We start from the raw sequence: 115,343 nt of genomic DNA on the forward strand, positions 1-115,343 counted from the left end.
GATTTATGTGGAAGTTTATAAGTTATTAGTGCTACTATAAACATTATTCCTAAGCTTCTAAGTATTCTTTTGATGTCAATGCTGATATTCATAAAGCCTCCTCCTTCATACATACTTATTCTACAAACTTCCAGTAAATCCCTTCTTTTCTTAAATATTTTATAAAACAAAAATGACCTTTTACTAGATTATAGTTAATTCTAGCAAAAGGTCAAAAAAACAGTTCTATTTGATTTTCATTGCAGGCATATCTTGTCCCATTTGATGTAATATCAAATTAGTCACATTTCCATTATCATCTTTTATAAATGTAATCTTTGCATCTACCAAGTTTCTTTTAAAAGCAATATATATTCATCAATATTTTCGTTAAACTCTCCAAAGCTATCTATTGCACCTAATGATACCTTAACAAATCCTAGACTTTTATGTAACCTAATTGATGGTATATTAGTATTTCTTATATGTACAGATATCTTTTCTATTCCACTTTTTCTTAATATATCAAGTCCATATTTAACCATCGTTCTACCTATTCCCTTTCTTCTCTCTGTTGCAATAACTTCGAGACCTTCTATAAGCCATTTATTATTACAATAAGGTGTTTTCCAAAATCTTACTACTCCTATTAAGCTTTGTTTATTATCTTTATTTGTTTTTTCTGTTACTATCGTAATTTTATCTCCTTCAATTTTATTAGAAAACCAATCATTCCAAAATTCCTTTGATTTTTTTATCATTTCCGGTTCTTCAAAACAAAGAACCCCTGCAAGTTTATCAATAATCCTATTATCTTCTAGATTGTAAGAACAGTCTATTTTCTTTATGGAAGTTTTCATTAAATATCTCCTTTAAACTCTTTAAAAACCAATGGCATATACTTATTAAACTCATATCCAAGGATTTTTCTTTACTCTTTAAAGAAATGAATATACCCTACACACCAAGACTTCAATGCATCATCTTCACCTTCACATTTACAGATATTATAAGTAATACCTGTAAATTGAATAGTCATTACTGCAGTTGTTTTAATAACGTCTAGTAAAACACTATCCCAATCAGTAACAATGTATTTATTCTAAGCTTTTCTAACAATTTCTTTCATAATTAAAATGCCTCTCCTATTCCACAGTATTTGTCTCTAAATTAGACGTACTTCTATAAATATTAGCTAATAAAAAAGTAATATGGATTATAAAGAAAAGTATTAATTTAAATAGAATAGCTTGTGAATAGAATCTCATAAAAAACAGGATAAGATTTTTGTCTCAAATCCTATATTTTTTGAACTTATTACTATCTTAAGTTTTCTTAAATAATCCAGACTTTACGAGTTCTAATCTAAAAATTTGGATTTAAGTATTATTTATTTGATAGCGTTTATATATGTTTTATTTTATATCTACTCCATAGTAAAATTTTCCGTTGACGGTAGACCATCCCAGACATAGCCGTCAGACCGATAGTATTTTCTTTCTACAGAACCGTCTGTTTTTGTATAGTCTATAACAAAAACTTGCCCTGCTTCTATCAGCATGGGGTAATTATCATAAGGCAGTACATATCCTGTTTTTTTGTTATGCTTAAAATAATCATAGGCATTTTCCAATCGCCAAAATTCCCAATATGAATAATCTTTCAATCCTGTTAAATCTTGTTTTCCAAAATATGATGCCTTATAATCCTTTTCATTTACTGTAACTACATCTACTCTTAAGGGTTCAATCTCTGTCATTATCCAGGTTAAATCCTCAGAATAGATGTCATTGCCATAATGTTCCTTTAATTGATTCGCCATACAGGGAACGGATTGAGTCATAGATTCCATAGCATCAAAGTTTGTATGAGCTCCACCATAAATCCCCATAATGTTCTCATTCTTTAGCTTGTCAAATTCACGGATAAAATTCTCTACCATTTTATTTTCACGATATGTATGATCAGAGTGCTTGTAGAAATATTCGCCTTGTTCAATTGTTTCTTGTGCCAACAAATACTCTTCTGTATTTTTTAAATTGTTTTTTTCAAGATACTCTAAAAATCGTTGTCCAGTACTATGGTGCTGGTGCCCAACATCTGTACCGTGGAAAATAGTTTCAGGGCACTCATTTTTTATTTTTTTATAGAATTCTTTAACAGGAGTTTTATATAATGCTGTACCTTTCCAGTCTTCAAATAATTCTGCAAGAATATAGTCGTTATCCGACTGCATCCATAAGTTTAAAAGCTCTGCAGAATAGTAGGGAAGTTCAACAAATAAATGTCTCATGTCCTCATCATGGTAATATTTACCCCATAGTTCCAATTCTCTTTTCAATATTTTTTCAACACCATGATGTTCTCCATATAAGTAAATTTTACCTATTGATCGATCTGAATACATGTCTGTATCCACTAGTGTGGTACTATTTGAACAAGCAACAAATACCACTAACATGATTAATACCATAGTACACATAAAGCATCTTGTTCTTCTCATAAACTCACCTCATAATATGATTATTTTTGTTGATCTCTCTATCATAAAACTGATGGTTTTTATCAATCCCTTATCTCTCTACTGCTAAGACATTAAATATTAAGTATTGGTCTTGATTAATAATATTAGGAATTCTTTTTAATATATATCTTAAATGATTTGATAGCTAATATCATTGTATATACTCCGAGTATAGATAGGATAAAATTAAGAACTATTTCACTTAATGCTAATAAGCTTAATGGTAATATCGACATCATATTATATCCCTCCTTAAACTTAAATCACTTACACATATTTTACTTATGCGGCATATTTATATATTCAATCATTGAATAGGATTTATGTGGAAATTTATAAGTTATTAGTGCTACTATAAACATTATTCCTAAGCTTCTAAGTATTCTTTTGATGTCACTGCTGATATTCATAAAGCCTCCTCCTTCATACATACTTATTCTACAAACTTCCAGCAAATCCCTTCTTTTCTTAAATATTTTATAAAACAAAAATGACCTTTTACTAGATTATAGTTAATTCTAGCAAAAGGTCAAAAAACAGTTCTATTTGATTTTCATTGCAGGCATATCTTGTCCCATTTGATGTAATATCAAATTAGTTACATTTCCATTATCATCTTTTACAAATGTAATCTTTGCATCTACTATCTTGTAAAAAAATTCATTTTCTGAAGATGGAAATATTTCAAACTTACCTTGTCCAGTAAGTTGAGCAAATATATTATTTCCTTCCCTTGTAATAGTATAAATAGCTTCAGGGGCTAGTTCATACTCTCCTATATAATTATCATATAAATCTGTATCTTCTATTTCAATTTCTACTAAGGTAGCTGGTAGTTCATAAGAACCACCTAAGACTATAGAAGTTAATGTATTCGTTAATGTGGTTGTATCATAATAGCCCTTGTTTGATAAGATCACAATAGTCATATCTAAATCCGTAAACCTTACTATATCGGAAGTAAATCCTAATGTATTACCTCCATGTAAAATCATCTTTCCAACTCCAGAATCAATGATCATCCATCCATAGCCATAACTTCCTGCCTCTTCCATATCTATATGCTCTGTGAATATTTGATTCATGGTCTCTTTTTTTACTAATTTCTCTGTCTTTAGAGCTTCACTCCATCTATATAAGTCTTCAGTAGTTGAATACATGTTTCCAGCACTATAAGTCCCACGTAACACTACTTCATCATCTATAGGAGCTACTTCTAAATGTCCAGAATATGCAGTCGCATCATGTAATCCATTGTTTTTACCATAGGATATACCTGTATTATTCATATTAATAGGAGTAAGTATATTCTTCTGTAAATATTCCTCGTAGGACATATTAGATAACTTTTCTATTAGAATACCTAATATTAAATAGTTTGTATTGTTATAGCTGAAGCTCTCACCAGGTTTAAACATTAACGGCTTATCTTTTATTAAATCTAATATATCCATAGGATTTAATTTATTTACACTCAATGTATAAAACTCTTCTAAATCAGTAAAATTTGCAAGTCCAGATGAGTGAGTCAATAGATTATGAATAGTTATGGACTCACCATTTGGAAAATCAGGAAGATATTTTGAAAGACTATCCTCCATATTTATTAAACCTTTTTCACTTAGCTGCATAATTGCCATTGCTGTAAATTGCTTTGTAACAGACCCAATAGCAAATTTAGTTTGTGATCTATTCATAGTTGCTTGGTCAATGTCTGCAAATCCATAGCCTTGATTAAGAAGTATATTTCCTTCTTTAGCGACTAAAATACTCCCGCTAAAATTTTGTTTTTCTTGCAGAGCTTTCATATAAGTATCTAATTTATTAGAGATTGCTTCATCATCAGACATTGTAAATATCTCTTCTATATTATCCATAGGTTGATTTATATTTAATACATGATGTTTATTGTCCCATCCTACTATTAAATCTAAAGCATTGCTAAATAATTCTATAGGTACAAAGATTTTACCTTCCTTGATAATACTCTTTGTCTCCATATTGATATTTTTATCATTTTTAATGACACTAGCTTCTCCAACTTTTAGTTTAATAGTATTAGATTCATTTGAAATCGTAACATTCTTTCCTACATTGTCCCATGTAACTATGTAACCTAGTTCCTCAGATATCTGACGTAATGGAACCATCACTTTTCCCTCTTCATTTACATATGTCTCATTAGATACTTCTTTACCATTTAACGAAATATCAATGTCTTCAGAAGCACCAAACGTAGTAACTGTCATACCAAATATTAAGGTAATAGTTAATACGACTGATAATAATCTTTTCCACATATTTAATCCCTCCATTTCAATGATTTTTAGATTTATTTGAATAAAAAATTATCTTAGTATAGATTACCAAAGAATACCAAAGTTTGCAATGTCATCTCTAGTATCAGTTATCATATCTAAATCTTCATATTCTTTTTATTATCCAAAATAAACGTTCCGATAGAAATCGGATTTATTTTACTATTCATCCTCCAAAGAAAACTCTTCTAAAATATTATTTGCCTTTTCAAATAATGATTTTTCTACTAATATATCTGTTCCATATATAGATGATCCACCAATTATTCTCATATATTGTCCACTTCCTTTTTCTTTTAATAAATATGGAATCTGGTTTTCTTCTAGCAGGGTTTTGATTAAGTCCAACTCATAATTGTTATTTGTGCTTCTTAAAAGAACTATTTCCAAATCATCTTTGTTCTTAGTCATGGAACTCACCTATCCTTTCTATATACTAGATTGACATAATTAATTCCAAAATATAATTTTTTAAATCCAATATCATATAGCCAAGCCGTATTTTCATAAATATTCTCCAGTATTCTAACTTATCCCCTTGTCAGTCAAATAATATTTTTCCTATCGCTTCTTTAAAAGTGATGCCCTAATAACTTCATTTGGCAATTGTTCAAATAACATACTCAGAGATTCCCTATTATGAATCCTTAAAATAGCCTCTGCAAAAAGGGGGGCAACTGATATGATTTCGATTTTACTAGAATCCTGAATATATGGATTTACAACTGTATCTGTACTTATAACCTTTTCAATTGGACTATTTTCTATCTTTTCTACTCCTTTTGAATCGAGCAATATATGAGATAAACATGCGAATATTTTATTAGCACCTCTCTCTTTCAGAAATCCTGCCAATTCTGCTAAGGTTCCTCCACTTATACTAAAATCATCAACTATTATTGCATTTTTATCTCTAACATCTCCAATGAGTTCCAATACTTTAGCCTTTTCATCATGAGCCTTTCTAGTCTTATCTCCTATTACTGTCGAAACACCAAGATGACGTGAAAACTCCCTTGCCTGTTTTGCATAACCCGCATCGGGAGAAACAATAACATAATTATCTATGTTCATGTTTTTTATATACTCGCATAATACTGGCAATGCAAATAAGTGATCTACTGGTTTCTTGAAAAAACCTTGGATCTGAGGACTATGTAAATCCATTGTGACTATCCTATCTGCTCCAGCTAGTTCTATTGATTCTGCACATACCCTTGCCCTTATAGATACTCTAGGCTCATCTTTTTTATCACCTTTTGCATAGCTAAAATATGGCATTATTGCTGTTACTGAATTGGCACTTGCTCTTTTAAAGGCATCCATCCAAAACAAGATTTCAACAAATTCATTATTTGGATTCAATCCTATAGATTGTACAAGATATACATCCTTATCCCTCACAGTCTCTCCAATCCTAACAAATGTATTACCTTCTGAGAATGTGATTACTTCAGATTTACCAAGCTCAACTCCTATATAATCACATATCCTCTGAGCAAAATTCTTACTTGAACTACCACTAAAAATTTTTATTTCACTACTCATTCTAAAACCCCCTAGCTATTTTTCTAAAGATAGTGATGACCATATTATATTAATATAGTATCAGCTCTGAGTAATTTATCCCTTATTAATTCTTTATCAATATTTTCTCCATTATATGAACTTAAAGGAGATATTTCAACTGTTTTTCCATGAAGTAATTTAGAATTAATACCACTATTTATCAACCAATTTTTCTGTAAGTCCAATACTAGATTTTTAGCAGTGAAAGGACTGTCTTCACCATCTTTGTTTTTCACTGGAGCAAATTCCTCTTCTCTCCTAACCTTTAGTACTGCCATATCAAATACATAAGAAAAAATATCAAATATAAAACTTTCAAATTTGTATCCATTAGGTTCCTTTGGATATTCAATATTCCCATTAATATCAAGGTATGGAATTTTCTTATGGGCTACATGAAATGGAACTTCATAATTAAAAAACTCCTCTATGACTTCTAATTTTAGTAGATGATTAATTATATTAGCATTATCATATATTAAATTTCCATCGCCATCTGACTTTTGTGCTAGTTTTACAGGTAATTCTGAATATTCAACTATAGCTGGTCGTCCATTTCGATAACAAAGTATTCCCGCTTTTTCATCTGGGCTTTTTTTTGGTACTACTTTGCTTGCTGATGGTAAGCCCGTTTTAACTGCAAAACCTAAGAAATAAGGATCTGCTACTCTCACAAGGGCATTATCTATACCATTAATAAATATCCACTCAATACCCCTCTTCTTCATTTCTGTAAGTATGCCTTTATCTTTAAGTGCTAAAAAACAACCACCGTTTCCATTTGGTGACATACTCACTTTGCCTCTCTCTTGGAGAAATATTTTACCATTAGAATCTATTGCAGGAAGCATGCCTTGCTTAAAGAAAGTAATATTTTCTTTAGGATAATTAAAATAGTTGTTATCATCAAAAAATTGCACTGTCTCATCATGATTCACATGACTAGTCATGATATACCAATTGATATATGTACCGCATTTTCTTGATATATTTATTAAACGTTCACATTGTAATTGGAAAAGAGATTTATGGGACGGCAAATAAATATCAAAAGTTCCTTTAGGTCCTGAATAACCTAGTCTTGTTCCTTGTCCTCCAGCCAGAAGAATTACAGCAGTTTTACCATCCTTAATTTTTTTAATTCCAATATCATACAACTGTTCTTTTTCTTGGTTGGCTATAGCATCCCATTCATCTGCTTTAAGTGGCTGTAAATCTTGTTGATTTTCATTCATTTCATGATTTATTGCTTTCTTGTATAAAGAGGCTATAAGGTCAAAATCAATCGATAATATTTGATCCAGTAAATTTTCTTTCTCTTCATCTAAAAGTTCTTTAAAATATCTTAGTAGATGTTCTTGACCATATTTACATAGAATATTCTCTACTTCTTGTATCTTTTCCTTCATACCTTAACCCTCCAATATAGTTTCATATAAAGACTTGTTTTATATGAATAATTATGAACTAAAAATGTTCATTTTTTTGAATAACTTTTTTATTTATACTCCATCAGTCTCCCCATAGTTTCTTCTAAAATTTTGGTTCCCTCTAAATAGTATTCATAATTAACTTCTTTAGCCCATGCACAAATTTCTAGTCCCATATGTAAATTATAGAAATCTTTCTTTAAACTTAATTCAATAAGGTTAATATTTCCAAATTCCTCATAACCTAATTTAAAACTCCCTGCCAATACTTTATTCTTTTCAACAAGTGGTAAATAAATTCGAACTAATTCTTTATCTATATCAATTGGTACACTTTGTTCAAAATCTATTATGGCTTTTAAGCAGTACTTACCATCTATTTTACTGACTAATATATTTCTATGACTAAAATCATTATGGCATAGAGTAGCTTTATTTACTTCATCTAGTATGCTGTACATTGATTTCAATTGAGTCTCAGCTTGTTTTAGTAATGCTAAATTTTCATGCTCAAATGAATACAACTCTAGCAATATTCTACTCATTAAGTCCTCAAAATACTCTCTATATGTAGTAAAGCCTTGAATACTCCTGCCATTCTCATCCATGCTTCCGAAAAAATCAAATTCTTTATGGCAATGAATTATACCTAGCTGTCTCCCCATGGCATAATATATCTCCTTTAAATTACTCAATGATAATCTCTCAGCTACTTGACTCAATAACTCTCCTTCAATAAAATCATATACTAACCATTCTAATCCATTGTCAAATATACCATAATCAACAATCTTGGGAACTAAAGCTTCTGTATTTGTAAAAATCTTTAGACTTGCAACCTCTCTATTCCACCTATTCTTCTTATAATAAAGTTTAATTACATGTTTTTTGCTACCAGATGATAACTTATAAACTAGGTGTCTTTGTAAGTTATGGTTGCCAATTGGTTCAATTGAATCAACACTTCCTATAATTGGTTTTAATTTATCTCTTAATTCATCTAAATCTATAGTTAACATATTTTCCCCCTGAATTTTCTAATCTTATCTAACTTCACTAAACCTTATAATAATTTTCCTATATTACTTATTCTGCAAATCTCTCCCCATTCCTTCTTTTCTCAAAAATAAATTTTGACAATTAGAATATATTTCGAGTTAAGTGCCTCGTATTCTCTTTGACAAGCCGCTTTGTAACAAAAATATCCATTCAACATAATATGATTAATATCTAAATAAAAAGGGGGTATTCCTTTGAAAATATCGGCTATAATAGACAGTGTTTTTTCTCTATTTATCATGATTTTAGTGGGTGTTTATGGAAGTAAGAAAAAAATTATCACTTCAGAAATGAATAAAGGATTAACGGATATTCTTATACAGATAGCATTACCTTTCATGATTGCTGCTTCTTTTATTTTTACATATGACAATACTATTAAATCTAATATTATAAAGACATTTTATTATAGCCTTATAGCTTATATAATAATGATAGCTGTTTCATACTTACTCCTATTGCCAGTAGAGAATGATAAGAAAACAATATTACATTTTGCTAATGTATTTACTAATACAGGTTATGTTGGTTTTCCAATACTCAATTCTATATATGGCGCAGAAGGTATTATATATGGATCTATATTCAATATGTTTTTCGTAATATTTGTGTGGACATATGGGCTTATATTATTCAAAGGTAATTTTGAGAAGAAGGAATTAAAGGCAGAGATAAAAAATGTACTTTTAAATCCATCAATTATAGCAGTTTTTATAGGTATTATAATTATGGTATTTAATATTAAATTGCCTAGTTCCATATCATCGAGTATGAAAAGCATAGGAAATATTACAGGTCCTTTGTCTATGATTATTATTGGAGTTATACTTTCAAATGTGAGAATAGGAAATCATCTAAAAGATTGGACTATGTATTATGGCATAGCTACCAAATTAATTATCATTCCAATGATTATATACCTTATATCCCTGTTAATAGGAGATACATCAAAGGCTGTTTATACAGTAATTATTATGACTGCCATGCCTGCCTCTGCTATGACTTCAATATTTGCAGAAAGTTTTAATAAAGAAAAGGAATATGCTGCCGTTCTAGTATCTGTAACTACATTATTATCCTTAATTACGGTACCTATATTATTAAAAATTATAATGTAGCTTTGGTATTGATATAATATTGAAAATCATAGATAATTTTCTATTATGTAAGTCCACTTTTTCGAATATCATTTAATTCATCTACAGTAAAAATATTAGCTTTATAAAAATCTAAAAACATTTGGGATATGCTCACATCAAAAATTAACATATCATCAGTATTAATTGTTACTTTTACTCCACCATCAAATAAAGTCCGTATAGGGTGGGTTTTATAATCATGAGTCCTACTGAGAATAATATTACTAGCTGGACAGATATTTAGGGTAATATGATTGTCGGATAGCCAGCGAACAGTATCTTTACAATTTGCCGCAGATATCCCATGCTGTACCTCATCTAGTTCTAATACTTCAACTGCTTCTCTAACAGAATCTGCATCGCCAAACTCTCCTACATGGGCACGAAGCTTTATACCATATGATTTCGCTAAACGATATAATTGTTTGAAATTTGCTATTGATTGCGCAAATTCATTTCCACAGATATCAATTGATTTATAGAAATTCATACTAAAATATTCATCACACAAATGCAATATAGAATTTACATTACTCCCTCTATCAAAGGTTAACTCAGGAATAAACTCAATTTCCGGTGCAGTTTCTTTATGAATACTTGAAATAGCCTTTATAAAGTTTGGTAAAGAACCATAAAGTGCTTCTTCCCCTAACCCAAAACTCAAAACAAGCTTAGTAACCCCATCATCTTTTGCCTGCTGAAATGCGCCCTTAATTCGAACTTCATAACCATCTATCCCCTGACAATGATATCTAATGTTTTTCTCATACCATCTCTGCATATCCCCAAGATCTAAAAATTTCTGATTTAATCGGAGAATTTGGACTCCTGCCCACTTTTCAATAAAGCGTACATTTCCACCTCTCGGTGCATGATTATGAAGATCACCTTTAGGAATTTTTTTTATACTTTCTATGTCGCATCGTTTTAAAGCATCGATAAAAGCAATATCCATCAAATATCTCCTTCCCATCTAGTCTCACTAATAAATTTACTCCTTACTATCCATTCACTACATCATATACATCGATCACAGGGGCACTTCTAATTCTTAATGGTATTCTTACAGTACCTAACCCCCTGCTTATGGAAAATATTGATTATTTTTAATTTTCTTGCATCCAATATGAAATCTATCGTATGCCGTTTTATATAAAGTTGGTATATTTATCTGTCTTCCATGTGTATGTCCTACAAGAATATGATTATAACTTATTTCTTTAGATTCTATTGTATTAATTATATTCGGTGAGTGAGCTAATATTATTTTATAATCGTTGCTTATTTTCTCAATCCCAATGTCATACTTTTCGTTTCCATATACAGAATTATCGAAGCCATATATTAAGATTTTTGTTTCTCCTATCGTTAATATTAAGCTTTCATTAATCAATAGCTTTAGATTATCGTACTTGCTAATTTCATTAGACAACTTGTCCAACGATATATTTCTTTTCATAAAAAGGTTCTTTTGCTCTTCTCTTTCATAATTTCCCAGTACCATAAGTACAGGTTGCTTTATAGTTCCTAATTCTTTTATTACTTTAGGCAGCTTTTTTTGAGTATTTGAATAATCTCCTGTAATCACTACAAAATCAGGATTTGTTGAATTTATAATACTGCTAATCCTGCCATTAATAAATTTTGCTTTATTATGAATATCAGATATATGAATGAATCTAAAATTAGAAGGTACTTTTTTCTGTATTTCTATATGCTCTATTTTAACTGAATGAGTACCTGAAATAACTATAGATATTATAGCTATAATTATAATTCCAATTATATAGTAGAATATGATTATCACCTCTATATAGATGTTTTATAAAATATATCTTAATCTAATTTGATTATATATTAAGATATCGAAAAGTTCTTTTTACTAAACTCAGCATCTTATTATTTACTATCGCAAATATTTAAATATTCAAGATTATATATATGTTTCTTTAATACATCTTCTTTTTTGAAATCTATATTTTCATTTGCCTTTAATTTTACAATATAATCTATATTGCTTCTTATTATTGCATTATCCATGACATCTCCATGGCTTTGCACAATTATATCAGCTCCTATAGAATAGTATTTTTCCAATGTATCTTTATATTTGTCTAAGTTATTCCAACACATATATGAAGGAATAGGATCATCTACATTGTCCCCGACAAAGAGTACATTATCTATTAAATCATAACAAGAAGCTGAATCTTCTGAGTGACCAGGACTATAGAAAAATTCAATTCCTTCATCATCGAATGTAATCTTACTATCAAATGTAATATTAGGTAAAACTATATCTATATCTTCTTTTGCAAATTCAATAGCATTTGATGCTAATTCCTCTCCCCCATGCTCAACAATAAAATCTCTACATATCTTATGAGATACTATTAGAGAATTTCTAAATTCACTATTACCCCAAATATGATCCCAATGGCTATGTGAATTAAATATTATATAATCCTTTTTACCATAATTAGTCTCAAGATATTCTTTTACTTCTCTCATATAATAAGCTCCCAGGTATGTATCACAAACGATAAAATTCTTTCTACCATTAATTACATATACATTAGTCACACAATCATAAGATTTTTCTAGTTCCATAAAAGTAAATAAAATTCCTCTATTTCCCACTCTGTTAATTTTCATATTAACCTCCATCTTTTGAAATCCCTCAATTTTTCCATCACTTAAAATATTACACATCCATATATACCAATCTATAATCCAATTGCAGATTTTTCTCCCATATAATTACCTGCATTAGGAAATCCTTTTTTAATAATATCTTGAAATAGTTCAGAAAAGCCATAGTTAGTCAAATCATCTATATCAATAAACTTCACATCATGAATAGGATTTTTATCATGCTCATTTGTAGGAAGTTTGATTTTTCCACAAACTCTTTCAAGCATAAAAGTAATATGTAGTAACGGAGGTGTTGAACCAGTTTTTTCACAAATATATAACAATTTAATTATTTTTACATTCAATCCTGTTTCTTCATATAATTCTCTAACTATACCTTCCTCAATTGTTTCTCCTTGCTCGAGTCTTCCTCCTGGCAAAGACCATGATCTACTAGATGATACTTTTTGATTAACCAATAATATCTTTCCATATTCTATTAATACTCCTGTAACTCTTATCTGAAATAAATTATTATTCATTACATAAACCTCCATGACAAATTATGTGCTCATTATATATCTGCTATCAGCAATATTCTTTACAATTTTATATCCATTTCTATGATAGAAGTTAATAGCTCCTTGGTTATTTATAAATACATATAAGAATATATCTTTATTTTTTTCCTTTGCAATTAAACCAATATGTTTTAAAACTTCTGTCCCAATGCCTCTTCCTTGAAATTCATCAAAAATAAAAAAATCGTCAAGTTCGAGCTTCCCATCTTCATCATGTAAATAATAATAGCCTACTTTAATATCTTCAAAGTAAATACATTGATAATTTTCTATATTCTTTTCTATCTTGTTCCTAACCCAGGTAAAGATCTTTTCAAAATCAAGGCTCAAATTAGTTTCATGTTTTTCAATAAGTTTTTTATTTAACTCAAATACTTTATTAATATCAACAGCTGTCGCATCTTTAAATGTTATGTTCATCATTAACCTCCACATCATAAAAATATATATTATTTCTTCACTCTCGCTATCCAATATTTACACTTCTGCGCCGAGTTTATTTCCCAATCCTTGTCCACTAAATCTGCCCAAATAAATTCTTCCAAAAGTTCATACCCTGATTCTTCTAGTAAATTAATGAATTTTAACCTACTTGGAATATGTATAAATATCTCTATCCCATTCTTATTTCCTAATATATCTCCAAAATCATGAAGTCTCTTGTCCTGCAAATTATTCTTCCATCTATATTCTTCTTCAATGCAAAACCCATCATCTCTTAACTCTCTTAGTATGAACTTTTCTTTATCCCGTTGTTTTAAATACTAACTCCTATATTCTATTAGTATCCATACATCTATTACCCTGTCATTTTATATTAAGTTTTTAGTCATAGATACCATTCCTGGCATATATCCAAGTTTTTGATTTAGTGCCAACATATTGCTATTGTTATAATGAACCGTTGTTTGTATTGCTTTAATTCCTTCAATTCGGCACCATTCCTCTAATAATGTTTTTAGCTTCGTTGCTACTCCGTGCTCCCTGTAATTTTCTGTAACATACAGAGATAAAATCATAACAGTATTTTGAGGTTCCTCTTGTTTGTATGCCCATATAAATCCCTGTACATTCTCATTATCGTCTTCTGTAATGGCAAGGAACAAATCTTCTTTTTTTGTATTTAAAATTCTTTGTATTGTTTCTTCTATATCTGCCGTTGAGGCTTTATAATCTGGTCTCCATAGCTTTGGTGTTAGATTATGCCATTTTGCAATTTGTATTAAAAGTGACTCTAGTTTTTTGTCAGTATAACCCACACCGAGTTCAATTTTTTTATAGTTCATCACCAAACCCTCCTATCAATATTATTTATGCGATTTTTATTAGGTTATCTATTATCTCAACTATACAATATCTAATAGTTCTTATACTGGATTTTACCTTGTATTTAACTATTCGTTAGGACATTCTCCTGCTCTAGCCATAGTAATTACCGATAGATAGTCTTGTATCATTTCTCTCGTAACATTCATTTCTATAAGGTATAAATCTGCTAGGGTTTTCTTAAACCTTAAAAGCATTTCTCGTTCTTTTACTTCTACTGGCACAGGCGTGTATTCAACAAGGTATACAGTTCTTGCTATATCATATAAAAAGTCGCCATGACATACATTCATGAAATCTATTACCATTGCTTGTCCATCAGATACAAATATATTACCAGGATGGAAGTCACCATGACAAAGGGTAATACCATCCTGAAGTTTATCTAGCATATTCAATGCTTCTTTTTGTTTATTTTGATTCTCCGATAGAGCATTTATTATATTATATTTTAAAAACTCCTTATAACTTGGTACATTACTAATACTATTTTGCAGGATTGCCTTATGTAAACTTGCCATATATACGGCACAACTTTGCACATCACCTGTTCTCATAACCCAATCCAATAGAGATTCACCTTCTATTTTGTCATAGATAATACCTATTCGCTCTTCCAAAAAAACAATCTCATATGCCTTTGGTTTTATAAAATCCATATTGCTTATTGCCCTTGAATTATTAAACTCTTTCTCTACTGATTCTCTCGGATATCCTTGATTGAAAAGCTTAAGTACCTTGGCTTCTTCTAATTCATATACAGTTGCTGTATTACCTCTGCCTATTACTTTTCCATATTTCACTTATCTCTCTCCTAAAAGTTAAATTTCGCTTGGCTTATAAGTTAATCCAATATCTCTGAATAATCTCAGAAAAAGTTTCACTAAAGATTTCATTCTCCAATATTCCATTATTATTTTGAATAACTTTAGCTGATGCAATATTAATTTTATCACATGTAATTAAGACTCTGTCTAGATTTAACTCTCTACATTTCTGTAGGGCTAATTTTAACATTATAGTTCCATATCCCTTTTTTCTTTCTGTAGGTCTAATAGAATAACCTATATGACCACCTTCATTTAAAAGAAACTCATTTAATTTATGTCGTATATTAATCATTCCAATAATTCTATTGTCTGATTCTCTAATAAAAAAGTAAGTATTTGCAGGTACTTTTTCTTCTGGGATATTTGGTAAATCCAAATCTTCTTCAATCTTTAGCAGCCATTCATCATAATTATCATATCTATACAGCCCACCTGTTCCATAGGTTTTCGAATTATATTCTGAGAATTCTTGCATAAATTCAAATGCTTCTTTTTCATGTTCCTTTGAGGGAATTATCAATTTTATATCAGTCATTTTATCATCTCTCCAATTTATATATAGTCTGTTGCTTAATAATTTGCTGTTTTCTCTTAAGCAGTTAATCTAAATAGAGTTACTCCTTATTTATTAATCTATTGTAAGCATCTAACACTTCAATCATTTTCTCGCTACTGCCCCCATGGTCTGGATGATGTTTTTTAGCTAACTCTCTGAACTTCTTCTTTATATCATCAACAGAAGCTCCTAGAGATAACCCAAAATAAGCTAAAACGCTAGGATCTTGAATTTCATCAAAGTCTAGACCCATATCTTTATACTTTCAAAAATATACACTGTAAAAGTACTCTTCAAAAATCTCCTTTAGTTCCTGCTTATGAAAATTAAGTAGTTTAGAAATAGGATACTTAACTGTCATATCGTCAATTGATTTTGTAGAAAAATATTCATCCCATACATATTTTTTAGAGAACCCCTCACCAACATACTCAAAGCGAATTTTATCTTCGACTTTTTTTAATTGCCTTAGCTTACGTTTCAACTTACCAACTTCCATATATACCACTTCCTTATTTCTAGGCTCACTAATACTTAAAATTCAAGCAAGAGTCTCATATAATGATTCTATTATCTTTTCATAGTCTTTTACGTAACATACAATTATTTAAAGTATCTTTTAGCCAGTCCTAAATGACTAATTTTTTTCAGCTTCCCACATTTTATAAATGCATTTTTATACATTCTTAATGCCACTTTTATCCGAAGCCAATAATATTATTGCAACCCGATATAGATTACTTCAATTCTATTTCCATCTCTATTATTGAATCTTCATTCTCATCTATAATCTCCACACTAACTTTATCTACAATAGTCTCAAAAATATCATTTATATCCTTTACCTTGAGAATTGCTGCTTCATAATCTTCCCCACTCTCTATTTTCCCTACTGTCATATGAGGATGGTATTCCCTACTTCTCAACCATTTTGGTAAATAGGGCTCCAATATACCTGTATAAAGTTTTTTATGAATGATATATATTTCTTCTTTACCAACCTGGATATTAAGAAAAAGATAGTTTCCAAATGATTGTACTGGTGTAATATCTTTAAGCATTACTTTAAAAGAGCTTATATCAGATAATACATATTCTATATGTTCTTTCAGCCTCTCTGAACTTATATCGCTACAAAATGGAAATACAAGTGTAATATGGGGGCTGACATGACTTACCAATGGATCATATTTATCTCTCATTTCATCAATGATTCTCATATTATTAAATTCAGGAAATATCATAATGCATCGCTCTACCATATTTTATCTTTCCTCTCCTAATCTATAGTAAAAATATAATACATAATTCTTCACCAATTTATTTGATTATAATAAATAAATCCTTGAAATCTATTATTATCAATCTGTACAGGAATAAATTTCAGCTTTCAGTGAATCGGAGATAGAATTATTCGATATAAAACTCATAAGTAACTCGTTAAATATATCTGGTCTTTCGTAAGGTATACCGTGACCAGCACCTTTAACTATATAATATTTGCTCCCCTTTATATAGTTAGAGGTTTTTTCTGCAGACTTTCTCATTATTCCTCGTTCTTTCTCTCCAGTTAAGATTAGAGTAGGTATTCCAGCTACAATCTTATCAAAATTAAACTCCATATTTTCTTTAGTAATATTCTTTAGAGTTTTTATAGATATTTTTAAGGAATCATTATAATAATCCTCAAACCAATTATCCGGGAGAGCAAATTGCCTAAATTGCAATTTAGAAAACCCTTTATTTTTAATAAGAGGTGTGGATATTGCTAACATTGGATTAATCAAAAAATTATATGTTTTCATTGGATTATTGAGAGCACTGATAACTACTGCTTTTGAAATGTAATCATTATATGACTTCAATAAATTTAATACTATCTGTCCCCCAATAGACAGACCTATTACAACAGCTTTATTATCTTCAGATTCATTCTTAATTAAATCAACAAGGAATAAACATACATCATCAATTGATGTAAAGTCAATATTGGAATTATCTCCGTGTCCTGGTAAATCAAAAAAGATACATCTATACTCCAAGGATTTCTGATACTTCCACATCCATTTACTGATACCGCCTCCATTTATAAATAGCAACAATATTTTATTTTCTTTTCCCTCAATTATATATTTCATAGATGGTTTTCTCCCATGTTATTGTTCATTCTCTGGATACAAAAGTATACTCTTCCCTCTGCAACCCAATATTTAAGAGTTACTTGCGACTGTTCATCAGTTTCCAATGCTTTCTTGGATATTATTTGATTTTATATGATATTTTAAAATTGTTACAATAATTCTATCAACTCTTCTAGCTTAAATACTTCATTATCAGGTTTAATATGAGTATCATTTATAGTCAAATCCTTATTGAACCAGATTCCAGTTAAACCTAATTTCTGTGCTGGTTCAATATCATTTTGAAGATTATCTCCTATCATTATTGCCTCTTCTGGACTAACTTTCATCCTATCCATAGCAATTTCAAATATTTGTTCTTTAGGTTTGCATATTTTTAAATAGTAACTAAAGGTAAATATATCTATATATCTTGCTAATTTAACCTTCTCAAAGCAATTGATCATAACTTCATCATAAAGGCTCGAATTTGAAATAACTCCAATTCTATATCCCTTTTCTTTAATGCTTTCTAATGTTTTATGAATATTTTCTTCAATCCAGATATTGTTCCGATATTCTGTATAAAATATATCCATTGCTTTTATACATATATCTAAGTCCAAATCCACATTATACTTCTTTAAAAAACTATTTAAATAGTATTCTACTTCATATTCTGTATGATTAATTTTTCTTAAAGGCATAACTCTCTTCCATACATCAAAGAAATTCTCTTTTACATCATTAAACTCAATTTGACAATTATATTGCTTAAGGAATTCTGTAAGATACTTTATTCCAATAGTATCCTTTTCATCATCAGTTTTTCCAAAATGAAAATGCAATAATGTATTACCCATATCAAAAAAAATTACTTTTGAATTCTTTATCATATTTCCCTCCAAAATAGTATTTATTATCTAGTAATCTATCTAGTTAAAAATAACTCATCCTCTGTTAGAATATCCGACCTATGCTCAAATAATATCTTTATATCTTTATTTTCAGTAGATATAATATTTAAAAATTCTCCTATATTACTCCACCCTTCTTCTGTGTCCAATTCTACTAATGCTGGATGGTGTCCATTTTTTATGGTATCAGTAATCTTTATATTAGATATATGAAGTAAATATGTATACTTGGCCATTTATTTTATAAAATTTCTATAATCAAATTTACTATCTATATTAGCTAGAACATGGAGTCTAGCACTATCTAAACATAATTTTAAATCTGAATACTCTTCCAATAAATCTTTTAATAATTTTCCTTGATATAAATACTTATTGAGCATCTCTATCTCCAATACTATTTGTATCTTATACTTTTTAGATAACTCTGATAATCCTCTAAATATATAATTACATTGATTTTTAAACTCTCGAAATCCATATGCTTTTTCTCCAATGGTTTCACCTTCATGAGAAAACTTACATTTCCTCCAATTAAGTTCTTCATCTACTACCATAGATTTTGGAAAATGTACTAATAAATATTCCGCTCCTATTTCTGATGCGTATTTAACCTCATTTTCAACTGCTTCAAATGCTTCCATAACTTCATCCTTATCAAGAGATAATAATAAAGGATCTCTATATTTATAGCTTGATTTGTTTAGAGGAAAATGTATTCCTATTTTAAAATTATCTTCTCTTGCTATCCTAAGCATCCTTTGTATTTCTTCTTGTTCATCAAAATTACAAAACTCTATTCTAGAATTCTTTAAGTAATTAAGCTGTTTATTCCAATGTTCTTTACTATCAGTTCTTCGTGATTTGTATTCTCTATTTTTTAGTGGCTTTAATCCGAGAACTTCATCAACTGATACTTTAAAATACTCTGAAATCTTTGGTAACAATAATATATCAGGCATAGTTATACCATTCTCCCATTTACTTACTGATTGAAATGATACCCCTAGAAAATCTGCTAACTCAGATTGAGTTACTCCTTTATTTTTTCTTAATTCAGCTATTGTTAATTTAACAGTATTCATATAAAATCCCTCAATTCGTATTTTATAGTCAAGCTTCTCTTTCTATTTTATAAGCTTAGTTAATTAAGAACAATAACTTCATCGTCGAATAAATTCTCCTATAGGTTGAGATATGATCTTGAAATTATCTGGTATTGTATTTAATTTTCTAACTTAAATTTCTTCTGCCATACAATCCCGTCTCCCCTATAACTATCTTTTCACTACTTAAATCCTTCTTTCCATAACTTTAATTTTCCAATTTCTTTCAGGATGTATTGTACTAGTAACCTCTTTCATAACCTTAAACCCAATGCGTGTCCAAAACTCAAATGCTTTTATATTTTCCTTTAAAACACCTAATCGTATTTTATTAAATCCTTGATTTTTTATATTTGTTATAAATTCTTCTATAAACTCTCTTCCATATCCATTTCTATGAAAGTTTCCGTCAATCATAAATAATCCTATATATATTGTATCTTCGTTTGGATAATTAACTATATAGTCTATCACGCCAATATCCACACCATTTAATTTTATTAGTTTATAGTTTTTATTTTCGACATTTGAACCTGGAGGTATTCCATTTTTATCCTCAATAACAGATTCCATTGAAGGTTTACCATTCATGGAAATCTGAAAGTATTCCTGATTTGTATTATAAATTTTTAGCACTCTTTCAAATAATTCTTCTGTAACTGTCTCTAATATGAATTTATTCATAATGCTTACCATAGCCCTTCTCTCTTTCCCCTCTGCTATATCTTAAATCCTTTTGTTCTAAATCCTTAATAATTATAAAACTGACTTCCTCTATATAAGTTCTAATATCATCATAATTAAATAACAATAAATCTAAGTCATCATACCTTGCATTAAAATCATACTCCAACGCAGCTTTAAGCTCTGATATTTTTCTAGAATCGATTTCTAATATTTCTATCTCTTCAAATATAACATTGATTTTTAGGTTATATTTATCCTTTACTATTTGATTTAGTCTACTATAATCATGATAGTAATTACGTTGCTGGTCTATTCTTTTTTTCCTATTCTTATCACGCATATATTTTATGTATATATTTTGTATCCATAATTCATCTGCAATTAAGTGACAATAATATCCAAGATATAAATCATCATATATTTTATCTTTATACTTCTGTAAGAACTTATTATAATCATAGTACTGATAATTAGGGTCCTTAGAATCTTCATAAGGTTCTCTTTTAATTCTAAAGTGAGAGATAGCCTTTGCCTCTCTAGTATTTTTATGTAAATCTGGCAATAGGTTTCCTAAATTAAATCTCATCAAATCTAAATCAAAACGTTCTGCTATTCTTTCTGAGATAGCTAAGTGTATCATTCTTGATGCCATTTGTTTTGTACCTCCTTATTGCTACAATAAAGAATCATCCTAAGGAACTTATTAAATTAATCTTTCATTTCTCTAAATCCTATATTAAAATTTTCCATTCTATCTCTCCATATTGTTTTTGAATTTCTGTCTCCTATTTTTACTATCTATATGCTTGGTCATGATTCTAATATTTTTGCTACAATATCATCATATAGAACCTTTGAAAAATCTGTTGTGTCTACAGTAATTCGTATATCCCCATAAGCAAAATCTCTGCATGGTTTAGTAGCTTTCTTAAAAAATTCAAAATCATTAAAGTAATTATTTGAAACAAGCCCTTGATGTCTTTCTATCGTGGTATCCCTTGCTAAAAATCGACGATGAATTACCTTCACATCTCCATCTAATAACACTGTAATTACTCTATATTTATATTTACTGACTTTTGAACTTAATATATCAGGACATGGATTAGTAAAATTACTTTCAATAATAAATGTTTGATTAGTTTTCATAAGTATTTCACAAAAGTGAAAAGATAAATCATATGCTAATCCCCCATATTTTTGAGATTCTGTAGGGATATTGGTATCATAATGAATTTTATCCCATATTATTTCTTTAAGCTTATCTTTGCAAATTAAAGGTATTCCCATCTTATCTGATAAATAGTTTGCAAATGTGATTTTCCCTGTTGCAGGCATACCAGCAATTATTATTAAAGTTTTATTCAAATAACTTACCTCCTTACTTATTAGAGTACTGTATGGTAAAATTATCCTTATTTCTATTGGCCATACATCTTTCCAAAAATTCATAAATATTTTTACTGTTTTTTAAATTAATGACCTTTTCTTGATAAACTGCAATTCGTTCTTTTAGATTATCCTTCCCTGCATCGTAATTCTTTGACCATTTAAACATACTTTTAAGCATCTTATATTCTGGTTTATAAATACACCCTTCAGTTCCAAGTTTCTGTTTTATCCAACGTTTAACTATCCTGTAATTTCTTATTCTAATAGAAATCTATCATTTACCATTATTTCATCTGCTATTTCTTCTGCATCTAATAAATTCGTATCAAGATAGTATGTCTTACTATAATTCATCCCCTTCTATTAACGCTGATTTTTCTTTTCTTTTGGCTATGATTTTAGAAATTGTTGATTTTCCTACACCTCCCGGACCAGCTATAATATATATATTATTCATTTATCTTCCTCAGTCATTGCCATAATCTAGTTTAACTCTATATTAAGACCTAATTCTTTGAATAAAATATTCAACCTATCCTTCTCTTTTTCAATAATTGGAAGATTAGTGTTATATAAGTAATGTTGAAGTACATCAGCATCTTTAAGTAACTCACAATAATCACTATCTATATCTTGTTTATTACTATGTTTAAATATTGAACTACAGATAATATCAATTTCCTCTTCACTAAATATATTAATATCATTTAAAATTTTTCTTGCTTCAATAGAGCCTAATTTTCCGTGGTCCATACTACATCCAGTTTTATAAGTCCAAATATCATGAAGCATTCCTGCCACTGCACATAATTCAACATCCAATCCCCTTTTTAATGCAAGTAAACTGCAAATATCGGCTACACCATATAAATGAACATAACCGCAACGCCTTCGCTCTAAATCTGGCTGTTCTATTAGTATTTTATCTACAACTTTACGAACTTCTTCTAATCTATTCATAAGCGCTCCCTTCAATTATTGGCTTTATTTAATTTCAATAATAATCCATCTTAACTATATTCTACAAAACTTTCTTAGTCCCTCTTTTTTAATATATATTTTTAAAAATAAAATGAGAATGGTTAATATCTATATCCATTCTCATTTTAAATTCTACACTGAAATTCAAGACTTTTCTAAACTTAATATATCGAATTTCTATATGTTTTTAATAAAGTCCATATTTATTTTATCTAAACTAACCTTAGGAATGCCTAAAGTCCTATCATTAAATTCACCATGGCAGTCTGAACCTGCTGAAATCAACAAATCATTTTCTTCACAAAATTTTATATAATAATTTGCATCTTCTATATTTTTTAAATATGGAGAGTAACATTCAATACCTGAAATTCCATAGTTCTTCCATTCCTCCAAGACTTCTAAAGATAACTTTTCTCCTCCTTGATATGCACTAGGATGAGCCAAGAATGAATGTCCTCCTGCCGCCTTAATTGTTTTAATTATTTCTTTTGGGTTCTTAAAATATAATTTTTCATTACTTGATTTTATTATTTCAAAATAATCTTTAAGATTACTAACTATATTCTTATCTAATAAGTAATTTAATGATTCCCATCCGCCTCTCTTCCTATTGTATTCATATGGGTAGTAGTCTTTAATATCTTTTATCTTATCTATCTTTTTTGCATATTGAATAACTTTAGTATTAAATTCTTTTCTTTGTATTTGATTAAATTTAAGTAATTCATTTAATCTCCTATCTTCATGGTTAAAATCGTATGCAGTTATATGATATTCTTCCCCATTATATGTACATGAAATTTCTACACCAATGACATAGTAAATATCTTTTGGAATACTATATAACATCTTTACACTATTCTGGATAGTATCATGATCTGTAATAGAAAATAATTTTATGTTATTCTTTATAATAAGCTCTAATAATTCCTCAACAGTCCATGTTCCATCTGAAGCTGTAGTATGAATATGCATATCAACCTGATAATCCCTTTCAATCATATACTCATCACCTTATCCTTATCTATAGAAAAGTTTTCCTTTTCCAATATATAATTTGATAAATTTCTAAATACTCCTAAACCTCCTGGTAATATCAATCCATCTAATTTATTTATTATAATATCATCTTGAGTATAAAAGCTTTTTAATATATTGAGATTCCACGGAAATAAACTCCTGTATTTTGGAAAGTGTGACATATTTGTTTGAAGACATGTCCTCATATTTTCTATCTATAAATTGGTCATTTAGAATAGAATGCTTCATCTTATCAATTTCACTGAGACTCACAATATTTGGTATATCATATCCAATGGACTCTTCAAGCATTTGCCATATTATTTTCTGTTGTGGCTGCAATAAATACAGGGCGTAATCTACATCATTTGATTCTTGATGATAAATACTTCCAAGTCCTTTTTCCAAGGCTTCTTTATTTTCCAATCGAAATGGTGTCCAAATTTTTATATTATTTTGTATATCAGCAAGTATGTGAGAGCAGTACCCATATATAAAATCCGCTTTCTCGGTGTCCTTATTTTCTTTCAAGAGAACAAGTACATTTTCTAACCATTCTTGATTATTTGTGGCTCTCCCCCATCTTTCACTTCCAACACAGAGATGGCTTATTTTCTTCATATCACTTACATAATTATGACGAAAGTGAATAGAATCGGGTGCAATAGCACCTAGCATAAAATCACAGGGTTTCTTGATTTCCGGTGTATTGCTTATTATATTATATGCAATATGTAAATGAGTCATTGCAAAAGGCATTCTTTTCCCTCCTTTATTTATGTTTAACTGGCTAAATAACATTTAATACGAAAGCTTGCCTTCTTAAATTTTCCTAAACAAGAAATTGATTCTTATTAGATATAAATGTTTTAAAGCTTTACTTTATTCTTTTAGCGATTGGGTGATCCTTCTTCAGTTCCAACAAATCCCATAAGTTACCATATATATCTTTAAAAACAGCAACAGTACCATATGGGGCCTCCTTAGGTTCTCTTACAAATTCAATCCCTCTTGCGATCATTTCATTATAATCTCTCCAGAAGTCATCTGTATTCAAAAACAAAAATACCCTCCCTCCTGTCTGATTTCCAATAAACAACTCTTGTTCAGGTTTTGATGCTTTTGCGAGTAATATTGTTGTCCCAACTGAACCTGGTGGAGAGACAACTACCCATCTCTTATCTTGTTCTGGCTGATAAGTATCTTCAACCAATGTAAAGTTTAACTTCTTAGTATAAAACTCTATTGCCTCATCATAATCTCTAACAACTAAAGCTATATGCACTATTGATTGGATCATGTTATTAATGCCTCCTATTTATTTTAATTGCATGATATAAAAATATATTCAGCCTGTAATGCTACCTCTCTGGCGTAGTAGATAAATGGATTCTCACAACTATACTGGTTATCCTTTAATATTTTGACCGCCTCTACTAAATTTCATAATTTAACCACTTTTCTAATTCAGGCATCATATCTGCATAATATCTAATGACCTTAATTGTTTCCATTACTTGGTCAATCCCCATTTGCTGTTCTTCCATGTCTGTACATTCAATCCATAAAGATCGCCTTAAATTATATTCCAACCATCCAAGTTTTCCTAAAAATCCATTTATCAAAACCGTTTTCCAATTTGCTCTTAACATTCCATATCTCTTTTTATATCCTTCTATAAATGCCATAAATCTTTTCTTGTCAATGTTTCCCATTCCATCTTCAGCCCAATAAATCGCCGTTTCAATCAATTCCTGCATAGGGCTTATATATCCTGCTGCTTCCCAGTCAATAACAATAGGATTATCTTGGTTCCACATAACATTCTTGGGGTCTAAATCTCTATGGCTAATAACCATATCTGCTGAAAGTAACATTGCTGATTTGTTTGCTTGAGAATTCCAATCATAGAGATTATCAGAAATCTCCTGCAGTTGACTAGCCCATTCTATATTATTCTCTTGTCCCCTTTTCAAATAATAATTCCAATCTGCTAACTCTCCATTATCTGACCAATCATTAGCTATTCCCAATTCAGAAAAATTCGTCATATGTATGTCAGCAAGAATAGTACCTATTCTTTCACAATGAACTATTCTGATTTCATTAGGCTTCAGACTTTTCCCTTCTATCCAATCGAAAACAAGATAGAATTGATTATCTATTTCTTGCATGCAAATACCATTAATTTTTTTGGCTGGAATAGCGGGTATATTATTTGATGCGATATTGGCAATTTGCTCTGAATTGATAAAGTTTTGCATTGCCATAGGTCTAAGCATTATTTGAGGATTTAGTACTTTAACTACATATTTTCCTTGCGTGGTTTCAATAGCATACATTCTGTGCAAGAATCCACCTGTTATGGCCTTGGGAAAGCCAATTATATCGCCAAGTCCTAAGACATTACATAGTTTTTCAAATTGTATATTGTATACTGAATCATTCATTCCTCTGTCCCCCTATTTATGCTATATAAATGGTCCTTATCTCTTTCTCCAATTCAATCTTCATTTACCAACAAAACAATTATATATTAAGTATAGAAAACAGCTCCTCTAAAGACTCAGTTTCATATTCTGGTTTTATATCAAACTTTTTTTTATAATTATGTCTATTTATCCAACATGTATCTATTCCTGCTCTATTAGCACCTAGCATGTCAGATGAAGAATCACCTATATGTATTATTTTATATGGTTCTATATTGTAATGATTGATTACTTCTTTGAAAATCTTATAATTTGGTTCACCCTTATAGGATTGTATATTTTCTGATATAAATATCTTATCAAAATCAAAGTTTTTAACTTGATTTTCAATCATTTCAGTATCAGCATCGCTTACTAAACATACCTTATACTTTTTATTAGCCCTTTTAATAAATTCTTTACTGTCATAATATAAATCTGCTCTATCGTGTTCTTCCATAAAAATTCTTGTTGCATAGCTTGGACAATATTCCACTTGATTTTCTTGAAAAATGTCTTTGAAACTCTCAAAAAAAATTTGTTTTAAGTTCCTAAACTTAGTACTGGTACTTTCATTGACATGAAACTTATCAACTATTTTACTTTTGGCAATTTGTACATACTTATCCTTTAATTCTTCATTATAATCTTCCTTTAGTATTCCTTTTCAAATGTATTCAACTCTAGATTCTATATTTACTAACGTTTGAAACATATCTATGCAAATTACTTTATATTCTTTCATAGCTCACACCTCTTATATAATTAGTATTGCAGGTATAAAACTCCAAAATAATATGGCCATTTAACTTACCCTACCTTCTTTACCATAACTCTGCAAATAGGTACTTAAAGTTTTCTTGCTTTAAAAACAAATGAAAGGGGAAGCATTTTTGCCTTTTTTAACCTATTATCAGCATCACCAGTTAGTTCCATCGTCGCTTGATCTGTTTCCTCAACCATCTCCTCTATAATAAACCCTGCTTTTGCCAGTGCATTTATATAGGTTGAAATTTTTCTATTACACAATGTAATATCATAATCATCTAATAGATAAGTAAACCAATTTTCATCAAAGTAGCTATTCTCAAATATCAACTTATTTTCTTCAAAACCCTCACAATCAAATTTATATTGTTTCTATCATATTTAGCTAGAATCAATTCTTTTTAGGTACATAGACCCTAGCTGAGGTGCTATCTTATACAATTAGATATTACACATATTACTTTCTTATATATATCTTTTTATCAGCAACAAATGGAATTAATTCGTTATGCCATTGCACTATATCTAACTCAGGCCATTTTTGAAGCCATTTTTCAACCTTTTTATTATAAATCTCTTTTGTTATTTGTCTGTTATTAGCAACAATCTTCATATGAAAAATATCCTTCAGCCCAAAAGGTGCATATATTTCCCAGTCTTTTTCAGATAACTTCCTTACTCCCAAGGAGGTAGCTGTCGTTGGCCAAATATCTATTGCATCTTCTATAGATTTATATGGCTCAATATCATATCCAAATTTATCCTTATACCATAAATGAACCCTAGCTTGATTCTTAACATCTAACCAAAAAGGAAATCCCTCTAATTCTTGATTTAAATATTCCATAACTTTTCTTTCATATTTTTCTTCTATATTTTCAGGATTATAATAAACTATATCAATATCATCTATACCATAATCCACTGGTCGATTAGTTAGTATATTCCATACTGTTTGAGTAATAGCTCCTGCGCCAATATAAAAATCTTCAGTTTTAAGTTCATATAAGACTGTAATTAGTTTTTGCAAATATAAGTTACTTTCAATTATATCTATTAATTTTTCAGCATCATTTAATAAAGTCATTAAAACAAACTCCCTCTTTATTTAATAATAGTGATGTAATATATTGCTTTTCGTTCAATAATATCTTTAAAGTAATTTTCTATAATAATATTTGTTATCCTCGTCCATATCTTCTGATTTCTCAAATCCAACACCACTCCAAAATCTTTCATTTGCCTCATTTGTCGGTGTCAGTTCAATATATAAAGCACCTTCATCATTAATATGATTTTCAGCCTTTAAATAAGCTGAATTTCCATAACCTAAATTTCGGTAATTTGGCTGGATATAGTATTCCATTAAAAAGCATTTTCCATCTTCATCAAAATAGGTAACATACATTAAAAAACCAATGATAATTTCTTCTTTATTTATGAAGAGTATTCTTAATGGATTTTTATCTCTTATTCTCAGTTCCTCAATTGCATCTCTATATTCATCCGAATAAAAATAATCTAAATCGAAGTCATCTCCTAATGAAGCATTTATAGATAATTCATTAATATAACTATCAAATAACTTCCAAAATGTCGTTACATCAGCTTTGTTTTTTACTATAGATAATGTTAAGCTATTACTCATTATGAACCTCCTAGTATAATATGATTAGAATCATTTTTATAAATATTCTAATCATATTTTTATTACAATTTTCAATTGAGATATTCTAATACTAAACATACTTGATATTGCTATTTCTTATTTTGATTTCTTCTTAATAAAACCTCTAACATAATTAAAAAGTTCCAGACCAATTTCAATATTTGGTGATTCCCATGTAGCCATAGTTTCAGTAAAGTTACCCTTCCATGGAAACATTTCTGTTGGATCAAAATAGTAATCCTCCGTCAACTCCATAGAAAAATAACAGGGTTCACTAATTGAAATCATATCTTTTTGATCTATGGCTTTTATGGCTTCAATTACACCATTTTTTATAATTCCATAAGTTTCCTGTGGTAGTGGTTCCCATCCTGTTGCCTTGTTCTTTACTGTGATACAAGTAACATTTTTAGAAATTTCTCTCGCTTCTTTATGTGACGCATTGCATCCAATATTGGCAATGTATTTTGTTCCACAAAAACTCAGTGTAGCCTGTCCAATCTCAGCTATGTGCATTTCATTAACAAATAATGTTTTTATCGGTGGAGTTTGAATTGTATGAGGAAAATATGCATCTAATTCTCCATTTCTAGCATGTTGTCCCACTGTAATTAATCCAAATGGATTAGACTCCGCTTGACCTCTAATTCTTCTCCAATAAAAACATCGATTTGGAGTATCAAATACTTTTACATTACCTGGAAGTTGCTCCAGAATCACATTAAATTCTGCATCCCCTGCATAATGCCCATCATATAGTAAAATTTCATCAATCTCATATTCTTTTGCTGCTTCACAGACTGCTAATACATCACTGGTTAAATATTGTCTGCCTATGTTTCTCCAAAGCTCTGAACCATGATATATTGCTTCAACATTATTTTCAAAAATCCCACTTGTACCCTCCATATCTGCTATTAAAATAAGTTGTCTTTTCATTTCACACCTCATATCATATATTTTCTTTATTCATGTAAATGGGCTGAAGAAAATTCAAATTATAACAATTCTACTAACTCTTCCAGCTTAAATATCTTACTATCAGGTTTAATGTGACTATTGTTTATAGCAAAGTTCTTATTGAACCATATTCCAGTTAAACCCAATTCCTGTACCGGTTCAAATAATATCTTGTTCTTCAATAGTAAAATTCATTATCTATAATAGATTCTTATATGATATTTCAAAATACATTGATTCGATCTCATCTTCGACAAATGTGTCTCTCTTTTGAAAACCAGCATTATTTAACATACCAATTGATCCATGATTGTGACGATATGTAAATGCACCAATTCTTTCTATATTAAATCTTCTAAACATTTCAGTTATAAAGATTTTCACAGCCTCTGTCCCTATTCCCTTTCCCCAAAATTGTTTTTCAAAAATTACAATACTTAACATTGCCATTTTTTCATCACTTTCATCTATACCATAACACCAAATATCTCCAATATATTTATCCTCAAAATAAATCACCTTACCATAACTTAAAGCATCTGCTTCCATGGATTCCTCAAACAATATTAATGCTTTTTCTAAAGATTCAACAGTAAATGGAAATAACCCTCTTATTTCTTTATCTTTAGTTTTATTCCAAAAAGTTAAAACATGTTCCTTAGTTCTCTCTTGTAATCTTAAATGCATAGGGCTCACTCCTTTAGATTTATATAAATATCTTATGAGTTAACTTCCACTATATTAATTGTTCGTTAAATTATCTTATACTTCCCTATTTTATGCAAGTTTTTATAGACATCTATAACTTTGATGCAATTTTAGGAAAAAGGATTTCAATATCCTATTAAAACCTCTAATATAATCTTGCAGTCTAGCTTAGATTTAGCATTCTTGAATGCAAACTAAAATAATGAACGAACTAATTTATATTGTATATCTAAATATAAGTTCACCATTTGAATCTTTTTCATTTATATATTCAAATCCGATACTTCTATAGAATTCATATGCCATTTTATTTTCTTCAATGATACTTAAATATACAGTATCTACCTCATATTTTTTTGAAACTATTTCGATGAGCTTCAGCATTGCTGTTCTTCCATATCCTTTATCCTGATATTTTTTATCTATCATTATTCTATCAATCCAAGTATGCTTATTAGGTCCAAAAGATCCGTACATGGCAAATCCAATAACCTCATCATAATTGTAAATAGCCACTGGACACCATTCCTTATATTCATTGGCTTCTTCCAAACATTCCTCTACAGTTTCAATAAATTTTTCTTGCTCAGGGTTCAACTTTATATTTTTTACCATATCTTCATTGGTTCTATCTATATCTCTGAAAAGTATATTCACTATTCCATCCCCACCTTATCCATAAATTCTATATTTTCTTTTTCATTTTGATAATACGGATTACTTCTATTAGGCTTGCTCAACACTCTCTTTTGCTATTTAAAAATACAATATCATATCAATTTCTCCATCTTCATTTGTACCTATCTGCTGCAATCCTAGTTGTGTATATAAGTTCTTAGTATATTCATTTCCAAATTTATAAGTAGTAACTATTTTCATTCTTTATAACTATAATAAAGTTATATTTTCTAATTCTGGTTTACCTATAGCTCTAAACAAATCGTCATAGATAAATCAACTAGATTGATCCTGAAATCTTCTTCCTTCCTAGTCAAATCCAACTGCCATATTCACAATCTTGTCAATGTAGTCATTAAGTCATTATTATTGCTACAAACCATTCTCATTGCAAAGCCATCTTATTCCTCCCGGCCAGCCTTTATCACTCATTTCCAGGATACCTTTATAGTATTGATTAATACCACTTACTGAGTAATCATAGTTTATATGTTCATTTATATAATAATTTGAAATTGCTATTCCACTAAATTGATTAAAATCAATACCTAAAATATGTCCAGTACTATTTTTTGCTAAAATACCTCCATTTTCATTCATAATATCCTATGCTGAAGCAGGAGTACCATCTATATGACTATAGCCAATATCATCTGTTGGGTCTATAGCTCCCCATGTATTGTTTCTAAAGGCTTGAACAATTACATGTCCACTATATGCGTAATGAATATTAAATAGTTGTGTTATACGTGATGGTAATCCAATTAATTGATATAGAATACAAGTTACTCTTGAAATATCTGTACACCAGTTAGAACAACGTTTTATAATGTCTTCTTCAGTTCCTCCAAATATCATATCATCTAAATCATCACTTTCAATTATTTCATACAGCCTTGAACAAAATGATGCAATTTTTATAATCTTATCTTCCCCTGAGGTAACTTCAGAAATAAGTTTACACACAAGACTTTCCAAATTAGTTCTTGAACCTAGAATATACTTAATTTCTTTTTTAGTATATTCTCCATATAAATATTCTTTAGTATCATCACATAATCTAATCATATTTTCAAAAATAACTCTATCTACAGAATTCTTTCCATGAGTATCATTTTCCAACATAATTTCATAGGATCTACCAAACTGATTTATCCCTTTATAAGCTGATAAATCGTCCATGTCTATTCCCCCTTGTCAACCATTCCCGACACCACTTGCATTAATAAAATAGTATAATCCCAGATGTTCTCTCCTTCTTCTACGAATTTTAACCTTTGATCAGTTCTTTCAGTTATTAACCTTTTTAACTCCAACAATTCATTATCTGATAATCTATTTTCATTTAATCCGTTGACTATACTAATACTTTCAAATAACTGTTCCTTTTCCGACTCAATGATTGTCATCTTTTCATCATTACTATTTCTTGAGTCATCAATTACTATAGGTATAGCTATTGCATCAACTTGAATATTATTAAAGCCAAGCTCCTCAAATAGTCTAGGTAATTCTACTGGATCAGGCCAATACTTTCCAACATTATGTTCTCTATTAATTTCATCTGTATTTTTAAACAGTTTATCTAAAAGCTCAGTTTCACGTTTACTTTGCTTAGGCAATAGACTAGGCTCAGTTCTTATGTATTTGTCTGGTATTGCATACATTACAGAAACCCTTCCTTTTGGTTTACACACCCTCTTTTGTTCTAATAAAAATTCTTTATTTGGCACATGCTCTATTACCGTATGGGATATGCAGGCATCAACTGAATTATCTTCTAACGGAAGCTTTAAAGCATCTCCTTCATAATAGCTTATATTATGTAAATTCATCTGAATGGCTTTTTCTCTAGCATATTTTATAAATTCTGTATCTCTATCTATGCCTATTATCCTAGATTCTTCTCCTAGCCAATTCGATAATTTTCTAGTGATTGCACCTGGACCACAACCAATATCGAATATTGTCATTCCCTCTCTTAGTCCAAGTAACTTTAAAAATAAATCTTTTCTATCATCTCTAAATCTTATTTCTCTACTTAAATCAAGATTCAAAATACCTTGTACTTTTGTTGACCAAATATCATTTCCCATAAACACCCTCCTCGAATACTTTCTGTCATGTCAGTTTTATTTTAGTTACTAGTATTACTCTTCTCTATTATTTATCTCCTCCAAGTTTTCATAATACTTTCAACAATCTATTGTCACTACCATTTGGAGTTCAATATTTCAGATTTTTTGCTTTCATACTCTTCCTTCGAGATAATCCCATCTTGATATAATTTATCAAGCTTTCGAAGTTTAACATCAAAATCCTCTTGTTGCTCATGTATATCAATTTCATATACTCCAGCACCATTTGAACTAAAGAAATTATATAAATGATACCCCGCAACTCCAGCAGCACCCAATGTCCAAACTACTCCAAATACCCCCATCACTGGAATTTGAGTAATACCAAATATTACAAAAATAATCCCCATTATTCCTGCTATAGCAGAACTAAATTTTGAAGGTTTAACCCTAACTTTCTTCAAATAATTCACACCCTATCTAAAATTTTATTAAAACTTTCAGTGTCGGTACTTAATAACAACTTTTGCAGCCCTATACAGTGATCATTTCGTAAATTGTTTTTTTACCATTGGTGTAATCAGCTACAGAATACCCCTATAATAATTACTAATTTCATATTTAGCCTTATAGTACTAATAATCATAAATTATTATAAGAATTAATAATACATTTCTTCAATACAAAACAAGATAATAATATATTAATTTTATGCCTTAAAAACTATAACTGTTCCATTCCACTTTTCGTTTGGTGAATTTTTTTCTTGTAATATATTCGATCCAGTGTACTCACTAATCACTTTTCTCCAAAATTGATAAGCAATTTTATTTCCAGTCGTTTGCTTTATTTCCCACGTACCAGGAAATTGGTCAAATAATGAAAAGGCAAGTTTTTTACCTACTCCTTTTCTCTTATATTTACGCATTATAAAAAAATCACTTATTACATTTGTTTTTTCTGCTGAACTTAGTATTGTAAACTCTTTGGGAACATCAAGGATAACGAAGGCAAATCCAGCGATTTCATCATCAACTTTCACTATAAATGGACGTCGATAATCTTCTGTCCATTGGCTGTCCAAATATTTATATAGATAAAATCCATGTTTGTTTAAAACATGTCCATCAAATTCACTAGAATCATATCGATATAATTGAATTAGATTGTACAAAATAGTTTTATCTTCATAAGGAACAATGGATATTTGGATATTCATTGTTAATACATTCTTTCACATATTTTTAATCTTTCAAAAACTATTTATCTAGTAGTACACTTTTAACTAAGATTGTACACTAACATAATATAGAATTCTATTCTAATACATATATACTAATAAATACTATTCATTAAAAAAGCTTATAATATCTTTAACTCCTAATAGTGCTATTTCATCTTCAATGGCAGGTTTATTATCTGTATTATGGCTAAAAACTACTGGTAAAATATCAAATGTATTCATATGACGAAGCAAACAGCAAGCCGTATCATAGGCTTTATTAACATTACCATCACCACCACCTACAACTATTACTGCACCTTTTTTTACTTTAGCAATTGACTTTTCTTTTCTAAATTTTTTTGCACAAAAATAAGTTTGTAAACGACTACCCACATTTAATAAAGTTCCTGTTAGTTCCGAAAAATAAATTGGTGATGCAATTAAAATATTGTCACATTCTTGTATATATGTATAAACTTCTTGCATTTCATCATTTATACAACATCCAGTATTGTCCCAACAGTATCTACAATCAATACATGGATTAATATCACAGTCATATGCATTTATGATTTTATACTCACCATTTAGATTTTCTATAACTTTATTTATTAAACTTACAGTGTCACCCTTTTTTCTTGGCGAACCATTAAATATTAAGGTTTTCATCATTTTATCTCTTCCCTTTTCTATAAATAATCTAATAATAAAATGACTCGCATTTTTGTTTAAAATTTTTTTTGTTATTAGAGTATTATTATTTTCATGTTGTATTTACTTCTAACTCAAATCTTTGCTGCAAGGCTCTTTATCTTCAGGAGCATATAATTTCTCAATTGAATGCTTCATCATATGAATTATCTGGGCCACTACTCCTGTCCCCTTGTCCCTATAGTTCTAAACAAATAGCCATAGATAAATCAACTAGATTAATCCTGAAATCTTCTCTCCTTACCCAATTCCTAGAATCCCATTCAATTCCACTTAAATCATCACCACCATGAAGTATTTGCCCCAAAACAACATTTCTAAATTTAGATACTGCGAAAAATGCAGCTGCTTCCATTTCAACAGTTACGCATCCTTCTGAAACACGCAATGCTATTTTCTCTTCTGTCTCACGATAAAATGAATCTGTAGTCCATGTTTTAGCTTTAATAAATGGTATCTGATTATTTTCTAGATAATCTGTAATGCATTTTAAGGCCTGTTCATTACATTCAACTTCCCTAGATGGCTCTAAATAATGATATGACAAACCTTCATCCCTAACTGCTGAATATGGAACGACCAAATGTCCTACTTGGATGTCTTTCTTCAATACACCTGCAGCTCCACATACAATGAATTTCTTAAATCCCATTGCTATTAATTCTTCAAGCTGTGCACCAGAACCAGCTGATCCTAAGTAACCTTGCACAATCCCTATAGTCCTTCCATCAAATTCGGTTTCATATATAGGCAATACCACTGTTGTAGTATAGAATTCTGCAATCTTTCTCAATCTTCCTTCATCTAACATTTTCTTAATAACATCACTAAAGAATGTAATTACACAATACTCAGGAACATCTTGTCTTTTTATAACTTCAGAAGGCTCAATTTTAGCCCTTGGACTAGAATCAAACTCCAATATAGGAAAATCTTTTTTTAACATAATTTTTTCTCCCCCTTTAATCCTATGACAATAAAACATTTAACTATTTTTAGTCTTAATCTACTTTCAGTTTTTCCAATAGTTCATTAAATCATCTAGAATAAATCTATTATCCTTACACAATTAGTATTATAAACAAAAGTAAATAATTACAATAATTTAATCAACTCTTCAGGATAGAATTTTTTAGTACCATTTATAAGCTCATCAATTTCAATCCATTTCATTTTGCAAGGCATTATATCTCCTTCCATTGTTGTTCCATCTATTAATTTTTCGTCATCTATATTATAAATTTCATATATCTGAACGATTTCATGGGCATTTATACCGTCTATTTCAAATATGTTGCTTATTATATATAATAGTCGGTAGTCTATTATATTTATATTAAGTTCTTCTTTCATCTCTCTTTTCAATGCATCTTCACTAGTTTCTAAAAACTCAATTCCTCCACCTGGCAAATAATAATATACTTCACCTTTATATTCCTCTTCAAGAACCAAGACTTTACTTTCTCTCCTTAGTAAACCTCGTACAGTGTTTCTTATTGAGCTTCTTAAATAATCTAAGGTTATTATTTCACTATCAAAAAATCTTTTTTGAAATTCAGTTAAAGCCTTGATCTGATACTTATCATAACTATTTAGTTCTTTTGCTACTACTAGCTTATCCTCCACATCATCATTCCTCTTTATGATGCCAATAACTCTTCCCTTAAAGCTATCTATGGGTCTAAACACACCAAGAACATACGCATCAATCTCCTCACTATCCCCTGCTTTAGTCCCTTCAATATATCCATAATTTATTGAATATATAAAATTATGTTTAGGATGTATAGTTCCCATTGGTCTATCAATCTTTACTATTATTTCTTTTCCCAAATATTCTATCATAGTCATTTACCTCAATTTTCATTAGCAATTTTGATTATTAATGAACTTAGGATACAGGAACAATATCAATATCAAATGGAAACTGTTCTGATTCTTTTTTCTTAAAGTTTACTTTATAACCTACTCCATCCTTATAGAAAAATCCTTCATTAAGTTCAATTCTTACATAACACATATCTTCATCATTCTCATTATTATGTGCGAAATACCAAGGCTCAAATACCTTTATCAATTTTTCTCTAATCTCTTTATTTTCCGTTAGCAGTGGATGTCCAGTATTGTATCCATTTCCACTAAATCTGTAGAATTCATTACATAGTGCAACTAGGCTATTATTCTTTAATTCCCGAACCTTTTGCGTTTTTGAATATGTGACTACATAAAATGAGCCATCTTCATAGAAAGTATCCACAACTCGAACTGATGGCACATTATCTTTTACTGTCGCCATTGAAAACTGATAATCCTTTGCAAATAATTCATTCATGACCTCCATAGCTTTTTCACAAGCATTCATTTTGAAATCCTCCTTTTAATTAATCAGCAAACTCAATATTCAAAACAGAAAATTCTTATAATATGCTATTCTACATAAATTCTCAAATACCTTCTTTTACTGCTAATATTTTCGCTTAAATAAAAATAAGGTAGACAATCTGAAGTGAAGAATCCTTAGCTATCTACCTTGTTTTATTTTATTTTTAATTTTATTTCCCTAGCATTATTTATTCTATAGTTAGTTTTCTAGCATCCTGTGCTTGTACAACTTTAAATCCTATATTTTTATATAGCCTTAATGCATTTTCATTACTTGCTAATGCATTTAAATTCACGCTTGCTGCATTTTGCTCTAAACCTCTATTTATTGTAAATTCTAATATCTTCTTACCATAACCTTTTCCTTGGTATTTAATATTAACAAATAGCAAATCTATCTCAGCATTTTTAATCATTGATGCTCCGACCATCTCGTTGTTTTCAAAGAATAGATAGATATATTCTTTTTGTTCAAGGGTTTCCTTCCTATTATGTTCAATTGCATCTTTACTTGCACTTAAATACCAATTATATGGCTTAATGTCATTTTCTCTTCTTAATACTGAAAAGGCTTCACTTTCAAGCCTTATTTTATCCTCATAATACTTATCTTCATATTTTACTGCACATATATTAGGTTCATTAAATTTATTTCCCTTATATGAAAATCGATATACAGAATACCAATATTCAAATCCAATTTCATTAAATAACTGTTGCCAATTTAGATTATCTTTTACATGAAAAACTTCAACAAATTTTATAGATTTCTCTATAAAAAGCTTTTTAGCTTCTTCCCAAAGTTTTAAACCCACGCGTCTTATTAACTCATTAGTTAAAACTCCCATTTCAACATAACAATAGTCACCACTTATTGCTAAACGAATAAATCCTTTAATTCCATTATCATCATATACCAAAATCTTATTCGCAGACTTTAAAGCTTCAATTTCTGCTGGCATTGCCTTATATTCTAATGTATATATTCTAATTATCTCATTAATCTCAGATTGTTTATAATCTCTAATCATACTTATTCTCCTTTTCTTTTAATTAACCTAACCTCCTAACTTTGTTTTAAATAATAAATTAGCAATATGGATATATCCATACTGCCAACTAACTCTTTTCATTCATAATTAAATGTCAGCTTTAGCCTTTTTGCGTACATGTAACAATTCATGATTATCCTTTAATAAATCCTCAAACAAGGACATCACCAAAGGATTTTTTTCTGAACTCTTAATATGTGATGTTCTATCAAGTTTATAAAGCCCTTTGGCTCTTTCCTTTCTCATAACTGTATTCATAGGAACTGGCTGCCCTCCACCTGCTATACAGCCACCTGGACAGGCCATTACTTCAACAAAATCATAATGTCTTTCTCCTGCATTTATTTGTTTTATTAATTTATCTGCTGTTTTCAGGCCATGAACTATTGCAATTTTTACTTCTTTTCCATCTACATTAAAACTTGCTTCCTTTAAATTCTCCATTCCTCTAACATCGCTAAATAACAAATCCTTTGCAAAGTGATTAGGTTTATCTTTCAATAGTCTAGTAACTACTGCTTCAGTTACTCCACCAGTAGCACCAAATATTATACCAGACCCACTGGCTAAACCAAAAGGCATATCAAAGGATTCTTCCTCTAGTTGTTCAAATATAATTCCCGCTTCTTTAATAAGAAGTGCCAATTCTTGAGTAGTGATTACTACGTCTACATCTTTAACACCGTTATATTCAAACTCTTCCCTCGCTGCCTCTGCTTTTTTTGCAGTACAAGGCATTACTGAAATTAGTATAGTTTCTTTATCTTCTTTTTTATCTAGTTCCTTATAATATTCCTTTATAACTGCTCCAAACATTTGCTGTGGGGATTTACAAGTGGAAATATTATCTACCATATCTGGAAATTTATTTTCTGCAAACTTAACCCATCCTGGACAGCAGGAAGTAAATAGTGGTAAGTTTTCTCCTTTAGTTAGTCTTTCCACAAATTCTTTACTTTCTTCAATTACTGTCATATCTGCAGCAAATGCTGTATCGTAGACTTGGTGGATTCCAAGGGTTTTAAGAGCTGCAACTATTTTTCCTATGGTAATCTCTCCAGGCTCCAATCCAAATTCTTCCCCTAATGCTACTCTTACTGCTGGTGCTACTTGAGCTATTACTCTGTTTCTCTTATTATGAATCGCTTCCCATACTTTATGATTTTCCTTCTTAATTATGATGGCTCCTGTAGGACAAACTGCTCTACATTGTCCACAATTTATACAGTTTACTTCAGCAATATCCCTATCAAAAGCAGCAGATACTGTCATACTTGAACCTCTATGAGCAAAGCTTAGAGCACCTACTCCTTGAACCTCTTCACATACTCTTACACAGTCTCCACATAATATACATTTATTTGGATTTCTTACTATACTTAAACTAGACTTATCTATTGGCAGACTTTTTTCTATTTCATCAAATCTAATATCCTTTATACCAAATCTAACAGCTAATTCTTGAAGTTGACATTTACCAGTTCTATCACAGGCAGTACAATCTCTATCATGGTTTGCCAGTATCATTTCAAGTATATTTTTTCTATATTTTTGTACCTTTGGAGTATTTGTAAATACTTCCATACCATCCTTTGGTAATTGAGAACATGATGCAAAAGTATTTCCCCATTTATCTTCCACCATACACATTCTACAAGCACCATAAATACTCAATTCTGAATGGTAACAAAATGTAGGTAAACTTATACCAGCCTTTCTAACTACTTCTAATACATTTTTCTCTCCATCAAATTCTATTCTTCTACCATCTATAATCATTGTACCCTTCATGCCCTAAGCCTCCCTTATAGCTGCGAATGCACAGGATTCTATACAAGCACCGCATTTAATACATTTATTTTGATCAATTGCAAATGGTTCCTTTACTTTTCCATGAATTGCACCTACAGGACAAATTCTGCTACATTTACTACATCCTTTACAAAGCTCAGAGCTGATTTCTATTACCCTTAATCCTTGGCAAGTCTTTGTAGAACATCTCTTATTTTTTACATGGTCTAAATATTCATCTTTAAAATATTTTAAGGAACTGACTACAGGGTTTGCCGCAGTTTTACCTAATCCACAAAGAGCAGTATTGGTTATGGTATCTGCCAACTCCTCAAGTAAATCTAAATCTTCTACTGTTCCTTGTCCAGATACTATCTTTTCTAAAATATTTAACATAATCTTAGTTCCTTCTCTACAAGGAACACATTTTCCACAAGATTCATTTTGGGTAAAGTTCATAAAGAATCTAGCCACTTCTACCATACAAGTATCTTCATCCATTATAACCATTCCACCAGAGCCAATCATAGCACCAGCATCTGTTAAAGAGTCAAAATCAAGGGACATATCTAAATGTTCTTCAGTTAAACATCCGCCTGATGGTCCTCCTATTTGAACTGCCTTAAATTTTTTATTATCTTTAATTCCTCCACCTATATTGAATATAATCTCCCTAAGAGTTGTTCCCATAGGCACTTCTATTAATCCAGTATTATTCACATTTCCAGTCAGTGCAAATGCCTTCGTTCCTGGACTCCCCTTAGTTCCATAGGATTTGTACCATTCTGCGCCGTTCATAATTATATGTCTGACATTGGCAAAAGTCTCAACATTATTAAGGACAGTAGGTTTTCTCCAAAGTCCTTCTTCTACAGTTCTCTTTGCCTTTACTCTAGGCATTCCTCTTTCCCCTTCAATGGATGCAATAAGGGCACTACCTTCGCCACATACAAAGGCTCCAGCCCCTTGATTTACATGAAGTTCAAAGTTTAGACTTGTACCTAAAATATTTTTTCCTAGTAATCCAATTTTTCTTGCTTGTTCTATGGCTTTGTTAAGTCTAGATACTGCCAAAGGATATTCTGCTCTAACATAAATATATCCTTCTGATGCTCCAGTAGCATAGGCGGCAATAGCCATACCTTCAATAATATTGTGAGGATCTCCCTCCATTAAAGACCTATCCATAAATGCACCCGGGTCTCCTTCATCACCATTACATACTACATACTTCATATCACTATCATAGGATAAAACTTGCAGCCACTTCTTTCCAGCAGGATAGCCTCCGCCTCCTCTTCCTCGTAAGTTTGCATTGGATATTTCTTTACAAACTTCCTCTGGTGTCATAGTATCTAAAGCCTTAGCTAAGGCTTGGTATCCACCATAAGCAATATATTCTTTAATAGACTCTGCATCTATATGTCCACAATGTTCCAATACAACTCTAGTTTGTGATTTATAGAAAGGTATTTCTTCTTGTTGGTGATATACCTTATTATCTTTACTGTACATAAGTCTTTCAATTGGTTTTCCCTCTACTAAAGTAGTATTTACAATTTCCTCACAATCCTCTAAGCCAACCTTTAAATATAGAAATTTATCTGGTTCAATTCTAACTAATGGACCTGCCTCACAAAACCCATGACATCCAGATTTCTTTATTCCTACGCCCTCATTTTCTTCATATAATTCAACATCTGCCAATATACCCTTTTCTTCTATTAATCTTTTTATCTCAGCATAAATCTCTAATGATCCACCTGCTACACAGCCTGTCCCTCCACAAACTAAGACTTGCTTATATTGTTTATCTAAAGAATTCTTAAATGTCTTAGATACATCCATAAGTTCTTGAATACTAGCTATTGTCATCTATATTTCCTCCCTTAATTTATTTAAGAGTTCCACTGTAGATTCAGGAGTCATTTTGCCATAAACCTTTTCATTGATATTTAGTACTGGTGCTAAACCACAAGCTCCAAGACATGATACTGTTTCAACAGTGAACATCAGATCATCTGTAGTCTGTTTATCTTTACTAAGACCTAGCTCCTTGTGCAACGCATTAAGTATAGGTATAGACTTTCTAACATGACATGCCGTACCATCACAAATCTTAATAACATATTTTCCTTTTGGTTCTAATGAAAAGTTCTCATAAAATGTAGCAATACCATAAATTTTAGAGGGAGTAATATCCATCTTATTTGCTATGTACTCCAACACTTCTTCAGGCAAGTACCTATAATTCCCTTGAATTTCTTGTAAAATAGTAATTATTGAAGATTGGTTACTTCCATGTTTCATTACAACTTCATCAATGGTATCTTTCATCTCCAAAGTAAGCATAAATTAACCTCCTAATTATTTATATATATTTTGTTAATTATTTAACCTTATTTCTTGGAAATCCTCTATACAAAGTGTTCTTATTTACATTGGATATTTACTCCGATTATTAATTATAATCTTGATTAGAATGCTAGAATCCTTAAAAAGAATAGAATTATCAAACCTGCTTGTTTCAATATACTGAAGAATTTATTAAATCTTGATAATGTAATTTTACCAAAACTATTATTTTAGTCAATACATATTATTATGATTTTTTGGACTATTGCGACTCTTTTAATAAAATATTTTTTATATATAATTAATATTAAATATTTTCATACTAACATTGTCTATTTCTTAACACTACTCTTACTTTGCTTTTACTAAAGTTAAAGGGCAGAAGTTTTTATCAACCTTCTACCCTTTTTAAGTTAAATTTTATTTATTCTATAAATGGATTTTCAAAAACATTATCATATGGTGATTTCTTAGCAAATTCTTTTGCTTCTTTCTCAGCTTTTTCTATTGGCAACATTGCTCCTGGTCCTCCCACACAGCCTCCTGGACACGCCATTCCCTCCAATAAGTATCCATTGAATTTTCCTGCCTTTGCCATGGCTAACATCTTGCGACATTCTGATAATCCGTTGGCATTATGAGTTAAGACATTTACATCTGGGTGAGCTTTTTCTATACTTGCCTTCACTGATGCTGCAACTCCTGATGCAAAGGCAAAGTTTCTTCCTTTTGTTGATGCATCTGCAACGATTTCATCTTCTTCAATTTCAGCAACATCAATATTCGCTGCTACAAATATTGCTGCAAGTTCTTCATAGGTGAGTACAAAATCAACATATGGTCGAACCTCTTCCTCCATTGCTTCAATTTTTTTTGAGATACACGGCCCTATAAATACTATCTTGCCACTTGGACTCCTTCTCTTAATTTTCTTAGCTGTCTCTACCATAGGTGTATTAGATGAAGATATATATTGGTATAGATCAGGGAAAAACTTCTTAGCTGTCATAGTCCAAGACGGACAACAAGATGTCCCTAAAAATGGCTGTTTTTCTGGTACAAGTTGTGGAAACATTTCAGCCTCATGTTTAGCGGCAACATCTGCCCCCAATGCTACCTCTATAATTTCTGTAAACCCTAAATTCTTTGCTGCTTTTACTATTTTACCTGGTGTTGCAAAAGGTCCAAATTGGCCTACAAAAGAAGGTGCTATTATTGCATGAACCTCTTCTCCCCTTTTAATAGCGAGAACTAATTGAAATATATCTGTTTTATCTGTAATTGCCGCAAAAGGACAATTTACTATACACATACCACAGCTTACACATTTATCATAATTTATCTTTGCTCTGCCTAATTCATCTGACTCTATGGCATCTACTCCACATGCAACCTTACAAGGTCTTTCTAATTTCATAATAGCATGATATTGACAAGCCTTAGCACATTTTCCACAATCTATACACTTATCTTTATCTATTATAGCTCTATCCTTTCCCATGGAAATAGCATTCACAGGACATACTATTATACAAGGATGTGCAATACACTTTCTGCAATTATCAGTAACAAAATGTTTAGAGCTTTCGCAAGCAGTACAAGCAAATGGAATTACATTAACTAATGGCTCTTTAATTATACTATGGGTCACTACTGCTTCATCTACTACCTTAGATAGACGTCCATTATCAACATTTGTTTTTCTATCTAGACCTAGTCCAAGTCTAGTTCTAGCTGCAACAATAGCTCTTTCATGAAAAATACTTCCCCTATATAGAGGTACTTCACCACTAATTACCTTATATGGTATATCGTCTACTTCTAGTGGATCCCTTCCTTCCCAAGCTATCTTTGCAATTTCTGTAAATACTTGTCTTCTTATATATGTAATGGGAGTAAAGATGCCTCTCATCATTTTACCACCTCAAGAATTTCTGACATAACTATTTCTGCACTAGCATTTGTAATTATCTTTCCATTTAGTTCCACTACAGGTGCTTTATTATTCTCACAATACTTTAGACATTTTACTGCTTCAATTTCAATTTGATCAGGATATTCTAATTGTAATCTTTCAAGATTTTCTTCTAAATTTAAATTCCCCATCATTGTACAATGAGTCCCCATACAAATCTTTACCTTGACTTCCATTTTACCACTTCCTTCCTATGTATTTGCTATGACTTTAGCATATTCAAAAGATAAAATAATATTAAATAATTTATATATTCTCAACGTCATTTTGAAAATATAACTTATTTATTATTATGATTAGATAATACCATTGTTTAAATCCTTCATCAATAGTCTTGATAATTATATATTATTTTGTAACTTGTTTGTTACCTAAAGCCTATTATTCAAGTGTATAATATAACTATTGAAAGGAGAATATTGTATGTGGAAAAAGTCTATAAAATTCATCATATACATCCTATGTCTAACTATTCTTACAACTGCTTGTGCAAATGAAAAAAGTGTTTCTATAACCTTAACTTTAGAAGAATCCATTAAGGAAATTATTGTGTCTAAAGGTGCTAACTATGACTTCTTAGGTGATAGTGCTTATATTGAACATATGAATAAATTAGGCGAAACCCTTGTATATAATAACTCCCTTAGTTATGCTATCGGTAATCTAGATGAAGATAATATACCGGAACTTGCAATATTTCAAGAGAGAGATCCTAATAATGTAGAAGATAAAGGAAGTTTAGAAATCTATAAATTTACCGGAGAAAAGTATACATTAATAGATAAAACATCTATGAATTATGATAATAATAATTATCAGATTGTAATTGGCAAAATATCTGAAAATCAAAATGGTTTACTTCTTAATAATAGTGTAGGTGCCCATTCTGGGTTAACTTATGGGTTTATATTAGAAGATGGAAAGCTGAAGAATATATTTAATGATAAAAAAATATCTTTAATATCCATATACGCTAGTAATGAAATCAAAGATATAGACAACGATGGCATACTGGAATTCAGTATCTATACGGCCGATCCTGAAACTACAGATTCCTCCGCTGATGGTTCCGATAAAATGACACTTTGGTACAAATGGAATGGTAAAGACGGTGGTGATTTAGTCAAATTAGAAAGGAAAAATTATTCCAGTGAAGAATCTAACAAAGAAATATTTAATGAAGCTAAAGCTTTAATAGAAAATAATTTTTCTGAAAGCTTAAAATATATGGACGAACACAAAAGTCAGTTATCCAAATTCCACAATACTGAACTTTTAATGAAGTATATTGAACATCTAGAGGAAATGTCCTATGATGAAGGAATTGAAATAGAAAATTTATTTTTAAAGTATCAAAAAGGCGAAAACTTTGATTATCTATTTAAAAAATATGGTTTATCTATGGAAAAATTAAATAGCGTGGAATATTTGAGTCGTCAAAAAGTATTGAAAGATGTGGAAGAGTTAAAAGAACATCTAGTAGAACATCTTAATTTAGGATATAAATTAGATACTTCTGAAGGTATTTATTATTATTTAATTGATAATCAAAAGTTTGTAAATACATTTGGTGAAAATATAACTAACGAATATAATGATTATTTAAAAATACTAGCTTTAAATACTAATGAACCATTTTCAAATGATGGTGCCCTAATGATATCCATGGATAAATTAGTAGAAAGAATACTTTTAGTAGAAAGTTTTAAAATGGTATATCCTTATTCTACTCTATTGCCAAAGGTTAATGAAATATATGATTGGTATATTAGAAGTTATTTCTTTGGAGATAATCATGACCCCAATTTTGATATAAACACCTTTGTAATGAAAGAAAAATTTATAAAAGAATTTGAAAAATCAATAGAAAAATATGAATATACTAATTTTGCAGATATAATACAAGGTTTCTTAAAAGATTTAAAGGCAAATAATAATGTAGTTAATGATGAAGTTAGAAATAGTTTAAATAATAGATTAAGATAATTACAAATTATTCTCCTCATAATGATATGTATTAATTCATATTATTACTAGGGGGGATTTTTTTGTTACCAAAAAAAGAATTTATTCAAATTTCACTAGAGACAAACTTGTTTTTCCAAAGAATTATGAAGGAACATCTGCTTTTTATAGAGGCCAATCTTCCTTCTATTAATGCTTCCTATATTACTGAAGCCAATTTACTTAAATCTTCCTTTGAAGACATACTGGGAGAAACAATTATATTTGGGAACTGTGCCGTAAGAGAAAAAGTATTGAGCTCAAATGAATTAGTTACTGAATACACTCTCAAAGCAGAAGAAGTAACCTCTGCATTAACTGGATTAGAGATAAATATTAATATTACTGAAGCTGAATTGAATTTAAGATCGGACCCCAACTTTGATTATACTGAATGGTTAGAAGAAAAAGTCCAAGATATTAACTGTAGATCATTGAATCTTTTAGAAGAAGTAATAGAACTTAAAGAAAAACTTTTAGATCTATTCTCAAATTGCAAAATATTTATGACAATGTATCCCTATATGTTATACCACATTATTGAAGAGGCAAAGTTATATAAAGAATCATTATTATGTTTGATTAAGAAAATGTTACCTAAAAAGCCCATATGTGATGAACTTAAATTTTGGAATCATATAATGGAAGACCATGCAGAATTTATAGATGGAATGTTAGACCCAACTGAAAAGGATTTAAAACGTCAAGCTGAAGAGTTTGCTAAAAGATTTGAAAAGTTAGTGGAAGAATCTATTAAATGTCATAAAAAACTATTGGCTGAAAAAAGTCTAGCTGCTACTAAGGATATTAGAGATTTTAAAACATCTTCTGTAAAGGGATTATTGAACTGTAGTATAAAATCAATTATTCCACCACTATTGGCAGACCATGTTTTAAGAGAAGCCAATCATTACATTAGAATATTGAAAGAAATGAAAATCTGATGGCTATTCATCAGATTTTCTTAAATCTATTCTACTTTTCTATAGAGAGTTGCCATACTTATCCCTAAATGTTTAGCTACTTCTCGTTTCCCTTCCAAACTATTACCGTAGCGATTTAAATAGTTTTCTATAATGGTTTTCTCATAAATTCTAGTCATTTCAGCAAGGGTCTGTCCTTCTTGTTTATCTTGAGAGTTTATTTTATTCCTTATGTTTTCCACACCTACTATACTATTTTCTTCAAAAATAGTAGCATATTCTATAAGATTTTTTAGTTCTCTAATATTACCTGGATAGGAATATCCCAATAGATATTTTTCACATTCTGCTGAAAATCCAACTAAATCCTTTTCATATATCTTAGAAAAATGATTTAGAAAATATCTAGAAAGCATTATAATATCGTATCCTCTCTCTCGTAAAGGTGGTATATAAATTGGAACTACATTTAATCTATATAATAAATCATCTCTAAATTTTCCTTCCCTTACCATTCTAGGTAAATCTCTATGGGTAGCAGAAATAATTCTAGGATTGGCTTTAATAGGCTTATGTCCTCCTACTTTGATTATTTCCTTTTCTTCAAGGGCACGTAGGATTTTTACCTGCATAGGATATGGTAAATCTCCTATTTCATCTAAGAACAATGTACCTTCCTTAGCTATTTCAAACTTACCTATTTTTCCAGTAGTACTTGCACCAGTAAAGGACCCTTTTTCATATCCAAATAACTCAGATTCAATAAGATTTTCTGGAATTGCCCCACAGTTAATGGCCATAAAAACATCTCCACTACGCTGACTTGTCGTATGTATCGCCCTTGCAAATATTTCCTTACCAGTTCCTGTCTCCCCTATTAACAATACAGATACATCTCTCTCAGCTACTTGAATAGCTTGCCTCTTGGCATTTATCAGCAGCTCACTCTCTCCAATTATATTATCAAATGTGGTTATATGCTTGTTTAAATCTGATTTTAAAACTGATTCCTTCATTTTATTAAAATCAGAAAACACGAGAATGATTCCCTGATTACTTCCTTGGATTCTTATTAGATTTGAATTAATAATAAACTCAAATTCTCCAATCTTAACAGGTCCAACTTCTCCATAAAAATCTTTTTGAGCCAATTCTTCTAAATCTTTTTCTGGTATTATCTCCTGAATATTTAAAACACGATTTATATCTAAATCAAGTCTTTCATTTATATAATTATTTTTTGTCATTATCTTCATATCGTTATCTAATATGATTATGCCCTCATTTAATGAATTAATCAATGTAACTAATTCAGTAGAACGATACTCCAATAATTCTCCAAATCTCTTCTCACTTAAAATAGTAGAAATAATATTACTTAATTGATTTTCAAACTTTATATAACTATCTTTATTGTTTATAATATTATCTCTTGCCTTTTCATTGAAAGCACACATCCCAAGTACCCCTATGATTTTTCCATTAAAATGTATAGGAATACATAGCTCCGCCAATTCATTACAACTACCTCTATTAAAACAATTTAAACACAGAAGGTCGTTTTCAGTATCAGTAATAAGATATTGTTTTCCTGTTATTAAACTTTTGTGAAAAACTGAATTTACTGGAGCCTTATTTCTAAAAACTGTATTTATATTATTTGTGGCTACAATTCGATTTAAATCCTCATCTACTATTGTAATATCTATATTAGTTACAGAATATATAGCATCAATAATATGTTGCAATTCTTGTGCTATACTTTTTAAAAGATTCATTTTATCATCCTTTAACTTTAAACTTATTTGTAGAACTTTCCCATCGTTATAAACAAGTTTATCACATAAATATATTCTTATCAATCAATAGAACCAATTTTATTATCATTTTTGAGAACAATTATTCAAAATTGATAAATGTATATAAGGTTTGGATTATCAATGATAATACCATATCTTATTTAATATATTTATCAATTTTGAGAATAACTTATTTATCTCTCTATATAGAATATATGACTTTATTATTCTAACACCTGTATTCAACTCTAATCTACTATATCTAATTATTATTTATTTTTTGGCATAGTACTTGCATAATTAATATCTTGAAAGGAGAGGAATATTATGATAGATAATAATCTTTTGATTGAAATATTGAAGGATCAGGTAAAGCCTGCTCTTGGATGTACAGAGCCTGGAGCTGTAGCTTATGCTGTTGCTCGTGCTAAGGAAATACTTAATTCTAGTGTTGAAAATTTAATCATTCGCGTTAATAGTAATATATTAAAAAATGGATTAGGTGTAGGCATCCCCGGAACTAGTGAACGTGGAATTATTTTCGCTGCTGCCCTTGCGTTAATTGTTGGAAAATCTGAATATGGATTAGAAGTTCTTAAAGACGTTAAAAATGAAAGTATAAAACCAGCCTTAGATATTACAAATTCCAAAATCATTAGTTTAGATTTAAATAAAGAAGCTGAAGGACTTTATATTTCTGTGGAAGCCTTTGGACATAATGGTAAATCAAAGGTTGTTATTAAGAACTCTCATACAAATATAGTATTTGAAAGCAAAAACGATAAAATTTTACTGGACAAAGATAGTTTAGATAAAGATCAGACTATTTCTGTTAATAATCTAAACCATGAAATAAAATATGAAATCCAAAATTTTACCATAGATCAACTTATAGACTTTGCATCTAATGGAAATATTGAAGACCTATCCTTTATTCAAGATGGAATAGATATGAATCTATGCCTTGCAAAGGTGGGAATCTCTGAAAATCTAGGAATGGGGCTTGGTAAATACTTATATGATAATATAACAGATATATATACTAAGGCTAAGGCCTATACCTCTGGAGCTTCTGAAGCAAGAATGTCTGGCTACCCTCTTCCTGTAATGAGTAGTGCTGGTTCTGGAAATCATGGACTTGTAACAATTATACCTTTAAGTATAATTGGAAAAGAAAAGAACTTCTCAGATGAAAAAATAATCCGCTCCATTACCCTTAGCCATTTAGTAACCATTTATGTTAAATCCTATATAGGCTCCCTATCCCCTGTATGTGGATGTGGGGTGGCTGCTGGAGTTGGTTGTGCTGCCGGACTTACATTTTTAAATGATGGGAGTTATGAACAAATTAAAGGTTCTATTAATAATATGATTGCAGGTATAACTGGAATGATATGTGATGGAGCGAAACTAGGCTGTTCCTATAAACTTTCCATATCTGTTGATGCAGCTATTGATGCAGCTAATATGGCATTGAAGAATATATTCATTCCCTTAGATAATGGAATCTTAGGTGAAACAACAGAACAAACCATTAAAAACCTAGCCCATGTATCAAATACCGGTATGAATAACACTGATAATATTATATTAGATGTTATGTTGAACAAATGTTAGAAATTATAATTTGTGCTCTAAGCAATAAAATACCCACCATTTCTATAAATGGTGGGCAGTCTTTTCTTCCCATTTACTTCCCCTATATCGATGAATAAAAAATGCAGCTCTTACATACCAGTCACAGATCATAGCAATCCAAACCCCAAACATTCCAAAATCTAAATATTTGGCAAATAATATGCCAAGCCCAATCCTTGTAATCCACATAGAACTTACACTTATTATCATGGCATATCGTACATCATTTGCAGCTCTTAAGGTATTTGGAAGAGTAAAGCCCAATGGCCACACTAAGCAGGCATGTATCCCATAGAATATTATTATCTTTCTTGCCAATGCAGCAGTTTCCGGTGATAGATTATACATCTTCAGTATAAATGGCGATGCCAGTATTATAATTCCATTTACCAGAGCTAAAGCCATATAAGCATATTTATGAAGTACCTTTGTATAGTATCTAGCCTGATCATAATCTCCAGCTCCGACACACTGGCTGACTACAGTAACAAGACCTAATCCTATAGCAGCACCAGGAAGAAACTGAAAAGCGGTAACCGTATTTGCAACTGCATTTGCTGTAATAGCTGCAGTCCCAAACCCAGATACAATACTCAATAATAATATCTTGCCTAGCTGAAACATACTATTTTCTATTCCATTTGGTATTCCTATTTGGAGGATATTTTTAACCATTTTACCATCAAATTTATATTTAAATGCCTTACTTATATGGATAGCAAGACTTTCATCTCTAAGCAACAAAACTATAATTATAGCAGCTACTGCCCTAGATATCAGGGTTGGAATGGCAGCTCCCTCAACTCCCATGCCAAATCCATATATTAGTATTGCATTTCCCACAACGTTGATGGTATTCATTATCAGGGAGATTTTCATAGTAACTTTAGAATTTCCCATAGCTCTGAATAAGGCTGCCCCACTGTTATATACTGCTATGAACGGAATACTTGCGAATACTATGTTCATATAGGTATTGGCATATTTTGCAACAACAGGCTCAATGGAGCCGAATACCACATTTAATATAAAACTTCTGCCAATATACATCACTACCATTATGACCAGTGAAATAAGTGTTGCAAATACTATAAGCTGTTCTCCTGCTTTTGAAGCCTTTTCTTTCTGATTTCTTCCTATGTACTGTCCTGCAACCACGGCTCCGCCTGTTGCCAATGCTGCAAATAAATTTATAAGCAGAATATTTACTGAATCCACCAAAGATACGGCTGATACTCCACTTTCCCCAACACTAGCAACCATTACTGTGTCTGCCATGCCCACAGCAACGGCCAGTAACTGCTCAAATATGAGAGGCATAATGAGATAAATAAGATTTTTTCTGGAAAAAATATAATTTTCTTTTATATCATTTTTCAATATTTCAGATCCCTTCAAAATAAAAAACCCATCTAAGCATTAAAAGATAGATTTCCTTATTTTATTTATATAATTCGAGATAATTATATTAAAAAAAATTCAATAAGTCAAACCCCTGTATTACCGAAATATGCTCCCTTAGATAGAAGATATCTAATGTTTATGCATTATATTCATAAGAAATTCAAAATTTTTATTAAGATTTACAATGATTAATCTTTTATGATATTATGTTCACGAACTGATAAAGGAGTTCCATGCTAAGATGAGTAAATACTCCTGCTGGTTGTCCAGTAGCCTATTTATTTTATATATAATATATCTCCAGTATTATTATCAGTAAAACTTCCTTCTAATCGTTGACTAAGCATGGTTTCTCCTTGTTTTCCTGTACAATGACAAGCACCTATTAACTCAATATCCTTTTCCTTTAAATATTCTATTATTTTATTTATTTTTTCATCATTTTCTCTAACTAAGTGAAGCCCACCTATTACACCATATATATTCATATCTATTCTCTCTGTTATAGTATCTAATATATTTACAATCCCTGCATGAGAACATCCTACTATGACTACTAATCCCCTATTAGTTTTAATTCCTAAGGAAACTTCTTCTAGGAACATATCTTTTTTATATTCTTCGTCTTCTTTTAAATACATATTTTGATTTGTATTTTCAAATTCTTGGTTTCTGTTAAAGTTTGTAAAAATAATTAGATTTTCTGTAATATTTAATATATCTTCATTTATGTATTTTACCTGTATATTATTTTCACTTAAAAACTGTTCCTCAAAGGGATTTCCCACATATTCATATTCTCCACTTTCCATTAAATTATATTTCTTATTAAAGAATCCACTTCCTAAATATAAATTAATACTAGGATTTATTTCTTTTATAAGTCTTTCGAACCCACCACTATGATCATAATGTCCATGACTAATTATCACATAGTCTAAACCCTTCAAATCAATACCTAGATCCTTTGCATTGTCTATAAAGTCTCCACTTTGCCCTGTATCAAATAATATCTTCTTTCCATCCACCTCTATATATATTGATAATCCATATTCTGTATATAACTCTTCCCTATCCCCAGGTTTATTTTCAATTAATGTAGCCATTTTCATCCTATTCACCTCTTATATGATTATTACCCTTAGATATAAATTTAATCTTCAATTTAATTATACCCTTATAAACTATCTATCATAAAGACAAAAAGGAGCATTTCATAACTGATTAATCAGTTATGAAATGCCCTTTTTATATTAGTTCTATGATCTTGGATAATTTACTTCTGCTTGTGCTGCTGCTAATTTTGCTATTGGTATTCTAAAAGGTGAACAGCTTACATAGTGAAGTCCTATTTGGTGACAGAATTCAACTGAACTTGGTTCTCCACCGTGTTCCCCACATATTCCTAATTTTAAATTCGGATTAGTTTTTCTACCATATTCTATGGCAATCTTCATTAACTTTCCTACACCATCCCTATCAATTGCTTGGAATGGATCTTTTTCAAAGATTCCTTTCTCTACATATTCATTTAAGAATTTACCAGCATCGTCCCTTGAGAATCCAAAGCCCATTTGAGTAAGGTCATTTGTTCCAAAACTAAAGAATTCAGCCTCAGTAGCTATTTCATCAGCAGTTATGGCTGCCCTTGGAACTTCAAGCATTGTACCTATCATATATTTTACTGTATTGTTCCTTTCTTCAAATACAAGATTTATTTCCTTTAATACTTCATCCTTTACATATTTCAATTCATTTATATGTCCGATTAAAGGAATCATAATCTCTGGATAAATATCTTCATATCCCTTTTCCTTAATATCTATTGCCGCCTCTATTATTGCTCTTACTTGCATTCTATATATCTCAGGATATGTTACTGCCAATCTACAACCTCTATGACCTAACATTGGGTTAAACTCTGCTAATCCCTCTACCCTATCTTTTAAATCATCAAAACTTACATTCATAGCTTCAGCTAATTCTTTTATGTCTTCATCCTTTACAGGTAAAAATTCATGTAGTGGGGGATCTAAAAGTCTTACTGTAACAGGTTTTCCTTCCATAGCTTCATAAAGTTCATAGAAGTCTTGTCTTTGTACTGGCAGAAGTTCATCTAATGCGGATTTTCTTTCCTCTAAGGTAGTTGCAAGTATCATTTTTCTTACAGACATAACTCTCGTTTCCTCGAAAAACATATGCTCAGTTCTACAAAGCCCAATACCTTCTGCTCCAAATTCTAGGGCCTGTGCTGCATCCTTTGGATTATCTGCATTGGCTCTAACTCCCATTGCCCTTACTTCATCTACCCATCCCATAAATTCTCCAAAGCTTCCACCTAATGTTGGTTGTACCTTCTCTATATCTCCCTTATATACAGTTCCTGTACTACCATCTAAAGAAATAAAGTCTCCTTCATTAAAAGTTTGATCTTTGGCTCTCATTACCTTTGTTTCTTCATTAACTCTTATATCACTACATCCTGCAACACAACATTTACCCATGCCTCTTGCAACTACTGCAGCATGAGATGTCATACCTCCACGAGCTGTAAGAATACCCTCTGCTGCTACCATACCTTCTATATCCTCTGGAGAAGTTTCCTGTCTAACTAGTATTGCTCTTTCTCCCCTTGCCTTAGCTTCTACTACGTCCTCTGCATGGAAATAAATCTTACCTGATGCAGCTCCTGGAGATGCCGCTAACCCCTTAGCTATTATTATAGCTTCCTTTAGAATCGATTCTGCAAAAGTAGGATGTAATAACTGATTTAATTGATTTGGTTCAACTCTCATAATTGCTTCTTCTTTATTTATTAAACCTTCATGTACTAAATCAACAGCTACCCTAATTCCTGCTTGTGCAGTTCTCTTTCCGTTTCTAGTTTGAAGGATATAAAGTTTTCCGTTTTCTATTGTGAACTCAATATCTTGCATATCTTTATAATGCTTTTCTAATATATGAGTAATCTTTACAAACTCATCATATACCTCCGGCATAATATCTTTTAAATGAGATATTTCCTCTGGAGTCCTAATTCCTGCAACTACGTCCTCACCTTGAGCATTTATTAAGTATTCTCCAAATAAGTGATTTTCTCCAGTTGCCGGATTTCTCGTAAAGGCTACTCCTGTACCTGACGTATCTCCCATATTACCAAATACCATAGACTGAACATTAACAGCTGTTCCTAGATTATCTGATATATTGTGAAGTCTTCTATATACCTTAGCCCTTGGATTATTCCATGAATCAAATACAGCTTTAATAGAAAGTTCTAGCTGTTTAATAGGATCCTGAGAGAATTCTTCATTTAATTCATTTAAATAAACTTCCTTATATTTTTCAACTAAAACTTTTAAGTCTTCAGCATTTAAATCTGTATCCTCTATGATTCCCTTATTTTCTTTCATCTCTTCAAGTAAAGATTCAAATCTTACCTTTGGAATACCCATAGCTACATCTGAAAACATTTGAATAAATCTTCTATAACTATCATAGGCAAATCTTTCATTACCTGTTGAGTTTGCAAGGCCCTTTACTGATATATCATTTAGTCCTAGATTAAGTATAGTATCCATCATTCCTGGCATGGAAAAAACAGATCCAGATCTTACAGATACTAGTAATGGATTATTCTCATCAGAAAAACTTTTGCCAATTCTTTTTTCTAGTCCCATTAACTGATGATGTATTTCATCTAATAATTCATTCCACAATAGTTTATTCTCATCATAGTAACGAATACATGCAGCTGTAGTAATAGTAAATCCTGAAGGTACAGGAAGACCAATATTAGTCATCTCAGCTAAATTAGCACCTTTACCTCCAAGTAAACTTTTCATTTCTTTTTTACCCTCACCAAAGCTATAAACATACTTATTTTCCATTTCTTAATCTCCTTTCAATTTTTATTCACTAAAGCTTATACCATTTTTTCTAAGTAATGATAGTACTATTTCTGATGTTTCTTCTATTGCCCTATTTGATACATCTATAATTGGACATCCAATTTTTTTCATGATTTTATCAGCATATTCTAATTCATCTAATATCCTACCTAAGCTTGCATAGCTAGAGCCACTAGATAGGCCTAAGGATTTCAACCGCTCTTCTCTTATTTCATTTAATTTTTCAGGAGAATTTGTAAGCCCTATGACTTTTTTTGCAGATATATTAAATAATTCTTTAGGTGGATTTACTTCTATTACTAAAGGAATATTTGCCACCTTTAAATTTCTATTGGCTAAGTACATACTAAGAGGTGTTTTTGATGTTCTAGATACTCCTACTAATACTATATCTGCCTCTACTACTCCCCTAGGATCTTTTCCATCATCATACTTTACAGCAAACTCAATGGCTGCTACCCTCTTGAAATACGTCTCATCTAATCTTCTTATAACTCCAGGTTCCCTTGTAGGTTCAATATTTAATGTTTGGCTAATGACATTTATTAGGGGGCTAATTAAATCTACAGTTAATAGACCTGTGTTCCTCGAATATTCCTTTATGAATTCAATTAATCTTTCATCAACTAAAGTATAAATTAAAATTGAATTTTTTATGAGAGAGGCCTCTTGAAGAACTCCCCTTAATACATCTAAGTCTTGGACATAGGAGAATCTTTTGATTTCGTAATTATCTGTTTTAAACTGAGACATGGCAGCCCTAGTTACTAGTGCACCAGTTTCCCCTAATGAGTCTGACACAATAAACATTTTAAGTCCTTCCAATTTTTCCTCTCCCTTCAATAATGTCATACTATATGTTTTATAGTATGACGCATTGCCTAACATGTCAATAAAAATTTAAAAATATTTTTCATTTATTTATTGTTATATCTATAAAATAAACCTTATGCTAACTATTCCCAGTTGTCATAAGGTTTATGAATTGGATTATTAAGTTATATTTTATTACAATCTAAACTTCATCTCCACTATCTTCCTTAGAAATTCTCTTTCCATCAAATAAATTTGTACCTATAACTCCAACTATAATGAGAATTGAACCTATTATATGGTAATAAAATATTTCTTCCTTTAAAAAAACAACACCTGCTACTATGGATATAACTGTTGCCAAGTTAGCAAATACACTCATTTTAGAAGACTCAATTTTGGATAGGACATAGTTTGTTAAAAATGAAGTTCCAGATGATGACAGTACTCCAAGATATAATACAGATATAATAAATCTAAATTCTTTCAGTGGAGTAAGGAAACTTCCTATACTCCCATTTATTAAATGCTGTGATATGGCCAAAATATTAAAGGATATAAAGCTAATTCCAATCATTATATAGCCCAGTTGTATACCAGAAAAGTTCTGTGTAAGCTTTCTAGCCATTACGCTATATATTGCAAAGGATATGACTGATATCAATAAAAATGCTATACCTTTCATACTATTAAATTCAAAAGAAGATCCTTTTTTAAATGTTATATAAATCACTCCAAATACAGATAGTAAAATAGATATCTTTTGAAGAATTGTAGCCTTCTCTTTTAAAAAATATGAGGCCAAAATCATTGTGAATACTGGACCTACAGCTAATAATATACCTGCTTCAGCAGATGGAGTATATTTAAGTCCAAATACTTGAAATCCAAAAAATGATAAAGGGTAGAAAAGAGTCATAGGAAGTACCTTTTTTATCATTTCCTTATTAATATCTACTTTAACTTTTTTAAATAAGACGGGTAATAAAATAGCTAAAAAAGCTGCCGTAAATCTATAGGCTAATAAATCAATAGGATTACTATATTCCAAACCTATTTTACCAAATAAAAAGGATAATCCTGTAATAATAGAATACATAATAGCTGCAAAATACACTTTATTAATTTTATTTTGTTCCAAAGTATCACTCCTTAATCTACGTTATTAATAGTATGTGACTGTCTTTTATCTTTTTATAATTAAGATCCTCATAATTTAAACAATTACCCTTCCATATGTATCCACATTTTACATGACATATATAATTGTAGTTTACCTATACTAATTATGAAATATAAATTTAGGAGGAAATATTATGAAAGCCCATAAAGCACAAGAAATATTAAAGGGAAATGTAAACCATGAAGTGACATATAAAGATAAATTAGTATGGCTAGAACATATAGATGTAGAAAACCAAAAAGCATTAGTTTCAGTAATAGCTACTGGTGAAAAAATGCAAGTTCCTGTAAATGAATTAAATAGCCAGGGACTTGAATTAAAATAAAGATATAATTCTCTTTTCTGGAAAGAATCAAATATGACTCAACTAGAAAAGAGATTTTGATTCATTTTACATGACATATGAATGAATACTAGACAATAAGGTATTTACTCCTATATAAGTGAATAGTACACAAATAAATCCAATAACACTAAATAAGGCAGCCCTTTTACCTCTCCATACCCAGTATCTTCCCCAGGCACTTTCCACCCATATTGCACCTGTTATTATCACTAAAGTTAAAAGAAGAAAACCTAGAGATATGGCCCTATAACTAAGTATATCCTATTTTTCCAGGGAAAGCATATGTTTTTCTATAAACTCATCATTGGAGAACTTATCCCTTAAAAGGTACATGCTAGATACTCCATCAGCTACACCGAATAGTGCTAACCCTAAGCCGCCGACTACTAAAATCTTCTTTTTCATCGTTCTCTCCCTTCTTTGATATTTTTTAATTATAAATATTATATTAATACCTATAATTCATAAATATTAATAATACTAGTTAAATATAGTTTAACTTTTTGACCATAATTTATCAATGACAGTATAGTTTGATAAATACATGTTTATTTAAAATTTAATAATCTTTCTATAGCAAAATATCAAGTTTCAAGTTACAATATACTAGGTTATAATTTAAACTTAAAATGGGGTGTACATAATGAATATAAAGACTAAAAAGTATTTAATAGATACATTTAAAGTTGCAATCCCGAGTATTATCGAACATGTGGCCAATGTTATAGTAGGATTTGCAGATACTATCATGGTAGCTACTTTAGGTACTGTTGCCACTGCTGCTGTAGGTATTAACTCTACAATAACTTGGCTTGTTATGGCGTTTTCCACTTTGTTTGCTGTAGGTACTACTGTACAAGTTGCTCAGAGTATTGGTGCTAATAATTATAAACGGGCTGAAAGAGCAGCCATTAACGGGTTATCCAGTGGCCTAATTTTATTTTCCTCTCTTTTTATACTGCTATTTACCCTGTCAGGTTATATACCTAAGTTTCTTGGAGCTGATGTTGAAATTCTTCAGGGTGCAGTTACCTATTTGAGAATTTGGACTCTGGCAATTATTCCAATGTTATTAGGTAGAGTTGCATCTAGTATATTAAGAGGAATTGGAAATACAAAGATTCCTATGGTAGTTGCATTCTTTGTAAATATCTTAAATATAATTGGAAACTTTTTTCTTATTTATAAAACAAGATTAATAAATATCCCTCTAACAAATATTAATATTAAAATATGGGGTGCTGGTCTTGGAGTTACTGGAGCTGCCATATCCACATCACTATCTAATGCTCTAGGTGGATTTATTATGATTTATTTGTTATTTAATGGTTCTCAAGTGATTAAACTAGAATTAAAAGACTTATTTAAGTTTGAGAAAGTATTGCAAAAACATATATTTAAAACTGGAGCTCCTGCTACTGGCCAAGACTTAGTTACTAATTTCGGACAAGTTCTATATCAAAAAATGGTAGCTAGCCTAGGCACAATACAAATTGCTGCTCACCACTTAGCTACAACAGCTGAATCCATATCCTATATGCCCGCATCCGGATTTTCAGTAGCAGCAACTACATTAGTTGCCCAGTCTTTAGGAGCAGGAAAGAAAGAAGATGCAGAAGGACTTGGTAGAGTTTGCTTTTTATTATCTCTCTTAGCTGGTACATTTAGTGGAATTATGTTATATGTCTTTCCGAGACAATTAATGTCCTTATTTTCCGGAGACTTGGCAGTAATAGAAGAAGGAATTGGAGCCCTTAGAATAATTGCCTTTATACAGCCTGTATTCAGTGCTACAATAGTTCTTACAGGAGTCTTAAGAGGTGCTGGAGATACAAAGATTCCCCTATATGCTGCAATAGGCGGTATGTGGTTTGTTAGACTTATTTCTGCTTATATCTTTATTAATATATTTCATTTAGGGTTAAAGGGAGCTTGGCTAGGAATGTTAATGGATTTAGGCTCAAGATTTTTAATTGTATTCTATAGATATAATAAAAAAGATTGGCTAAATGCAGAAGTAGTGGTAGATGATTAATACAAAAAAATGGTGTCCCAGGATACCATTTTTTTGTATTATTTTATACTACCTAAAATATACTTAAGATCTTTGTAGAATCATTCTAAGACTTTCATTACATCATAGAACTTATAATATCGTTCATATTATCAACTAATCCTTCCCAAGAAAAAGATCTTATTTTATCTTTCACCTCTTTATGTAACTCCCTTTTTTCTCTTACCTTTTCAATTTGGCATAATATATCTTTTTTCAGATTTTCTTTAAACTCTGGTAAGTCCTCTTTAACAGGTTTATCTATATCATATATTCTAGGCAATGGAACATATTTAATTATACCTGACTCCTTTATTTCTTCTCCTAAAAGTGTCATTAGAGCCTCTATTTCTGTAGTAACTACATATAACCCACAGGCTAAACTTTCTATGGCCATAAGACCTAAACCCTCATAATAAGAAGGCATTAGGAATATGTCTTTCTCTCTTAATTCATTCCCTAAAGCCACTTGGTCTTTTACATTATATACTTTTATACTACTATCATTTTTAATATATTCTTCTATCTTTCTCTTATTTTCATCATCAGGACTTCCTATAATATCTAAAGTCAAATCCTCTAGATCTAAAGATTTGTAAACCTCTATAAGTTCATAAATCCCTTTAGATGGGTCTATTTTTGCACAGAATACTAATCTGGTTTTATCAGTATAAGACTTTTCTTTTGGAGGATAGAAAATATTTTGATCAAATCCTCCTCCTACGGCAATTATCTTGTCTCTGTTAATACCATATGTTTTTACTATTTCATCTTTTTGCTGTTCAGAAGCTGAAAATATACAGTCTAACTCATGTATTCTATTTACATACTTGTCCTTAATATGAGGATTCATTTTAGCTTGTCTCAAATCTGTATTGTGACACAATCCAATGATCTTTGTATCTGGAAATACTTCACTAACTAAAGATGTCAGAATCCATAGATGATGTGAAAATATAATATCTGGATTAAATTCTTCTTTTGCTTTTTCTAATCTCTTTCTAAAGGCATTTTTCCAAATATCCATCATATCTTCAGTCATAGATGAATATAAAGTGTTTTCATAGGGCATAACATCACTCATTCCAGCTATGGGAAATGATATTTCTTCACTTTTAAAAACCACAGGATATTGATCCTTGTCATCTAAAATCTCCCATAAATATTCATCTTGATATCCAAAAATAGATTTTTGTTCATAGTTATATTTTTTAAATGCTTCTATCATATTAGAGTAATATACTCCTGAACCTGTCCTTGATGGTAACTGTGCTATAACATGTAGTATTTTCATATCTATCTTTTCCATTTCTATATATATTTTGTTTCATTGATTTATGGCCTATCTTTGTTGGATAAATTATTAACTTACTATAATATACCCATATAATTTCACATAACCCAAATTCAAAATTTTTATTAAGATTTACAATGATTAATCTTTTATGATATTATATTTGTACTAAATATAGTGAGGGATAAAATGAGAAATATAAAGATGAATTTACAATTTGACGGCAGTAGATACCAGGGCTGGCAAAGATTAGGGGATAATAATAATACTATTCAAGGAAAATTAGAAACCTTGCTTCAAAAAATGACTGAAGAAGAAATAAATATAATAGGATGTTCAAGAACTGACAAAGGAGTTCATGCTAAGGCTTTAATTTGCAACTTCTTTACTAATTCCTGTATGACCATAGAGGAAATGGAAGAATATATTAATCGTTACTTGCCGGATGATATTGTGGCCTATGACTTTTGGGAAATGGACGAGAGATTTCATTCAAGATATAATGCATTATCTAAGCTATATACCTATACCATAGATAATGGCAAATATCAAAATGTATTTAAAAGAAAATTTACTTCTCATATACCAGAAGCCTTAGATCTATCCTTAATGGAAGAGGCTGCAAAGGTCTTAATAGGTACTTTTGATTTTGCTGCCTTTACTACAATGAAATCAAAAAAGAAAAGCACCACAAGAACTATAATTGATATAAATATAATTAAGGAGAATAATTATATTTATATCAACTTCAAAGGTGATGGTTTTCTCCACAATATGATTAGAATAATTACTGGAACTTTAATTAGAGTAGGAAAAGGAGAAATTAGTCCTAAGGATGTACAATTTATCCTTGGATCTAAGGACCGCAGTATAGCTGGTCCTATGATCGAATCTAAGGGCCTTTGCTTAATGGAGGTTAAGTATTAGATTTAAATTAGCTACCCCTATAATGTCTGTGAAAATAATGACAAATAATATTAATATAGTTAATATTCTCTTATAGATTTAGATTCCCCCTTATCTAAATCTATTTTCCAATTCCATAATCCTCTTTTTTACTTCTACTTCTCATATATCTTTATATTCTAGTTTAATAGATATTTATAGAACCAAGCTATACTATCTTCCATCATATTAGTTGTTACGAAATGATTTAGCTTTGAGTATTTCATAATCTTTAATTTCTCTTTACGATTATATAGTGGCTTTAGCTTTTCATAAAACAATTCTTGGCTTTCTATGGGAACTAAGGTATCACTATCTCCATGTAATAACATAATAGGTCTATCTATTAGTAAGTCTAAATTATTCATTGGATCTGTTCTACTTACTTTTTCTTCTAATTTCCTTGTATCAATATTTTCTCCTAGAGACTCTTTAAAACTTTTATTAAACTCTTGCCAACCACAGGAACCATTGAGGACAACTAAGGCTTTTAGTTTAGGATTATGAGTAAATACTCCTGCTGCTGTAATACCACCCATGGAATTTCCTGTCACTCCTATTCTATCTGGATCTCCATTATATTTTGATATTATTTCATCTATTATATTCTTGGATTCTTCCATATTTCTAAATATTATGTCCCAGAAGTACTTTGTAGCATTTTCTCCCCCATAGTTATTTATAGGATTTCTCTCTCCATGATATATTGCATCTGGAATTATTACTTGATAACCTACAGAGGCTAATATAAACCCTCTCATCCTTTGCATTTCCTTATTTGAACTCCAACCATGGTAAAAAATTATTGTTGGAATTGGTCCACTTTCTTCCCTTGGTCTAAATAAAATAGCTGGAATTTCTCCTATTTTAATCTTGTTCTCAATTATATTGTCAGATTTTAAGTAATTAATCATGCTGAACTCCTTTCTTTATGTTGTTTTCATATATTATAGACTCAATGTTTATATTTTAATTCTATTAATACCATACTTTTAATACCATACTTTTAATACCATACTTTTAATACCATACTTTTAGAATATTATATCATATTTATAAATTTATTAGTGTTTTTGTGAGGATTTCAGTAATACTTATCCTATTTGAAGCTAAAATTATCCTTTTATTTTTTGATTTGAAAAAATAAAAAATTACTTGACAAATCTAAAAAATAGCTTTATGATTAAACCTAATATAAAAAACAAATTAAATTGTTTATGATGCAAAGAGTAATTATGACGAGTACATTTTACAGAGAACTGGGAAAGGTGAGAACCAGAATAATGGAAAGCTTAATGAAAAGAGTTGCTGAGATGGATAGGACAAAGCCCAATGGTGAGTATCTTATCCCGCAGTCAAAGCGTTATTTGTTACGAGTTGTATTTTTTTAGTTTAAAATACAATTAGAGTGGCACCACGGGTATATTACTCGTCTCTTATATAAGAGACGAGTTTTTTTATATTTAAAATATTATTTAGAGGGAGGTTGAGCAGTCATAGATATAAAAATTAAAAGCTACATTAACGAAATAAAAGATGAACTAAAGAACTTAAATAAATATATATATGAAAATCCAGAAATAGGACTACAAGAATATAAATCTTCTAAAGCACATAAAGATATACTTAAAAAATATGGATTTTCCATTGAAGAAAATTTTCTAGGATTTGAGACAGCATTTAAAGCTATATATAAAGGTGAAAAGCCTGGCCCTACTATTGCTTACTTAGTAGAATACGATGCTTTGCCAAATATAGGACATGGTTGTGGACACAATTTATTGGGAACTACTACTACAGGAGCTGGTATTATACTCAGAAATGTTGTAGATGAAATTGGTGGAAATGTATATGTATTAGGAGCTCCTGCAGAAGAAAGTTTTGGTGTAAAGGTGGATATGGCTAATAATGGAGTTTTTAATGACATAGATATAGCTATGATATCTCATCCAAATTCAAGACATCAATTAAGTGGAACCACATCAGAATTAGTCCCCTTAAGATTTACCTTCAAAGGCAAATCTGCCCATGCTGCCAGTTCGCCAGAAAAGGGAATCAATGCTTTAGATGCTTGTATAATGTTATTTAATTCCATAAATGCTCTTAGAGAACATATTCTAGATTCATCTAGAATTCATGGGGTCATTACAAATGGAGGTACAGCAGCAAATATAGTTCCAGATTTAGCCATAGCAGACTTTTATCTAAGAACTCCAGTATTGGGATATATGAGAGAATTAAAAGAAAAGGTTATAAATTGCGGAAAAGCTGCCGCACTTGCAACAGGAGCAGAATTAGAAATATCCATATATGAAAAGATTTATAAAGGCATGGTTACTAACAAAATTTTATCTAACATATATAGCAAACATTTAAAAAATATAGGAGTAGAAAATATATTAGAGGGAGAAATAAGTCATGGCTCCTCCGATATGGGTGATGTAAGTCAAGTTTGTCCATCTATACATCCTAGTTTTGCCATATTAGAAAGCCATAAGGATATAGCGTCACATACAGTTGAGTTTGGCAAAGCCACCCTTACTGATATAGCATATAAAGGAATGGAAGAAACCTTATACGCCCTAGTGGCGACAGCAGTTGACGTAATAATAAACGAAGATATACTTAATAAAATAAAAGAAGAGTTTAATTTGACCTTTAAAAATAAATAAAAATTGTTCATGATGCAAAGAGTAATTATGACGAGTACATTTTACAGAGAACTGGGAAAGGTGAGAGCCAGATAATGGAAAGCTTAATGAAAAGAGTTGCTGAAATGGATGGGACAAAGCCTAAAGGTGAGTATCTTATCCCGCAGTCAAAGCGTTATTTGTTACGAGTTGTATTTTTTTAGTTTAAAATACAATTAGAGTGGCACCACGGGTATATTACTCGTCTCTTATATAAGAGACGAGTTTTTTATATTTAAAATATTATTTTCAAGGAGGATTTAAAATGAAAAAGAAGATTAGTTTATTATTAGTATTGGTTATGTTGTCTAGTATTCTCCTAGCAGCTTGTAAAAAAGATGGAGCAAATGAACAAGTGGATAATCTATTAAACAACACAGAAACAGAAATTGAGAGTTATTCTTTAGATGGAATAAAGAATAAAGGTAAATTAATAATGGGAACAAGTGCAGATTATCCGCCTTTTGAATTTCATATAATGGTGGATGGAAAGGATACAATAGTTGGCTTCGATATAGAAATGGGAAAATATATTGCTGATAAATTAGGTGTTGAACTAGAAATAAGAGATATGGAATTTAATAATTTACTTGGAGGCCTATCCACAGGTATGTTGGATATAGTAATAGCCGGAATGGTAAATGAGCCAGATAGAGAAGCAAATTTTACTAAACCTTACGATTCAGATGGAGTTCATAAAATATTAATTAGAAAATCAGATCAAAATAGATTCCAATCAGAAGCAGATTTTAATGGTGCAACTTTAGGAGCTCAAACAGGATCTCTACAAAAGGATATAGCGAAAGGTATTGAAGGAGCTACTGTTAAGGAACTCCCTGCTTTAAATACTCTTATTATGGAACTTAAAACAGAGAAAGTAGATGGAGTTGTAATGTCTGTAGAAGCAGCAGAATTGTATAAGGAAACTAATGAGGATATAGTCATAATAGAAAAAGTAGATCTTACTCATGGAGATGGAGGTCCAAGTATAGCACTTAAGACAGGCAATGATGAGTTAACAGAATATATAAATGAAATAATTGATGAATTAATAGAACTAAATTTAATTGAAAAATGGAAAGCAGAAGCTAAAGAATTAAGCGATCAAGAAGTTAAAGGCAATTAGGGGTGAATAATTTGAACATTATAGAATTACTTGTAAAATATAAATATTATTATTTAACAGGGATTAAAATAACATTATTAATATCTTTTTTATCCCTTATAATAGGAGGTACTTTAGGAGCTTTATTAAGCCTCTTGAGATTATCAAAATATAAGATTTTAAAATTTATTTCCACCATATATATTGAAGCAGTTCGTGGAACACCAATGATGGTACAAATCGCCTTAGTGTATTTCGGAAGCTATGTGATTATGGGTGTAAATATGGATGGATTTTTAGCCGCACTAATAGCTGTTTCTTTAAATAGTGCTGCCTATATAGCGGAAATTATCCGATCTGGTATCCAATCTATAGATAAGGGGCAAGCAGAAGCTAGTAGAAGCTTAGGAATTTCACATAAACAAACTATGAGACATATAATATTACCGCAAGCTATAAAAAATATATTACCAGCTTTAGGAAATGAATTTGTTACCTTAATAAAAGAAACATCTGTAGCTTCAACAATTGGAGTAGCAGACTTAATGTATGCCTCAAAAATAGTTCAAAGTAATAGTTTCCAACCATTTAATCCATTAATAATAGTAGCAGTAATATACTTTATATTTACATTTACACTATCACAATTAATAGGATTACTTGAAAGGAGATTATCGCATAATGATTAAGATAGAAAATTTAAATAAATTTTTTGGAGATAAACATGTATTAAAAAATATAAACTTAGAAATAAAAGATGGCGAAGTTATTAGTCTTATCGGTCCTTCTGGTTCAGGTAAAAGTACACTTATAAGATGTATAAATTATTTGGAAGAACCTACTTCCGGCTCCATATATATTAATGGTAAAAATATAGCGAAATCTGGGAAAGAAATCGATAAAATAAGACAGAATATAGGAATGGTATTTCAACATTTCCACCTATTTCCTCACAAAACAGTTCTCGAAAATATAACTTTAGCCCCAATCTTAACGGGACAACTAACAAAAATTGAAGCAGAACAAAAAGCCGTTGACCTCTTAAAAACTATGGATTTGTTAGATAAAAAAGATGTATATCCTGACTCCCTATCAGGTGGCCAAAAACAAAGGATAGCAATTGCTCGCTCCTTAGCCATGAGTCCAACAGTAATTCTTTTTGACGAGGTTACATCGGCTCTTGACCCTGAGATGGTCGGTGAGGTTTTAAATGTAATGAAGGAATTGGCTAAAACAGGCATGACAATGGTAGTAGTAACCCATGAGATGGCCTTTGCAAAACAAGTAGCAGATAAAGTAATATTTATGGCTGATGGGGAAATTGTAGAAGTAAATAAAGCAATAGATTTATTTGAACATCCGCAAAATCATAGGACTAAAGAATTTTTATCAAAGGTACTAGAATATTAAGATAATAAATATAATAGCTAAAAGCATTTAAATTTAATTAGGTCTATGCCTAAGTAAAAGTAAATGCCCCTTTCTAACAGGAATCCAAATGAGATTAAAACTAGAAAAGAGCATATTTTATTTATGACTGATTCCATATATACTGATTCTTTTTATTTAAATTTATGATACAATTATTTATATATAAAATCTTATGGAGAGGATGAAAAGGCAGATGGAATTAAGTAAAAAAAATAAATTTAAACGTATTATTATTGCTATTGTAATTGTCGCTATTATCTTATTTTTAATCTTTTTATCAGTAATTCCCCATCTTATTATGAAGCCTATTTTAGGCAAACGAGTAGAACGTCCACAGTATGAACCCTCAGACTATGGTATTGAAGCTGAGCAGATTTCTCTTAAAACTGAAGATGGGCTTTCTCTTGCAGCATGGCGTACCAAAGCTAATAGTAGTAAAGGAACCATCATAATATTATCGGGAATAGAAAATCCCTCAGTAACAGCCTTCTTTGGATATGCAAAAATGTTTGCCGATAACGGCTGGGACTCTTTACTAATTGAAATGCGTGCCAGAAATCTTAGTGAGGGGAAAGAAATTGGCTTAGGCTATACGGAATGGCATGATGTAATTGCTGGAGTAAATTATCTATCAGATGATTCAAATATAGCTGACCTCCCTATTATTGCTATGGGAACTTCCATGGGAGGCTCTACTAGTATTATGGCAGCTGGTAAAGATTCTCGCATTGATGGAGTTATTTCTATTTCAGGTTTTTCAAGTTGGGAAGATGCCTTTACAGACAATATGCGATTAATGGATGTTCCTGAATTCTTTTGTATATTAGAAAAGCCTTTTGTAAGACTATATTCAGGCTTCAACTATGGATTTGGCACTACTAATTACTCTCCATTAAAGGCACTTAAAAACTTTGATAATAGACCTTTGTTGTTGATGCATTCCACCAAAGACTCTCAAGTTCCTTATCCTAGTTTTGAACGCCTACAAAAACAAGCTGAAAAATATAATATAAGTACTTCCACATTTGTCCGTGAAGGAGATGAACACTTCATCTGTTATGAGGAGTATTCTGATAACCCATTACAAGATACTGAATTTAGTAATGCTATTCTCAATTTCTTGAATAATAATTACTAATAAAGATAAATATTTATTCTGAATATAAAAATCCTAATGAGAAGAATTTTCTAGCTCTTATTAGGATTTTTTTTATTAATAAATTTAGTCTCCAGTATGATTATTCTTTATATTCGCTAAGATTATTACCTAATTCATATCCTTGCAAATAATATTAACCTAGGACATTTCTAGCTATTTCTATAGCCTCCTTTGCATCCTTGGCATAGTGGTCTGCTTTTATCATATTAGCATAATCTTGGTTTAGTACTGCTCCACCTACCATTATTTCGAAATTAGGATTTTGTTTTTTTAGAGTATGAATTATTTCCTCCATGCTTTTTACTGTAGTAGTCATTAAGGCACTAAGTCCTATTAACTTAATATCATTTTTAATAGCCTCTTCAAGTATTACTTCCTTAGATACATCCTTTCCTAAATCTATGACTTCATAATTATAATTTTCTAGCAGGACTTTCACAATATTCTTTCCTATATCGTGAATATCTCCTTTTACAGTGGCTAGAATAACTTTTCCCTTAGATATATCATCTTTAGATTCCTTGCTTAACTTTTCCTTTATAATCTGGAAGGAACTTTTTACAGTTTCTGCTGACCTTATAAGCTGAGGAAGAAATATATCTCCTTTCTCATATCTTTCACCGACTATATCCAAAGCTGGAATTATATATTCATTTATTATTTCTAAAGGCTCTTTATATTCCAATAGCTTAGATGTTGCAGCCTTGGCTTCCTCTTTTATGCCTTTTTGTATTATCTCTAATAAACTTCTTTGAATATCTATATTATCACTTTTAATTTTTTCTTCTGTCTTAATATTTTCATAAGACTTTAAATATTCTACACTATCCTTATCCTCATTCCATAAAACCCTAGATGCTTTAACTGTATCCATTATATCCTTATTCATTGGGTTAATAATAGATAGATCAAGACCTGCATATAGAGAAGCAGCAAAAAAAGTTTTATTTATTAATTCTCTATTTGGAAGTCCAAAGGATACATTAGATACTCCTAGTATAGTTTTAACCCCTAACTTTTCCTTTACCATGGTTAAGGCTTTTAATGTTTCCTTTACTCCTTCCTGTTGTGCAGCAGCAGTTAAGGTCAAACAATCTATGTATATATCAGATCTATCAATCCCATATTCCTCTGCTTTTTTTACAATACGTTCTGCTATTTTAAACCTTTCTAAAGCATTTCCTGGTATCCCTTTTTCATCTAATGTAAGACCAACAATAGATGCACCATATTTCTTTACAATGGGCAATATACTGTTTAGAATCTTTTCCTCTCCATTTACAGAATTTACTATTGCCTTTCCATTGTAAATCCTTAGTCCAGCTTCAATTGTCTTAGGATCAATAGAGTCAATTTGAAGAGGCACATCTAATATTGACTGTATCTCCTTAATAACTTTTATCATAGTTTTCTCTTCATCTATTTCTGGCAATCCCACATTAACATCTAATATTTCTGCACCTGCATCTACTTGATCAATAGCCTCTCTTAAAATATATTCCATATCACCTTTACAAAGTGCCTCTTTAAAAAGTTTTTTTCCTGTAGGATTGATCCTTTCACCTATTACCTTAATTCCATCTATAATTACTGTCTTTGTAGGGGTACATACACCACTTATGCCATGGTTCATTATCTTATCTGTTTTAATATCAATTACACCATTTACTAATGCTTCTATATGTTTATCAGTAGTTCCGCAGCAACCTCCCAATACTCTTACACCTTTTTTTGCAAAATTAATACCATAGGATGCAAATTCCTCTGGAGAAATATTATATTCTGTTTTTCCATTAACTATAGTAGGTAATCCAGCATTTGGTTGAACCATAATAGGCACCTTTGAAAACTTTAATATATCATCTATTAAAGGCTCAAGTTCTTTAGGTCCTAAAGAACAGTTTATCCCTAAGGCATCTACACCTAACCCTTCCAATACCATTACCATAGAAAGTGAATTGCAACCTGTAAAAGTTCTTCCATCCTCTTCATAACTCATAGTACAAAATACTGGTAAATTAGAATTCTCCTTAACCGCCAATATAGCTGCCTTTGCTTCATATAAATCAGTCATAGTCTCTATAAGAATTAAATCTACCCCATTTTTTACTCCTGCTAATACCTGTCTTTTAAAAATATTATAGGCAAGTTCAAAACTTAAAGTCCCCATAGGTTCTAATAATTCTCCAATAGGGCCTATATCTAAGGCTATATATACTTCCTTATCCCCTATGGCTTTCTTAGCATTGTCTATCCCCCTGCCTATTAATTCCTCAACAGTATAACGACTATCCTTTGCCTTGATTTCATTGGCACCAAAAGTATTAGTTGTTATAATATTGGCACCAGCATTTATATACCTCTTATGAATATCTATTATAGTTTCAGGAGAGGTAATATTAAGCTCCTCTGGCAATTCACCTATTTTTAACTCAGTATCCTGAAGCATTGTCCCCATGGCACCATCAAATAATAATATTCCCTGCCTCAATTTATCTCTAATCCCCACATCCATTCCCTCCTCTACTAAATATACATGTATCATATTTATTGCAACTCATACAACTTCTTTTCTCCTTAGATTCCTCTATATCTATAATACCAACTATGGCTGTAACAGCTTTTCTAGGTATTAGAATACTATGGGAGGATGCAGTTAAACCTATGGACTTCCCTGCATCTAGAGTCAATAGAAAATCATTTTGCACATGAATTGGTAAATCTCCATAACCTGGACTATATCTATATGTTAATGCTTTATTTTCAGCTTGTAACTTATTTTCTATTTCCTTACATATCTTGTCGCAAATCTCCTCAATAGCTACCGTAGCACATGCATCTAATATGACTGCCTTAGTCATACTTATTTTTTCATAGTATCTGATTTTAGTATCTACATTATGACCAAGGGTAGCTGCAATCAAAATACAGTCCTGTGATTTGCTTAAATGTTTTTTTATATCATTTCCATCTAAAATCAGTTTGCTTCCATGTAAAGATAGTTCATCATCTTTCCTATTAATGGAAAAAGTTTTATATATATATCTTTCCTTAGCCAATACCCCTATTTCATCCATGGCATCCTCAATTAACCTATCTGTAATATTATCTATCTTTTGATTTCTATAGCCCAAATATCTTAAAACCTCTGCCTTTTTTTTAGAATTTATACTCATAAGTCCTCCACCCTTTATTATTACTATAAAATTTTTAGTTACCAGAGATGGATGTGCTTAATGGAATTTCATTTATTGAATTTATTATAGAACCAATGCCCTTAGTTATAATCTTAGCTATATATGGGTTGTTCATGGAATAAAGATGTATTCCCCTTACTTCTGAAGATATTAAGTCTACTATTTGCTCCTGAGCATATGCTATCCCAGCATCTCTCAATGCCTCCTTATTATGCTCATATTTATTTATGATTTTAATAAATTTTGATGGAAGTGTAGCTCCACAAAGGGACACTATTCTTTCTATTTGTTTCTTGTTAATAACTGGCATAATACCAGCCTGTATAGGAGATTTTATTCCTTTTTGTTCCGCCTTATTTAAGAGATTATAAAAATAATTATTATCGAAAAATAGCTGAGATATAAAGTAGTCCGCTCCTGCTTCTTCCTTCAATTTCAATATATCAATATCTATACTTTTATCTTTACTTTCTATATGTCCTTCTGGATAACAGGCTGCTACTATACCCAAATTGCTATTTCTTTTAGCATAACCGATAATATCCTGTGAATTTTTAAATTCTCCCAAAGTCTCCCCATTATCTATTATATCACCTCTTAAGGCAAGAACATTACTTACTCCCTTAGATTCTAGGTCTTTTAATATATATTGCATTTGCTCTTCATTGGAGCTTATACAAGTTAAATGAGCTAATGCTTCAATATTATATTTATTTTTTATTAAAGATGATATTTCCGCTGTTCTGTTGTTAATAATACCTCCCCCTGCACCATATGTAACACTTATATAATCTGGCTTTAGGATACTTAATTCTTCAATTGTACTAAACACTGTATCTATAGGATATACAGGCTTAGGTGGAAAAATCTCAAAGGAATAAACCAACTTTTTTTCATCAAATAATTCTCTTATTTTCATTTTAATCCCCTTCCCTTTTTTGGATTGAGGGAGATAACCTCCCTTCTTATTTTATTCAGTAACTACAGCCTTTTTAAGAGCTTGATCTATATCGTATATAAGATCATCTACGTCTTCTATTCCTATGGATAGTCTTATTAAATCTGGGGTTGCCCCTGCGGATACTAGTTCTTCCTCACTAAGCTGAGCATGAGTAGTGCTTGCTGGATGTATAACTAAGGACTTTGCATCTGCAACATTTGCAAGATGTGAAAATATCTCCAAAGATTCAATAAATTTCTTTCCTTCTTCAATTCCACCTTTTATTCCAAAGGTAAATATTGAACCAGCTCCCTTTGGAAAATATTTCTTAGCCAAATTGTTATATTTATTGTCCTCTAGGCTAGGATAATTTACCCAATCTACTAATGGATGATTTTTTAGAAATTCTGCAACTTTTATTGTGTTAGATACATGCCTTTCTACTCTTAAGGATAGGGTTTCAAGTCCTTGAAGAAATAAGAATGAATTAAATGGACTTAAGCATGCACCTGTATCCCTTAAAAGTTGAACTCTTGCCTTAGTTATAAATGCAGCCTCTCCTATATCCCTTGCGTATACTAGACCATGATAACTCGCATCAGGAGTATTAAACTCAGGGAATTTTTCATTATCTAACCAGTTAAACTTTCCAGAGTCTACAATTACTCCACCTATTGAAGTTCCATGGCCTCCTATAAACTTTGTTGCTGAATGTACTACTATATCTGCTCCAAATTCTATTGGTCTTATTAAGTAAGGCGTCCCAAAGGTATTGTCTATAATTAGTGGTATATTATTCTCATGGGCAATATTTGCAACTGCTTCTATATCAATAAGATTAGTACCTGGATTTCCTATGGATTCTATAAAAACTGCCTTGGTCTTTTCATTTATTGCCTCCCTAAAGTTTTCTGGATTATCCGGATTAACAAAGACAGTGTGAATTCCTAATTTCTTTAAGGTTGTGGAGAATAAGTTGTATGTGCCACCATATAAAGTACTAGCTGCTACAATTTCATCTCCAGTGCCAGCAATATTTAATATTGAATAGGTAATAGCTGCTGAGCCTGATGCAAGGGCAAGGGCTCCTACTCCTCCCTCTAATATAGCAATTCTCTTCTCAAATACATCAGATGTTGGATTCATAATTCTTGTATAAATATTTCCACTTTCCTTCAATGCAAATAAATTAGCCCCATGCTCTACACTATTAAAAACATATGATGACGTTTGATATATTGGCACTGCTCTTGAACCTGTTACACTATCTACCTCTTGACCTGCATGCACTTGTAATGTATCAAATCCTAATTCTCTTTTACTCATTTTTTTGTCCCCCTTAATTTTTTATTATTTTATATGAATTTTATTAACTCTTTACTTTTTCAATCTGAAAATACTCATTTGTTTTTTGAATTACAACTTTAATTAAAAGTATTATACTTACCACATTCACTAAAACTGCAAAGCCATTTGCCACATCAGTTAGTGCAAATATAAAGTTTGAACCTGATATCGCACCGACAAAGCATAGTATTAATAGCAATATTCTATATGGAACTATGGATTTAGCTCCTAATATATAAGTTATACTAGTTTCACCATACCAGCTTCCTCCCAATAATGTTGAGTATGCAAATAAACAAGTTGCAACGTTACAATAATTTCACCTATATATCCTAAACTTTGACTGAAGGCTCTTGTACTAAGTAAAACGCTTTCATCTCCACTTTGCCATGCACCAGTTACTAAAATTATTAAAGCCGTAAAGGTACATACAACAAAAGTATCAATAAAAACCTCAGATATTCCAAAGAGCCCTTGCTCTACTGGATGATTAACTCTTGCCACTGAATGAGCCATAGGTGCTGTTCCACATCCTGCTTCATTGGATAATAATCCACGAGTTGCACCAAATCTTAAAGCAGTTAATTTTGAATATAAAAAAAGCCTCCATCACTTTGCAAAAATGCAAAGGGACGAAAGCTTCGTGTTACCACCCTAAATTTATATAAACCTCACGGCCTATACCTCATCAAGTACGCAGGATATAATCCCTAAATACTCTATCGCTGTAACGTGCGCACACGGGAATATCTAAAATAAATTCGACACTCCAACTCTAAGACCATATTCAGCTTGCTATCCTTTGCTCATTCTCACCACCCTGAGCTCTCTGTATAAGTATTCACACGCCTACTCTTCTTTTCCAAGTTTTTATTTTGTTTTCTTAATTGAATTTCTATGAGTATATCAACTATAATTTTACTTGTCAAGTATAATTATAAGAATTATTTTTAAAATTATACTTGAATATTATAATTTTATTATTATGATATATTTTTTAGAACACCTTCATTATCGCTTATATGGTTTATAATTTATATACCCCTATAGAGTATTAGATGTTGATATGAGGAAGATATATATGAAAGTTAATTATCTTAAAACCAACCGTTTCTTTACTCCTATTAGAAAGCATGATAGGATCATTACATTATTAGTGGCTGTAGGAGGCCTCTGGAGGCCAGAACTTGGTATCAATTTTGTCCCATAGGAACTTTGCAAAAACTTTCTTATAAGCTAGGTAAGCCTTTAGGTATTACAAAAAAGACATAGAAAAAGAGTCTCAGCAAAGTAAGGAGATATAATATTAAACCAAAAAGTCTTGGTTCCCCTGTCTCCAAAGGTTCCAAGACTTATGTCTACTACTCCAGCCGTAGGTTGCGGACTTCTAGCTCCCTTTGGTCGCTACAAGCCTCGCCAACCCTGACAGGGGTAGTACCTTCAGTTCAACTTCGCTAAAGCTTGTTTCACTGGGTACTACTCCCACTCGGCAAGTTCAGCGGCATTTCTAAACATTTATGTTTAGTTTTCGTGCTTTTTATGCCGATTTTTTATTTCAATTACACATATTATTTTGACTTACTGATTTTTGGTTGTCAACATCACTCCGCAGAACAAACATCCTCAAATTTCAGCTTAGATAATCTCACTAATCGAAGTATATAGTATTTTCCACTATATTTTACGACTGCTTATACTATACAACTGATAATTCCGTGTCAATCCAAGTTTCGATAGCATTTCTTATATCAATGATTGAGTCATCCAAGGAGATACGAAACCCTCGGCAACCTCCATCACAACAATCGCTTATACCTCTTTTTTTTCCGCACCCATATCCCTTTTCAATCATTTCTTGTATAAATGAAGGAAGCTTTTCGATGGTATCAGCGTATTTATGCGTGTTTTTCGCTTTGACATTTATTTGATAACCATTATTAAGTGATGCATTAATTGCCCATATCTCATTTCTTTTATAGGAATATTTAATCTTTATCCATAAATCTTTTATTTCCACATCGCATTTAAGCCCTTTATCCAAATAACGTTGATGTAGCTGCAATATAAAATCTTGCACATTGGCAGACAAAGTTTTCATAGTATCTTTTAATATAGAAATAACATCGTCGGTTTTATTATTTTTCAATACTCTATAATCACATCGTAATAAAATATCGGAGAAGCGGCAATAACTGATTGTATTGGACTTATTGACCTTCGATTTGTTGGGGTTTCTACCAAATTCTATCTCTGCTATTGCCATTACCTTCAAGCCCGTCAACATAGCAGGATTATCAGGATACGAAATTTTTATTCTTTCAGCTTTTAATAAATCCGGTTTTTTATCATTTAAGTTTATACCGTCAATCAATATGCCGCAATCAGTCAAGAATCGCAAGCATTCAATGCTTTTTGAAACGGGGATTTTCGTATTGATTATATTGTTTCCGACGGTAAGAGATTGAGCGCTTTCTGTTAGTACACCATGAAAACCTATATTCAATAATAAGCATTTCACATTGTGCAGGAATGGAAAATATACCGAAATAGTAACGCGGTCATCAAATACGTGAGCATTCTTTTTATGATGGTCATACGAATCACCTTCAACAATCAAAACATCGCAAAGCTGATACAAAAAGTTTCTGAACGCAAGAACTCCTTCTCGAATGTTTTCCTCGTTTGAAATATTTTCAAACATTGGCTTAATTGCATATGTTTCAGATATTTCTGGCGTAATAACATTTTTTAAGTGCTTTGCCATATCTTTGAGTGTCTTTCGCATTTATTTCACTTCTTTCTTCGCAAAGTCAACTTTATACTGCCATTCACCGTATTTTTTGTCGTTATCAGTTATCGTTCCTTCCGTAAGGGTGATACGCAGAACTATTGAATCAGGGTTGTCTTCATCGCCATGCGCATCGAACCATCTGAAATTTTTTTTCATCTTCGCTCGTATTTCCGCGTTCCTCTCGTCCTTTACCCAACCTAGATTTTCAACCGTTCCTTGAGCAACAAACAAGTCTAACCCACAAATGGAAATCTCGTTGTTTTTCTCAATTTCCAGCATTTTATTTTTATTTGCGTCTGTAGAAACATAAAATACGCCGTCTTCATAATAAGCATCAACCATACGGACAGCAGGGCGGGGATTGCCGACAGCATTCGGGGACAATGCAATAGTTGCAAGGGCAATAATGTTATCCTTACCGTTTCCGCAGTATTCTTCCATAAGCTTCATCGCATTTTCATACTTGTTCATAATAATTCCTCCATTTATTTTTTATTTCCCTATGGGTTCTGTCATACTTTGTATTTCGCAATTACCTAAATAATACATGGGAAATTCCTTGTATTTTTATATTCCTTCTTTTAGCTTGATTGGAAAATATCTTTGCATTTGTTTATAGCTAAGTCCCTTTTCTATGTCTTTATAGGCAATATCTCTTCCATCTTCATATAAATAAGGCATATTGAACATAACATTGCGACCTTTGTCAAGCTCAAAATTTGTGCTTTCAATCCATCGGCGAACTTTATCTTCCACTTTATGTATGCTCTCGTTATCTTCGTCAATACTAACTGCCATAGCGTATAAACCTCCCGGAAAATTGAACAATTTAAAAGGGCTTACATCCGCATTAGTAACACCATCTTTAACGGCACATATCCATTCAGCTTTGTCATTTTTAGATAGCAAAAAATCAAAACAATCGAAAATCACAATCTTATACAAATGACAATACCGCCACAATTGGTACATATATCCGCCTTCTTTGAACATTTCTCCCCAGGGTTGGTCGCCGCACGTTACCGCTTTGAATCCCGGTATCCTGACGACCATTATATCAGGAATTTTTTTATCCAATTTTTCCGTTATTTCAATCAAGCGGTTTATATTGGAAGGCTTGCCGATATAGTCAATGCTTATCAATTGTGTTTCAATCTTTTTAGCCTTGTTATACAGCAGTTTTATATCGGATTTGTCTGCAAAGTTCACTTGTTCGATTTCCCGTATAAAATCCATCACGATTTCTTTCAACTCATGCAAAAGCGCAACCTCGTCGTCTATGTTCTGTACTTTTTTCCCCAACACTTCTAAAACTATATCGGAACCGGAAGTGTTAAAAACACGTTGAATGTCTTTTATACTGATATTCAGCTTGCGTAATATGAGTATTTGTTCAAGTCGCCTAACGGCACTTTCGTCGTACATTCTATATGCGTAGTCATCACTTCGGGTACTGGACAGCAATCCCATTTCCTCATAATAGCGCAGTGTACGGGCTGTAATGTCATATCTACTTGACACGTCTTTGATTTTGATTAGGTTGTTCATTTGTTTCGACCTCTTTTCTAAATTATCAGGGATAAACTTAGTATAAAGGATTCCCCAAAGGAAGAGTCAAGAGGGTAATCCTATTTTTCTGTAGAAAATATAAACTTTCTCTCTTATTGAGAAACGGCATAACACCATACATAACATTTTTTATCTGCTACAACGCAAATTTACTAACATTTTATGAAAATTATACTCGAAAAAAATTAAATAGACAATATCAATTTACCCCACAAATAAAAACAACCCCTAGAAAACTATTATTTATCAGTTTTCTAGGGGTTTTGGATACTACTCCCACTCAATTTTCGAGATGGATGGTATAGCGCAATATCATTGATAATAAGGCATTTCAATGATCTATAAATTACTTAAAAAATAACAAAACAAGAAGTAAAGTGCACAAAAAGTGCAATTAGATATTCTTCTCATCTTAAAACTTCTATACCATCTCTATCCTAAGTATTTCTGATATTTATTTTTTATTGTAAGAAAAAGCCTTTGAATTTTTTGCCATTGAATTATCTATAATCCCAGTCTAGCACCTACTTCTGCTCTCTCAATATCTTCTCTCTCTGGATCCCAGCTTTCACCGGTTTGTCCGTCCCATATTTCTCCTGTTTCTACAAACCCAACTGATGCATATAGGCCTCTAGCTGCTTCGTTAGTCTTCCAATAAGATAAATAAATAGCATCAGCTTTTCCTTGGGGAAATGAACGTAAAAATTCGATAACTTTTTGCATAGCCTGTTTGCCAAACCCTTTACCTTGATATTTATGGTCTATCATAAAATGGTTTATTCCATAGGTAGCTTTGTCGCCAAATTCCTCAAATAAAAAGGTAGTTTCCGATAACTCAAAAAATCCCATATCCACTAACCCTACAACTTTATCATGATGATATATGGCAAAGGCCAGAGGAGGTTTCTCATTGTTGGTTACTTTAACATAGGCCCAAGCTAGTCTATAAATATTAGAATCCACATAACCGTCTTGCCCACTTGCTACTTTAAGCTCCAATACTTCCCTTAAATTATCCTGAGTAATTTTACGAAGTTCAATCATGATTGTTCCCCTCATCTCTTTATTTTTTCTACTGCATGACACGAGTATACCATATATTTCCACGATTAAGTATATTAACGAGCTCAAAAGTTAAAAATCAGGGTTTTTGAGAAGAAAATGACATGTTGGTGCGGGGATGGGCAGTGCCGGCAGGCAATAGCCCACGCCACCACCATAAAGTGCTTATTTTCTTCTTACTAGACTTGATATATAAAGCAACATCTCGAGAAAATTAAGTTAACAAAAATCGCTTCAAAGTTTGATATTACAATGATTTAAATGCGGTGTTTAAAGCAAAAGAAGGTGAGTTATTATCATATAATACTAAAATAACAGACACACCTACGACCAAAGAAATATGGATTTATGATGAACCGATATTCAGATGAATAAATAATGATAAAGAAAATATTTCGGAGCATTTAACTGAACAAAAATCAATTGATATCTTGTTAGCAAATAAGCAATATGACAGTTTAAAGAGAAAGCAAAAGCATTATGAAGAAATGCGCTGGGATGTCACTAATAAATTAAATAACAACATCAAATTTAATCCACCAACCGAAAATTTAGACTTCTCACCAAAGAACAATATTCACTGCTAACTTTTAGTTTTGAGGTGCAAAAAATTAATTTAGTGCAATGAAAGTGCAATCCAAAAATAAAAAAAGCTCAAAACCCTTGGTATTAAAGGGTTTAAAGCTCTCATCCGATTACTCCCACTCTGATAATCATAACATTTAAACTCAGTAAACTTAATGGCTTGCATATAATAATTAAATATTATAATGATATTTTTATTCAATTCTAAATGTTTTGTGTAAACTTATATAAATTATTTCTAAAGTTATATATAGATATAATTAAAAATAGGGCTTTTTTTTATTAAAGTTGATAACTAAGTTGTCTAAGTCTTTATAGGTATTAAATATATTTTCCCTAGATTAATTTAAAGTATAACAAATAAAGCTTAGAACCTCCTAAATTACTTCTTTATATCCAACAAGTTCTAATTTATTGGATTGGGTTTTATTACTTATATTTCCCCATATTTGTCACAATAGTTAATATTTTTATTTCTGGAATGATTTTTTCCATACACTATGTTTAAATCTTAATTATTACATTCTTGATTCTATAAAAGAACTCATACTTGGATAACATTTCCAAATTGTTTTCTTATATGAGGAGCTTTTGATAATTAAAAACTATATAGGGTATATTTATATTATAAGGTTTATAAAGGAGAGGTTTGTATGATTTCTATTGGAATATTAGTGGGTAGTTTAAGAAAAGATTCTTATAACATGAAAATTGCAAAATATATAGTTAAAAATTATAGTGATAAAGCTGATTTTGAAATTATAGATATTAAGGATTTTCCACTATTTAATGAAGATCTAGAGGATAATGTACCAGAATCAGTACTATATGCTAGAAAACAAGTTAAGGGTAAGGATGGAATCATAATAGTTTCACCAGAATATAATCATTCTATTTCTGGAGTTATGAAAAATGCCTTAGATTGGTTTTCTAGAGATGATTATGTAATGATGAAAAAGCCATATTTGATTATGGGTGCCTCTGATGGAAGTATAGGAACAGCAAGAATGCAAGGACATCTTAGACAGGTACTAAACTCTGGTGCTTTTCAAATGTACAGTGTCCCTTATAATGAATTTATATTTGCTAGAATCCAAGATAATATGGATGAGTATGGAAATATAACTAATGAAGGTAGTATAAAAAGACTAAATAATAAAATAGACGAATTTGTTCAGTTTATAGAAACTCTCAGGTCTAATGTAAAGTAATAAATCTATAGGTAGTGTAAAAATACACACTACCTATAGATTTAATTTTTTCCCTATTCAATAGCTTTAATTGGCTCTATATTCATAGCTGCAATAACCTTAACTCTTTAAGTCTATAAATTACTCATATAATCCTTATGAAAATATCACTCTTTACAAATATTAAATAATGGTTTATAATTTATATACCCCCACAGGGTATCAAGTGTTAATATGAGGAGGATATATATGAAAGTTAATTATCTTAAAACCAACCGTACCTTTACTACTATTAGAAAGTACGCTTGGATCATTACATTATTAGTGGCTGTAGGAGGTCTCTGGGAGCCAAAACTTGGTTTATTAGTGCTATTTATTATGGCTGGGTTGACGATTACTTCATTTTTCACTGGTAGATATTGGTGTGGCAATATCTGTCCCCATGGTAGCCTTTTTGATAGATTACTTTTGCCTATTAGCCCAAATAAGAAGATTCCTGACTTCTTAAAATCTAAAGTTATGATCATTGGATTCTTCATATTTTTTATGTTTAATTTTTCTAGCAAACTTCTTAATATATTTCAGTTATGGGGAAATTATGGCTTATTAGATAAATTAGGCTTATTATTTGTTAATACATACTTAATGGTATTAATCCTAGGAGGTCTTTTAAGTGTTATAATAACTCCCAGAACTTGGTGTCAATTTTGTCCCATGGGAACTTTGCAAAAACTTTCTTATAAGCTAGGTAAGTCTTTAGGTATTACAAAAAAGGCAGAGAAAAAGATTACAATTTCCAACAAAGATAAATGTATTAATTGTGGAAAATGTGCTAGAGTTTGCCCCTTTCAACTAGTTCCCTATACCAACTTTTCAGAAAAGAATCAATTTGATAATATTAATTGTATTAAATGTTCTACCTGTGTGAAGAATTGTCCTTTGGGACTATTATCTTTGGACATAGAAAGGGAGTTTCAGGAAAGTAAGGAGATATAACATTAAACCAAAAGTCTTGGCTCCTCTGTTCTCAAAGGTTCCAAGACTTTTGTCGATTGCTCCAATCAGTTGATTTTTATCCAATTAATTAGAATTATTTATTCATTTCATCTTGCAATCTGTCAATAAACATTGATATATGATACCCATCAACAATCCCATGATGTGCTTGTACTGTAATGGGCATTAGTAATTTTGAACTATATTGTTCATATTTTGCCATGGTTAGCATTGTTGTTAATTGATTTTCAGATATCTTTGAATTTGAAGAAAAATGTTCAAAGTGTGTCCATGGTATTGATGAAACATTAAATACATTTGGCGGTAAATCAAATTGTGGTAAAACTCCTTTTGACTCTGCATATTTTTTTATTAACTGCTTATACTTTCGATCAAATTCTATATAATCATCTTGTGGATCTTCCCATAATGTAAAAAAAGTACTACTGGTTTTGTTGAAATTTGTAAATGTTGGAATAACTCTATTCCATTCCACTAATGAATCATTATAGTACTATTTCCTAACAATATTCTTCTATCCCTTTCACTTCACACACCACAAGATTAGACTAGCTTTTGTTGTATGCATGTTTTTACATATTTCAACATCGTAATTTCCCCCATCAAAGGAGACATAAAATGTTCAAAATATGCAATATGCCCCATTGAAAATTTAAAATAATCTACTATAATAAAAAAACTGGCTACCTGTAAAAATGTACTAATATAAACTAAAATTTATAATTGCACTCAATATGTACTCAAATGTAAAAAACAACCCCAAAAATCTTTTAGATAAAGGCTTTCGGGGTTTCGTCTTGTTATTCCCACTCTATTTTAAGCGTACAGCATATAAGAACAAATGCAGTAAAATCAAGGAGTTTGGGAAAGTATTAAGTAAGATAAAACATATTAAATAATAATAAAAGTGCAATAATGATGCAATTTTTGCACCTAATCAGATACTTTTTTCTTCAAATAAAATTTATTTCCTAACTTAATATTCAATTAACTGACTATATTAATGGAGGGGATTGTATTGCAACTAACTGACTATATTAACTTGTGGGAAGAAACGAAAGAGCTTTGTTTGGAAGATGTAAAATCAACATTTGTTTCTTTATTTTCCGAATTAGATTTCTTACCATCAATTTATCATCCTATTTTGCATAAATTCCTTAAGAACTCATTATAGAGGGCAAAAATAAAAAGAGAGTCCAATCGGTAAGAACTATGTATTTTCTGAATTGGTAAACCCTATTTACAATCGTAATGAAAACCAAGTAGTAGTTTCTATAGCTGTAAGGTATCTTGACCAAGATACTAAAACAACACAAATATCACAATTTGATTTAGTACTGGAGAAAAATGAGGACAACTGGAAGGTTGTATTATAAAAACATGATTAGACAGAGAGTTGATCAAGGTGAATTTTCTGTCTAATCATTCGAATTAACTTTTTCTTATTTTAAATAATAATATATACGAAAATAACAACACCTGTTTCTTAATAAATTAAAGAAATTACTTTATTTTAATTAAATTCAAAAAAGATTGTAATATTTCATTTGTTTTTGCCACAGCACTTATAGTTAATTTTATGCTTTCAACAGGAATTAAATCGATATCTAAATGTCTTAAATTTTGAGAAACTAGCTGTGGTACTATCGTCATACCTTCTCCTAAAAGAACATATCCATATAAAAACTCACCAAAAGGAACATATTTAATAATATTTAATTTAATATTATTATCATAAGCATAAGATTTAATTTTATCAGAAGTATCACAAGGAAAATTATGCAAGATTAGAGGATATTCTTCAATTTTTTCCCAACTAAGCTCCTTCAGTTGACCTAAATTATACTTTTTTGGAACAAGTGCAACATATTTTTGTTGGAAAAGATCTTTTTTTACTAACTGCCCTTCATAAAAATAGTTATCTATCAAACTAATGTTAACCTTATTGTTCTCCAAAGAATTAATCAAAGCTTTTGAATGATTTTGAATAAAAACGCAATGATTTCCTAAATTACAATTTGTCAGATATGATGTTGCAATACTTGGCAAACTTCCAATAGTCATTTGTTTTGATTCATTCATTTCTTGTAATTCTAGTGTGATTAAATTTGATTGATGAATAAGGCTCTTCGCTTGATTATATAAATATAATCCTGCTTTTGTCATTTCTATTCCTTTAGAGGTTCTATTTAGTAATAAGATATTGTATTCAGACTCTAAACTTTTCAACTGTTTGCTAAGAGCTGGCTGAGAAATATTTAATTTTTCGGCCGCTTTTGTAATACTCTTCTCTTCTACTATAACAATATAAGACTTTAACCATTCTAAATTCATATTTATCTCCATAACTTTTAGTTATCTTTCGGATAACAATTTTGTATTTCAATACTACACTAATTAATTATACAATAATTATATAGATAGTATATATTAAAGTTTGTTTTTTACACAAATTAAGATGAGAGCACATATTTATCTATAACAAATTGGAATGAAGGAGGATTTAAATATGAGAGCACTAGTTTTTGAGCCTGTAAATAAAAGAGTAGTTCATAAAGATATACCAATCAATGACCCAAAGTCAGGTGAAGTAAAAATTAAACTAAAAACTGCAGGTTTAAATCGACGAGATTTATTCCTAATCAGTGATTTACCTAACAAAAAGGAGCCTTTTGTTCTTGGTTCAGATGGAGCAGGTATTATTGTTGATTTGGGGGAAAATGTAACAAATTTTAATCTGGGAGATGAAGTAATTATTAATCCTAGCTTGGAGTGGGACTCTAAAGAAAAAGTACCAAATATACCACAAATATTGGGTTCACCCACTAACGGTACTTTTGCTGAATATGTTATTGTTCCAAAAGAAAATATAGTTGTAAAACCTGATTTTTTAACTTGGGAGGACGCAGGTGTATTATCACTGTCTGCATTAACTGCTTATCGAGCATTATTTACAAAAGGAGCTTTACAGAAAGGCCAACATTTACTCATACCTGGAATTGGAGGTGGAGTAGCAACATTTGCTTTAATGTTTGCTAAATCTATTGGTGCAGAAGTTACAGTTACTTCTAGAAATATAAAAAAGTTAGAAAAGGCAAAAGAAATGGGAGCAGATAGATTATTGAATTCAGATGATGACTGGAAGACAGCTTTAGAGAAACATAAAGTGGATTTAATTTTAGACAGTATTGGGCCAGCAACTTTTCCAAAATATTTTGATATTTTAAAACCAAATGGAACCATCGTAAATTTTGGTAGAAGTTCTGGTTCAAATATTAATATATCTCTATCAGAATTTTTTTCATCTCAGTTCAATATCTTAGGTACTTCTATGGGAAGTAAAGAAGAGTTTGTTAAAATGATACAATTTATTTCAAATCATAAAATCAGACCTATTATTGATCAGATGTACCCGTTATGTGATTATCAAAAAGCACTTTCGCGAATGGAAAATGGTTTGCAATATGGAAATATTGTTTTAAATATTGATTTATAGGTTTATTGAACTATTAGCAAAGTGAATTTTCAAGATATTATATTTTAGAGAAAAGTTACTTATATATACAAAAATATGTCTATTAATCTTTTTTTAATTACCTTTTAATATGGAAAAATGAGCTGACCCATGTCAAGTAGACAATCAATTTAATCAAAAACATTATGCACATTTGGGTGCATGGTTTCGATATTCTAACGAAGCCATGCACTTTAATCTTTTTGAAACCTTTCTTCGTTGTAAAATCTAATATACTCAATTATCCTTTCCTTGAAATCCTCTAGAGTTTTGAAAGTCTTACCATAATACATTTCAGTTTTTAGCGTTCCAAAAAAACTTCCATAGGACCGTTATCTATGCATTTACTCACTCTAGACATACTTTGAATCATACCTGGTTTTTCTATCTTTCTCTTAAAGATATTACTGGTATATTGGAAACCTCTATCACTATGAAATATGGGTTTTGCTTCAGGATATTTTTGAATTGCCCTATCAAACATTTTGAAGACTAATTGATAGTTGTTTTTAAAGGATATTTCATATTCTATTATGCTGTTATCATACAGATCCATAATTGGACTTAAATAAAGTTTTGTACTATCTCCAAGGATTGAAAACTCATTTACATCTATAAGCCATTTTTCATTAGGATACTTAGCAGTAAAATCTCGTGATAGAACATTTTCTTTTATATATTCTGGTTTAATTCTCTTACGGTTAACCTTTTTTCTTCTAATTCTAGCTTTTATATCTACAGCTTTCATAAGTCTGTAGATATAGCCTTGTGAAAATGATTTTTGATTTAACCTGTTAATGAACATTGTCATTCTTCTATATCCCAAAATTCCATCAAATGTTGAATGATACTCAATAATTAACGAGCAAATTAGTTCATCTTGTTTTTCTTTTTCAGGTTTAATTCTTTTTTATGTTTGTAATATCCACTTCTTGAAACTCCTAATGATTCACACAAAATGATTACAGGATAACCTTTATTATTAAAAAAATCTATGGTTTCATACTCTGCGTTGTATCTTATTTTCGAGAGCGCAACTTCTTTTCGAACTCCTCTTTTTTTTAAGAACCTCAAGCTCAAATTCCCTTCTTTTTCTCAATGCTTTTTCTTTTTCAAGTTCTAATTTTAACTTTTCAAAGCTTAGGTTTTCTATATAAGTATTCTTAAGTCTTTCTTTTAAATCCATTAATGTTTTTTTATAGAGTTGAGTTGGTGACTTAGTAGTCCCATATCCATAGTTAATTCCTTTACTTGCAAAAGACTGAGTTATTAAGTATAGAAACCTTACTGCTCTGTTTATTTCGGTTCAATGTTCTATAGTATAATTTTTATATTCTTCAAACATATCTCTGCTACTAATTTGATACTCTAACATCCGCTCTATCTCAGGGGAGTGGTACTTAATCATCTTAAATAGATTTATCAGTTCTTTATCTATATCATTAATTACCTCTACTTTACTAGGCTACTTGCCAAAGTATACCCATCCTGCTCCAAAGAACGGTTCTGCATAACAAGTATACTCTGGTATCATTTCTATAATAGTTTTTCTTAACTTGCTTTTTCCTCCCACTCGTGCGATTGGTGGTTTTAACATATTAACATCTCCTTTTTTTTGATATTGGGTTAATAGTCACACCGCCCATCACATCAAAAGGAGTAATAAAAAAATCCCACCTGGGAACTTGGTGAGATTTCTTGCAATCCTATTCTTTTCTTACACATGATCGTAGAGAAATCTGTATATGCTTACATTTTATTCCATGATACCATTATATCATGTTTTTTTTAAAAAAGTTCACTCTTGGTTCGCTCTTTCATTTTCATTTATATTTTGGGCTACTAATGCCGATTTTTTCTTAACGTAACTATCACTATAGTTGACTTCCTCAGCTATTTGGCTAAGAGACTTCCCCTATACAAATCTTTTATATGCTATTTGATATTCTAAGCCTTCAAGTTTACCTAGCTTTTCTAATAATTGTTTTTGTGTCTCTTTTTTATCTTCTATAATTGATTGTAATATGGCTGCCTCATTATTTACTTTATGTTTTCTATCTACATATATATTTAAGTCTATATTATTATATTCAATTCTTCTAAGTGCATAATCTTCTCTATACAAATCCTCTAATCTACTTTAATACATTTCTATTTCTCTAAGTAAATCTTGATATGTTGATATAAATAGCATAATCTACTCCCCTTTCCTCTCTGTCTCATCTATTTCATAACTCTGTCTATATTAAGCTTAGGCTTGTATACAAACCGCATATTCCTCCTCATATAAAATTCCATATACATGATATTTGTTTCCGAATGTATCTCTACCTATTACATGAGATGTTCTCTACATAGCCGTATCTTTCTTAAGTCACTATCGTCTATTTTACTTCTGTCTCTCCCCATACCTATAGCATTCCAGTGGTATGTTTCTCCTTTTCTCCCACATATGCAACACCTCCCATATTTCAAGCAGCCCCAAAGGCAACGATCTATATCATCAGTTCTATTTAAGGCTTCATCACTTAGAGGTATGCCATGTTTTAATATAAAATTTATAATAAATGTAATGAATTCTCTTGCCTGGCTTATACTGCAATTACTTAAAGAAAAAGGTATCTCTCCTGTTTCTATACAATAATCGTATAATAGCCATGCCCTTAAATCTTCCGGATGATCTCCTGTAAATAATGCAATATCCTTTATAGTTGCAAATATTTTCTTTCTTTGTTCTACTGTAATAGTTCTTCCATCATCTATTTTTAGTTCTGCATTAATACTGCTGCCATTTCTATATTTAATTATTTTCCCTTGGACCTGTTCTTCTGGTATATGCAATATTAGGTCCGTTCCTTTTTCCGTTTCTCTTATTCCTGTTATCTATGAGAAGTACTGCATATCCTCCCTCCTCGGTTGACGAAAAGCCTATATTTTATCCTTCTAGTTGACATCATTGTTCCTATTCAAAAAAGAAAAGCCCAGGGGTTTAACTTCTCCCTGGGCTTCTAGAGCCTCTACTGTTTTATTGAATATAATACTTGTGATATTCAGCTAAATTATTTTCAAACCTAAAATTACATATCCTTCTTTGTAATAATCGATATTATCCAATATATAACCCATAATCCTCCTCTGATTTCTCCCTGTATAATCTGTACCATTCCATTCTAATAAATTTAACTTATCTCCTATTTGAAAATTCTTGTCATTTTTTCTTACTTAGAAATTTTTAATTCCTTTTCTTACTAGTTCATAATATTCTGGAAGTATTTTTAATTCGTGGATCACTTTCATTCTCCTTCCTACATATAGTCCTTGTGGTATTTAATTAGCATTCCTCTACTACAAATTCCATAGCTACTTTTTAGTTTAATCTATTGCAAGCATTTTCAGCCTTTTTTTAGAAGTATATTTTTTAGCTTCTTCTTTGCTTCCTACACAAGGATAGAGTTCCCCTTCACTAATGTAGGTTTTCCCGATATAAAATTCTCTTCCAATGTCATATGTGGCTAATAAAAACACCATAATCACTCTTTTCTTGCTGTACACAATACTTGTTATGCGACATAAAAAATACCGCATAATTCTTTTCTGAATAATACGGTATCTTTAATAAATATTTAATTTTAATAAGCGCGACGTTAAATATAAATAATACGCATTAACTTAATTTGTATATTATGCATACATTTGATATGCTACAAAATCATTGCTAAAGCAATGCTTGATACAATATTTATAAGTATATGAGATATCATACACGGTATGATACTTCCATCAGCTTTTTTATCCATTATATATCCTAATAAATACCCTAATAAAAATGCATTTATAATTCGCACAATGATGTCTACTGTAGATGCTGTTCCCATTATTACAAAATGAGGAATTGCAAATACTATAGCTTGGACAACATTACCTTTTGAAAATCCAAATCTTTTAATAAGCTTTTTTGCGATAAATCCTCTGAAAAAAATCTCCTCTGCTATCCCAGTTTTTATACCATATAATAGAAGGTATAGACATAGTTCAATTGTACTATACCCCTTTATATCTACTAAATTTCTTCCACTGTTTCCAGTTAATATTACTGTAGCATTAGCCATTAATGTTATTAGATATACCACCGTTACAATAAAAAATGTAGATAAAAGATTTATTTTTCTAGGCTTGTATATACCTAAAGAATGAATAAATCCCCTAAATGTTTTCTCTTTAGTCAGATACCATATTAATGGGATAATTGTGAATAACAATATATTAGTTATGGTATTAATAAACTCGCTTATTAATGAACCGTTAACATGCATTTCTTCTCCTCCAATATATATTTGCTTAAATAACTCCATAATAATAATAGATTATTACGACTTACTTATATGGAGATTATAGCATGTATCATAAATTTATTTGGATTGTATGGTAAATATTTTTATTTTTTAATGCCGTATTTCAATTAAATATTTAATTTTAGTAATTATGACGTTTAATATAAATATCATAAAGTAATACTACGTAAGATTATGCTCATTATCACATAGTAATTTTTCATACAGCCTAAACCAGTTCAACCCGTAGTTTCCAAGCCCTAAGTCAACCGTATCAATATATTTAAAACCACATTTTTCATACAGACTGATAGCAGGTATATTACCTTCATAAACATCCAACCTAATTGACTTAGCTTGTGATTTAATACTGTGTTTAATAGAAAAGTCCATTAATGCTTTGCCTACACCACATTTTAAAAATTTTGGATGCACTACAAGTGTATGTACAACAATAACATCTGAATAGTCAAACTCAATTTTCCATTTAGTTTTATAATACGCGGGTTCAGGTTCATGGCTTAAGATAACAGAGCCAACAATTTTCTCATTATGCTTTGATATATAGATATTACCATGTTTAACTCCATCAATTGCATTTTGTCGAACAGGATAAATATCCTTTATCCATCCAGGATAGTTTACTCCTTTTGCCAAATAGTCATTCAAATCATTATAAAGCTGTTCTATTTCATCAATATCATTTACTTTTCCTAATTCAAAAGTGATATCCATATGTGTATCTCTCCAATCTACAAAAAATATAAATTATCTTCATACATATTCTTTTATTATTCTAATCTACTTAGATTAGAAATTATATCATATTTGTTGTTTGTAGTATAAGCTTTTTAATATCATATGATAATTTTTTTAATACCGTATTATTCAGTTTTCAATGTTCAAATTTCTAATTATTACTTCACACAAATATCTTTAGTTACTTAAATAGAAGATAAAAATACCGCAAAATTCATTCCTGAATAATACGGTATTTTGATTAAATATTTAGTTTTAACAGTCATGACGTTTAATATAAAAAATGCGAATTAACTAAACTTCACATTATGCTCATAATCCTACCTGTGCTGGATCTTTTGTTTCAACTTATCAGATAATCTAAAAATAAGCGTTAATATAACCACAATTAGCAGCAAAGATAACAATATGCATGCAACGTATGGTGCGCCAGTTATCTGAGGGAAAAGATTCTCTATTCCCATTTTTGTTAATAGTCCGAGTGTTATACCCAAAATTATAAAGCAGCTTTTTCTAGTCATATTGTCTCCTTTTACAAATATAAATAATTATTTATTCGTAGTTTATAACCGTTACGACTTACCTATATAGAGATTATAGCATATATATTATAATTTTTTTAGAATTATATGATAAATATTTTTACCTTTTAATGCCGTATTATTCAATTTTCAAGGTTCAATCTTCAATCTTTATTTCCAATAGTTATTTAAAAGATAAGATAAAAATACCATAAAATTCTTTTCTGAATAATACGATATCTTTACTAAATATTTAATTTTAATAATTATGACGTTTAATATAAATGTTGTTACTTAATAATTTATTATTATTTCCCTGAAAGTTTAACAGTATATAGCCTATTCAAAGGAATTTTATCAACCATGTAGATTGAAATTGTATCAAGTATGAATTCATCCGATAACTTAGTTCCCATGATTTCTTCTACTTCTTTATCGGATATAGGAGTTCTACTTCTTAAAGTGCAATGTGGCTTATATGGAAATCTATTAGGCTTAAATTTAATACCAGATTTCGTTATTTCTTCGTGTAACAACCTAAATCTCTCTTCGTCTTTTAGAGTAAATACAAATAAGTCTGTACCAGGAAACCTTAAAACATCTTTAAATGAAGCAAGTATTGGACTTGTCTTCATTGATATGTTTTTTATTATATTAAAAACTAACTCTTTATCTTGTCCAGGCTCAATTACCCCAACACCACTTGACCCAGCCACAGTTATTTCTACTGGTAATGAAGCCCTCAGTGTATCTTTATGATAGTTTCTAATATCATATATTTTTTCTTTTACTGGACTTGGTAAATCAAGAACTATATATGATTCATGTTGAAAATCCATTTAATACTCCCCCTTGTCTTTTAGCTTTACTTCGGTATAAACTACTAATGTACATTTAATAAATTGTATGCCTTAACTGAAATTTAATTAAAATAATAAATACATAACTACAATAATAAGAGTAGGCAATAAAATAATAGGAATGACTAAATGTATTTTCTTTTTTGTTTCTTTATACCTATTCCATTCATCTATTGCCTGACTTATAAGTGATATCCCAGTTAAAGCAATAAAAACATTACGTGGAATATCAATTTTCATAAGTACAAATATTAAATATATAACTGAAACTATACCTACAATAATTCGTCTTACCTTTTCCACATAATCATCTCCTGATAGTATTTTTAAAAAACCTTATAAATTATTTTAAACATTTACAATCTAATACGACGTATAAATCTACGATTATTCATTGACCTAATCACCATTACCTCTAGCAATTCTCTTATAGCGAATATAAGCATTAACAAAACATAGAATACCTGTAATTCCATTTATTATAGGATATAAAGTTAGTCCTTCCTTGGATAAATTTTTTAAGAAAACAAATGACCACAAACCCCCACTGATCAACCATATATTTCGATCCTGTTTAAGTTTCTTTTTCATAGAATCTCTCCATTTATTTTTTATAGAATATAATTATTCTCTTACGAATTACTTACATGAAAATTATAGCATATATCATAAATTTATTGGGGATATATGGTAGTATTTTACTTTCGAATACCGTATTATTCAGTTTTCAAAGTTCAATTTCATGTAAATGATTTTAACTATTCTTTTCTGTGTCAAAGTTATTTCTTGTCTTACATCTAGGACAAATTATTTCTGCCTTTCCTTCTAATTCAAGAAGTAATTTGCCGCACTTTTTGCATCTGATTTTCTTCATTGCTTCACGGTCCGCTTATCTGCTGAATAAACAACCTTGTCCCAAACTTCTATATATCTATTTTTCCTTATTTCTTCTTTGACTATATTTATCATTTCTTTGAAATCCTTGTAAGGTATAGCTTCAGCTGCATTGATACTTAATTCTTTAGAGGATTCTATTAGACTATCCAATTCTATCCCTCCTATTTAATTATCTTTAAACTTAAATCAGGATACTTATATTCAAATAACTTTTTCTTAATTTAAAATTCCTTAGTCTCTAGTCCCTTAATATCTACCACATCAGTAGTTCCGTCATTGTTCTCTATTATAAAGTCCGCTACATAAGTAATTGATCTATGGGTTGTCCCATTTTTACGGAATGTTGGTTGTAACTCATATCTAGGTTGTAGGCCAAAGTCTTTTATCTCTCCTGCTTGCTTGAGTAATTTCAATTTACAGTAATATTCAACTTCTTCCTTACTGTCAAACTCAATACCATCTACTGTAGCTTTAATATTTCTATATTTGCTTTTCTTCTTATGTTTAGGAGACTTTTTATTTATAAATTCTTGGTATTCTTCTTCAGACCATCTCATAGCTAATACCTCAAAATACTATTTGCTATATATTCTTTAAGTAACGTCCCTCTAATTAGTTTTTTCCACCTTCTCAATATCTTCATTACTAATCAGCTCCTTAGCTTTTCTAATGCATTCGTAATATTTCCACGTTGGATTTTCTCTTAATAATCTTGCTGCTTCTACCGCTATAGTTGTTATTTGTTTCTTAGCCATATTCCTTAACCTTTGAGTTAGGACATGCAGTATTGCATATTGAAATTACTACTGCTGCTTATAATAACAAGTTAGTTAATAAGGGGAAATTAGAACGTCAGGCTGATTATTTTGCCCTAAAATTGCTTAATATCTCTATAGATAAGGATTGTTATGAAGGATATAATTTTGAGCAGTTAGCAAAGGAATTTTATGTTACAGAATCAAGTTTACAATATAGCTATTAAGCTTTATTATTTTTTACATCCAACAGAACATAGGTTTATTTATAAAGGAAGGTGGTTAGATGCCTGAATATAAAGATGAAAAAAGAGGCACTTGGTATGTACAATTTTATTATACAAATTGGAAAGGTGAATATAAGAAGAAAAAGAAAAGGGGCTTTAAAAGGAAAAAAGATGCCGATGACTTTGAGAGAGAATTTTTACTAAAAGAAAGTGGAAGTCCTAACATGACCTTTGAAACTCTAGTAAAACTTTACTATGAAGATTCAACAAATCGAGTAAGGAAATCTACCAAAAATACAAAAAAGAGCATGATAAATACTCATGTTCTTCCAGAGTTCAAGCTGAAAGTTATCTCGGAGATTACGAATGCTGATATTCGTCGCTGCCAGAATTTAATGCTAAAAAAGAAAAATCCACGTACCGGTAAACCTTATAAGCCAACTTACCTAAGGTCTATTAACAGTCAATTGAGTGCGATATTAAACTATGCAGTTGAATACTATAATTTACCCAATAACCCATGCTCTAGAATAAGGTCGATTGGTGAAAAACGTGCTGATGAAATGAATTTCTGGACATTAGATCAATTTAATGAAGTAATAGCCCATGAAGATTCACCAGCGTATCGTATAGCATTTTTGACTTTATTTTGGACAGGAATACGTTCTGGAGAATTATTAGCCCTCACTCCTAAGAAAGTATTTGATGATATAGAATCACTTGACATTTGCGAAACATATAAGAGAGAAGATGGAGAGGATGTTTTTGACGAAACTAAGAATGAAAATCCTCGTATCGTATCAATGCCCAATTTCTTATATAAAGAGTTTAAACAATATATGAACTCTTTATATGGCTTAGAAGCAAATGACCGTATATTCTACTTTACTCGTACAGCACTTAATAAGGAATTAGATCGATTAATAGAGAAAGCAAATATAGAACGCATACGAGTACATGATTTAAGACATTCCCATGTAGCCCTATTAATAGAGTTAGGGTATCGTACTCATGCTATAGCTCAGAGGATAGGAGATACAGCTGAGGAAGTAGATAGAACCTATGCTCATCTTTATCCAAATAAGGGTCAAGATATTGCACGGGAATTAAATCGTCATAAAGATGGAATTGTTCAAACTATTATTATAGATAAAGATAGTGAGATTTACAATGACAAAGAAGTTGCAGAAAGTCTCGAAGCAGAAAATATATTCCATGGATTAAGAGCAATTTAAATATATAGAGCCAAAATAGAGCCACAAAGAAAAACAACTCCTAGAAAGCTAGCAATTTACAGCCTTCTAGGAGTTTTGTATACTATTCCCACTCAATAGTGGAAGGATGTTTTAATGTGTTTTTTTGTGTTTCCTTATGTATATAATGCATGAAATTACATTTTTTCTCCATATTATTTTTATCCTCCGAGAAATTTAGTACCAAAATAGTACCACTTAAAAAAACAAGGTAGAAGATAATCTTCTTCCTTGTTTCTATATAAATACTTTAGGTTGATTTAAGTCCTTTAATTCCCTTGAAAAAAACCTAAGGCTTATGCTATAAAGAACTATTCATATACTGCAATGCTTAGAAAAAATTATTTTATTATAAGGCTTTAGCTTAGTAAGTGTACTTTATCTTTATAAATTTTATTATTTTCATCACCGATAAGAAATTTAAGTCTCTTTTGCCTCCTATTAAAGCCTCTAGAAACTCTCAAGTAATCATTTTCAATAAAAATTAATATAGACTTATTTATCATATTTTTCAAGTTATTAATACATGAAGCTCTATCAATAACTGACATATTCTCATTTTCTAATATCTCCCTCAAATAAGTAGAAATTTTTATATTAGCTTTTACGTTGCTATGGATATAACAAGAAGCTGTCCCATATTCAGACTCTAAATAATTATATAAATCATTCCAGTCATCAGTACTATGTAAATTTTTAAAGGATTTAAATAATGACATTACTCCTTTTTCAGATTCATTATCTAGTTCTAAAATGACTCTAATTAAATTTTCAATATAAGACCTATAAAAAAAATAGAATATATGTGCTGAATGGTTGTATACAGAATATAAAGACATAAGGGCATTATAAAGCATAGAATCAAAATAATGATTTTTGTCACAATAGTCATCACTCTCTAAATATTTAAAGAATATAATACCTTTTATTATATAATCAACGTCTGATTTTTCTTTTTCATAACCTATATTATCATATTTATCATTAAAGTTTATTAATTCTAGAGACAAATTAACATCTTCTATAATATCTTCAAAATCATCATCAATCTTAATCAATTAATCACAACCTTTTCAACCATTTTTCAAGCTTATCATTTGCGTTATTAGACCTGTTTTTATTCGTTTTTATATTTTCAGGTTTCAAATCGTAAGAATAATTATTCTCAAAAAAAGATATAAAGTTATATACATACATATCCAAATCTATTTTTTTAATATATATATTATCTAATAAGTCTTTAACAACTCTACCACTTATTAAACTTCTAGAATCATAAACATAATCTAAATATTCAAACTCAAAAACTTGTTTAACAAAATCACGAATTTCTATATTTTTTTCAAACAAATTCCTATCATATATTGTTAAATTAATTAAACCAATGAATTTATCTAAAGGTAATGAATTAGAAGATGTATTTTTTAAACTAAATACAATTTTTAATAATTGACTTGTATTTTCATTCTTCATTTCAACCTTTCCCTTCTTTTTCAGACTTATATTAAGCTTTCAAACTCATCTGCAATATTAGCTATATCTTCTTTTGACCTTGAATACTTAGATGCAATATTTCCTTGATAACCCACCGCTAAATCCCTAACAAAAGTAGTTGTATTAGTAAACAAGCCCATCTCTTGTACTATTTTGTCCTTTTCAAAAACATCCATTAATTTTTTAGTTTTATCTGTCAAATCGTTATCTAGAATAGTATAAACAATACCTAAAGGCATAATCTTTATTTCCATGTCACTTACTAGTCTATCTACAACTTGCTTTAATAATTTTATACCTAATATTGAATATCTATCTACTCTATTAGGAACTAAATAATAATCCGAAGCATATAAAGCAGAATCAGTATAAAGAGAAATTGTAGGAGGACAGTCTATAAAGATATAATGATATGTCTCATTTAAATTATTGCTTTTAATAAATTTATTAATTTTCATAGTTTTACCTATATCATTTTTACTGTCTTCAAAAATCAAATCAATGGAACCCGGTATTAAAGACATCTTATCATCTAAATCTATTATGAGATCACTAGCTACTGGAATAGAATCTTTCTCTGAAACGCTTTTAGAGCTTGCAAAAATGTTACATATATTCCTATTTTTATAGATATCATCTAAGTACTGATCTTCTAAATTAAACTCATTTAACAATGATTGAGTTAAATTAAATTGAGGATCTACATCTATAAATAAGACTTTTCTATTTTTGAATCTAGCTAAATACTCACCTAAACTCAAACATAATGTCGTTTTCCCAACACCACCTTTCATATTGATAAATGATATAACCTTACAATTAGTCATTTCAATACCTCCGCTTAAAGTTAACTTTATAGTATAAAATATAGATTGTGACCATTTTTTCAATAATAAGATTTTATTATGTATTTAAAAACCATCTGTTGTTCACTATGTAATAATACAAAACTCAATCAAATTATACCATATAATATATATATTTCAACAAGATAAAAAAAGACTCTAGATTTTACTCTAGAGTCTTTTCATATCTATATAATATTGTAATAAATCTTTCTAATATAGTGAATTTTAGAATTAATCGCTTATAATAAGTCTCCGTCCTCCATGCCACTACGTTGCTGGTGATATGATTACAGAATAATAATATACTAGATACTAATATTAATAGTGTTAATCTAAATATATTATATTATCTGTTAACAGTTGTCTTAAAGAATCATACTCACTGACAAGAAGTCTATCATTTACCACTATTAATACTTCTTCTTTATTCTCCATACCACTATTTCCCTCACCATGATAAACTTCCGAAATGTTTATTCCAATATTATCTACATTATCTACAAAATAAACTAATGAATGAACAATATATTTTGATTTCTCTGTTTCATATACATTTAGACAATGAGTTAACGAATGTTTTTCTTCACAATTAATAATTTCTTTTGATATTGATCCATATAATTTTTCAATTTCTGCTTTTAAAACTCCTTTTTCAAGCATATTATCTAACATCCTGGTCTTACATGGTCTATATCCTGTGGTAAATATCATTTTTCCCTTAAACCTATATTTAACTACATTTTCAAGACTAGCCCCACCATAACTGATAGATGATATTTCCATATCTGTATATTGATCACCTAAATTAACTACTTCGCCAGTTATTAACCTATTGATATATTCTGCATGGGAAGTCTTTAGAGTCTCTGAATCTTTTCTAATCCTTTCAATATCCGTTTCATATAATCTTATACTAAACGGTACTGTTTTTCTTTCAATCTCTTTTTCTGGTAACATATTCTTCCTCCCTTTAAATTTTATATTATCCTAATTATATCACTTCTTGAAATTTTGTCAATCCGTATTTTTGTATTCTTGTATTTCTGTATTGTAATATTTATTTGTTGAGCTATTCTTTTGTTTAGCCAAATTAATTTAAAATATTGTTCAATCTATAATTTTATATGCTCAAGTTAGTATCTTTTCAAAAAATAAGAAAAACCCTGGAATTAATCCAGGGTATCACTAGAAAGTTCAAAATATTCATCTTCATATCCTAATAAAGTAGTCTCACTACTTAGATACTCTTTAAGAACTTGAACAGAATCCTCTATTATGTTATCAAGTTCTTTTTTAGTAATAAGTATCCTTAATATAGGTGGTAATATTTTATATATACCTTCGACAACCATCATGTATTTTAAATCTCCAGTTTTGGATCCCAGGGATTTTTCAGCTTGCACTACTAAAGATAACACTACTTGCCTAACAAATTCCTTCTTCCCTCTTTTATAGAAAAAAAGTAGTCCTATAACAAATAATAGAACTACCAGGATTGAACTTATATTTACTTTTATGAATTCTAACATTATTTATCCTCTCCTTTGTAATCAATAATTACAGTTTTATTCTTATTGTCCCAGCTAACATTCAAGCCTAAATTATTTAAAAATCTTATAGGTACAAATTGTGTCATATTTCCTTTACCTTCTAAATCTTTAGATAGTCCTTGTGCTTCTATTAACTTACCATGTAGATTAATTTTAATTATATCTAGTTGTTCTATTTCCTTCTTCTCACCCATGATCTTAGCCTCCTGGATTAACTTATTTTTATCTAAAGATGTTCCAGGGCAAGTTTTCCCTGCTCCTGGTCCTTCTCTATGAAATTTAATACTAGATTCTCCATATTTATCTATGAAATATTTTATCAGCTTCAATATTTCTTCTTTCTGTTTACCTTCTAATTTATCGTGACCCGTATCAAAATTACCTATGATTTCTACAGCTAAGGCTCCAGTATTCCAATTTTTAATACTAGCAGGAGTTATATTGAAAGGTCTACCAGTAACCCACTTACCATCTGGAAATAATGTAAGGTGTTGTCCTATGTCAGACCATTTGTTAGTGTTTACATGGTAATTTTTCATAGACTGCTGCATAGCAACATGATTATTTCCTTTGAAATCCTTGTGCTCCGGTTTCCATGTATGGCGAATATGGAGTTGCTTAAATGTGTATTTATCTAGTTCTTTGATTAATTCTTTTATGCTAAGAAATCTAAAATTACTCAATTATATCCCCTCCTATAGTCTTTGAATATACCAAATAAAAAAGCCTACCAATGTTGTAAAGGTAAGCCCCATGAACCACTTAATCGTGGATACTAATGATTTTATTTGTTCTATTAGGTTTTTAATTTCAATTTGTGTACTCGATTTGAACTGCTCTAATGAATCAATTCTCTTAGAATGATCATTTAATCTTCTTTCATGCCTTTCATCCTCTTTTGAAAGCTGAATTATTTGTTGTTCTACTTTTTCCATGTCACCCCTCCAAGTTTGTATTAAAAAAGAACTTAGTTTTCAAAACTAAGTTCTAATAATGTTTTTTTAAATACCATATTTCTCTCCTATAGATTTCTTGAATAAAATTTTAATTAATCCAACTATATATAGTCCAACAGAATTCGCAAAATTGTGTGCTGTTTCAATACAAGCTAACAAAAAAGTAAAATAAGTTAATACATCTATGCGTTCTAATTCCTTTGTATTCACGAAAATAAACCATGCTAATGCACCATACGCTAAACACTTAATTAAAGATATGCAAATTTCAGCTAGATCCAAAGTAAAATCGCTTTTTATTAATTTTAGAAAAAAGAACGTACATACTACAACCTTAGCTATAACTATTGGATATTCCAAAAATACTTCTGTTACTTTTAAACTTGTTTCTATCATATAGATTCCTCCTTCTTTTTATTACATTATATATAAAGAAAAGAGGTTTTTATGTCGAATACTGTCATTTTTTTGATATTTTTTTCAGAATGACAATAAAATAGACAATAGTCTAGTCTATTGCCCTTTAAATTATTTAGCTATATAAAAATCTTACTACTTCATAAGCCTTTCTACTTCATCTTTCCAAGTTGCTGGTACTTGCTCTAATGTTCTTAACTTCTTACTAATTAAGTCTAAATAAATTTTAGCCATTTTCTACGCCCCCCTTTCTGCTAATTCAGCTATAGCAATTTGTAATTCTGTTATTTTTGTTTCATTTGATTCTGCTAACTCTGCCAATGCTAATTTAAGCTCTATATTTTCTTGAATCAAATTAGAATTTGTTTCTTCTAATTCTTGAATCCTCTCTTGTAATACTGCATCAACCTCAGGCTCATATCTTTCTTCTGACCAGCCTGTTACTTCATCATACTTCCTATAAAGTAGAGTTTCGTTGTAATCTGGTATAGGTACATATCCTTTTACACCTTTCAGATTTTTAGGTGTTGATACAATTTCTATACATACGTTATCCTCTTTTAATCTTGCATAATAATTTAATTTTATTTTATTATTTCTCTCATTTATTATCAATCTTGTGCTAAAGCAGCATAAACACTATCAAACCTTGCGCTTGTGTCACCTCGATTAATCCAATCGTTATCACTTAATGTATCTTCTGCATAAAATCTTAAAGTACCTGCAGCTGTAAATTGAACCCATTGTTCGATTGTGCTTTTATTCTCTAATATATATCTACTTCCCCTCTGTAAATAAATTGGAAGATATCTTTCCTGTCCAGCTAAATAATAGTTAAATAATACATATACAAAATCTGATTGAAGACCTGTCTCCATTGTTGTCATTACTCCTTTACTATAACCTCTAAGTGTCACATGTCCTTGAGTTCTTTTTAGTTGCACACTTTGTTCATAAGTACCAACTACACCACCAATATTTACACCTTTTTTAATATTGTCCGCAACTAGATTAGCAAATATAGCCTTAATAATCCCACCAGTATAATATCCTGATGAAATATTAATTTGTCCATTGTTTGATGTAATTGTTTGATTTAAAGCCCCTCTGTTTGGCATAGTTCCAGTAGCTCCTGCTATTGTAGTTCCTGTTAAGACATTTGCCACTGGTACTGGAACTTTTAGCACCTTCCCTGCTCCATTGTGATAACCATTTACTATCGTTTGGTCTGCTTGACTAGGTGTAATGTTTACTGCTCCACGATTTGGCATTGTTCCTGTTAGCAAATTCCCTTGTGATACTACCTTCTTGCCAGATAGTATATCTCCTGCTAATGCATCCGTAGTACCTATAGATGGGTCTGTAATGATTGACTTTACACCTAAGTCTAATTCATTAAATGTAGCAACTTGACCTATTTTAGAAACCGTTCCACCTTTGGACTTGATAGAGGTTTCTAATAGATTTTTACCATCAAGCCCAGATTGAAAAAGTTCATTTATAGCTCCTGCCAAAGTTTTATTCTCTGTTTGTAAATCTTCTATTGTACTAGAGCCTTGTTTTAATTCTGCTATATCTCTTTCATTTTTAGTAATTCTATTACTTAAAATATCTACATCTTTTTTAGTTGCTAATATAATAGAAGGATCTACTTTTAGATTAACTACAGATGTATTTGCTACTTCTAGTATCATTCTTATATATAAATCCTTAGCACTACCATCTTGTACCTGAGGTTTATATGTTTCAGGATATTTACCTATTGCTAATAAATTACCTTCACTATCAAATACTCCTGCCTCACGAATAGTAAAACCACCTACATCAGCAGGTATAATAGTTTCTAATACTATCCAGCTTGGATTATTTTCATCTACTACAATTTGCCCTATGTTTCCTCTCCAAACTTCTTTTCTAAGTTCAGTTTGGGATTCAGTAGGGTTATAGTAATCTCCGTTCCCATCTCCTAGTGCAAAATGTGTGAAGTTTACTTTATTACCTAGTGCACTAGCATTTGCTATTTTTGCCTTACCTATTTTAGTTAATATCGTATAGAATTGTTCTGCCATCTAAATCACTTCCTTTCTAGGATATATTGTCACATTCTCTAATCCTGTGTTGCTTCCTGTTGCAATGTAAATATTACCTTTTGATAATAGTTCTTTAGGCGAATAAGGATATACTGTTATTTCTTCTCCTGATATAGTGGCCATGCCTACATAAAAGCTAGATTCTGTTTTCTGATGTATAGTTGACTCCAGTATCATATTAGCAGGTATCATTTTTCTTATTTCATCTGTAACTAAGTTAAATATATTCCAATTAAAAGAATTAACTTTAACCTTAAGAATACGTTCATTAATAAACCTTTCTATTTGATAGTTATCGCCAAATATTTGGTCTAGTTTGTCTTTTAATACCTTATAGGTATAAGGCAATCTGTCATTCCATTTTAATGAAATCCTCAGCTTTCTATCGTCTAAACTATCAATCTTTGATGGAGTTATCTTTAACAGTTTTTCCCGCCTTGTAACTCCTCTCTCTGTAGCAGTTTCAATAAATTGGTCATCTATTAAATTATCTATTGATTGCCAAGTTGCTTCAAGTTCGGGGTTTTCAGTATTTGCTATTTCTTTATACTCTTCTACATCATGCAATACATCTGGAAAATATGTTTCGACTTTTCTCATATTACAACCACCTCACCAAGCGAAGGTATTTCTACATCTGACAATACAAGGTTTTCAGCTATTCCATTTAATTTAGTATTCTGTATATCTAATATTCCAGGTACTCCCAAAACTCTAGTTTCAATGTAGCTAATTCTAATAATAATGTTATTTTCATTTTGCCAGTTTTTCTTTAGTTCGTTTAAATAACTATTTATTGCATTTCTAAAATTATCTTCTATATGTTCCCAAGTATATCCATCTTGAAAAGTTATTTTTGTCTCTATATTGATTATACTTTCTGTAACACCTTCTATAGTTACCACATGATCTATTGGTGCTATCCCTACACCTTCTCCTTGCTTTTCAAGAGGATCTATTTCATTTTGAATATAGTCAACTAATTCTTGTGAAGGTTTATTATAGTTACTATCAATTATTACAAGCTTTATAGTCCCCCCACCATTCCAAACTGGATATACTTTCACACCACCTACACCATTTATTTCATTAGTTTTTTTCTTATAGTCGGCTATATTCCCTCCAAAAGCTTGACTCTCTAAACTATCATAATATCTTTCCCTTAGATGTTTGTCGTCTTCTTCATCTTCCCCAGGAATTAAAATATCCGCCAATTCAGCGGATACAAGCCTATCTATATATTCAACTGGTATAAGTGTACCTAAATAACTATTCCCCTTATCTCCAGGTTCTTCACACTCTAGCCTAAATTCTCCATCTTTGATTTTTTCTATAACCTTATAGTTTAAGTCATCTCCTGTATATCTACTTCCCATAGGTACGTTCAGAGGTAAATCATTATTGGTTTTAAATATTCCTCTTCTTATCGCTTTTGTTGCCTGGTATCTATTTACTCCTTTTTCAGATGTCCTTCTAGTCAAATCATCCCCTGTAGCAGTATCTGCATAGGTTCTATCTTCAACCATTCCTAAATCAATATACATTTGCGCTAATTCAGCTGCAGCTGGAGTCAAAGCATTCCATATTATTCCTCCTTGCCTTTTATCATATTTCTTAGGTACTCTATTAAGCATTCTTTGTAATATATTTTCAAATGTCATGTTTTCAAACACTATATATTCACCTCCTTGGAGGATTCTATGTCTCCAAATATAGTATGAACTGTAAATCTAACATGAATAGTATTCCTTTCAGGATTTTCAAATATAAAGCCACTAACGTCTGTTATCCTATCATCATTCATTAATGCTTCTTTTACTCTTCGTTTCATTTCTGAATATACATAAGCTTTATCCTTACCAAGTAAATCTGACAATTCAATTCCATAGTTCCAATCATATATTTCATGCCTATATCGTTCTATATTGAGTAGCAAATATATAGCTTGCTCCATAGCTTCAATTTCATCCGTATATCCGACTATTCTATTCCCTTTGATTTTCCATGTATAAGTAGGCTCTTCCACTGTTTCTATTTGCTGACCTATACTTATATCTTCAATCTTAGGTATCATAATTCCACAACCTATCCCAGACAATATATTTTTGTCCACCTTGAACTCTTAATAATAATACTTTTTCTCCTACTTTTAGCCCTTTTAAAACTTTATATTTCTTTTTCCCTTTGTACTTGTGTATATGCGAATTAGTTTCTTCTGTTTCATCTTCTATTTCAACATCTATTTCTTTATCAATTACATTTGAAGTTAAGAGTATCATTCTACTAGATATATTCATTCGTTGATCTACATTGATTACTAGTGGGTTTACTTTAGTAACTATACCATAAGATACACTCGTTGGTGAACTTTGGTCTACTGCGTCAATAGCTGCTTGTTTTATTATCTGTATCATACTCACTATATATCACCTCTTAAATCTAATGTCATCCAATTTTCATTATTGCTAAATACATGACTGCATTTCTCTACTAGCATATATTGTTTAATTGATATATCTCCTATGTCTCTCATAAGAACCATTACGCTTGTACCAGCCCTAACTCTTGTATCTCCAAGTACATCTTTTAATGATAAACTTTTATTTACTCTATTCTTCATCTTTAATATTGCTTCTGCCTTGACTTTAGCATTAGTATCTTCATTAACACTTTCAAAGTACTGTAGAGTACCCCATTTATTCATATTTTGGCTATGCTTAACTTCATAAATCTCTCTTTTACCAGTCTTTTCATTCTCTCTATATAGCCTAACTTTGTTATAAGTATCAGTATCTATATCAGTTTTATAGCTAAAATTTTGACTATTATATTCACCTAATGCTAAGTTAGGCATCTTCATCTTTTCTACATCCTGAAGAGTTAATTTACCAAAGTCATCATATAGTACATATAATTTTCCTCTGTTCATCAAGGTTAGATCTAAGGCATCATAAATAATATCAAATAAAGTCATATTATCTCTTACTCTACTAGGGATTACATAACCTGTATCTGCTATTGTTCCAGTTTCTAAATTAAAGTCCTTTGCTATTTTACTTATTACATCTGAAGCTTTTTTCTCTTCATATATACAAATATCTTTGTTCTTTAAATATCTTAACTGATCGTAAGCAGTAACTTTAATAATTTGGTCCTTATCCCTCTCTTTTGAGAATACATATCCTCTAAATATTTTTTCATCATCAACCATAAATTGGACTTCATTACCCTCTTGAAAGTCAATCTTTTCGTCTTTAACAACATTAAAGCTTAATTTCCCAGGTTGCCCCATTCTAGCTGTTTCCCATGTAACAGAGCCTTCTATAATGGGTTCCCATGTTTTTTTGTTATTTACTATATATAGTTTATACATACTATCACCCCTAAGACAATCTTAAAACTTGCCCTACATTTATTTTATTAGGATTAGATATATTATTTAGTTTTGCTATTTCTTTTACCTTAGTTTCATCATTCAATTCTCTTTTAGCTATGGTCCATAAAGTATCACCCGCCTTAACCGTATAACTCTTTGCTGGAATTTTGGATGGTCTTTGTTCTTTGATTGTAACAATAGCTTTTCCATCTTTAATATCTAACATTGCAACCTCTTGTGTTAAATATTCTTTGTATTCTTTTAACTCTAAGCCAACATATATATCTCCTTCTTCTCCTGCCTTTTCTTCTATAGAGTAGCTTTCCAGTGATACTTTCATCTTTATATCAAATAAAAGTTCTCCCCAAGGAGCTTCTCTAATTATAGTGAACAGTATAGGCTTTTTATCTTTTTTATATTTCTTAAACCTACCAGTATAATAATCTGGTGTTTTAAAACCATTAGGATAAATAGCAAAAGGATATTCCTTCCCTGGAAGTAATGTTTTAAAACTTATATCAGTTAATCCTGGTTCTTTTAATATATTTACATCTCCTACATTTAATAATTCTATTACTTTGTTTTTTCCCTTGATTTTCATTGTAAAATTAGGAGGGGGAACAGGTAATTGTATATGATCCCCTTCATAATCAAAATAAAAAGAGTACATTAGTTGTGCACCCCTTCCGCAGCTATATTTATTTGTTCGGTTAATATATTTTCTATATGTGCAACTATTCCATCTACATCGGCAGTTTCTCTTACATCTCCAAATGCTACGCTTATTTGTGGAGCTAGGGTTGCAGTAGTAAATCTATTTACTACTTCTTGCTCTGCTAAATCTCTCATCCATTTTAAATCTTCCTCCGTCTTTTTAAGACTCTTAGTATTATCATCAATAGATCCTAATGTATCTCTTTGTGATGCATTCCATAAATCTTCTTGTGATCCAAAGTTGTTTATAGCACTTTCTATACTATATAACCCTTGCGAAAACTTTCCAGGTAATGATGCTCCAAAGTCATAACCCTTTTTTATCTCTGTAGCATAATCCTTATATTCCATTCGTACAGCTTCCCATACATCTTTATCGCTTTTAGGTTTATACTTTTCTAGTTTGGACATAGCATTATCCATAAACTTTAACTGAACTGTTCCTATATCAGTTCCTAAATACTTATCCATCTTTTCAATTACCCAATTCAATCCATCAACTATTCCTTTGAATAGGTTATTGAAAAATCCTAATACATTCATAGCCAGGTCATAAAACAACTTTTCTACAGCATATTTGGGATCTATGAAAAGATTAACAAAAAATTCAGCAAAGCTTGCAAAAATATTCCATACATATGCAATCCCGTTGTAAATATTTGCCCACAATGCACCAAATACTCCTCCTACAAACCCTGTTACCTGGTCAGCTGTTACTCCTGCCCGTTTCAATATTCCTATAAATATTAGTATTGCAGCTATGACTATCATAATCGGCCAATGTGTAGCCATCCATGCTGCTCCTTGCGCTAATATTGGGGGTATTGTAGACCAAAGCTTGGGTATAATGGTTTTTAATTGAACTATAATATAAGCTAAATAAACAACTGCAATAGAAACTAATATAGCTCTGATGATATCCCAATTATTAGCTACCGTTTCAGTTAACCATATAATGCCATTCACAATAATTGATACACCAGCAGCTATTGCTCCAAAAAACTGATCAGCATTAGCCGATTGTAACCAAGTATTTATTTTGTCAAAGGTGGGTTCTAATCTCATCAATGCCTCTTCCCCAGCTTTAGCTAACTTTAATTTACCTCTATCAATAGCTTTATAGAACTTTTGCATAGGATTATCTTGATATGCTTTTACAATTTCATCAGTTAATCCTGCAGTGTTCAATGCTTCGTCAAAAGCTCCTATCATACCATCTAGTGAACCTCTCTTAACTGCCTTTTTCAATGGTTCTATTTGACTATCAGTAAGATGTAGTGACCTTTGTAACCTTGAATACTCTCCCCTCATAGCCTCCTGCATCATCCCTTCGGCACTTCCTATATTTCCTGTTCTCATAGACAGTCTATTAGCTACATCAGTTAATCCCATAAGTTTATTTGTATTTTTAGTTAGTTGCATAAAATTTCTTGTTACTTCTGTCAAATCCTCTATATCATTCCTTGTATCTATAGCATATAATTGCAATCTATTAAAATAATGCCTACCGATGTCTTGATTTCCAAATGCAGCTTGCATTACTGCTACTCTTTGATTTAGCTCACCTGCTCCACCTATTGTATCAGTAATTAGTTTCTTTGCAGCTCTAAAGCTTAAGTAAGCTCCTACAAGGCTTTTAACTTTATTGATTAAATTTCCTGAAGTATCAACACTATTTCTCATCTTATTATCTTGTTCCTCTAGCTTCTTACTAGCTCTATCCACCGCCTCAGCAAATCTTATTTCTGTGGATTCAGCTGATAATAGCTGCTTTTCTAGCTTTAATGTAGTATCAGCATTCCTTCCCATTGTGTCAAGTGATTTTTGAAATTCCTTAGATAGTCTACGAACGGTTCTTTGTTGATACTCTAGTTGGTCAGTTAAGTTGATGAGTTTTCGCTCATCTCGGCTTAAATTTTCAGCAAACTGGGTCCTCTTGTTCATTGTTTCCTGTGCTCTTGCCACTCCATCATTCATTTTTATAGCATTACCTGTTATTCTATTTAAAACCTTAGACATATTATCTATTAAGTTAATACTTGTTTTTATTCCAGCTATAATAATCACCTACTTTCAGGTATAAAAATAGCACCTTCTCAGGTGCCTAAAACAATGTCTTTACCAAAGTTTTATATAACTTATCATCAAGTTCTAACAAACTTTCTTTCCCATCCTTAAATTTTACAGCGACCAAATAGGATCCTTTCTTTTTAGCTGATAGTCCAGCCAATAGCCCTACAGGGCCAAGGGCCAAAGAACCTACCATTCCCCTACCTATAGCACTCATAGCCTTTGTTCTATGTTCTTCATCAACTAATTCATAACTTTCAACCGTATCCTTGTTTATTAATACTCTCTTAGTAAAGCTCACTGCTATAATTATTCCATCTTTAGAATTTACAAATCTACTTTCTTTGTAATCCCCTGCTATTACCTTAGACATAGTATCCTCCTTTATAATTTTTTTACCTTCATTATATCAAATTATAAGGGGGTTTTCCATGTATTGCCTTATTTACATATTTTTATCTTACCTCCAGCTATTTCTTAATTTTAGCTGCCTCTTCCTTTTCATTTTCTATCTTAATATCTATACTAGCTATTACAAATGCCTTCTCATACTTATCCATAATTTCATATTCTCTAGGTCTTATTTTAAGCTTGTGGAGGGCATAGTAAGCATAATTAGCCTCACTATCCCCCCCTTCTATTAGTTTTTTGCTTCTTCTACCAGCTCTTCCATATCTCTATCAAATCCGTTTACCTCTTGTACCTTTTCTAATAATCTAGCATATTCACCTGCTGTTAGCATTTTCTTAACTAGACTTTCAGCACCCAATACTCCATATGATTCTTGAAGCCCTGCATCTCTTAAATTTGGATATACAACTGATTCCACTATTAGTTTAGTAAGGTACAACTCATAATCGGTTTCAGGTACTCTTTGCCCTTTGCGCCCAATTACCTTTGTACAGGCTCTTCTAATAGCTTGATTCTCTTCCTCTGATAAAGCTTTTATCTCCCATTCAACAGGATTTCCATTATCAGCAAACCTATTTGATACCACATGCTTTTCATTTTCAATTTGAATAACATTTTGACTTAAAAACGCACTTAATCCACTCATTTATATTCCTCCTCTTATTGTCCCATAGTTCTAAATTTGTTTGGCATATCAACATCATTAAATGTAAAACTAACCTCTTCATCCAATGTTTCAGATTCTATATCTAACTTTGCTATAATCACACTATCAAGATTTACTCCTTTTAGTATTGTTGTTTGCCTTCCTAGTCCACTTGTAGGGTCATCATTTTCAATCAGTATATCAAAATATATATCTTTGCCGGTCTTAACATACTCAAGCATTAATTCTCTAAATTTACTTGTAGCGTAATAAATTGTCATAGAACCTGTCCCATTCCAACCACCAGCTTTATGCTGGTTACCCGTTCTACCTAAAACCGGTACTTCTATTTTATTTTTTTCAATACTAGCTTCAATATTTTTAAGATATAGCATTTCTTCTACGTTCCCATTTATAGTAGCATATGCTTTTCCTAGCTTACCACTTATAGCATCTTCTGCCCTCATAAAAGCCATATAATCCTCTCCTTTCTATCTAACTTCAACAGACATATATAATTTTTCCATAGCATCAGTAGGAGTAACTACTTCATTTACAATTACATCTTGCTTTTTAACCCCTTGTAATATAACTATGTCTTTCTCCTTGAAATTCTCTATAGCTCTAATATTCTGTAGTTGTTCATGATAGTTTACCAATTCGCCTTTGAATAAAGTCCTTCCAGTATCATCATTTGTAACCTTGCCTAAATAATAATCACTAAATATTCTAGCTGTATCATTCGCTATTTGATCTAAAACCCTGATAACCCTATTAGAACTAAAATCTTGATTTTTATTAGGTTCGTAACTAGTAAATGTATTAATATCAGTTAATACTCTAATGTCATTACCATCTTGATAAAATGCAAACTCACCATTTTGAATAGCTTGTTCAAATTCTCTTTTCTTAAATTTAGCATTTACTTCATATTCTCCATCATATTTCTTATTAGTTAAACTTTCATTAACTGCTGCTCCTGCTGTTTGTCCTGCTACCCAGTATACAAGTTCTTTATTATTTTTAACACTTATTACACCCTCAAAATCAGCCTTAGTATAATCAAATAATACAGTCGTAATTTTAACCCCTTCATCATCCCTCAATCTCTTTGTAAAGCTATCAAACAACGCTTTAGTTACTTCATTTTCGCCCGCATACAGGAGAATGGTGAAATCTTCTGATTCTATTTTATCTAGGAACTTACTATATGCTTCACCTGATACAGTTCCATTTTCTCCACCTTTTAAAGGAGTTCCAGCAGTGACTTCTAATGTACCCTCCTTTGCAAATATAACAAAGTTGTTATCTTGTAAATCCTTAGCTGTTTCAACTGTTTGAGTATCTACCTTCGATGTATCTAAATAAGTTATTACATCAAATTTAGACTCATCATCTATATTTGCTTGTATTACTATTTTAATATTATTTCCTCTAATGCCTGGATACTTAGCTGCTATGGTTAGATTGTCACCTATAGTAGTAGTAGCCTTTTTTCCATTTCCATTAAGTCTATATATCTTTGCTGTCTTAGCACCCTTAAATACTTCTCTTAAAGGCTTTAACTTATCATCTGAATATCCATAACCTAATATGTTCAATGACTCCTTTTGAAACTCTGCTAAATCTATAGTTATGACTTCATCATTAGCTCCCCAGTCTATTTCTAAGGGTAATGCTACTATTCCTCTATCTCCTAAATTTCCTAACGCCCTAGCTCTTGATACAAAATTAATATATGCTCCTGGCAATGCTTTATTTGGCACTATAAACGTACCTCCACCTAATGCCATACTATTTCACCTTCCTTTTGTCTTTCTTAGAATCTACTTCACCTTTTAGATATTTATTTACTTCAGTTTCCACTTCTTCCAATGTATAAGTTTCATCTTCTTTTAAAATTGCATTAATTAAGTCCTTGCTGTAATTTAATTTATTACTTGCAAGGACTTGCGATTTAGTGAATTTGTTTTCAGTTGTTTTAGTCTTTGTTCTTGACTTAGTTTTTTCAGCCATGCTTTACCCCTCCTTCATACTCTAAGTTTTCCATCTTAGGTATAAACTCTATTTCCTTATATATAAACATTGGATATTTTACAAAGAAATGTAGCACTCCATCAACTATTTTATGATTCATCTCTAAGCCCATAAGTGGTCTATCTGCAACCTCTATATATTCCATCTGGTCATATAGAACCTCTGCCATTTCCCTCATTTCCTCATTTTTCTTTTCATTATCTGGATTAGGGAAATAATGTATATTATAGAAGTGTCCTCTTTTATACCTATTACCTAGTTCTTTGTTTTGATTAGACCTTAATTCTCTAATATAGAAACAAGGCTCATGGAAATTTTGCTCTATGCTTTCACTATATATCTTTGTAGTTTCCTTATCTCTAAAAGTATTTATCTTTCTTGATATGGCTTTCCTGACTTCATCTATAGTTACTTTACTCATTGAAATACTCTCCTAGAAAATCATTGAATTTCTTTTCCAATAATGCTGGAAGTTCGTCTTCTATTTCATCCATTGATATTGTCATCATAAATTGCCCATCCACGAAACCACCATTTATAGTTTTATGCCCAAACTCTACGTGGGGAGCATAAAATACAATATTAGAAATTATAATTGTATAGATCCTTCCTTTTTTCACAACCTCTGTATTTGCTAGTATATAAGAATAAGGGTCTATATCATTACCGCCTGTCCACCCTCTCCTAAGAGTTCCCCCAACTTTATTCGATTTAGCTGTAAAGCTCACCTTTTTATTATCTTTAGTAATAAATTCTACTAACTTATCACCATATTCTCCAACTGGGGTCCTTGCTATAATTTTAGCTAATGCTCTTGCAGCAATCTCCTTAATAGTATCCTCATGAAATTTTTGTATCTTTTCCTCGTCCAATCCCCTAGTTTTCTCAAGCCACTCTTCAAGCTGTTTAGTATCCCATATTCCAATAATGCTCATGCTGTATCAATCCTTTGTAATACTATTTCCTGATGTGTTACATAAGGGAAAGGCTCTCCACTTCTCTTATACTCTCTAGTTACTCCATTTTGAGTAACTACTAGTTTTGAACCTGCCTTTATTTCTATATCTGGGCTTATAAATAGTACTGGCTCATATTTTATTGTATTTGCTACTTCTGAACTGCTTACTGAAGATATGGTTTTCTTCGATACTTTACAAGGTATATTTTCATGAACCGGTACTGGTTTTGGACTTGTTATTGTTTCTCCTGTATCCTCGTCCTCTACACTTGCATACTCCCATATAGTACATATGCCTTTGTACGTACTTTCTATGGCCTTTCTTGCTAATTCTATATGATTGTTCATATTACCATCTTAACCTTCTAAATGGATTAATCTGTGCCTTGTAATCCTTTAGTAATTGCTTAGATATATCTTTGCTTATTTTAGTTTCAAATGTTGTTGTAGTATCTCCTACCTGAATTGACTTTACATCTTTTCCTTCTTCTTCATTCCCAAAGTTTTCTATTCTATATAGTTCTATGGCCATACTTAAAACTGTAGTATTAAGTTCCACTGGAATTTCTTTGATGTTGCAATAATTTTTTATAGTATCTTCTACTTTTTCTATTGTAAATTCTAATATAAAATCTTTACTATCATCTTTCATACCTAGTAACTGTTTTAACTTCTCTAACTTTAATTGAGTCATTTTATTCACCTTCTATCAATAGGTCAACTAGCTCATCTCTCTTTAATTTAGAATATCCTTCTAATCCTTTTTCTTTTGCTAATTCTTTTAATTCATCTACTGTCATTTCTTCAATTGTTTTTTCTTCTTTTTTAATATCTTCTTCGTTCTCTTTATTGTGCCCTAATACGTGCTCCCTAAGTTTTTGTACCCTTCTTTGATACCTATCCATTTTTACATACCTCCTTAATAAAATTAAGAGAAAGGAATTAATCCTTCTCCTAATCATTCTCCAATTTGAACAAGAACTTAACTATTCTAATTTCTTTAGGTTCATACACTCTATTCCAGTTAGTATCTGTTTCTAATTCATCTAATGTTGGGAATTTACCTGCTACTGAGGACTCAGTAAACTTAATCCCTCTTGGATGAAGTATAGATATTTTTCTATTAACTAAAACATCTTCACCTGCTAGAGATAGCCCTTTTCTGACTACTTCAGTTTCAAGTATTTTAGGGTCTGAACCATTTCCCCACGCTATAGCTCCACTACCAAACAAATACATTACTCCAGCTTTAGTGACTGGATCATAGGT

General features: G+C 30.6%; 137 protein-coding genes, 4 pseudogenes and 3 other annotated features (2 of these 144 running past the window's edge). Of the genes and pseudogenes, 18 read left to right on the forward strand and 123 right to left on the reverse strand.

What is annotated here, in order from left to right:
• From RBU61_RS13450 to RBU61_RS13495, 10 genes are all read right to left on the reverse strand, one after another.
• Nucleotides 1-92 carry the 5' end (the start) of a hypothetical protein gene (locus tag RBU61_RS13450; protein WP_308875979.1) on the reverse strand. It extends 607 nt beyond the left edge of the window, so only the first 92 of its 699 coding nucleotides appear in the window; its start codon is at nucleotides 90-92; its stop codon lies off the left edge, out of view.
• 231 nt (nucleotides 93-323) lie between these two features.
• Nucleotides 324-839, reverse strand: coding sequence for a GNAT family N-acetyltransferase (locus RBU61_RS13455; RefSeq protein WP_308875980.1), 516 nt, complete (start codon nucleotides 837-839; stop codon nucleotides 324-326).
• A 566-nt stretch (nucleotides 840-1,405) separates the two neighbouring features.
• The gene (locus tag RBU61_RS13460; protein ID WP_308875981.1) at nucleotides 1,406-2,482 is read right to left on the reverse strand and encodes a hypothetical protein; all 1,077 of its coding nucleotides are present in this window, start codon (nucleotides 2,480-2,482) and stop codon (nucleotides 1,406-1,408) included.
• Between the two features lie 125 nt (nucleotides 2,483-2,607).
• Nucleotides 2,608-2,742 carry a hypothetical protein gene (locus RBU61_RS13465; RefSeq protein WP_308875982.1) on the reverse strand — a complete coding sequence of 45 codons (135 nt, stop codon included), beginning with the start codon at nucleotides 2,740-2,742 and terminating at the stop codon, nucleotides 2,608-2,610.
• Between the two features lie 39 nt (nucleotides 2,743-2,781).
• Nucleotides 2,782-2,913: a hypothetical protein gene (locus RBU61_RS13470; RefSeq protein ID WP_308875983.1), complete on the reverse strand. Its 132-nt coding sequence runs from the start codon at nucleotides 2,911-2,913 to the stop codon at nucleotides 2,782-2,784.
• A gap of 132 nt (nucleotides 2,914-3,045) precedes the next feature.
• Nucleotides 3,046-4,803 carry a serine hydrolase gene (locus RBU61_RS13475; protein ID WP_308875984.1) on the reverse strand — a complete coding sequence of 586 codons (1,758 nt, stop codon included), beginning with the start codon at nucleotides 4,801-4,803 and terminating at the stop codon, nucleotides 3,046-3,048.
• A 180-nt stretch (nucleotides 4,804-4,983) separates the two neighbouring features.
• Nucleotides 4,984-5,232, reverse strand: a complete 249-nt coding sequence (locus RBU61_RS13480) for a DUF2007 domain-containing protein (protein WP_308875985.1) — start codon at nucleotides 5,230-5,232, stop codon at nucleotides 4,984-4,986.
• Between the two features lie 150 nt (nucleotides 5,233-5,382).
• A complete protein-coding gene (locus RBU61_RS13485) occupies nucleotides 5,383-6,369 on the reverse strand; it encodes a ribose-phosphate diphosphokinase (RefSeq protein ID WP_308875986.1) in 987 nt (328 codons plus the stop codon).
• A 44-nt stretch (nucleotides 6,370-6,413) separates the two neighbouring features.
• Nucleotides 6,414-7,799 carry a UDPGP type 1 family protein gene (locus RBU61_RS13490; RefSeq protein WP_308875987.1) on the reverse strand — a complete coding sequence of 462 codons (1,386 nt, stop codon included), beginning with the start codon at nucleotides 7,797-7,799 and terminating at the stop codon, nucleotides 6,414-6,416.
• Between the two features lie 89 nt (nucleotides 7,800-7,888).
• On the reverse strand, nucleotides 7,889-8,839 hold the full coding sequence (locus RBU61_RS13495; RefSeq protein WP_308875988.1) for an aminoglycoside phosphotransferase family protein: 951 nt from the start codon (nucleotides 8,837-8,839) through the stop codon (nucleotides 7,889-7,891).
• Between the two features lie 234 nt (nucleotides 8,840-9,073).
• Here RBU61_RS13495 and RBU61_RS13500 point away from each other — a divergent pair, with 234 nt between their 5' ends.
• A complete protein-coding gene (locus RBU61_RS13500) occupies nucleotides 9,074-9,997 on the forward strand; it encodes an AEC family transporter (protein WP_308875989.1) in 924 nt (307 codons plus the stop codon).
• 43 nt (nucleotides 9,998-10,040) lie between these two features.
• On the opposite strand, the gene RBU61_RS13505 is transcribed toward RBU61_RS13500, so the two are convergent.
• The 48 genes from RBU61_RS13505 to RBU61_RS13740 all read right to left on the reverse strand — a co-directional run bounded on the left by RBU61_RS13505 (nucleotide 10,041) and on the right by RBU61_RS13740 (nucleotide 45,170).
• The gene (locus RBU61_RS13505) at nucleotides 10,041-10,973 is read right to left on the reverse strand and encodes a hypothetical protein (protein ID WP_308875990.1); all 933 of its coding nucleotides are present in this window, start codon (nucleotides 10,971-10,973) and stop codon (nucleotides 10,041-10,043) included.
• Between the two features lie 129 nt (nucleotides 10,974-11,102).
• Nucleotides 11,103-11,825, reverse strand: coding sequence for a metallophosphoesterase (locus RBU61_RS13510; RefSeq protein ID WP_308875991.1), 723 nt, complete (start codon nucleotides 11,823-11,825; stop codon nucleotides 11,103-11,105).
• A gap of 92 nt (nucleotides 11,826-11,917) precedes the next feature.
• Nucleotides 11,918-12,673: an MBL fold metallo-hydrolase gene (locus tag RBU61_RS13515; RefSeq protein ID WP_308875992.1), complete on the reverse strand. Its 756-nt coding sequence runs from the start codon at nucleotides 12,671-12,673 to the stop codon at nucleotides 11,918-11,920.
• 71 nt (nucleotides 12,674-12,744) lie between these two features.
• On the reverse strand, nucleotides 12,745-13,194 hold the full coding sequence (locus RBU61_RS13520; protein ID WP_308875993.1) for an NUDIX hydrolase: 450 nt from the start codon (nucleotides 13,192-13,194) through the stop codon (nucleotides 12,745-12,747).
• Between the two features lie 21 nt (nucleotides 13,195-13,215).
• Complete coding sequence (locus tag RBU61_RS13525; RefSeq protein WP_308875994.1) at nucleotides 13,216-13,653, reverse strand: GNAT family N-acetyltransferase; 438 nt, start codon at nucleotides 13,651-13,653, stop codon at nucleotides 13,216-13,218.
• A gap of 29 nt (nucleotides 13,654-13,682) precedes the next feature.
• Nucleotides 13,683-13,904, reverse strand: coding sequence for a hypothetical protein (locus RBU61_RS13530; RefSeq protein ID WP_308875995.1), 222 nt, complete (start codon nucleotides 13,902-13,904; stop codon nucleotides 13,683-13,685).
• A gap of 141 nt (nucleotides 13,905-14,045) precedes the next feature.
• Nucleotides 14,046-14,519 carry a GNAT family N-acetyltransferase gene (locus tag RBU61_RS13535; RefSeq protein WP_308875996.1) on the reverse strand — a complete coding sequence of 158 codons (474 nt, stop codon included), beginning with the start codon at nucleotides 14,517-14,519 and terminating at the stop codon, nucleotides 14,046-14,048.
• Nucleotides 14,520-14,627: 108 nt separating this feature from the next.
• Complete coding sequence (locus tag RBU61_RS13540) at nucleotides 14,628-15,362, reverse strand: aminoglycoside phosphotransferase family protein (protein ID WP_308875997.1); 735 nt, start codon at nucleotides 15,360-15,362, stop codon at nucleotides 14,628-14,630.
• A 34-nt stretch (nucleotides 15,363-15,396) separates the two neighbouring features.
• Nucleotides 15,397-15,924, reverse strand: coding sequence for a GNAT family N-acetyltransferase (locus tag RBU61_RS13545; RefSeq protein ID WP_308875998.1), 528 nt, complete (start codon nucleotides 15,922-15,924; stop codon nucleotides 15,397-15,399).
• A 79-nt stretch (nucleotides 15,925-16,003) separates the two neighbouring features.
• Nucleotides 16,004-16,198, reverse strand: coding sequence for a J domain-containing protein (locus RBU61_RS13550; protein WP_308875999.1), 195 nt, complete (start codon nucleotides 16,196-16,198; stop codon nucleotides 16,004-16,006).
• Nucleotides 16,199-16,210: 12 nt separating this feature from the next.
• Nucleotides 16,211-16,444: a hypothetical protein gene (locus RBU61_RS13555; RefSeq protein WP_308876000.1), complete on the reverse strand. Its 234-nt coding sequence runs from the start codon at nucleotides 16,442-16,444 to the stop codon at nucleotides 16,211-16,213.
• A gap of 238 nt (nucleotides 16,445-16,682) precedes the next feature.
• The gene (locus RBU61_RS13560; protein WP_308876001.1) at nucleotides 16,683-17,207 is read right to left on the reverse strand and encodes a 2'-5' RNA ligase family protein; all 525 of its coding nucleotides are present in this window, start codon (nucleotides 17,205-17,207) and stop codon (nucleotides 16,683-16,685) included.
• Between the two features lie 99 nt (nucleotides 17,208-17,306).
• Entirely contained in the window at nucleotides 17,307-18,083 is a 777-nt protein-coding gene (locus RBU61_RS13565) for an alpha/beta hydrolase (RefSeq protein WP_308876002.1), read from the reverse strand.
• A gap of 152 nt (nucleotides 18,084-18,235) precedes the next feature.
• A complete protein-coding gene (locus RBU61_RS13570; protein WP_308876003.1) occupies nucleotides 18,236-18,961 on the reverse strand; it encodes an HAD family hydrolase in 726 nt (241 codons plus the stop codon).
• Nucleotides 18,962-18,996: 35 nt separating this feature from the next.
• Entirely contained in the window at nucleotides 18,997-19,218 is a 222-nt protein-coding gene (locus RBU61_RS13575; protein ID WP_308876004.1) for a hypothetical protein, read from the reverse strand.
• Nucleotides 19,219-20,067 carry a helix-turn-helix domain-containing protein gene (locus RBU61_RS13580; RefSeq protein ID WP_308876005.1) on the reverse strand — a complete coding sequence of 283 codons (849 nt, stop codon included), beginning with the start codon at nucleotides 20,065-20,067 and terminating at the stop codon, nucleotides 19,219-19,221.
• A gap of 207 nt (nucleotides 20,068-20,274) precedes the next feature.
• Nucleotides 20,275-20,784, reverse strand: a complete 510-nt coding sequence (locus RBU61_RS13585; protein WP_308876006.1) for a GNAT family N-acetyltransferase — start codon at nucleotides 20,782-20,784, stop codon at nucleotides 20,275-20,277.
• Complete coding sequence (locus RBU61_RS13590; RefSeq protein ID WP_308876007.1) at nucleotides 20,765-21,427, reverse strand: hypothetical protein; 663 nt, start codon at nucleotides 21,425-21,427, stop codon at nucleotides 20,765-20,767. The genes RBU61_RS13585 and RBU61_RS13590 overlap by 20 nt, the downstream gene beginning before the upstream one ends.
• A 158-nt stretch (nucleotides 21,428-21,585) precedes the next feature.
• Nucleotides 21,586-22,143: a hypothetical protein gene (locus tag RBU61_RS13595; protein ID WP_308876008.1), complete on the reverse strand. Its 558-nt coding sequence runs from the start codon at nucleotides 22,141-22,143 to the stop codon at nucleotides 21,586-21,588.
• A 13-nt stretch (nucleotides 22,144-22,156) separates the two neighbouring features.
• Nucleotides 22,157-22,333 carry a hypothetical protein gene (locus RBU61_RS13600; RefSeq protein ID WP_308876009.1) on the reverse strand — a complete coding sequence of 59 codons (177 nt, stop codon included), beginning with the start codon at nucleotides 22,331-22,333 and terminating at the stop codon, nucleotides 22,157-22,159.
• Between the two features lie 317 nt (nucleotides 22,334-22,650).
• Complete coding sequence (locus RBU61_RS13605) at nucleotides 22,651-23,127, reverse strand: HD domain-containing protein (RefSeq protein WP_308876010.1); 477 nt, start codon at nucleotides 23,125-23,127, stop codon at nucleotides 22,651-22,653.
• Nucleotides 23,128-23,325: 198 nt separating this feature from the next.
• Complete coding sequence (locus RBU61_RS13610) at nucleotides 23,326-24,153, reverse strand: PHP domain-containing protein (RefSeq protein ID WP_308876011.1); 828 nt, start codon at nucleotides 24,151-24,153, stop codon at nucleotides 23,326-23,328.
• 123 nt (nucleotides 24,154-24,276) lie between these two features.
• On the reverse strand, nucleotides 24,277-24,930 hold the full coding sequence (locus tag RBU61_RS13615; protein WP_308876012.1) for a zinc dependent phospholipase C family protein: 654 nt from the start codon (nucleotides 24,928-24,930) through the stop codon (nucleotides 24,277-24,279).
• A gap of 118 nt (nucleotides 24,931-25,048) precedes the next feature.
• Complete coding sequence (locus tag RBU61_RS13620) at nucleotides 25,049-25,471, reverse strand: VOC family protein (RefSeq protein WP_308876013.1); 423 nt, start codon at nucleotides 25,469-25,471, stop codon at nucleotides 25,049-25,051.
• A gap of 136 nt (nucleotides 25,472-25,607) precedes the next feature.
• Nucleotides 25,608-26,621 carry a phosphotransferase gene (locus RBU61_RS13625; protein ID WP_308876014.1) on the reverse strand — a complete coding sequence of 338 codons (1,014 nt, stop codon included), beginning with the start codon at nucleotides 26,619-26,621 and terminating at the stop codon, nucleotides 25,608-25,610.
• Nucleotides 26,622-26,700: 79 nt separating this feature from the next.
• Nucleotides 26,701-27,303, reverse strand: a complete 603-nt coding sequence (locus RBU61_RS13630; RefSeq protein WP_308879824.1) for an HAD family hydrolase — start codon at nucleotides 27,301-27,303, stop codon at nucleotides 26,701-26,703.
• A 188-nt stretch (nucleotides 27,304-27,491) separates the two neighbouring features.
• On the reverse strand, nucleotides 27,492-27,740 hold the full coding sequence (locus RBU61_RS13635) for a hypothetical protein (protein WP_308876015.1): 249 nt from the start codon (nucleotides 27,738-27,740) through the stop codon (nucleotides 27,492-27,494).
• A 127-nt stretch (nucleotides 27,741-27,867) separates the two neighbouring features.
• The gene (locus tag RBU61_RS13640; protein WP_308876016.1) at nucleotides 27,868-28,497 is read right to left on the reverse strand and encodes a nucleotidyltransferase family protein; all 630 of its coding nucleotides are present in this window, start codon (nucleotides 28,495-28,497) and stop codon (nucleotides 27,868-27,870) included.
• A 66-nt stretch (nucleotides 28,498-28,563) separates the two neighbouring features.
• Nucleotides 28,564-29,058: a GNAT family N-acetyltransferase gene (locus tag RBU61_RS13645; RefSeq protein WP_308876017.1), complete on the reverse strand. Its 495-nt coding sequence runs from the start codon at nucleotides 29,056-29,058 to the stop codon at nucleotides 28,564-28,566.
• 117 nt (nucleotides 29,059-29,175) lie between these two features.
• On the reverse strand, nucleotides 29,176-30,018 hold the full coding sequence (locus RBU61_RS13650; protein ID WP_308876018.1) for a M55 family metallopeptidase: 843 nt from the start codon (nucleotides 30,016-30,018) through the stop codon (nucleotides 29,176-29,178).
• Nucleotides 30,019-30,237: 219 nt separating this feature from the next.
• Nucleotides 30,238-30,726: a GNAT family N-acetyltransferase gene (locus RBU61_RS13655; protein ID WP_308876019.1), complete on the reverse strand. Its 489-nt coding sequence runs from the start codon at nucleotides 30,724-30,726 to the stop codon at nucleotides 30,238-30,240.
• A 237-nt stretch (nucleotides 30,727-30,963) separates the two neighbouring features.
• On the reverse strand, nucleotides 30,964-31,404 hold the full coding sequence (locus RBU61_RS13660; RefSeq protein ID WP_308876020.1) for a GNAT family N-acetyltransferase: 441 nt from the start codon (nucleotides 31,402-31,404) through the stop codon (nucleotides 30,964-30,966).
• Between the two features lie 99 nt (nucleotides 31,405-31,503).
• Complete coding sequence (locus RBU61_RS13665; RefSeq protein WP_308876021.1) at nucleotides 31,504-31,626, reverse strand: hypothetical protein; 123 nt, start codon at nucleotides 31,624-31,626, stop codon at nucleotides 31,504-31,506.
• A 171-nt stretch (nucleotides 31,627-31,797) separates the two neighbouring features.
• On the reverse strand, nucleotides 31,798-32,025 hold the full coding sequence (locus RBU61_RS13670; protein ID WP_308876022.1) for a hypothetical protein: 228 nt from the start codon (nucleotides 32,023-32,025) through the stop codon (nucleotides 31,798-31,800).
• Between the two features lie 6 nt (nucleotides 32,026-32,031).
• On the reverse strand, nucleotides 32,032-32,607 hold the full coding sequence (locus tag RBU61_RS13675) for a hypothetical protein (RefSeq protein WP_308876023.1): 576 nt from the start codon (nucleotides 32,605-32,607) through the stop codon (nucleotides 32,032-32,034).
• A gap of 2 nt (nucleotides 32,608-32,609) precedes the next feature.
• Nucleotides 32,610-33,521, reverse strand: a complete 912-nt coding sequence (locus tag RBU61_RS13680) for a methyltransferase domain-containing protein (RefSeq protein WP_308876024.1) — start codon at nucleotides 33,519-33,521, stop codon at nucleotides 32,610-32,612.
• A 116-nt stretch (nucleotides 33,522-33,637) separates the two neighbouring features.
• A complete protein-coding gene (locus RBU61_RS13685; RefSeq protein WP_308876025.1) occupies nucleotides 33,638-33,967 on the reverse strand; it encodes an SHOCT domain-containing protein in 330 nt (109 codons plus the stop codon).
• 245 nt (nucleotides 33,968-34,212) lie between these two features.
• Nucleotides 34,213-34,722, reverse strand: a complete 510-nt coding sequence (locus tag RBU61_RS13690) for a GNAT family N-acetyltransferase (protein WP_308876026.1) — start codon at nucleotides 34,720-34,722, stop codon at nucleotides 34,213-34,215.
• Nucleotides 34,723-34,848: 126 nt separating this feature from the next.
• The gene (locus RBU61_RS13695; RefSeq protein WP_308876027.1) at nucleotides 34,849-35,400 is read right to left on the reverse strand and encodes a flavodoxin family protein; all 552 of its coding nucleotides are present in this window, start codon (nucleotides 35,398-35,400) and stop codon (nucleotides 34,849-34,851) included.
• A gap of 217 nt (nucleotides 35,401-35,617) precedes the next feature.
• A complete protein-coding gene (locus RBU61_RS13700) occupies nucleotides 35,618-36,385 on the reverse strand; it encodes a nucleoside phosphorylase (RefSeq protein ID WP_308876028.1) in 768 nt (255 codons plus the stop codon).
• Nucleotides 36,386-36,534: 149 nt separating this feature from the next.
• A complete protein-coding gene (locus RBU61_RS13705) occupies nucleotides 36,535-37,284 on the reverse strand; it encodes an NUDIX domain-containing protein (RefSeq protein WP_308876029.1) in 750 nt (249 codons plus the stop codon).
• Nucleotides 37,285-37,330: 46 nt separating this feature from the next.
• A complete protein-coding gene (locus tag RBU61_RS13710) occupies nucleotides 37,331-37,801 on the reverse strand; it encodes a pyridoxamine 5'-phosphate oxidase family protein (protein ID WP_308876030.1) in 471 nt (156 codons plus the stop codon).
• 208 nt (nucleotides 37,802-38,009) lie between these two features.
• On the reverse strand, nucleotides 38,010-38,852 hold the full coding sequence (locus RBU61_RS13715) for a GNAT family N-acetyltransferase (RefSeq protein WP_308876031.1): 843 nt from the start codon (nucleotides 38,850-38,852) through the stop codon (nucleotides 38,010-38,012).
• 108 nt (nucleotides 38,853-38,960) lie between these two features.
• Nucleotides 38,961-40,664 carry a [FeFe] hydrogenase, group A gene (locus RBU61_RS13720; protein WP_308876032.1) on the reverse strand — a complete coding sequence of 568 codons (1,704 nt, stop codon included), beginning with the start codon at nucleotides 40,662-40,664 and terminating at the stop codon, nucleotides 38,961-38,963.
• Nucleotides 40,665-40,667: 3 nt separating this feature from the next.
• Nucleotides 40,668-42,539 (reverse strand): NADH-quinone oxidoreductase subunit NuoF, encoded by a 1,872-nt coding sequence (locus RBU61_RS13725; protein ID WP_308876033.1) that lies wholly within the window; start codon nucleotides 42,537-42,539, stop codon nucleotides 40,668-40,670.
• Entirely contained in the window at nucleotides 42,540-43,016 is a 477-nt protein-coding gene (locus RBU61_RS13730; RefSeq protein WP_216585568.1) for an NAD(P)H-dependent oxidoreductase subunit E, read from the reverse strand.
• A 427-nt stretch (nucleotides 43,017-43,443) separates the two neighbouring features.
• A complete protein-coding gene (locus tag RBU61_RS13735; RefSeq protein ID WP_308876034.1) occupies nucleotides 43,444-44,931 on the reverse strand; it encodes a 4Fe-4S dicluster domain-containing protein in 1,488 nt (495 codons plus the stop codon).
• On the reverse strand, nucleotides 44,931-45,170 hold the full coding sequence (locus RBU61_RS13740; RefSeq protein ID WP_308876035.1) for an NAD(P)H-dependent oxidoreductase subunit E: 240 nt from the start codon (nucleotides 45,168-45,170) through the stop codon (nucleotides 44,931-44,933). Before RBU61_RS13740 ends, RBU61_RS13735 begins: the two co-directional genes overlap by 1 nt.
• 247 nt (nucleotides 45,171-45,417) lie before the next feature.
• Between RBU61_RS13740 and RBU61_RS13745 the strand changes: the two genes are divergently transcribed.
• Together RBU61_RS13745 and RBU61_RS13750 are read left to right on the forward strand one after the other, a co-directional pair.
• Nucleotides 45,418-46,980, forward strand: coding sequence for a hypothetical protein (locus RBU61_RS13745; protein ID WP_308876036.1), 1,563 nt, complete (start codon nucleotides 45,418-45,420; stop codon nucleotides 46,978-46,980).
• Between the two features lie 62 nt (nucleotides 46,981-47,042).
• Nucleotides 47,043-47,942, forward strand: a complete 900-nt coding sequence (locus tag RBU61_RS13750) for a DUF2935 domain-containing protein (RefSeq protein ID WP_308876037.1) — start codon at nucleotides 47,043-47,045, stop codon at nucleotides 47,940-47,942.
• Nucleotides 47,943-47,968: 26 nt separating this feature from the next.
• On the opposite strand, the gene RBU61_RS13755 is transcribed toward RBU61_RS13750, so the two are convergent.
• Nucleotides 47,969-49,699 (reverse strand): sigma 54-interacting transcriptional regulator, encoded by a 1,731-nt coding sequence (locus RBU61_RS13755; protein ID WP_308876038.1) that lies wholly within the window; start codon nucleotides 49,697-49,699, stop codon nucleotides 47,969-47,971.
• 348 nt (nucleotides 49,700-50,047) lie between these two features.
• Between RBU61_RS13755 and RBU61_RS13760 the strand changes: the two genes are divergently transcribed.
• Nucleotides 50,048-51,337 (forward strand): L-serine ammonia-lyase, iron-sulfur-dependent, subunit alpha, encoded by a 1,290-nt coding sequence (locus tag RBU61_RS13760; protein ID WP_308876039.1) that lies wholly within the window; start codon nucleotides 50,048-50,050, stop codon nucleotides 51,335-51,337.
• Between the two features lie 42 nt (nucleotides 51,338-51,379).
• Here RBU61_RS13760 and RBU61_RS13765 read toward each other — a convergent pair whose 3' ends face one another.
• The 5 genes from RBU61_RS13765 to RBU61_RS13785 all read right to left on the reverse strand — a co-directional run bounded on the left by RBU61_RS13765 (nucleotide 51,380) and on the right by RBU61_RS13785 (nucleotide 58,627).
• Complete coding sequence (locus RBU61_RS13765; protein ID WP_308876040.1) at nucleotides 51,380-52,756, reverse strand: MATE family efflux transporter; 1,377 nt, start codon at nucleotides 52,754-52,756, stop codon at nucleotides 51,380-51,382.
• A gap of 284 nt (nucleotides 52,757-53,040) precedes the next feature.
• Complete coding sequence (locus RBU61_RS13770; protein WP_308876041.1) at nucleotides 53,041-53,874, reverse strand: MBL fold metallo-hydrolase; 834 nt, start codon at nucleotides 53,872-53,874, stop codon at nucleotides 53,041-53,043.
• A gap of 147 nt (nucleotides 53,875-54,021) precedes the next feature.
• Nucleotides 54,022-56,652 (reverse strand): pyruvate, phosphate dikinase, encoded by a 2,631-nt coding sequence (gene ppdK / locus RBU61_RS13775; RefSeq protein ID WP_308876042.1) that lies wholly within the window; start codon nucleotides 56,650-56,652, stop codon nucleotides 54,022-54,024.
• Nucleotides 56,653-56,673: 21 nt separating this feature from the next.
• Nucleotides 56,674-57,498, reverse strand: coding sequence for a pyruvate, water dikinase regulatory protein (locus tag RBU61_RS13780; protein WP_308876043.1), 825 nt, complete (start codon nucleotides 57,496-57,498; stop codon nucleotides 56,674-56,676).
• Nucleotides 57,499-57,688: 190 nt separating this feature from the next.
• Nucleotides 57,689-58,627, reverse strand: coding sequence for a DMT family transporter (locus tag RBU61_RS13785; protein WP_308876044.1), 939 nt, complete (start codon nucleotides 58,625-58,627; stop codon nucleotides 57,689-57,691).
• Nucleotides 58,628-58,802: 175 nt separating this feature from the next.
• On the opposite strand from RBU61_RS13785, the gene RBU61_RS13790 reads away from it, so the two are divergent.
• Nucleotides 58,803-58,994, forward strand: coding sequence for an H-type small acid-soluble spore protein (locus RBU61_RS13790; RefSeq protein WP_154438830.1), 192 nt, complete (start codon nucleotides 58,803-58,805; stop codon nucleotides 58,992-58,994).
• 66 nt (nucleotides 58,995-59,060) lie between these two features.
• On the opposite strand, the gene ccsA is transcribed toward RBU61_RS13790, so the two are convergent.
• A complete protein-coding gene (ccsA, locus tag RBU61_RS19610) occupies nucleotides 59,061-59,273 on the reverse strand; it encodes a cytochrome c biogenesis protein CcsA (RefSeq protein ID WP_374212527.1) in 213 nt (70 codons plus the stop codon).
• Nucleotides 59,274-59,276: 3 nt separating this feature from the next.
• Nucleotides 59,277-59,420 (reverse strand): hypothetical protein, encoded by a 144-nt coding sequence (locus RBU61_RS13795; RefSeq protein WP_308876045.1) that lies wholly within the window; start codon nucleotides 59,418-59,420, stop codon nucleotides 59,277-59,279.
• Between the two features lie 238 nt (nucleotides 59,421-59,658).
• Here RBU61_RS13795 and RBU61_RS13800 point away from each other — a divergent pair, with 238 nt between their 5' ends.
• Nucleotides 59,659-61,050: an MATE family efflux transporter gene (locus RBU61_RS13800; protein WP_308876046.1), complete on the forward strand. Its 1,392-nt coding sequence runs from the start codon at nucleotides 59,659-59,661 to the stop codon at nucleotides 61,048-61,050.
• A 97-nt stretch (nucleotides 61,051-61,147) separates the two neighbouring features.
• On the opposite strand, the gene RBU61_RS13805 is transcribed toward RBU61_RS13800, so the two are convergent.
• Nucleotides 61,148-62,362 (reverse strand): glycosyltransferase family 4 protein, encoded by a 1,215-nt coding sequence (locus RBU61_RS13805; protein WP_308876047.1) that lies wholly within the window; start codon nucleotides 62,360-62,362, stop codon nucleotides 61,148-61,150.
• A gap of 189 nt (nucleotides 62,363-62,551) precedes the next feature.
• Here RBU61_RS13805 and truA point away from each other — a divergent pair, with 189 nt between their 5' ends.
• On the forward strand, nucleotides 62,552-63,289 hold the full coding sequence (gene truA, locus RBU61_RS13810) for a tRNA pseudouridine(38-40) synthase TruA (protein WP_308876048.1): 738 nt from the start codon (nucleotides 62,552-62,554) through the stop codon (nucleotides 63,287-63,289).
• 158 nt (nucleotides 63,290-63,447) lie between these two features.
• On the opposite strand, the gene RBU61_RS13815 is transcribed toward truA, so the two are convergent.
• Nucleotides 63,448-64,221, reverse strand: coding sequence for a prolyl oligopeptidase family serine peptidase (locus RBU61_RS13815; protein WP_308876049.1), 774 nt, complete (start codon nucleotides 64,219-64,221; stop codon nucleotides 63,448-63,450).
• A gap of 294 nt (nucleotides 64,222-64,515) precedes the next feature.
• Nucleotides 64,516-64,747, forward strand: a binding site (T-box leader).
• A gap of 122 nt (nucleotides 64,748-64,869) precedes the next feature.
• Between RBU61_RS13815 and RBU61_RS13820 the strand changes: the two genes are divergently transcribed.
• The 5 genes from RBU61_RS13820 (at nucleotide 64,870) to RBU61_RS13840 (ending at nucleotide 69,671) form a co-directional block, all read left to right on the forward strand.
• A complete protein-coding gene (locus RBU61_RS13820; protein WP_308879825.1) occupies nucleotides 64,870-65,979 on the forward strand; it encodes a M20 family metallopeptidase in 1,110 nt (369 codons plus the stop codon).
• Nucleotides 65,980-66,210, forward strand: a binding site (T-box leader).
• A 52-nt stretch (nucleotides 66,211-66,262) separates the two neighbouring features.
• On the forward strand, nucleotides 66,263-67,123 hold the full coding sequence (locus RBU61_RS13825; protein ID WP_308876050.1) for a transporter substrate-binding domain-containing protein: 861 nt from the start codon (nucleotides 66,263-66,265) through the stop codon (nucleotides 67,121-67,123).
• A 2-nt stretch (nucleotides 67,124-67,125) separates the two neighbouring features.
• A complete protein-coding gene (locus RBU61_RS13830) occupies nucleotides 67,126-67,791 on the forward strand; it encodes an amino acid ABC transporter permease (protein WP_374212447.1) in 666 nt (221 codons plus the stop codon).
• Nucleotides 67,784-68,512 carry an amino acid ABC transporter ATP-binding protein gene (locus RBU61_RS13835; protein ID WP_308876052.1) on the forward strand — a complete coding sequence of 243 codons (729 nt, stop codon included), beginning with the start codon at nucleotides 67,784-67,786 and terminating at the stop codon, nucleotides 68,510-68,512. Before RBU61_RS13830 ends, RBU61_RS13835 begins: the two co-directional genes overlap by 8 nt.
• A gap of 214 nt (nucleotides 68,513-68,726) precedes the next feature.
• Nucleotides 68,727-69,671 (forward strand): prolyl oligopeptidase family serine peptidase, encoded by a 945-nt coding sequence (locus tag RBU61_RS13840; RefSeq protein ID WP_308876053.1) that lies wholly within the window; start codon nucleotides 68,727-68,729, stop codon nucleotides 69,669-69,671.
• 154 nt (nucleotides 69,672-69,825) lie between these two features.
• On the opposite strand, the gene RBU61_RS13845 is transcribed toward RBU61_RS13840, so the two are convergent.
• The 9 genes and pseudogenes from RBU61_RS13845 to RBU61_RS13885 form a co-directional block, all read right to left on the reverse strand.
• Nucleotides 69,826-72,207: a homocysteine S-methyltransferase family protein gene (locus RBU61_RS13845; protein WP_374212448.1), complete on the reverse strand. Its 2,382-nt coding sequence runs from the start codon at nucleotides 72,205-72,207 to the stop codon at nucleotides 69,826-69,828.
• Nucleotides 72,191-72,868, reverse strand: a complete 678-nt coding sequence (locus RBU61_RS13850) for a methionine synthase (protein WP_308876055.1) — start codon at nucleotides 72,866-72,868, stop codon at nucleotides 72,191-72,193. Before RBU61_RS13850 ends, RBU61_RS13845 begins: the two co-directional genes overlap by 17 nt.
• Before the next feature lie 34 nt (nucleotides 72,869-72,902).
• The gene (locus tag RBU61_RS13855) at nucleotides 72,903-73,808 is read right to left on the reverse strand and encodes a methylenetetrahydrofolate reductase (protein WP_308876056.1); all 906 of its coding nucleotides are present in this window, start codon (nucleotides 73,806-73,808) and stop codon (nucleotides 72,903-72,905) included.
• A gap of 51 nt (nucleotides 73,809-73,859) precedes the next feature.
• Nucleotides 73,860-75,155, reverse strand: coding sequence for a homocysteine synthase (locus RBU61_RS13860; protein ID WP_308876057.1), 1,296 nt, complete (start codon nucleotides 75,153-75,155; stop codon nucleotides 73,860-73,862).
• A gap of 43 nt (nucleotides 75,156-75,198) precedes the next feature.
• Nucleotides 75,199-75,698: pseudogene (locus RBU61_RS19615) on the reverse strand (alanine:cation symporter family protein); the annotation flags it as partial.
• Between the two features lie 103 nt (nucleotides 75,699-75,801).
• Nucleotides 75,802-76,050, reverse strand: a binding site (T-box leader).
• A gap of 822 nt (nucleotides 76,051-76,872) precedes the next feature.
• Nucleotides 76,873-77,961, reverse strand: coding sequence for a hypothetical protein (locus tag RBU61_RS13870; RefSeq protein ID WP_308876058.1), 1,089 nt, complete (start codon nucleotides 77,959-77,961; stop codon nucleotides 76,873-76,875).
• A complete protein-coding gene (locus RBU61_RS13875) occupies nucleotides 77,962-78,438 on the reverse strand; it encodes a hypothetical protein (RefSeq protein WP_308876059.1) in 477 nt (158 codons plus the stop codon).
• A gap of 96 nt (nucleotides 78,439-78,534) precedes the next feature.
• A complete protein-coding gene (locus RBU61_RS13880) occupies nucleotides 78,535-79,515 on the reverse strand; it encodes a MerR family transcriptional regulator (RefSeq protein WP_308876060.1) in 981 nt (326 codons plus the stop codon).
• 525 nt (nucleotides 79,516-80,040) lie between these two features.
• On the reverse strand, nucleotides 80,041-80,580 hold the full coding sequence (locus RBU61_RS13885) for a GNAT family N-acetyltransferase (protein WP_308876061.1): 540 nt from the start codon (nucleotides 80,578-80,580) through the stop codon (nucleotides 80,041-80,043).
• Nucleotides 80,581-81,836: 1,256 nt separating this feature from the next.
• Between RBU61_RS13885 and RBU61_RS13890 the strand changes: the two genes are divergently transcribed.
• Entirely contained in the window at nucleotides 81,837-82,394 is a 558-nt protein-coding gene (locus RBU61_RS13890; RefSeq protein ID WP_308876062.1) for an NADPH-dependent FMN reductase, read from the forward strand.
• 228 nt (nucleotides 82,395-82,622) lie between these two features.
• Complete coding sequence (locus RBU61_RS13895) at nucleotides 82,623-83,369, forward strand: 4Fe-4S binding protein (RefSeq protein WP_308876063.1); 747 nt, start codon at nucleotides 82,623-82,625, stop codon at nucleotides 83,367-83,369.
• 94 nt (nucleotides 83,370-83,463) lie between these two features.
• Here RBU61_RS13895 and RBU61_RS13900 read toward each other — a convergent pair whose 3' ends face one another.
• Complete coding sequence (locus RBU61_RS13900; protein ID WP_308876064.1) at nucleotides 83,464-83,865, reverse strand: CatA-like O-acetyltransferase; 402 nt, start codon at nucleotides 83,863-83,865, stop codon at nucleotides 83,464-83,466.
• 721 nt (nucleotides 83,866-84,586) lie between these two features.
• On the opposite strand from RBU61_RS13900, the pseudogene RBU61_RS13905 reads away from it, so the two are divergent.
• A pseudogene (locus RBU61_RS13905) lies at nucleotides 84,587-84,766 on the forward strand (conjugal transfer protein); the annotation flags it as partial.
• A 127-nt stretch (nucleotides 84,767-84,893) separates the two neighbouring features.
• On the opposite strand, the gene RBU61_RS13910 reads toward RBU61_RS13905, so the two are convergent.
• Nucleotides 84,894-85,724, reverse strand: a complete 831-nt coding sequence (locus tag RBU61_RS13910) for a LysR family transcriptional regulator (RefSeq protein ID WP_308876065.1) — start codon at nucleotides 85,722-85,724, stop codon at nucleotides 84,894-84,896.
• A gap of 175 nt (nucleotides 85,725-85,899) precedes the next feature.
• On the opposite strand from RBU61_RS13910, the gene RBU61_RS13915 reads away from it, so the two are divergent.
• Complete coding sequence (locus RBU61_RS13915) at nucleotides 85,900-86,886, forward strand: zinc-binding dehydrogenase (RefSeq protein WP_308876066.1); 987 nt, start codon at nucleotides 85,900-85,902, stop codon at nucleotides 86,884-86,886.
• Between the two features lie 212 nt (nucleotides 86,887-87,098).
• Here the strand turns inward: RBU61_RS13915 and RBU61_RS19620 are convergent, their stop codons facing one another.
• From RBU61_RS19620 to RBU61_RS13980, 15 genes and pseudogenes are all read right to left on the reverse strand, one after another.
• A complete protein-coding gene (locus RBU61_RS19620; protein ID WP_374212449.1) occupies nucleotides 87,099-87,197 on the reverse strand; it encodes an IS3 family transposase in 99 nt (32 codons plus the stop codon).
• Between the two features lie 8 nt (nucleotides 87,198-87,205).
• Complete coding sequence (locus RBU61_RS13920) at nucleotides 87,206-87,808, reverse strand: IS3 family transposase (protein ID WP_308879826.1); 603 nt, start codon at nucleotides 87,806-87,808, stop codon at nucleotides 87,206-87,208.
• Nucleotides 87,809-88,369: 561 nt separating this feature from the next.
• Entirely contained in the window at nucleotides 88,370-88,501 is a 132-nt protein-coding gene (locus RBU61_RS13925; RefSeq protein ID WP_308876067.1) for a DNA adenine methylase, read from the reverse strand.
• Between the two features lie 318 nt (nucleotides 88,502-88,819).
• Complete coding sequence (locus RBU61_RS13930; protein WP_308876068.1) at nucleotides 88,820-89,029, reverse strand: hypothetical protein; 210 nt, start codon at nucleotides 89,027-89,029, stop codon at nucleotides 88,820-88,822.
• 209 nt (nucleotides 89,030-89,238) lie between these two features.
• The gene (locus RBU61_RS13935; protein ID WP_308876069.1) at nucleotides 89,239-89,745 is read right to left on the reverse strand and encodes a putative HNHc nuclease; all 507 of its coding nucleotides are present in this window, start codon (nucleotides 89,743-89,745) and stop codon (nucleotides 89,239-89,241) included.
• Between the two features lie 213 nt (nucleotides 89,746-89,958).
• Nucleotides 89,959-90,114, reverse strand: a pseudogene (locus tag RBU61_RS19625) (DUF3850 domain-containing protein); the annotation flags it as partial.
• A gap of 162 nt (nucleotides 90,115-90,276) precedes the next feature.
• Entirely contained in the window at nucleotides 90,277-90,432 is a 156-nt protein-coding gene (locus RBU61_RS13940) for a hypothetical protein (protein ID WP_308876070.1), read from the reverse strand.
• 173 nt (nucleotides 90,433-90,605) lie between these two features.
• Nucleotides 90,606-91,217, reverse strand: a complete 612-nt coding sequence (locus RBU61_RS13945; protein ID WP_308876071.1) for a CPBP family intramembrane glutamic endopeptidase — start codon at nucleotides 91,215-91,217, stop codon at nucleotides 90,606-90,608.
• Between the two features lie 201 nt (nucleotides 91,218-91,418).
• Nucleotides 91,419-91,970, reverse strand: coding sequence for a GNAT family N-acetyltransferase (locus tag RBU61_RS13950; RefSeq protein WP_308876072.1), 552 nt, complete (start codon nucleotides 91,968-91,970; stop codon nucleotides 91,419-91,421).
• Between the two features lie 853 nt (nucleotides 91,971-92,823).
• Nucleotides 92,824-93,354, reverse strand: coding sequence for a hypothetical protein (locus RBU61_RS13955; protein WP_308876073.1), 531 nt, complete (start codon nucleotides 93,352-93,354; stop codon nucleotides 92,824-92,826).
• Between the two features lie 87 nt (nucleotides 93,355-93,441).
• On the reverse strand, nucleotides 93,442-93,678 hold the full coding sequence (locus RBU61_RS13960) for a hypothetical protein (protein ID WP_308876074.1): 237 nt from the start codon (nucleotides 93,676-93,678) through the stop codon (nucleotides 93,442-93,444).
• A gap of 96 nt (nucleotides 93,679-93,774) precedes the next feature.
• Nucleotides 93,775-93,966 (reverse strand): hypothetical protein, encoded by a 192-nt coding sequence (locus tag RBU61_RS13965; RefSeq protein WP_308876075.1) that lies wholly within the window; start codon nucleotides 93,964-93,966, stop codon nucleotides 93,775-93,777.
• A gap of 279 nt (nucleotides 93,967-94,245) precedes the next feature.
• Complete coding sequence (locus RBU61_RS13970; protein WP_308876076.1) at nucleotides 94,246-94,422, reverse strand: hypothetical protein; 177 nt, start codon at nucleotides 94,420-94,422, stop codon at nucleotides 94,246-94,248.
• 71 nt (nucleotides 94,423-94,493) lie between these two features.
• A complete protein-coding gene (locus RBU61_RS13975; RefSeq protein WP_308876077.1) occupies nucleotides 94,494-94,829 on the reverse strand; it encodes a DUF1064 domain-containing protein in 336 nt (111 codons plus the stop codon).
• A 51-nt stretch (nucleotides 94,830-94,880) separates the two neighbouring features.
• A complete protein-coding gene (locus RBU61_RS13980) occupies nucleotides 94,881-95,027 on the reverse strand; it encodes a hypothetical protein (protein ID WP_308876078.1) in 147 nt (48 codons plus the stop codon).
• 14 nt (nucleotides 95,028-95,041) lie between these two features.
• On the opposite strand from RBU61_RS13980, the pseudogene RBU61_RS13985 reads away from it, so the two are divergent.
• Nucleotides 95,042-95,254, forward strand: a pseudogene (locus RBU61_RS13985) (ImmA/IrrE family metallo-endopeptidase); the annotation flags it as partial.
• A 59-nt stretch (nucleotides 95,255-95,313) separates the two neighbouring features.
• Nucleotides 95,314-96,489: a site-specific integrase gene (locus RBU61_RS13990; RefSeq protein ID WP_308876080.1), complete on the forward strand. Its 1,176-nt coding sequence runs from the start codon at nucleotides 95,314-95,316 to the stop codon at nucleotides 96,487-96,489.
• Nucleotides 96,490-96,866: 377 nt separating this feature from the next.
• Here the strand turns inward: RBU61_RS13990 and RBU61_RS13995 are convergent, their stop codons facing one another.
• The 29 genes from RBU61_RS13995 to RBU61_RS14135 form a co-directional block, all read right to left on the reverse strand.
• Nucleotides 96,867-97,565: a hypothetical protein gene (locus tag RBU61_RS13995; RefSeq protein ID WP_308876081.1), complete on the reverse strand. Its 699-nt coding sequence runs from the start codon at nucleotides 97,563-97,565 to the stop codon at nucleotides 96,867-96,869.
• Nucleotides 97,566-97,569: 4 nt separating this feature from the next.
• Entirely contained in the window at nucleotides 97,570-97,980 is a 411-nt protein-coding gene (locus tag RBU61_RS14000) for a hypothetical protein (RefSeq protein ID WP_308876082.1), read from the reverse strand.
• A 26-nt stretch (nucleotides 97,981-98,006) separates the two neighbouring features.
• Complete coding sequence (locus RBU61_RS14005; RefSeq protein ID WP_308876083.1) at nucleotides 98,007-98,828, reverse strand: AAA family ATPase; 822 nt, start codon at nucleotides 98,826-98,828, stop codon at nucleotides 98,007-98,009.
• Nucleotides 98,829-99,176: 348 nt separating this feature from the next.
• Complete coding sequence (locus RBU61_RS14010) at nucleotides 99,177-99,806, reverse strand: hypothetical protein (RefSeq protein ID WP_308876084.1); 630 nt, start codon at nucleotides 99,804-99,806, stop codon at nucleotides 99,177-99,179.
• 212 nt (nucleotides 99,807-100,018) lie between these two features.
• Nucleotides 100,019-100,378, reverse strand: a complete 360-nt coding sequence (locus tag RBU61_RS14015) for a hypothetical protein (protein WP_308876085.1) — start codon at nucleotides 100,376-100,378, stop codon at nucleotides 100,019-100,021.
• Nucleotides 100,378-101,082: an N-acetylmuramoyl-L-alanine amidase gene (locus RBU61_RS14020; RefSeq protein ID WP_308876086.1), complete on the reverse strand. Its 705-nt coding sequence runs from the start codon at nucleotides 101,080-101,082 to the stop codon at nucleotides 100,378-100,380. Before RBU61_RS14020 ends, RBU61_RS14015 begins: the two co-directional genes overlap by 1 nt.
• Before the next feature lie 12 nt (nucleotides 101,083-101,094).
• Nucleotides 101,095-101,334 (reverse strand): hemolysin XhlA family protein, encoded by a 240-nt coding sequence (locus RBU61_RS14025; protein WP_308876087.1) that lies wholly within the window; start codon nucleotides 101,332-101,334, stop codon nucleotides 101,095-101,097.
• A gap of 66 nt (nucleotides 101,335-101,400) precedes the next feature.
• A complete protein-coding gene (locus RBU61_RS14030; RefSeq protein ID WP_308876088.1) occupies nucleotides 101,401-101,751 on the reverse strand; it encodes a hypothetical protein in 351 nt (116 codons plus the stop codon).
• A 156-nt stretch (nucleotides 101,752-101,907) separates the two neighbouring features.
• Nucleotides 101,908-102,006: a CD1375 family protein gene (locus tag RBU61_RS14035; RefSeq protein WP_308876089.1), complete on the reverse strand. Its 99-nt coding sequence runs from the start codon at nucleotides 102,004-102,006 to the stop codon at nucleotides 101,908-101,910.
• A gap of 3 nt (nucleotides 102,007-102,009) precedes the next feature.
• Nucleotides 102,010-102,387, reverse strand: a complete 378-nt coding sequence (locus tag RBU61_RS14040; RefSeq protein ID WP_308876090.1) for a hypothetical protein — start codon at nucleotides 102,385-102,387, stop codon at nucleotides 102,010-102,012.
• Nucleotides 102,384-103,841, reverse strand: a complete 1,458-nt coding sequence (locus RBU61_RS14045; RefSeq protein ID WP_308876091.1) for a phage tail protein — start codon at nucleotides 103,839-103,841, stop codon at nucleotides 102,384-102,386. Before RBU61_RS14045 ends, RBU61_RS14040 begins: the two co-directional genes overlap by 4 nt.
• The gene (locus RBU61_RS14050; RefSeq protein ID WP_308876092.1) at nucleotides 103,842-104,462 is read right to left on the reverse strand and encodes a putative phage tail protein; all 621 of its coding nucleotides are present in this window, start codon (nucleotides 104,460-104,462) and stop codon (nucleotides 103,842-103,844) included.
• Nucleotides 104,459-105,535: a baseplate J/gp47 family protein gene (locus RBU61_RS14055; protein WP_308876093.1), complete on the reverse strand. Its 1,077-nt coding sequence runs from the start codon at nucleotides 105,533-105,535 to the stop codon at nucleotides 104,459-104,461. Before RBU61_RS14055 ends, RBU61_RS14050 begins: the two co-directional genes overlap by 4 nt.
• Nucleotides 105,535-105,936, reverse strand: a complete 402-nt coding sequence (locus tag RBU61_RS14060) for a DUF2634 domain-containing protein (RefSeq protein ID WP_308876094.1) — start codon at nucleotides 105,934-105,936, stop codon at nucleotides 105,535-105,537. Before RBU61_RS14060 ends, RBU61_RS14055 begins: the two co-directional genes overlap by 1 nt.
• On the reverse strand, nucleotides 105,926-106,276 hold the full coding sequence (locus tag RBU61_RS14065; RefSeq protein ID WP_308879828.1) for a DUF2577 domain-containing protein: 351 nt from the start codon (nucleotides 106,274-106,276) through the stop codon (nucleotides 105,926-105,928). Before RBU61_RS14065 ends, RBU61_RS14060 begins: the two co-directional genes overlap by 11 nt.
• A gap of 5 nt (nucleotides 106,277-106,281) precedes the next feature.
• Nucleotides 106,282-107,235 (reverse strand): hypothetical protein, encoded by a 954-nt coding sequence (locus tag RBU61_RS14070; protein ID WP_308876095.1) that lies wholly within the window; start codon nucleotides 107,233-107,235, stop codon nucleotides 106,282-106,284.
• A gap of 10 nt (nucleotides 107,236-107,245) precedes the next feature.
• Nucleotides 107,246-107,908 (reverse strand): LysM domain-containing protein, encoded by a 663-nt coding sequence (locus RBU61_RS14075; protein ID WP_308876096.1) that lies wholly within the window; start codon nucleotides 107,906-107,908, stop codon nucleotides 107,246-107,248.
• Nucleotides 107,908-110,019, reverse strand: a complete 2,112-nt coding sequence (locus RBU61_RS14080; protein ID WP_308876097.1) for a hypothetical protein — start codon at nucleotides 110,017-110,019, stop codon at nucleotides 107,908-107,910. Before RBU61_RS14080 ends, RBU61_RS14075 begins: the two co-directional genes overlap by 1 nt.
• A 37-nt stretch (nucleotides 110,020-110,056) precedes the next feature.
• A complete protein-coding gene (locus RBU61_RS14085; protein ID WP_308876098.1) occupies nucleotides 110,057-110,395 on the reverse strand; it encodes a hypothetical protein in 339 nt (112 codons plus the stop codon).
• A 267-nt stretch (nucleotides 110,396-110,662) separates the two neighbouring features.
• Entirely contained in the window at nucleotides 110,663-111,079 is a 417-nt protein-coding gene (locus tag RBU61_RS14090) for a hypothetical protein (RefSeq protein ID WP_308876099.1), read from the reverse strand.
• A 14-nt stretch (nucleotides 111,080-111,093) separates the two neighbouring features.
• The gene (locus RBU61_RS14095) at nucleotides 111,094-111,555 is read right to left on the reverse strand and encodes a phage tail tube protein (RefSeq protein WP_308876100.1); all 462 of its coding nucleotides are present in this window, start codon (nucleotides 111,553-111,555) and stop codon (nucleotides 111,094-111,096) included.
• 15 nt (nucleotides 111,556-111,570) lie between these two features.
• Entirely contained in the window at nucleotides 111,571-112,872 is a 1,302-nt protein-coding gene (locus tag RBU61_RS14100) for a phage tail sheath family protein (RefSeq protein ID WP_308876101.1), read from the reverse strand.
• Nucleotide 112,873: 1 nt separating this feature from the next.
• Nucleotides 112,874-113,095, reverse strand: a complete 222-nt coding sequence (locus RBU61_RS14105) for a hypothetical protein (protein ID WP_308876102.1) — start codon at nucleotides 113,093-113,095, stop codon at nucleotides 112,874-112,876.
• Complete coding sequence (locus RBU61_RS14110; RefSeq protein ID WP_308876103.1) at nucleotides 113,088-113,537, reverse strand: DUF6838 family protein; 450 nt, start codon at nucleotides 113,535-113,537, stop codon at nucleotides 113,088-113,090. Before RBU61_RS14110 ends, RBU61_RS14105 begins: the two co-directional genes overlap by 8 nt.
• Entirely contained in the window at nucleotides 113,530-114,051 is a 522-nt protein-coding gene (locus RBU61_RS14115) for an HK97 gp10 family phage protein (protein WP_308876104.1), read from the reverse strand. Before RBU61_RS14115 ends, RBU61_RS14110 begins: the two co-directional genes overlap by 8 nt.
• Entirely contained in the window at nucleotides 114,048-114,422 is a 375-nt protein-coding gene (locus tag RBU61_RS14120) for a hypothetical protein (RefSeq protein ID WP_308876105.1), read from the reverse strand. Before RBU61_RS14120 ends, RBU61_RS14115 begins: the two co-directional genes overlap by 4 nt.
• Nucleotide 114,423: 1 nt before the next feature.
• Entirely contained in the window at nucleotides 114,424-114,768 is a 345-nt protein-coding gene (locus tag RBU61_RS14125; protein ID WP_308876106.1) for a phage head-tail connector protein, read from the reverse strand.
• Nucleotide 114,769: 1 nt separating this feature from the next.
• Nucleotides 114,770-114,979, reverse strand: coding sequence for a Rho termination factor N-terminal domain-containing protein (locus RBU61_RS14130; protein ID WP_308876107.1), 210 nt, complete (start codon nucleotides 114,977-114,979; stop codon nucleotides 114,770-114,772).
• A 49-nt stretch (nucleotides 114,980-115,028) separates the two neighbouring features.
• On the reverse strand, nucleotides 115,029-115,343 hold the 3' portion of the coding sequence (locus RBU61_RS14135; protein ID WP_308876108.1) for a major capsid protein. 708 nt of this gene lie beyond the right edge of the window; only the last 315 of its 1,023 coding nucleotides appear in the window; its start codon lies beyond the right edge, outside the window — the gene reads right to left on this strand; it ends in the stop codon at nucleotides 115,029-115,031.

This window comes from Tissierella sp. MB52-C2 (assembly GCF_030931715.1).
Classification (GTDB): domain Bacteria; phylum Bacillota; class Clostridia; order Tissierellales; family Tissierellaceae; genus Tissierella.

What these genes read in the sequence shown, in the direction of transcription:
- RBU61_RS13455 (WP_308875980.1), bottom strand. Translation starts at nt 839, where the DNA reads ATGAAAACTTCCATAAAGAAAATAGACTGTTCTTACAATCTAGAAGAT.
- RBU61_RS13460 (WP_308875981.1), bottom strand. Translation starts at nt 2,482, where the DNA reads ATGAGAAGAACAAGATGCTTTATGTGTACTATGGTATTAATCATGTTA.
- RBU61_RS13465 (WP_308875982.1), bottom strand. Translation starts at nt 2,742, where the DNA reads ATGATGTCGATATTACCATTAAGCTTATTAGCATTAAGTGAAATAGTT.
- RBU61_RS13470 (WP_308875983.1), bottom strand. Translation starts at nt 2,913, where the DNA reads ATGAATATCAGCAGTGACATCAAAAGAATACTTAGAAGCTTAGGAATA.
- RBU61_RS13475 (WP_308875984.1), bottom strand. Translation starts at nt 4,803, where the DNA reads ATGTGGAAAAGATTATTATCAGTCGTATTAACTATTACCTTAATATTT.
- RBU61_RS13480 (WP_308875985.1), bottom strand. Translation starts at nt 5,232, where the DNA reads ATGACTAAGAACAAAGATGATTTGGAAATAGTTCTTTTAAGAAGCACA.
- RBU61_RS13485 (WP_308875986.1), bottom strand. Translation starts at nt 6,369, where the DNA reads ATGAGTAGTGAAATAAAAATTTTTAGTGGTAGTTCAAGTAAGAATTTT.
- RBU61_RS13490 (WP_308875987.1), bottom strand. Translation starts at nt 7,799, where the DNA reads ATGAAGGAAAAGATACAAGAAGTAGAGAATATTCTATGTAAATATGGT.
- RBU61_RS13495 (WP_308875988.1), bottom strand. Translation starts at nt 8,839, where the DNA reads ATGTTAACTATAGATTTAGATGAATTAAGAGATAAATTAAAACCAATT.
- RBU61_RS13505 (WP_308875990.1), bottom strand. Translation starts at nt 10,973, where the DNA reads ATGGATATTGCTTTTATCGATGCTTTAAAACGATGCGACATAGAAAGT.
- RBU61_RS13515 (WP_308875992.1), bottom strand. Translation starts at nt 12,673, where the DNA reads ATGAAAATTAACAGAGTGGGAAATAGAGGAATTTTATTTACTTTTATG.
- RBU61_RS13520 (WP_308875993.1), bottom strand. Translation starts at nt 13,194, where the DNA reads ATGAATAATAATTTATTTCAGATAAGAGTTACAGGAGTATTAATAGAA.
- RBU61_RS13525 (WP_308875994.1), bottom strand. Translation starts at nt 13,653, where the DNA reads ATGAACATAACATTTAAAGATGCGACAGCTGTTGATATTAATAAAGTA.
- RBU61_RS13535 (WP_308875996.1), bottom strand. Translation starts at nt 14,519, where the DNA reads ATGAACTATAAAAAAATTGAACTCGGTGTGGGTTATACTGACAAAAAA.
- RBU61_RS13545 (WP_308875998.1), bottom strand. Translation starts at nt 15,924, where the DNA reads ATGACTGATATAAAATTGATAATTCCCTCAAAGGAACATGAAAAAGAA.
- RBU61_RS13550 (WP_308875999.1), bottom strand. Translation starts at nt 16,198, where the DNA reads ATGGGTCTAGACTTTGATGAAATTCAAGATCCTAGCGTTTTAGCTTAT.
- RBU61_RS13555 (WP_308876000.1), bottom strand. Translation starts at nt 16,444, where the DNA reads ATGGAAGTTGGTAAGTTGAAACGTAAGCTAAGGCAATTAAAAAAAGTC.
- RBU61_RS13560 (WP_308876001.1), bottom strand. Translation starts at nt 17,207, where the DNA reads ATGGTAGAGCGATGCATTATGATATTTCCTGAATTTAATAATATGAGA.
- RBU61_RS13565 (WP_308876002.1), bottom strand. Translation starts at nt 18,083, where the DNA reads ATGAAATATATAATTGAGGGAAAAGAAAATAAAATATTGTTGCTATTT.
- RBU61_RS13570 (WP_308876003.1), bottom strand. Translation starts at nt 18,961, where the DNA reads ATGATAAAGAATTCAAAAGTAATTTTTTTTGATATGGGTAATACATTA.
- RBU61_RS13575 (WP_308876004.1), bottom strand. Translation starts at nt 19,218, where the DNA reads ATGGCCAAGTATACATATTTACTTCATATATCTAATATAAAGATTACT.
- RBU61_RS13580 (WP_308876005.1), bottom strand. Translation starts at nt 20,067, where the DNA reads ATGAATACTGTTAAATTAACAATAGCTGAATTAAGAAAAAATAAAGGA.
- RBU61_RS13585 (WP_308876006.1), bottom strand. Translation starts at nt 20,784, where the DNA reads ATGGTAAGCATTATGAATAAATTCATATTAGAGACAGTTACAGAAGAA.
- RBU61_RS13590 (WP_308876007.1), bottom strand. Translation starts at nt 21,427, where the DNA reads ATGGCATCAAGAATGATACACTTAGCTATCTCAGAAAGAATAGCAGAA.
- RBU61_RS13600 (WP_308876009.1), bottom strand. Translation starts at nt 22,333, where the DNA reads ATGTTTAAATGGTCAAAGAATTACGATGCAGGGAAGGATAATCTAAAA.
- RBU61_RS13605 (WP_308876010.1), bottom strand. Translation starts at nt 23,127, where the DNA reads ATGAATAGATTAGAAGAAGTTCGTAAAGTTGTAGATAAAATACTAATA.
- RBU61_RS13610 (WP_308876011.1), bottom strand. Translation starts at nt 24,153, where the DNA reads ATGATTGAAAGGGATTATCAGGTTGATATGCATATTCATACTACAGCT.
- RBU61_RS13615 (WP_308876012.1), bottom strand. Translation starts at nt 24,930, where the DNA reads ATGCCTTTTGCAATGACTCATTTACATATTGCATATAATATAATAAGC.
- RBU61_RS13620 (WP_308876013.1), bottom strand. Translation starts at nt 25,471, where the DNA reads ATGATCCAATCAATAGTGCATATAGCTTTAGTTGTTAGAGATTATGAT.
- RBU61_RS13625 (WP_308876014.1), bottom strand. Translation starts at nt 26,621, where the DNA reads ATGAATGATTCAGTATACAATATACAATTTGAAAAACTATGTAATGTC.
- RBU61_RS13640 (WP_308876016.1), bottom strand. Translation starts at nt 28,497, where the DNA reads ATGACTTTATTAAATGATGCTGAAAAATTAATAGATATAATTGAAAGT.
- RBU61_RS13645 (WP_308876017.1), bottom strand. Translation starts at nt 29,058, where the DNA reads ATGAGTAATAGCTTAACATTATCTATAGTAAAAAACAAAGCTGATGTA.
- RBU61_RS13650 (WP_308876018.1), bottom strand. Translation starts at nt 30,018, where the DNA reads ATGAAAAGACAACTTATTTTAATAGCAGATATGGAGGGTACAAGTGGG.
- RBU61_RS13655 (WP_308876019.1), bottom strand. Translation starts at nt 30,726, where the DNA reads ATGCATTTAAGATTACAAGAGAGAACTAAGGAACATGTTTTAACTTTT.
- RBU61_RS13665 (WP_308876021.1), bottom strand. Translation starts at nt 31,626, where the DNA reads ATGAAAATAGTTACTACTTATAAATTTGGAAATGAATATACTAAGAAC.
- RBU61_RS13670 (WP_308876022.1), bottom strand. Translation starts at nt 32,025, where the DNA reads ATGAATGAAAATGGAGGTATTTTAGCAAAAAATAGTACTGGACATATT.
- RBU61_RS13675 (WP_308876023.1), bottom strand. Translation starts at nt 32,607, where the DNA reads ATGGACGATTTATCAGCTTATAAAGGGATAAATCAGTTTGGTAGATCC.
- RBU61_RS13680 (WP_308876024.1), bottom strand. Translation starts at nt 33,521, where the DNA reads ATGGGAAATGATATTTGGTCAACAAAAGTACAAGGTATTTTGAATCTT.
- RBU61_RS13690 (WP_308876026.1), bottom strand. Translation starts at nt 34,722, where the DNA reads ATGAATATCCAAATATCCATTGTTCCTTATGAAGATAAAACTATTTTG.
- RBU61_RS13695 (WP_308876027.1), bottom strand. Translation starts at nt 35,400, where the DNA reads ATGATGAAAACCTTAATATTTAATGGTTCGCCAAGAAAAAAGGGTGAC.
- RBU61_RS13700 (WP_308876028.1), bottom strand. Translation starts at nt 36,385, where the DNA reads ATGTTAAAAAAAGATTTTCCTATATTGGAGTTTGATTCTAGTCCAAGG.
- RBU61_RS13705 (WP_308876029.1), bottom strand. Translation starts at nt 37,284, where the DNA reads ATGATAGAATATTTGGGAAAAGAAATAATAGTAAAGATTGATAGACCA.
- RBU61_RS13710 (WP_308876030.1), bottom strand. Translation starts at nt 37,801, where the DNA reads ATGAATGCTTGTGAAAAAGCTATGGAGGTCATGAATGAATTATTTGCA.
- RBU61_RS13715 (WP_308876031.1), bottom strand. Translation starts at nt 38,852, where the DNA reads ATGATTAGAGATTATAAACAATCTGAGATTAATGAGATAATTAGAATA.
- RBU61_RS13720 (WP_308876032.1), bottom strand. Translation starts at nt 40,664, where the DNA reads ATGAAGGGTACAATGATTATAGATGGTAGAAGAATAGAATTTGATGGA.
- RBU61_RS13725 (WP_308876033.1), bottom strand. Translation starts at nt 42,539, where the DNA reads ATGACAATAGCTAGTATTCAAGAACTTATGGATGTATCTAAGACATTT.
- RBU61_RS13730 (WP_216585568.1), bottom strand. Translation starts at nt 43,016, where the DNA reads ATGCTTACTTTGGAGATGAAAGATACCATTGATGAAGTTGTAATGAAA.
- RBU61_RS13735 (WP_308876034.1), bottom strand. Translation starts at nt 44,931, where the DNA reads ATGAGAGGCATCTTTACTCCCATTACATATATAAGAAGACAAGTATTT.
- RBU61_RS13740 (WP_308876035.1), bottom strand. Translation starts at nt 45,170, where the DNA reads ATGGAAGTCAAGGTAAAGATTTGTATGGGGACTCATTGTACAATGATG.
- RBU61_RS13745 (WP_308876036.1), top strand. Translation starts at nt 45,418, where the DNA reads ATGTGGAAAAAGTCTATAAAATTCATCATATACATCCTATGTCTAACT.
- RBU61_RS13755 (WP_308876038.1), bottom strand. Translation starts at nt 49,699, where the DNA reads ATGAATCTTTTAAAAAGTATAGCACAAGAATTGCAACATATTATTGAT.
- RBU61_RS13760 (WP_308876039.1), top strand. Translation starts at nt 50,048, where the DNA reads ATGATAGATAATAATCTTTTGATTGAAATATTGAAGGATCAGGTAAAG.
- RBU61_RS13770 (WP_308876041.1), bottom strand. Translation starts at nt 53,874, where the DNA reads ATGAAAATGGCTACATTAATTGAAAATAAACCTGGGGATAGGGAAGAG.
- ppdK (WP_308876042.1), bottom strand. Translation starts at nt 56,652, where the DNA reads ATGGAAAATAAGTATGTTTATAGCTTTGGTGAGGGTAAAAAAGAAATG.
- RBU61_RS13790 (WP_154438830.1), top strand. Translation starts at nt 58,803, where the DNA reads ATGAAAGCCCATAAAGCACAAGAAATATTAAAGGGAAATGTAAACCAT.
- RBU61_RS13795 (WP_308876045.1), bottom strand. Translation starts at nt 59,420, where the DNA reads ATGAAAAAGAAGATTTTAGTAGTCGGCGGCTTAGGGTTAGCACTATTC.
- RBU61_RS13800 (WP_308876046.1), top strand. Translation starts at nt 59,659, where the DNA reads ATGAATATAAAGACTAAAAAGTATTTAATAGATACATTTAAAGTTGCA.
- RBU61_RS13805 (WP_308876047.1), bottom strand. Translation starts at nt 62,362, where the DNA reads ATGAAAATACTACATGTTATAGCACAGTTACCATCAAGGACAGGTTCA.
- truA (WP_308876048.1), top strand. Translation starts at nt 62,552, where the DNA reads ATGAGAAATATAAAGATGAATTTACAATTTGACGGCAGTAGATACCAG.
- RBU61_RS13815 (WP_308876049.1), bottom strand. Translation starts at nt 64,221, where the DNA reads ATGATTAATTACTTAAAATCTGACAATATAATTGAGAACAAGATTAAA.
- RBU61_RS13825 (WP_308876050.1), top strand. Translation starts at nt 66,263, where the DNA reads ATGAAAAAGAAGATTAGTTTATTATTAGTATTGGTTATGTTGTCTAGT.
- RBU61_RS13835 (WP_308876052.1), top strand. Translation starts at nt 67,784, where the DNA reads ATGATTAAGATAGAAAATTTAAATAAATTTTTTGGAGATAAACATGTA.
- RBU61_RS13840 (WP_308876053.1), top strand. Translation starts at nt 68,727, where the DNA reads ATGGAATTAAGTAAAAAAAATAAATTTAAACGTATTATTATTGCTATT.
- RBU61_RS13845 (WP_374212448.1), bottom strand. Translation starts at nt 72,207, where the DNA reads ATGGATGTGGGGATTAGAGATAAATTGAGGCAGGGAATATTATTATTT.
- RBU61_RS13850 (WP_308876055.1), bottom strand. Translation starts at nt 72,868, where the DNA reads ATGAGTATAAATTCTAAAAAAAAGGCAGAGGTTTTAAGATATTTGGGC.
- RBU61_RS13855 (WP_308876056.1), bottom strand. Translation starts at nt 73,808, where the DNA reads ATGAAAATAAGAGAATTATTTGATGAAAAAAAGTTGGTTTATTCCTTT.
- RBU61_RS13860 (WP_308876057.1), bottom strand. Translation starts at nt 75,155, where the DNA reads ATGAGTAAAAGAGAATTAGGATTTGATACATTACAAGTGCATGCAGGT.
- RBU61_RS13870 (WP_308876058.1), bottom strand. Translation starts at nt 77,961, where the DNA reads ATGCGAAAGACACTCAAAGATATGGCAAAGCACTTAAAAAATGTTATT.
- RBU61_RS13875 (WP_308876059.1), bottom strand. Translation starts at nt 78,438, where the DNA reads ATGAACAAGTATGAAAATGCGATGAAGCTTATGGAAGAATACTGCGGA.
- RBU61_RS13880 (WP_308876060.1), bottom strand. Translation starts at nt 79,515, where the DNA reads ATGAACAACCTAATCAAAATCAAAGACGTGTCAAGTAGATATGACATT.
- RBU61_RS13885 (WP_308876061.1), bottom strand. Translation starts at nt 80,580, where the DNA reads ATGATTGAACTTCGTAAAATTACTCAGGATAATTTAAGGGAAGTATTG.
- RBU61_RS13890 (WP_308876062.1), top strand. Translation starts at nt 81,837, where the DNA reads ATGATTTCTATTGGAATATTAGTGGGTAGTTTAAGAAAAGATTCTTAT.
- RBU61_RS13895 (WP_308876063.1), top strand. Translation starts at nt 82,623, where the DNA reads ATGAAAGTTAATTATCTTAAAACCAACCGTACCTTTACTACTATTAGA.
- RBU61_RS13910 (WP_308876065.1), bottom strand. Translation starts at nt 85,724, where the DNA reads ATGAATTTAGAATGGTTAAAGTCTTATATTGTTATAGTAGAAGAGAAG.
- RBU61_RS13915 (WP_308876066.1), top strand. Translation starts at nt 85,900, where the DNA reads ATGAGAGCACTAGTTTTTGAGCCTGTAAATAAAAGAGTAGTTCATAAA.
- RBU61_RS19620 (WP_374212449.1), bottom strand. Translation starts at nt 87,197, where the DNA reads ATGTATTATGGTAAGACTTTCAAAACTCTAGAGGATTTCAAGGAAAGG.
- RBU61_RS13925 (WP_308876067.1), bottom strand. Translation starts at nt 88,501, where the DNA reads ATGTTAAAACCACCAATCGCACGAGTGGGAGGAAAAAGCAAGTTAAGA.
- RBU61_RS13940 (WP_308876070.1), bottom strand. Translation starts at nt 90,432, where the DNA reads ATGGTGTTTTTATTAGCCACATATGACATTGGAAGAGAATTTTATATC.
- RBU61_RS13945 (WP_308876071.1), bottom strand. Translation starts at nt 91,217, where the DNA reads ATGCATGTTAACGGTTCATTAATAAGCGAGTTTATTAATACCATAACT.
- RBU61_RS13950 (WP_308876072.1), bottom strand. Translation starts at nt 91,970, where the DNA reads ATGGATATCACTTTTGAATTAGGAAAAGTAAATGATATTGATGAAATA.
- RBU61_RS13955 (WP_308876073.1), bottom strand. Translation starts at nt 93,354, where the DNA reads ATGGATTTTCAACATGAATCATATATAGTTCTTGATTTACCAAGTCCA.
- RBU61_RS13965 (WP_308876075.1), bottom strand. Translation starts at nt 93,966, where the DNA reads ATGAAAAAGAAACTTAAACAGGATCGAAATATATGGTTGATCAGTGGG.
- RBU61_RS13975 (WP_308876077.1), bottom strand. Translation starts at nt 94,829, where the DNA reads ATGAGATGGTCTGAAGAAGAATACCAAGAATTTATAAATAAAAAGTCT.
- RBU61_RS13980 (WP_308876078.1), bottom strand. Translation starts at nt 95,027, where the DNA reads ATGGCTAAGAAACAAATAACAACTATAGCGGTAGAAGCAGCAAGATTA.
- RBU61_RS13990 (WP_308876080.1), top strand. Translation starts at nt 95,314, where the DNA reads ATGCCTGAATATAAAGATGAAAAAAGAGGCACTTGGTATGTACAATTT.
- RBU61_RS14000 (WP_308876082.1), bottom strand. Translation starts at nt 97,980, where the DNA reads ATGAAGAATGAAAATACAAGTCAATTATTAAAAATTGTATTTAGTTTA.
- RBU61_RS14005 (WP_308876083.1), bottom strand. Translation starts at nt 98,828, where the DNA reads ATGACTAATTGTAAGGTTATATCATTTATCAATATGAAAGGTGGTGTT.
- RBU61_RS14010 (WP_308876084.1), bottom strand. Translation starts at nt 99,806, where the DNA reads ATGTTACCAGAAAAAGAGATTGAAAGAAAAACAGTACCGTTTAGTATA.
- RBU61_RS14015 (WP_308876085.1), bottom strand. Translation starts at nt 100,378, where the DNA reads ATGTTAGAATTCATAAAAGTAAATATAAGTTCAATCCTGGTAGTTCTA.
- RBU61_RS14025 (WP_308876087.1), bottom strand. Translation starts at nt 101,334, where the DNA reads ATGGAAAAAGTAGAACAACAAATAATTCAGCTTTCAAAAGAGGATGAA.
- RBU61_RS14030 (WP_308876088.1), bottom strand. Translation starts at nt 101,751, where the DNA reads ATGATAGAAACAAGTTTAAAAGTAACAGAAGTATTTTTGGAATATCCA.
- RBU61_RS14035 (WP_308876089.1), bottom strand. Translation starts at nt 102,006, where the DNA reads ATGGCTAAAATTTATTTAGACTTAATTAGTAAGAAGTTAAGAACATTA.
- RBU61_RS14045 (WP_308876091.1), bottom strand. Translation starts at nt 103,841, where the DNA reads ATGGCAGAACAATTCTATACGATATTAACTAAAATAGGTAAGGCAAAA.
- RBU61_RS14050 (WP_308876092.1), bottom strand. Translation starts at nt 104,462, where the DNA reads ATGAGAAAAGTCGAAACATATTTTCCAGATGTATTGCATGATGTAGAA.
- RBU61_RS14060 (WP_308876094.1), bottom strand. Translation starts at nt 105,936, where the DNA reads ATGATACCTAAGATTGAAGATATAAGTATAGGTCAGCAAATAGAAACA.
- RBU61_RS14065 (WP_308879828.1), bottom strand. Translation starts at nt 106,276, where the DNA reads ATGATACAGATAATAAAACAAGCAGCTATTGACGCAGTAGACCAAAGT.
- RBU61_RS14070 (WP_308876095.1), bottom strand. Translation starts at nt 107,235, where the DNA reads ATGTATAAACTATATATAGTAAATAACAAAAAAACATGGGAACCCATT.
- RBU61_RS14075 (WP_308876096.1), bottom strand. Translation starts at nt 107,908, where the DNA reads ATGTACTCTTTTTATTTTGATTATGAAGGGGATCATATACAATTACCT.
- RBU61_RS14085 (WP_308876098.1), bottom strand. Translation starts at nt 110,395, where the DNA reads ATGTCTAAGGTAATAGCAGGGGATTACAAAGAAAGTAGATTTGTAAAT.
- RBU61_RS14090 (WP_308876099.1), bottom strand. Translation starts at nt 111,079, where the DNA reads ATGAGTGGATTAAGTGCGTTTTTAAGTCAAAATGTTATTCAAATTGAA.
- RBU61_RS14095 (WP_308876100.1), bottom strand. Translation starts at nt 111,555, where the DNA reads ATGGCTTTTATGAGGGCAGAAGATGCTATAAGTGGTAAGCTAGGAAAA.
- RBU61_RS14100 (WP_308876101.1), bottom strand. Translation starts at nt 112,872, where the DNA reads ATGGCATTAGGTGGAGGTACGTTTATAGTGCCAAATAAAGCATTGCCA.
- RBU61_RS14105 (WP_308876102.1), bottom strand. Translation starts at nt 113,095, where the DNA reads ATGGCTGAAAAAACTAAGTCAAGAACAAAGACTAAAACAACTGAAAAC.
- RBU61_RS14110 (WP_308876103.1), bottom strand. Translation starts at nt 113,537, where the DNA reads ATGAGTAAAGTAACTATAGATGAAGTCAGGAAAGCCATATCAAGAAAG.
- RBU61_RS14115 (WP_308876104.1), bottom strand. Translation starts at nt 114,051, where the DNA reads ATGAGCATTATTGGAATATGGGATACTAAACAGCTTGAAGAGTGGCTT.
- RBU61_RS14120 (WP_308876105.1), bottom strand. Translation starts at nt 114,422, where the DNA reads ATGAACAATCATATAGAATTAGCAAGAAAGGCCATAGAAAGTACGTAC.
- RBU61_RS14125 (WP_308876106.1), bottom strand. Translation starts at nt 114,768, where the DNA reads ATGACTCAATTAAAGTTAGAGAAGTTAAAACAGTTACTAGGTATGAAA.
- RBU61_RS14130 (WP_308876107.1), bottom strand. Translation starts at nt 114,979, where the DNA reads ATGGATAGGTATCAAAGAAGGGTACAAAAACTTAGGGAGCACGTATTA.